Here is a 115,343-nt window from a genome sequence, read left to right as displayed (position 1 = left end):
TGCTTCACCCCGGACATCCACGCCTTCCCAAAAAGATTGACTGCCAATGAGCACCGCATTTTTCAACTCACGGAAACGTTCTAGCATGTAGGAACGCGAACCCTGTCCCTGCAGCAATATCGGAAAGTCAAAATCAGCGCACGCTTGCAACAATTCACTGATGCGCTGCATCGCACGCAAACTTGTGCAAAGAAAAAAAGCACGCCCCCGGCTTGCCCGCAGTACCGGCAGTGCCGCTTGCACCACCTGCTCGGTATAGGATTTGTGATGCGGCTCCGGCAACCCAAGCGGCACGTACAGTAATGCTTGTTCAGCAAAATTAAATGGGCTCTCCCAATGAGCGGTTTGTACGTCGTTCAATCCCATTTCGCGATTAAAATGCGCAAAATCCTTTTTGACCGACAGTGTCGCCGAAGTAAAAATCCAGGTACGTAATGAACTCATCATTTGTTTCTGGAAAATTTCCGCGATTGAAAGCGGCGTTGCGTGCAATTGCATTGCCTGATGGTAAACCTCGATCCAACGCACATACCCTTGCATGTCAGTTTCATCATGCCAGCGCTGAATCAGATATAAATGGCTGGCCGCACGCTGCCGGCAATTTTCCAATCCCTCCGATCGCTCCGCTTGATCTTCAAGCAATCGGGTCAATAGCGTCAACTTCTCAAGCAAACGGCTCGATGCATCATCGAAATCAGGAGATTGCATAACCATTGCAAACGATAAGCGGACGTTATCCGCTGTGATCGTCAGCCGCAAATCACGAACAGCTTTTTCCATAGCAACGATTGCATCCGTCAGCGGCACAAAATCCGCTGCAGCTTGAATCGTTTCGGCTTTGGTATCACGCGCAAGATCCAATAATTGTCCGGTGCTGATAGATTCCCCAAAGAACAAACTGGCGGTTTCCGGCAACTGGTGTGCTTCGTCAAAAATAACCGTATTGCAAGCCGGCAACAATTCGGACAATCCTTCATCACGCAACATCACATCCGCAAAAAACAAGTGGTGGTTAACCACCACAATATCAGCAGCCAGCGCCTGTTTTCGCGCTTCCATCACAAAACACTTCTTATAATCGGGACATTCGGACCCAAGACAGCTATCGCGAGTCGATGTAACTTGCTGCCAGATTGCTGCATTGTCCGGCACTGCGTTAAGTCCGCTTCGGTCCCCATGTTTGCTGTTTTTCGCATAACGTTCGATCAATTGCAGATATTGAATTTCGTCGCGATTAATAAAACTGAGGTGTGTGTCCTGCAGACTTCTTTCCAGATGATACAGGCAAATATAATTCGCACGCCCCTTCAATAAGGCAACTGTCACGGGAATCTTAAGCGCCGCCCGAACAATTGGAATATCTCGATTAAACAGCTGATCCTGTAATGTTTTTGTACCGGTTGAAATAATCACTTTACCACCGGCAAGAAAAGCAGGAACCAAGTATGCCAAGGTCTTCCCGGTTCCGGTGCCAGCTTCCGCGACCAAAACTTGATGGTTATCGATAGCCTCTGTGATGATTTTAGCCATCTCCAGCTGCTGCGGGCGCATGCGGAATCCCGGGATTTGGCTGGCAAGAACACCGTCGGCTGAGAAAATTGAAACAATGTCTAACATGAAATTGAATTACCGGATGCTTATGGAAACAGCTCTCGGGTTGCGCAAACCGAAATTCACCGCAGGGGATCGAGATAATATTAAATGTGCCATGCCTTCAAGAATATCTGAACAATTGCTTTCTATGCATAATAACGATTACGCCTGCCTGACATAACCCGGCACCTGCCCTATCCGGACTACTTGGACGGATTGTATCTATCTGCCATTACCCCATCATCGCCATGCAGATGTAAACACCGTCGGCAGGATCAGCGAAAGTGATTTTCCCTCTTTCAAATATAAATAGGGAAAATAACAACCAACTAATTCCGCAACTATAGCTGGTACGACCAATCCCAGCGTTCTAAAAATTTCCATTACTTAATGACGCTATTGAAGATAGCCTTCGATTCAGTACTTACTGGCTAATTCGACGAATAACCACAAGCCCTGATGATAGCCACCTCATCGAGGGATTGCTTGTTAATCCATTGGGGATCGGTTATGTTACATCACTCTGACAACCCGGAGGACATTGATCGTGCGGAATGACATTCAATCCGATGATTCATGACTCAATTTAGCTCTGAAAGTTAGATATTTCATAAGATAAAGAAGGAAACCCTATGCAAACCAAACCAAAATTGTCACTCCACCGCCAGCAACTTACAATTTTGCTTGGAATAATCATAGCTTTCATATCCTTTAGCGCATTATATCGCACTAGCTCGCAAGGCGATTTTTCCGAAACTTACCCGAAAGGTTTCCGGGGCGGCGCCTGTACGATAGAAACAAACACATTAACCATTGGTTATTCAGGCTACTATCTGCCGCTCGACTACGAAATTCCCAAAGATTCAATTCGCTCCGCTTATGTTCCCATACAATGCGGAAGAGTGCCGGAACCGGCTAGTTTGAATATCTCCATTGATCTACTTTATCCGGAAACAGCCCGTGATTTTCAGCTGGGTCAGCGACTGGTCAAGGTGGAGCTCGTTGATGAGCAAGAAAAAGAATTGGATATCTTAACTATCCCGGCGACACGGCATCCATCAGGCGTCATTACACAAGCGATTAAACTCACAGAACCAGGAAAATATGCGCTCTATCTCGAAGGAAAGAACGATCATGGTGTTGCCATTCAGCTCGTCGTTCCGTTAAAGGTGGGCTTTGGCTGGAGAGATTATTTTAGAACACTCTTTTCTACGTTCTTGCGAAAAGATTAGCAACTTTAATACATGCGTACTCAACGCTAATTTCATTTTAAATCTGCTGCAAACACGAAAATCCAGTCTCAAATAATACTTCCAAATGCCGCTAATGATTGCAACCAGTACAAGGAGAACCAAAATGGATGTTAACGGCATAGCAAATTTAGCGACAGAAATGGCTAATTTCAGCAGTAATCAAGCCGCCGGTATCGCAGTTTTAAAAAAGGCGATTGACCTTAATGCAGCTGGCGCACTTGCGTTAATTGAAGCAATCCCGGACAATAAAACAACTTCAAATCTTCCTCCTCACCTCGGTCAACATATTAATACTACTGCATAACTTCATATTTCAGTGATTTTTACTGACGCTTCTAACACATAGCTTTATTTTTAGACTGAGCTAATCCTGTCGCATCGTAATCGATGCTTTAAGTTTTAAGTTTTAACTTCAACCCGCAATATTCCCTTTCTTCATGGAATCACTATCAAATCTGATTCAAATATAAGCACCTAGACTCAGCTTTCGTTGATTCGCTCGTTCAGTTGATATGCAATCCTAGAAAAACAGTCATTACAAAGCTTTCAATAACATAATATTTTTATTACGATTTTTCTTTAATAGTAAAAATATGTTATAAAACATCAATAATTCTTTTTTACACAGGATGACCACTATCAGTATCCTATACGAACACTATAAATATCTTATTCATGGGATAAATCAATGAATTCCAGACTTGACTATAAACTACAGTTTCCGACTTTTGATTTGTTGATTTCTCAACAGCAAAGATTATCGCTGCTGAGTAGAACCGAGGAAATCGGCGAATGGTCGTATTCCATTTCTACGGACATGGTTTTCTGGTCTGACTATTTGTATGATTTCTACGAATTAGAAAGAGATTTTGAGTGTTCAACGTTACTGGAAACAACTCAGTATTACCAGGGCGCGGAAAAAGAAAAAATGCGCCGATTGATTGCGCAGACCATTACCACAAAAAAAGAACAAAGTGAAAGCTTCATGATCCAGATGAAGGATGGCAGAATCAAATGGCATACGACAACTGTTTTTCCGATTCTGGACAGGCATCACGAGTTAATCGGCCTATACGGTATCTTGAAAAAGATTACACCTAAAAAAACAGCGAACGCTGTAGCCGACCAGAAACAACTGCCGTATCGGCATATACTCGACGAGCTGCCTACCGAGCTGACAATTTTCAACCATCAAGGCCATTATCTATATGCCAATCGCGCCGCTTTGAAATGCCATGGATTGACAAAGAATTCTCCGGCTAAACCGTGCGACACACTGGAAAGTTGGATTTCTGCTGATGAATCAAAACGCAGCAGCGTATTGGATGCTTGCATGCGACAGAAACAGCCAGTGACCTATGAAGAAAAATTCGACGATAGCGAGGGCATAGAACGAACTTGCCTGCGCACCTTGTATCCCTTGTTGGATAAATCCGGCAATACGGAATTTGTCATCGGATATGGCATGGACATCACATCCAGAAAGAGGAATGAGCTGGAACTGCAACGTATGGCGTATGTTGCCGAGAAAACCAACGGTATCGTGATGATTACCGATCCACAGAAAAAAATCATCTGGATTAATCAGAGTTTTGAGAAAATCCTTGGTTATACAGCGGAAGAAGTCATTGGAATCGACCCCGCCGCTTTCCTTCAAGGGCCTGAGACCTCCAAGGAAACCATACAAGCCATTGCGCATTCGCTTAAAAGTACCGGCACTTTCTCCGGCGAGATTTTAAACTACACCAAGAGCGGCGAAAAAATCTGGCTCTATCTCAATATTGCGGCGGTATACAACGATGTCGGCCAGTTGATCAATTATGTCGCCGTAGAAAATGACATCACCTTAATTAAACAAGCGGAGGAACGATTACAAAAAACAATGGAAAAAGAGCGCGAATTGAATCGTTTCAAAACACAATTTGTTAGCTTAGCGTCACACCAATTCCGTACTCCGCTTGCTACTATCCGCTCCAGTATCGATTTGCTGGATCTTAAAATGGAATCTGCAGGGCTTGATCCTGAATTCATTAAATTATTCCATCGGCAAAAAACCATCATGGCGGAAGAAACACTCCGAATGACCGAGCTCATGGAAAATATTCTGGATATTGGCAGAATCGACGAAGGAAAAATCGAATTAACGAAACAGGATGTTCCATTCAAGCAATTTATGGACACGTTCGTTGCTTCCAATAATGAACTCAGTGGAAACCAACGAACATTGAATTATCGTTTTAACGCACCGAATCATGTCATCAGCTTGGATGAAATAGTATTGCGAAATGTTTTGCGCAACATTGTGTCGAATGCATTCAAGTATTCGCTGAACAAACCCGAGCCTGATCTGATTGTCAATTTTCAAAACAATGCTTTCGTTATTGCAGTCAAGGATTATGGCATCGGTATCCCTGAAGGAGATCAGGCCTTCTTATTCCAATCGTTTTTCCGCGCCTCAAACGCTAAAACTATTCCAGGAAGTGGGCTTGGATTAATGATTGCTCAGAAATTGATCAGGCTTCATGGCGGCGATATGGTTATCAAAAGCAAAATCGGCCACGGCTGTACAGTCACAATTCAATTGCCCGTATCGTAAAGTGATTAATCCTCTCCTGCTTGTTATCGAAGATGAAAAAGCACTGCGTGAAAATTTAATCGGCATCATTGCACATTATGGCTTTCGTGTAATTGGCGCACCTTCTGGCGAAGAAGGTATTCAACTTGCACTGCAACATACTCCCGATATCATTATCTGCGATATTATGCTACCCGGCGTGGATGGTTTTGATGTGTATCGTAACATTAAAGCATCATTGCAATTTCCAGAGATTGCATTCATCTTTTTAACTGCAAAATCGACACGATCTGATATCCGTACCGGAATGGACATGGGTGCCGACGACTATCTCACCAAACCGTTTACGAAAGAGGAACTGCTCAACAGCATTAACGCACGGATTGCGAAACTGTCCCGGATTCGCGAACAGCAGCCTGCGAAAGATGAGTTAATCGAGGCGGCGGTAAAAAAATTAAATACTCTTACAAAATCCGAGCATCGAATACTTGATAAAATTGCTGAAGGACTCACTACCCCCCAAATAGCCAGGAAATTGTTTATTAGCAAAAAAACAGTAGAAAATCATAGAGTTAACATATCCAGAAAACTCGATTTGAGTGGCCCTAATAGCTTAATCAACTTTGCGCTACGCTTGAAAGCCCAAAAACCAAACCTCCTTGCCTCTGATAATCTGCCTCCGGCCTCTGCGAGTTAATCAGCATTTCTTATCGGTTAATCAATAAATTTCCTCGGCTGAAATATAAAATGAGGGGATCCACTCATTGCAAAAGTATGGTAATCGGCTAATCTAAATTGCGTATAAAAGCAATTATTGAAACGTACGCAAATCAATGATGCGCATTTTTCCTTATTCCGTGCGTATCATTTTTTAACTAATCAATGGAGGATAAAATGGCAACAACATATGGCACAACGAGTAGCGCGTCGAGCGCGAGCTATGACATGTCGCTGTGGTACGACTCGAAGTACTACAAACTGGGCATGGGCACCATGCTGCTGGTAGCGATATTCTGGATCTGGTACCAAAGGACATTTGCGTATTCACACGGAATGGACTCGATGGAACCGGAATTTGACAAAGTATGGATGGGACTGTGGCGGGTACACATGACCCTGATGCCTTTGTTTGCATTGGTAACCTGGGGCTGGATACTGAAGACCCGTGACACCAAAGAGCAATTGGACAACCTGGACACCAAATTGGAAATCAAACGTTATTTCTACTGGATGATGTGGCTGGGTGTTTACTTGTTTGGTGTTTACTGGGGCGGCAGCTTCTTCACCGAACAAGATGCAAGCTGGCACCAAGTGATCATCCGTGACACCAGCTTCACGCCAAGTCACGTGGTCGTGTTCTACGGCTCATTCCCGATGTACATCGTATGTGGCGTAGCCTCATACCTGTACGCGATGACCCGTCTGCCACTGTACAGCCGCGGCACATCATTCCCGCTGGTAATGGCGATTGCAGGCCCATTGATGATTCTGCCGAACGTTGGTTTGAACGAATGGGGTCATGCATTCTGGTTCATGGAAGAACTGTTTAGCGCGCCATTGCACTGGGGCTTTGTAATTCTGGGCTGGGCAGGCTTGTTCTCGGGCGGTATTGCAGCACAAATCGTCACCCGTTACTCAAACCTGACTGACGTAACCTGGAACGGTGCAAGCCGCGAAATTCTGAACAACAGAATTGTTCCTTAATCTAATTAGTTCATCACCGGTAGTAACTGTTCCCATGATTCTGCTCCCCGCAGGTCATGGGGACCAAAAATAACAGCCATGAGTAAGAACCAAACAAGTACAGGAGTTTCTAGAATGAAACATTTCATAAAAATATGGACTTCGGTTGCTATTTTCTTTGCAACTTTGTATTCAGGATTCGCCATCGCACATGGCAAAGTCAATTTGGAAGCCGATGCTTGTGTGCGGAATATGTCGGGCAGCATGATACATCTTAGCACTTATCAGCCACAGTACGACCCGGAAGCCGAGTATTGCACGGAGATCCCGAAAGAAGGTGAAACCTATTGGGTTCTCGATCTTGTCGACCAAGCCCTTCGTGATATGCCGATTGGCATCAAAATTGTCAGGGGTAGCGGCAAGGCTTTAAGTGAAACAGTGGCAACTATCTATTCTACCAATCATTCCGATGGCGTCATAAAAGGTCATTTTAATCTGGATGAAGGACAATATACATTATTCGTAACGGGTGAAGGGGTTCCTCCACTGCATTACGAGTATCCTTTGCGGATACAGATGACTAATTACACAGAATTATTACTGAAAGCAATTCCTTACATTATCACTTTCTTGTTGATTGCATTTATAACCGATAAGCTGCTCAAACGCAGACAATTGCATCATTAATAAAATAACAGTAGCAAAGGCAATTTTATCAAGTTGTAAAGGGAGGCGTCGGTGGCTGATCGTTTGTGACAAGATCATGCCACCGATTTGCTGTTGTTCATTCTGGTGGCGATGGTGGACTACCTGCAGGGGGTGACGGAGGGATAAAATTTTCTGAAACCAGATTCTGCTGCTTATTAGCAAAGCTTCTTAGAGATGGGTTATCAATGACCCTCCCATTCACCGGAATTCTGTGTCCTTTCGCATACATGCACTGAATATATCTGTTATCGTACCGTTCCTGGCTTGCATAGCCTGATGCCGCCGCTGTATTGGACCCAAGCAAGCTACCAAATAATAAACCGATTCCAGCACCTATCGCTGCTCCGTGACCGCCTCCAATTGCGGCACCTGCTGCCGCCCCTAAGCCGCTACCAAGCGCTGCACTCTGTAATCCACTATAACGTGAGGCATGTTGTGGTGCATACCCGTCAGCCTGCTCATGTGCATACTGTTTGCATGCCATTTCGTCCAAGCGAAATTGATCAAAATTTTTACCACTACCCGGTAGCACCATCACACTAGGTCCTGAAGGCAAGTGAACGCACCCAGTCATCAAGCCAGTCAACAGTAAAAAAATTAAACCTCTTTGAATCGTCATAATCCCCTTCCCGGCTTATCAACCTGTACACAGCCCCCTTTCTCTAGGCAGCACTTGCATCCATTTGTCAAGCGTAAAATCGAAGCTTTGCGAGTAATGGTAGTGATTAAAAACTGAACAATACCTGAACATTAAACACCTGGATTTATTAATGAATCGCCCCGGTTATACCGGAGATAAAATGGTTTGAGAGGAGGAGAAGATGAAGAATCAAATCAGTTATTCACTGGAAGTACGGAAACGAGCGGTTAGATTGGTATTAGAGCAGCAGAAATAGCATGAATCACAATAGTCGGCAATCAAATCGATCGCGTCGAAGATTGGCTGCATGGCGGAAACGTTGCGGACATGGGTAAGAAGAGCGGAGACGGATCAGGGAATTCGAGGCGGACTGTCGACATCGGATCGTGAGCGGCTCAAGGAATTGGAACGGGAAAATCGTGAGCTCAAACGGGCCAATGAGATATTGCGTAAGGCATTGGCTTATTTCGCACAGGCGAACTCGACCGCCGGTCGGAATGACGATGGTATTTGTCGATAGAAACAAAGCGGCATACGGAGTCGAGCCAATCTGTAGATAAATACGGATTGCTCCGTCGAATTATTATGAATACAAAAGGCGCAAGCGGGATCCGGATCGATTGCCCGAACGCATTAAGCGTGACATGAAATTGGAACTCGACATACAACGGGTTTGGAAAGACAATTTCTGCGTTTATGGTACTCGCAAAATATGGCGACAATTGTTGCGAGAAGGCATTGGCATTGCCCTTGCCCGTTGCACCGTTGAGCGGTTGATGAAGAAGCCGGGATGCAAGGTATCCGGCGCGGCAAGAGGTGCCGGACAACCATCGCAGATGACTTACTTGCCTGTCCAGCCGACAAAGTCAATCGGCAATTTGTAGCCACTCGTCCGAATCAGTTGTGGGTCGCGGATATTAAGATTTTACTATGAACTTGCAACACGCATTTTTAATTGCACAAAACGGGACCAAATCCGGAATCGGAAATCCTTGCTTTTCCAGACAATCTCTCAATACAGTATCAAAAATGTGATTTCTAACCGACGCGTGCCTGACTAAATGCGGATTATTTTCTGGATTGCGGCACGCGGCTTTGGATGACTCAAAGCATCAATTTCTCGGGTTAAGCCTTGAAGTTGCCACATGAAATACTAGAAGAAAAACAACTACCATCGGTCTTATCGATGGTAGTTGGGTACTAACTCCGGCTCGGAAAAATACCCTGTAAAGCGATGCAATAATTCACCACCAAGTAGGGTTGCATATTGGGATGCGGCTGGCTTTCGCCGGCGTTGCCGATCGCGGTAGCGGCCATGGTTGCGCCGCCTGCATTACTGAACACGACATTGCCGTCGGAATCCTGCGCCCAGAATTTTCCCGCCGGGCTGGTTTGGGTTCCAACCACATTGCTGCAGTTTGCCGTATGGCTGTGCAGGGGAATCTGGGCGGCTGTTAGCGGCACACCTTCTTGCCCACCCCGTTCTCCCTGAATATGCGCCGGGCTCAAGTGCATTCCCGCGCGACCGCGCAAATCCGGCAAAGCGAACGTGGTGCGGCCGTCGCCGCCATACATCGTACCCAATAGTGAAAACAGCGCCGCGTTTTGAGCAATTGGCAACAGTTGGCCGTCACAGCTCGCCCAGCCTTTCGGCGCAAAACCGAAAGAAAAGGGGCGGATTTCTCCTAAAAATGGTTCGTCCATACGATCCTCTCAATATTTTATCGATGTTTGCTGCGAAACGTCCGGCTTCAACTTCTGGGTGGAAAAACGCCTTGCAGCGCAATGCAGAAGTTCAACACCAGATACGGCTGCAAATTGTTGTGCGCTTGTCCGCCGCCGGCAGGCGTAACGGTTCCAGCCGCCATTTGCGCCGGTCCGCTGTCGCCGTACTCCTTGCTGCCGCCCAGATCCTGCGCCCAGAAATTTCCGGCGGGGTTCGGCTTGTTGCCGTTTCCGGCTTGCGCGTTGGCCGGATGCGTATGCGCCGGAATCTGTTCAAGCGTCAATGTCTCCGTCACCGTGCCGCCGGATTGTCCCAGAACGCGCTTAGAAAGCCCGCTCCCTTGCCCGACTCCCATCACAACGTTGCCTTGGAGGTTAGGCAGCGCAAAAGTTGTTTTGCCGTCGCCGCCATAGGTTGTGCCGAGAATCGAAAATAATGCCGTGTTACTGGCAATGGACAGCAACTGCCCATTGCACTGCGCCCAACCCACCGGCGCAAAATTAAATCCAAACGAGCGGATTTCTCCAATATATGGATCACTCATGCAAAGATCTCCTTTTTTCAACAGCTATCCGGATTGCAATCACTTTAGTTTCTGGAAGGATAAATGCCTTCCAGCGCGATGATGTAATTGATGGCCAAATAGGGTTGCACATTGTTATGCGGTTGCCCGCCGCCGGTGTTACCGATTGCCGTTGCCGCCATGGTGCTGCCGGCGGTCGTGCTGTACGCTCCGGTATTGCCGCCGGGATCGGTCGACCAATAGCTGTTGACGGGACTCGCGCTATTGGCCGCAGCATTGGAACAGACCGCGGTATGATTGTGAGCCGCCAATTGCCCGGCAGTCAAAGTAACCGTCTCGCTGCCGCTCTGCTCGCCGATCACCCTGGGACTCAGACCGGGTCCGCTACCTTGATGCAGCGGAATACGGCTGGCGAGATTTGGCAAAGCGAATGTCGACGCGCCGTCGCCGCCGTAGGTGGTTCCAATGAGCGAAAACAATGCTTCATTTTCTGCTATTGAAAGCAATTGTCCTTGGCATAAAGTCCAGCCGGCGGGCGCAAAATTGCCGGCAAAAGTCCTGATTTCACCGATAAATGGATCGGGCATAATTTTCTCCTTGCCTCTGAAAAAGTTTCAGTTACAACAATGCAACCGCATCAAGCCATCTTGCGCCGCGCTGCGGCCAATACCGCTGGAACTCCGAGTAGAAGCAAGGTGCTGGTCATCGGTTCCGGAACGGCGGTAGCGATATCCAGCGTGGAAAAATCCAGCGCGGCGCCGTTAAATGGCGTCTCGTCGAATAAGCCCAGTCCGGGGCCTGCCAGCGACAAGGAAACATTCACCGTGCCCGAGGCCAATCCGGCAAAAGTCGATGCCGGCAACGTCAACGTATACACGTTATTCTCCCGGCTGGCGCCGCCGTGCGCTTCGAACAACGTATTGAGCGCGCCGGTGAGATCAACCCCGTTGACGGTAAAAGACGCCACTTGATTTCCGGAAGCGTCGGATTCGTGGTCATAAATCCCAAGTATCAAGCTGCCGCCGGTAATAGTGTCCGCGATTGCGCCGTACGAAAACGTCCAACTGGCGGAGAAATTCGGACCAGTGACATCCGAACCGCTGAATAAACCATCGAACGGCGCGGGTTCACCGGCTCCGGCAGTCAGAAAAGCCCCGGTAGTCGGCGTTGCGCCATCAAGAAAATCCTGATCGCCGAGGGTCACGACCGTGTTTGCGAACACACATTGAGATCCAGCCAACAACGCAAACGCCGCAAGCGTTTTTGAAGGTAAATATTTTTTCATTGAAAAAGCTCCTAAAAATTTGTGTATTTTTTAATTGTTGACAAGGCCGCTGCAATTACTACCGGTTTTCTATATCAATCACTTGTGTGTGATTTCCGCCGTTTAGTCTGGTATCCTTATACGCCTGTTTCATGTTTTAAGTCAAGAAGTTCTATGCCCCCGCCCATCCGGAAACAACCGCGGTTGGTTATGATGCAATCCGCATGCAAGCGTTCGATGAACACGGCGGAGTGGCCTGTCGACATGCTATCATTCGCATGTACCAAGCGATCATTTTCTTTGGTTTGATCGCTACCGGATCAGTGAATCCCGGTTCGCCGGTAAACTCCGCGATATACACGATGACTAAACCCAAATTCAAAATCGCCACCACCTCGCTGGCCGGTTGTTTCGGCTGCCATATGTCGTTTCTCGACATGGATGAGCGCTTGGCCGGTTTGCTGGAGCAGGTCGAATTCGATCGTTCGCCGCTTACCGATATCAAGCACTGCGGCCCTTGCGACATCGGCTTAATCGAAGGCGGCGTGTGCAATGCTGAAAATGTGCACGTGTTGCGTGAGTTCCGCGCCAGTTGCAAAATTCTGGTGGCGGTCGGCGCGTGCGCGATCAACGGCGGCGTGCCGGCCATGCGCAATTACTTTGATTTGCAGGATTGTTTGGAAGAAGTCTATTTACGCGGCGCCAATGTGACGCATCCGCGCATCCCGGACGATCCCGAATTACCATTGCTGCTTGATAAGGTGTATCCGGTCAGCGAAATTGTGGCGATTGACTATTTTTTGCCGGGCTGCCCGCCTTCCGCGGATGCATTCTTGCAATTACTGCAACCACTGCTGGCGGGACAGCAGCCGGACATTGCCAGCACCCGTTTGCATTACGATTGATTTCTATGGAACCGGACAACCCCGCGCCATCAACCACCCGCCGCATCGCCATCGATCCGGTCACGCGCGTCGAAGGACACGGCAAAATCACGTTGCTGATCGATGACGATCAGCACATCGTTGAAGCGCGCTTTCATATCGTCGAGTTCCGTGGCTTCGAGAAATTCATCCAGGGCCGCCCGTACTGGGAAGTACCGTTTTTCGTGCAACGGCTGTGCGGCATTTGTCCGGTCAGCCATCAACTGGCAGCCGCGAAAGCGGTTGATCAGATTGCAGGCATCGGACAGCTCACGCCAACTGCAACGAAACTGCGCCGTTTGTTACATTTCGGCCAGATATTGCAATCGCATGCGTTGCATTTTTTTCATCTGTCGTCGCCGGATTTTCTGTTCGGCTTTGGTAGCGATCCACGGCAGCGCAATATTGCCGGGGTACTAGAACAATACCCGGAAATCGCGCTAAAGGGCGTAAAGTTACGTAAGTTCGGCCAGCAAATTATCGAAGCGATTACCGGCAAGCGTGTGCACGGTACCGGTACCGTACCCGGCGGCATGAACAAAGCATTGACCGCCGCCGAACGCGATGCCTTGCTTGCCGGTATCGGCGATATCCTGCAATGGAGCCAGGATGCCGTGGCGCTGAACGAACACATCCATACCGCGCATCCCGAACACCGCGATTTCGGCACCTTTCCGAGCCATTACTTGAGTCTGACCGGCAGCGGCGGCGAGCTGGAGTTCTATCATGGCGGATTGCGCGCCCGCGCCGCCGACGGCAGCACGTTGCACGATCAATTCGATTATTGTGATTACCAGCGGCTGCTCAGCGAGGAAGTCCGCTCGTGGAGTTATTTGAAATTTCCTTACTTTTCCAGCTTGGGCACAGAACGCGGCTGGTATCGCGTCGGTCCGCTGGCGCGCATCAACAACTGCGATGCAATTCCCACCCCACTCGCCGAAGCAGCACGGCAACGCTTCAAAGCCACCGGTAACGGCGGCCCGGTGCACGATACACTGGCTTATCACTGGGCGCGTATGATCGAGTTATTGCACTGCACCGAATCAATCCATAATCTGCTGACTGACACTGACATCACCGGCACAGATCTCCTGACCAGCAAAGGTGAGCATCAGCCGCAAGGCATCGGTGTCATCGAAGCGCCGCGCGGCACGTTGTTTCATCACTACCATGTCAATGACGACGGTCTGGTTACCCAAGCCAATCTGATCGTATCCACCACCAGCAACAACCAGGCGATGAACGAATCGGTGCGCGCTGTTGCCAATCGCTACCTCGACGGCCAGGAAATCACCGAAGCATTGTTGAACCATCTTGAAGTTGCCGTCCGCGCCTACGATCCTTGCCTGTCGTGCGCCACGCATGCATTGGGGAAAATGCCGTTGCAAGTGACGCTGCAGCATACCGGCGGAAGCGTGATACATCAATTGACGAAGAAAACCGATGGTGTTATTCAGTGACAAACAACTGGACTTAACAGGCCGTTAACCTGCCAAATCTAGCTCCACCGGTATTTCCAGTGATATCCGATAAAGAAACCCATCTACATCAATGATGCCTTCCATGCCCTCTGCCGTGACCACCGGAGTGTTTGTGCCCGCCCCAATGCCGGTGCCCGCCGATGCCGTGTTTATGGCCGCCGTGGAGATGAATACGTCCGCCGATAGAGTAATTCGGCATGCCGTAGCGCGGAATACTTCTGTAGCCATAAGCTGCATAAGGCTGATAACCATAACCTTGAGCAGTGGTACGATAGTAGCCCGAGCCGCCGTAGTATGGCGTGGCCACGCATCCGCTTAACAGCAACAGGCCGATGACTGCGGCAATGATCAGTATTTTTCTGGTGTTCATGGTGTTTCTCCTCATAAAATCTTTTTTTGTTCAATTCATTGGCTGTTCCCTTCAGACGATGCCCACTCGTTCTGATGTTGTGAATGATTTTGCTCCCCCTGAACTGAATCGCGACTGAATGTAGGAATATTGGACTCTTTCGTTTCCAGACTACCGATTGACGGCCCCGCTGTAACGCGGTAAAAGACAGCGACAAGCCGGAGAAACGCGGTTGACCGATGCCCTGAAAACCTCCGGACCTGCTCTCGCAGCATTGCCTGGCATTTTTTCTGAAAGGACTCACCCATGAAAGACGAAACCATCGCGATCCACAGCGGTTATCAAACCGATCCGACGACTAAAGCCGTTGCGGTGCCCATCTATCAAACCGTGGCGTACGAATTCGACAATGCGCAGCATGGCGCGGATTTGTTCAATCTGGCGGTACCCGGCAACATTTACACCCGCATCATGAATCCGACCAACGACGTGCTGGAGCAACGGGTTGCCGCGCTCGAAGGCGGCGTGGCGGCGCTGGCGCTGAGTTCCGGGCAAGCGGCGATTCATTATTCGATTATCAATATCGCCGAAGCCGGCAATAACATCGTCAGCGTGCCGATGCTGTACGGCGGCACCTATACATTGTTTGCGCACATGCTGCCGAAACTCGGCATCGACGTGCGCTTCGCCAAAGATGACCGGGCCGCTAGCATGGAGCCGTTGATCGACGATAAAACTGTTGCGGTTTACTGCGAAACGCTCGGCAATCCGGCGGGCAATATCCCGGATCTCGAAGCCATCGCGCGGATGGCGCACGGCCACGGCATTCCGGTTATCGTTGACAACACCGTGCCGACACCGGTGCTGATGAAGCCGATCGAATACGGCGCGGATATCGTGGTGCATTCGCTGACCAAATACATGGGCGGGCACGGCACTTCGATCGGCGGCATCATCGTCGATTCCGGCAAGTTTCCATGGGTCGAACATGCCCAGCGTTTTCCGATGCTGAATAATCCGGAACCGGCATATCACGGTGTCATTTATACCGAAGCATTGGGTCCGGCGGCTTATATCGGACGGGTACGGACCGTTGCGTTGCGCAATACCGGCTCGGCGATGTCGCCGATGAACGCATTCTTTTTCCTGCAAGGCATCGAAACTTTGTCGCTGCGCATGGAACGGCATACCGAGAACGCGCTCAACGTTGCGCATTATCTGGATAAACATCCGCGCGTGGCGTGGGTCAAGTATGCCGGACTGCCGTCGTCGGAATATTATCCATTGGCGCAGAAATACATGAAAGGACGGCCATCGGCATTGCTGGCGTTCGGCATCAAAGGCGGTTTCGATGCCGGGGTGAAATTCTACGATGCGCTGAAATTATTCAAGCGCCTGGTCAATATCGGCGATGCCAAATCGCTGGCGGCGCACCCGGCGTCGACCACGCACCGCCAGCTCACTGGCCCCGAACTCGCCGCTGCGGGCGTGACAGCCGACATGATCCGGCTGTGCATCGGCATCGAACACATCGACGATATTTTGGAAGATTTGCAGCAAGCGTTGGCAGCAGCTTCGTAAGCCAGCGCCCGGCCGGTTGCTGAAAGAAAAAGCTGCAATGCGGCGGCGCTCTGTGTTACATTCCGCCTTTCCTAGCGCTGCGCTTGCCATCCATTCCAAACGGTGTGATGGTAACCAGCCGTCAACATCATTTTCTGCATCACAACATTTAAGGAGAGCACCTATGGCACGAGCCAGCGCCCGTCATATTCTGGTAAAAACCGAAGAGCAATGTAACAGCCTGAAAGCGGAAATCGAAAATGGCGCTGATTTTGGCGCATTGGCGCAACAGCATTCGCTATGCCCATCGGGCAAACAAGGCGGCGAATTGGGCGAATTCGGCCGCGGGCAAATGGTCAAGGAGTTCGATACCGTGGTCTTCAGCGCACCGGTCGGCGAAGTGCAAGGACCGGTCAAAACACAGTTTGGCTATCACTTGGTGGAAGTCACCCAACGCGACGACTAGCCAGCAACATACTGCCTGACCAGCCGCTTACGATTGCGAGCCTGCCGTCTCACCGGGAATGCAGGCGGCTACCGGGCAGGCTGAAAGCATTGATACACGGCAAAACTGCGGCGGCCATCGATGACTTTCGAAACCGGAACGATCGTATCGCCACCCATTAACGCGGCTTCGTTGCGCGCCAGATCGGCGAGCTCACCGGCAACTTTCTCGGCGTCTCGGTCAAAAATGAACTGGCTGATCACCTTGGAATTCGCATTGCCCAGCTTCTTGCAAGATTCGAGCGATTGAGCGGATTGCAGCACACGCACGCCCTCGCCTTTTCCCGTTACTTTTACCCAGGCGCAAGCAGTCAGCGAGAATGCCAGTAACACTGTAACCATCAAAAACAATTTATTTTTCATCATGCGCACCTCATCGATAGTGCGCTTATTCTATCAAATCCAGGCGCTTTTCTTCCAACCGCTTTTCCATCGTTTTTTTCCGGCTTATGCCTCCAGCACGGAGGGTGAATGCCAAATCGATTCAGGAACATGAATGAGCAGCAAATTGGTAGTCTGCGCTGCGCGGTATTCGTACAGAATATCCCGTTTACCCTCGCAATCTCCGGCAAGCTCAAGCCACAAATGGCGTAATTCGATTTCTTGCTCGTCAGGCAATGCGCTGAACAGGTCAAACGATACATAGCCATTGGTATCGGTTTCGACAGTCCCTAGGTGCTTGTTGATGGTTTCACCGGTCTTCCGGTAGATATATCCCGCGCTGACAGCCACAGTTGCCGTGGCATAGCGGTTGTTTTTCCGTATTGTTTCACCGATGAGTAAGAGTCTGAGTTTTCTCATGATTGATCGGTAATTCATGATTTATTAGGCCGACCTGCCAGTTCCGGATAATGAACGAGGCTTAAAGTTTATCGTCATGCCGACCGGCTTAATGTGACTTTTGTCACACTGCCGATCAGATTTACCGCATAGACTTACCGGTCTTGATCCGGTGTCCGCGCAATGAAAAACGGCTGATGCACGGTAATCAGTTGCGTGAATTGCGGATACTGGAATACGCTGCTGCTGGAGCGCGGATCCAGCAATAGCGGCAGCAGCCGTGCGGTATCCGGCAGTAATGGGACATACAGATGACCGGGCATGACCACGGCACGATCGCGGGATGTATCCAGTACCCGGAGGATGCGTTCCGAGGAATCGCCGTACGCGAAAACATCGCTTTCCAGGACCGCCTCGAACGGTTCCGTAACCGTATCGAACGGGATGCGATGCCGTTCGAACAACTCCGCGAAAACGTCAGTGTGCGCTTGCACGATATATGCCTTGGGCAACTGCAAAAAATCGTGCGCCGCAATGGCGCGATGATCGGCAAACTCGATGGATTCGATCTCGCGCGTATCGCGCCGGCGCAGATTGATCCGTGTTACCGGCGATTCGTTTCTGGGCACGTAAAAACCGTTGAGCGCTATATTCCCCTGCGGCGGAAGCTGCGTTGCGCGCGCGACGGCTGACAGAATCGCCGGTTGTTGCGACTGCAATACCTGTAACAACGCTTGCAAGCAACACCATTGCTTCTCCATTCGAACCGCAATATTGCGAAATGTCGGATGATGATCGGCTTTCGGCTCCATCGGTGTTTCCAGCAAAATAGCCAACGCGCCTCGCAATCCGGCTTTGTTACGGAAGATGCGCATCGTCAGATCGCCATGCGTGACCGGTTGCTTCGTTGAAGTGATCTCGCGGATGTAACGCTGGGCGCGCAGGCCGCGTGTCTCAACCGCTGCGATCAATGCCGGCAGCAGTTGTGATTCGGCATAGTTTTGCAAATTTTCTGAAATTGCCGGATGACTTGCGATGTCGAATTGCGCCTCGAAATCGGTCAGATAACCTTCGACTCCGAGGGTTTTGCGCTTCAACACGGCGGATTCATGCATATCCAGCACCACCGCAGGCTGATAGCGCAACACCGCAGTATCCAACGCGCAGCTCTCGGGTTGCGACAACAAAACAAAATCGCGATTGATGTTGACGTCGTTGCCGTTCTTGCTGGAATCCCGCTCGCGGCCATCCGGGTTGGCGTTCGGAATAATGATGAATTCAAATTTCTCCAGCAGATGCTGCAATTCGCCCGTGAGTATGGCTCGCGCCAAATGCAACAGGGCTTCGCAACCAGCCGCTTCCGAAGCGCCGTGTTGCGAACCGACCAGCATGACCCGTAATTTCTGCAAAGCCATGCCCGGATTTTCGGAATGAGCGCTGCAACACACAGCGAGAATCTCCCGGCCATGCGCTGAATAACCGATGCGATCGAGCCGGGCAAAACGCCCGGCAGTTGCGGCTAGCGTATGCAAAAAACCGGCAATCTCATCCGAACTCGAATAGCGTTGGAAACCGTTTTGCTCCAACGGTGTTTTAATCCACTTCATGGCTGACTTACCAGAACTTCCTCGAAGGTGCGGTAAATAAAAAATTCTTCTTCCGGTTCCACCAATCCTGCGTATTCGGGATAACGAAAAATACTGCTGATTGAACGTGGATCCAGCAGCAATGCGGCGGTACGTCCGTTTGGCTGAAGCAAGTCGATGAGCAGGCTGCCGCGATCAATCGTCAAAGTCTTTTGCATCTCCGCCAGCAACCCGGCACGCACCAGGCTATTGGCAGGTACATTGACACGCATTGCAGTCACTTGCTGCTCCGACGGATGCAGCAAGCGGCGGTAATCGATGCGATGACGCTCAAGCACTGAACGGATGACATCTTGATGACGGGTAATCACCAGCATTCGCGGAAAAGCGGCCGCATCGGCATTGATCTGCAGGCGATGATCGGGAAACACTCGCGGCTCGAGTTCTCCGGTATCCAGCCGCCGCATTACAATCGATTTTTGCGGTTGCGCTGGATTCAGCGCATAACCGGCGTATAACGTTAACGGCTCCTGATGCAGCATAGCGCGCGCCAGTGCCGTCTGCGCCAGAATTTCGGCGCGCCGCTCATGCGCCAGCGTCAGCAGCGAATGCAAACATAACAGCTGCCGCGCCACCCGCTGCGCGATATTGCGGTACGTCGGATGCACTGCTTCGCGCGAATCCAGCTTGGTTTCGACCAGCAGCGACAACACGCCGGTCATGGCGGCGGCATTGCGGAAATTGCGCAATGTCAATCCGCCATTGGTGACCGGCTGTTGGATACTGGTGATCTCCCCGATGTAGCGGCGCGCCGGTAGTCCGCCATCCGATACCCGGGCGGTTAACGCCGACAAGAAAATATTCAAGGCATAATCCCGCAGCGCCGCGGGTACCGCCGGATTGTTACTGATTTCGAATTGCGCGTCGAAATCGGTCAAATAGCCGTCCTTGGCGAGCGATTCGCGCTTTAATACCGCCGATTCATGCGAATCGAGCAATACGTGCGGCGCATACCGTTCCACCGCTTCCTTCAGCGCGCGGGTTTCAGGTTGCGTAAGCAATACGAAATCGGTGTTGATATTGACGCGGTTGGCATTCGACCGCCGCCCCAAATCACGCCCGTCGGGATTGGCATTGGGCAGCAAAATCACATCCATTTCCTCCAGCAACGGCCGCAGATATCCGTCCGCCAGCTCCCTTGCGATCATCAGCATCGCTTCACCCCCCGCAGGTTCTGCGGCGCCGTGTTGCGAACCGGCGATCATGACCGTTAGCCGCTTTACGGTATGGTCACGGCGCGGCGCGGAAAACCGGATCACTTCGATCGGACGGTTTTGAACGCTGTTGCCGGCCAATTCCACGCGCGTCAGCATCGGATACCGTCCGGCCAGCGCATGAAGATAACCGCTTATTTCACTCGACGTGCTGATTCTGGCATAGCGCGCCGCTTCCAGCGGCGTTTGCAGCGGGACAACCTGCCCGGCGCACAAGACACTGTAAGTGGCTGTAATAACGATAAATATTTTTTGCAGCAGCAAACGCATCATGACAATCAGAGAATTGTGTCAGCTTGATTTCCAGGACATTCGCACTGGCGCGTGTCCTGCTATTTTACTTAAACGATAGTAACTAAGTACTAGTAAAAAAAGGAATAATTTCCCATTCCACCAAGTCCGCTTTCAGCATATCGTACACACAACTGTTTAAGCATCCATTTTTTAGACAGCATTCATAACAATAAGCAGCAAAGCAACACGATTTATTAAAGCTGTAAAAGGCAATTTCACCGCCCTTTGTGTAACTGGTCAATGCAACGCCTTGGAAGACATTATGGCAGAAACCAGTCACCCGCCGGGCCGGTGAAATAAAAATATCTATATGTCTTATTGGAGATTTCATTATGCGTATCGTATCGATACTTGCTTTACTCGCTTTAACCAGCGGTCCCGCTACTGCGGCGGCTATTTATCAAATCGGTGATAACGACGGTTACGGTGCGGCTGTTTGCGATAACTGCTCGCACACCTTTGACGGCTTCAGCGCCGATCATGATGGCCGCAGCGCCACGGAAAAACTTGCGACGGACGGCGCGCAATATACCGATACCTACAGCACCACGCACCCAGGTTTTAGCCCGCATGGATTGGAAACCGTCGCCACATTCCATTTCAGCGGATTAGGCACGCACTGGGCATCCGGTAAACTGGAAATCGATTTGGCGGATTTTCAGGCTTCCGAATTTGGCGCCGTTGCCGCGGCGTTTAACGGTATTTCTCAGGACTTCGCATTCGACGATGGTTACACAAAAACTGCGGTTCACTCTTTCGTGCTGAACGATGCGGTGCTTAATTCGATCAATGCTACCGGTGAGCTGATTATCACCATCGACCGCAACAATTCCAGTGATTTTTATGGCATCGATTACCTGAAACTGACCGACTTGACCGAGCCGGTAATGTTTATGCCGCCGAGGATAGAAACGGTTGCTTTGCCGGTCCCGGAACCTGAAACGTATTTGATGCTGCTCGCCGGATTGGCATTATTGAGCTTCACCTACCGCCGCAATACCAAACCGATCGGTTTAACGGTTTAAGCTGATCAACTCGAAGTAGCCAAATAAAGACCCGCTTCGGCGGGTTTTTGTTTTGGCGCTTTACCGCAACGTTGCGATCAATAGGGCGCAAATCGTCGCTGTGCTACAATTTCTTCCGTAACAGGCGGTTGAAAAACGTTTTCGAGGCAGCCGATACAAGGCAAAAACAGGCGGAAAGGCGCAGTTTATGCGGTATAAATGAGCATTTTGAGCTTGTTTTTAACACCGTAGCGGCAACGCAGATAGCTCTTCAACGGCCTGATAAACAGCGTCAATCCGATCATTTGCATTACCTCAACGATCCCATCAATAAAGGAAAGCTATGAAAATCGCCTGCGTTGCTTTGTCCGCCCTTATCTTATCCGCCTGTATTTCCCATCCCCTGGAAGCACCGCCGCCGCCCGCGTATGTAAAAGCCGTTCCGGACGATTGGGTGCAAGCATTCCGCGACAAAACTCAGGAAAAATCGGCTTATCTGCAATCGCACCAGGTTGCGTACGACTGGTTCGGCAATTTTGCGTTCAGCGAAACCGATGGCATCCCTTATATCGCGTTGAAACTCATACCGAAGCTAGCGCCGGAGCTCTGGGGCAGCGCTGAAAACTTTCTCGACGCGGTAGGCTTGTTCATCGACGAGCGGCAACCCGCGTATCCGGTTGCGCGCGGTATCGGCTTTAGCGGCTTATCGCGTGTCGATGCCAACAGCAATATCGACTACGCGTCGTTTACCTGCGGCGCTTGTCATATCGGCCGGGTGCGGCTGGAAAACGGTCAGATCGATTATCTCGACGGCGGCGTGAATACCACTTTCAACATCGTGTCATTCCGCGTCAAGCTCTACCAAACCTTGCAACAAGCTTACGGCGGCAAAACCGGCGACGACAAATATCAAGCACTGACGCAAAAACTGCTGGCGGCTTTGGATGAAGTGCATCAACAGAATCCGCATTATTTTTACAACAACTTCCAATCCGCCACCCGGCATTTTGATGCGAATTATGAAGCTGCCCAGATCGCCTTGTTCAAGAAAAATGCCGAGCAAACGATCAAGCAATTCGCGCAGCGCGTCGAAGCCGAATACGACGGTTTCGGAGCCTTGATCGCTAAAAACTATGCCGGCTTCGAGCAATCGATGCTGGCCGGCTTTCCCGGCATGGCCGACGCCACCGGGTTGAGCGCGGTCAACGGTTATATCGGTGCACGCAAGAGCCCGATTCTAAAATGGTTTGCCGGACTTTCACTGCCGCCGGAACCCGGCATTACCGATTTCATGTCGGTATGGGAGCAGGACAAGCGCCGCGCCAGTTGGGATGAAAACCATAAGCGGCTGATCAACGGCGGCGGGCAATGGAACGGCAACGTACCGATTCCGGTGTACCGCAATCTGATTGCCATGCTAACGCTCGGGCTGGAGCAAACCGATGTGCGCGTCGCGGCTTTCGCCTCAGAGCTGCTTAACGGTTTACCGGCAAGCCCGTATCCGTTCGCGGTTGACGTTGCACTTGCTAAGAAGGGACAAGCCTTATTCGCCGAACACTGCGCCGATTGCCACCAGCCGAAAAACGGGAAAGTTTATGACAACCTCGGCACCAGCATGAAACGCGCTTATGTAGTCGGCGCGCTGCTGAACTATGCGGCGCGCAAGGAGTTGTATGACAGTTGTTCGCCCGACACCACGGTGCAGTTAGAAGGCAAGGATGTCAAACCCTGCGCCGAATTCGACGGCGTTTCGATGGCCGGCAAAAAAGATTTGCTGATGTCGCCGAACAACGAACACCACGGCTACAACGCCCGGCCGTTGAGCGGCGTATGGGCGCAAGCGCCGTATTTGCACAACGGCACGGTACCGACGGTCTACCATCTGCTGGTGCCGGACGAACGCCCGGCCAGCTTTGTCAAAAGCCGTCTCGATTACGATGCAAAACTGCTCGGCTTTGCCTGGGAACCGCAACAAACCGCCATGCAGCCAGAAGGCTATCCGTTCCAGGCTAATGCCATCCCGGCGCTGAGCAATAAAGGACATGATAAAGACATCGTGGAAGGCAAAAAAACCTACCGCCTTAATTGGTCGAACGATAAGGAAGGCGCATTTGCCATCATTGAATACTTGAAAACCTTATAATCTTCAATCACTCACCCAAGGAGCCACCATGACCCATCCCGTGATTCAGCCTTATCTGATGTTCGGCGGGCGCTGCGAGGAAGCGCTGGAATTCTACCGCACCGCACTGGGCGCGCAGATCGACATGCTGATGCGCTTCCAGGAAAGCCCCGATCCGCCGCCGCCCGGCATGCTGCCGCCCGGTTTTGAAAACAAGGTCATGCACGCCAGCTTCCGCATCGCCGGCAATGTGCTGATGGCGTCGGACGGTTGCGAAGTCGGCTCGCAATTCAAAGGTTTCTCACTGTCGATTTCGGTCGCCACCGAAGCGGAAGCCGAGCGTTACTTTGCCGCGCTGTCCGACGGCGGTCAGGTGCAAATGCCGTTGGCGAAAACCTTCTGGTCGCCCAAGTTCGGCATGCTGACCGACCGCTTCGGCATCAGTTGGATGGTCAACGTCGTCACTACCGAATGCAACGGATGACAGTCCGCATCCCGATCATCGGCATCGCTGCGGCGATAGGATTGACGGTTAGCGGCTGCACCGCGCAGCAGCTCTACTCCACCGGCCAATCGTGGCAACGCAACGAATGCACCCGGATGCTGGATCAACTGGAGCGCGAGCGCTGCCTGTCGAACGCCAACACGCCGTATGAAGCGTATAAAAAGCAATCCGGTGCCGCCGATACCCGGAAGTGATCCGCTCATGAACCCCGAACTACCCGACAAACTCACCTTTGAAACCACCGCGCAGCACGCCAGCCAGCAAGTGCCAGTTTTCCCGCCATCGTGCCGCGCCGATGAAGTGCGGCAACAACTGGCGGGGCAGCAATACGAAAGCGCCAGCCTGGTGATCGTTTGCGAACAGCGAAAATTTCTCGGCGTGGTGCGCATCGAAGCTTTGCTGGCCGCTCCAGCCGGTGTCACGCTGAACGATCTGATGGATCGCGAAGCACCCGTTGTCGCGCCCGGAATCGATCAGGAAGTCGCTGCCTGGCATGCCGTGCGCCACGAAGAATCCGCCTTAACCGTGGTGGACCGGGATGGCAATTTCGCCGGTGTGATTCCGCCGCACCGGCTGCTCGCAGTATTGCTGTCAGAACACGAGGAAGACTTGTCGCGCCTGGGAGGTTTTACCAAAAGCACGCATGTCGCCCGCGCCACCAGCGAGGAACCGGTCGAACGCCGATTCCGTCATCGTATTCCCTGGCTCATCGTCGGACTCGGCGGCGCCCTGCTCGCGGCGGATTTCGTCGGTTGGTTCGAATCGCAGCTCGAACACACGGTGATGCTGGCGTTCTTCATCCCGGGTATCGTCTACCTGGCGGATGCGGTCGGCACGCAAACCGAAACCGTCGTCGTGCGTGGACTGTCGGTCGGCGTCGGCATGCAGCGGATGGTCAAGCGTGAATTATTGACCGGCCTCGCCATCGGCTTTGCACTCGCAGTAGTCGCCGGGCCGTTGGTATGGTGGCGCTGGGAGCAAGCGGATGTGGCGCTGTGCGTCGGATTATCGGTATTCGCCGCATGTTCCACCGCCACCGTCGCGGCGATGACGCTGCCCTCCTTGCTCGACCGATTCGGACTCGACCCCGCCTTCGGCAGCGGCCCGCTCGCCACGGTGATACAAGACCTGTTATCGATCCTGATTTATTTCGGCATCGCCAGCGCGGTGGTGCAGTGACAGACTATTGACTCAACCAACTCGCGCGCCGTGAACTTCGAACAATTAAGCGAACAACAAATCCTGGCGATTGCCGAGCCGATCATGAGCAATCTGATGGACGCCTCCACCCAGCGCGACTACGCCCGGCATGTCCGCGATTTCACCGGACGGTTGAAAGCCATCGTCACGCCGGATTATTTTGAATGCGTCTGCCGGCAATACCAAACGGAAAAAGGCTTTTTCGCCACCCGCACCCCCGTCGCCGTCTTCCGCCGCCCGGATTCGGCAGCGATCATCTGGAAACAATCGTTCACGAAAGCACCCGGCGAATTCGTCGCGGAAATGGTGCTGGTGCACCGGGATGGCCGGTATTGGGTGGATCATGTGATGGTGTTTTGATATCTATTTGAAGTCGAAATGTGAGAAATCACACAATAGAAATTTAATAAAGTTTGTTATGATGAAAGCTAAATTGAACGATCCCTATGAAACAAAAAGACATCCTATGATGCGTATAGTAATCGATCTCATTTTTGACGTAATGGATTGCGTCATTTCGGATGTCTAATTGTAGTTAGCTAGGGAAACACTGATCTATTCGATCAAATAGATAGACCTGCAAAGGTTAGATAAAATACCTTGCTATTGATAAACATGGAATAGAGCGATGCAATCAAGCTTTTCTGAGCTGGAATATGCGGCAAAGAAGAAACAAACCCGGCGTGATCGTTTTCTGGTTGAGATTGAAGCTGCAACACCGTGGACATCCCTGCTGAATGTTATAGCTCCGTATTATCCGGTTAGCGGTAGGCGAGGTCATCCACCGATTGGTTTGGAACGGATGCTGAGGATGTATATTGTGCAACAGTGCTTTGGTTTTTCGGATGAAGGCGCGGAAGATGCTGTATACGACAGTCAAGCAATCCGCTGCTTTGTTGGTATTGATCTGAATCGGGAAGCAGTACCGGATGCGACGACTCTGCTGAGATTTCGCCATTTGCTGGAAGCGCATCATCTGACGGAATCCATTTTTGATGCAATCAATGCACATTTGGCTGAACGCGGACTATTTCTTCGCGAAGGTACGATTGTTGATGCTACGCTGATCTCAGCGCCTCCTTCGACCAAGAATAGAGAAGGAAAACGCGATAGCGAAATGCATCAAACCAGGAAAGGCAAGCAGTGGCACTTCGGCATGAAGGTACACATCGGTGTCGATGCGCAATCAGGGCTTGTTCATACCCTGATCGGAACGGCAGCCAATGTCCACGATGTTACTCAGGCACAGGCGCTGCTGCATGGTGATGAAACCGATGTATTTGGTGATGCGGGCTATCTGGGCGTTGAGAAACGAGAAGAGAATCTTGAATTGCCCGTAACCTGGCATATCGCGATGCGCCCTTCCAAGCGCAAGGCATTGCCCAAAACAACAGCAGGCGAACTGATGGAGAAGCTTGAACATGCAAAAGCCAGCATTCGTGCCAAAGTTGAGCATCCCTTTCATGTCGTAAAGAATCTGTTCATGCATCGCAAAACTCGCTACAAAGGAATGGCCAAAAATAATGCTCAGATGTTTTCACTGTTTGGGCTTGCCAACTTGCTGCTGGCTCGCCGGTGGTTATGTAGCTCTGACAGCCAGATTGCGTCTTAAAGACAAGAAATGAGCGGAATAAGGCAAGAAATAACGCAATTCAACCCAGAATATGGCAAATTTTAACCCAATATCCCAGAACTGCTCGCTTTGCCCTTGGGGTGTGGCGAATTAATCAGCGTTTCCCTAGATAAACCACACAGGAAAGTAGCATGAGAAAAAGAAAAGAACAGAATTCACTTTTTCCCAATGAATGGGACGCATTTATTGCTGCACTTAAGCAATTGCGAAACAGTACTTCTACGAGGAACTACGATTATTTTACTGAAATTCACACTCATCACAAGCACAGAGGACAAGCCCATGAGAAATATACGTTCTTGCCTTGGCACCGAGAGTATTTACTCATGTTTGAAGATGCTCTTGTCTTAATTGATCCTAATGTAACGTTGCCCTATTGGAATTGGGTAACAAACCCGGAAATACCTTCTAGGCTAGCTGATGCCGCAGAGTGGGGCGTGATCAGAGATATGAACGCAGGTGACAGAATATCACCAAAAAGAAAAGACGACGTTGAACTTGCGATGAAAAAAACCACTTACGCAGCATTTCACGACCGAATTGATGGGCCTCATGGGGCAGTTCATGTACAAATAGGAGGTTATGATCGAATAGCTCGGCGTCCTATTGGTGAAATGGCAGATATTGAAAAATCACCAAGAGATATTCTGTTTTGGCTTCATCATGCCTACTTAGACAAATTGTGGCACGATTGGGGCGAAGCGAATCCAAATGAAATTCCAGTAGATGGTCCACTACCACACAATAGAGTTACCGCACGCTTCTTGCCAACAAATTCCTTTACCAGAACTACGCGGCAAGTTCTGTCCATTTCAGATTTAGGATACGAATATGAATAGCTAACTTATCATTCGAGCGGATCGCACAAAAGCGGCGCGCCCGCTCAATTTAAAAGTTAGCCACCTACCCAATAAGAGCATGCTTTTTCTCATCATATCTTTTCGAGCAATTGGAGCTGACAACGTTTGGCTCGATCCCAATCGAAGTAGTCGGCCCTGCAAAATTCAGTCAGTTGTTAATATTGTTCTGACATGAATGGCATTCACGGCAGCAGTTGGTTGCTTGCTTTTTATAGAACTGACCAATTGAAGTAGTAAAATGTGCAAAAGAACTGCCTTCAGTCCTAAGCGAATCATCGCTCGCATCAGCCAACGCAGGTTGTAGCCTGTTGCACATAGCACAGCGTGCAGCGCATCGCCCAGTTGACCCGGTAGCCAGCAACAACGATCCATGCGATGATCCGATTTCAAATGCCGGATGGCAGGCTCCACGGCTTGCCGGCGCTTGAGCCAGCGGCGCTGCGGTTTCGTCAGCGACTGGTACTTGCCGCGATGGATGATTTCTGGCGCCGACTATCAAGCCGCGTTTGTGCGTAACGACAATGCTGGCTTTGACACCGGACTCGTAAGGTTTGCGGGCTTTGCCCTTGCCGATGCATTCGGCTTCCGGGGCGTGCAATGCATAGAGCTTGTTGCTGTCCTTCGGCTGTTGCTTATGAATTCGTTTTGCTCGTTCCAATAGCGTGGTCAATTGCTGTAGCGATGCGGTACAGGTCATCGTTGCGGTTGCCAGTTTGCGCTGAATCTCCCGCAGCACAATGCCAAGGATCGTACGCTGGCGTTTGACGGTTTTGTGCAAGCGCCGGAATTGCCTGGCATGGGCATAACCACCGGCCTTGCGGCGCAGCGCCTTGCCTTCTTTGGCATAGGTTTGTTTCAGAGTGACGCCGCTTCGTCTGGCCGCTTGCACGAGCTTGCCGCGTGCAATTTCCAGTAACCGGCTATCCACCGGATGCGCGATCGCCTTTTCCTGAACGGTCGTGTCAACAATGACGCGTTTGAATTCAGTTGGCTTGATCGCCTTCGTCTGCACCGCAGTCTCAATCGTTGTCTTCAGCAGCGCTTCAACACCAGCTTCCCCAATGGCGGCGCGGAAACGACCGATCTGGCTGGCATCGCACGGCAGCTCCGGCGTGTAGTATTCAAGACCGCTGAAATACTGTCACACCACATTCTCCGACCAGCGAGTCACCAGTTCTTCGTCACTGAGATTGAATGCATGCTTCAGATACAGCAATGACGCCATCAACCGGATCGGTAAGCGAGGCCGCCCGGCAGCACTCACGCTCCCGCCGGAAATCGCCAACATCACGCCACGGCAGCCGGTTCGCCAGCACTGCCAAGGGATGACGCAGGTCAATCTGTTGATCCAAACGTGCACGGAAAAAATCATCAGCCGGCATTCCAATTTCCCTTCATTCCCTCAAGTTTTGAGGGCTATATTATAAATTCTCAGGGATTATAGCGCTCATAAATTTCCCTGATCCTTTCACTGCATGCGGGTTCTCAGCGTTTTGCAGGGGCGATGAAGTAAATGATTCGATACTGCATTTCGAAACACCACATTGCAGCTTAAAACCCATTTCACCCTAAAAACTGACGGATAAGCTCTAACGATGCCCGGGCAGACCGCGGCGGCCTCCATGACCATGATCTTTACTGAGTATGACCACCGCCGCGATGATTCCAGTGGTCACAATGACGACTGCCGCTGTGGCTGCGATGGTTCCCCAGTCGATGACTTTTTTGTAGAGCGGATAGTCGTCCCGCCAGCGGATGCGTTGCCAGATTTCTTCCGGTGTGAGCAAATAGGGCCGGCCGAGTGTATCCCGCGTGACCACGACTTCGCGGTCTTCGCGGATATCGATGGGTTGCGCGGTGTTTCCAAGCGGCGTCACGCCAACGGTGCCGCCGATCACTGTGACTTTTGTTTGATGCTGCGTGACTTGCAGATGCAGGATGGCGTTGCTGGCATCTATGCGGGCATGCGGCGTTTCTATCTGTTGCCGGCATTCGGCTGTATCCGCGTAGGCATTGCCGGCATTGAATTCGTTTATTTCGATGGCACAGACCGGGCCAGCCGCTTCGAACTCGACGCGCGCACTGCTTTGCGGCCCGGTGTTTATCCGGGAATGATTCGCCAGCTTCGCGGAAACATCAACCGGCGTACCGTCACGTAAAGCGCTTTCCCCCGCTGCAAATACCAAACCGATCGTGGCTTTGTCTACCTGATTGGGGTTGTGAAAACGCGCGCCGGTATTTTCATCCTGTTCCCAGAATCCACCGTTTCCCGTTGCATTCCGATCATCGATGGGTACGGTTTTACAAGCGCCAAGCAATAGCACGGTTAACAGCAGTATCAACAATATTCCGCAGTCCGGTAATTTCAGCGCAGAAGGTTTTAATACTTGATCGAGATTGAATTCGACATTGCTTTGTTTGCCGGGAAATGATCTCATTGCGATGGTGCTCATTTTGCTTCTCCTTGTGGTTGATTGTTCAAGTCGATGCGGATGAGCCATGATATTGCAGGCACAATGAACCGGCACTGAATCATGCCGGGGATAATGGTTTGATTTTGCTGCGCAATGGCGGCGGCGTTGCCGCTTGCGATGCTTTAGCAGGTCGTTGAAAAACGTTTTCGAGGCAGCCGATACAAGGCAAAAACAAGCGAAAAAGCGCAGTTTATGCGGAATAAATGAGCATTTTGAGCTTGTTTTTAACACCGTAGCGGCAACGCAGATAGTTTTTCAACGGCCTGCTAGGGTTTTAAATCGCGGAAACTACACGCACAACGCTTCCGTCAACGACTTTACTTCAGCGGCTGAGTCTTTCAGGATCTCGCTGAGTGTGTCTTCGTCGGTTAATACATCGAGGTCTGCGATTGCATTCGTTCCCGATAAGTTGGAAGGCAGTACAAAGGGCGACTTGACGGGCGCGAGTTGATTGGCGATCAGCAGCGTGTCGCCCAGTGTGTCCGGCGGGAATGATAAATAACCGCGCCATAGGTAAACGATGTCGTCGATCACCGGTTGCGGCACCGACAATGCTTTGAGAATCGCGGTGCCGATGGTGATTTCGCAATCGAGTTCGCTTTCGTCTTCCAGGTCTTCGTCGGCAGTCCACGAACTCGCCATGCTGTCGTCGATTAATCCAGGGAAATATTTTTCACGCGCCAGTAAATAAAACCAGCTAATCTCGTGAATCATGCCGGCAAACAGCGCGGTTTCGGGGTCCTTGCGGGTGACGCGGCGGGCGATGACTTGCGCCAACGCGGCGACATACGCGGAATGCCGCCATAGTTGCTCGGCTTGTTCGCTTCTTCCCTGCGGTCCGGTCAATTGCTGCACGGCTATGACCGTGGCCAAGTTGCGCACCGTGCGCATGCCGATCAATGTGACGGCCGAACGCACATCGGTGACTTTTTTCCCTGAGCGGTTAAATACTGCGGAATTGGCAATCGCCACCACCTTGGTCGACAGCAGCGGTTCAGCCTGTATCAGCCGGATCACGGTATCGAGACTGCAATCAGGATCTTCCAGTTTTTCCTTGATTTTGATCGCGGCATGGGTCGAGGTCGGGAAAATCAAGCGTCCTTGCTCCACTTCCGTTGCCAACGCACTTAATATTGCGCTTTTTTCCATGCAAACTTTCCTTTCCTCATCACCGCCAGCATCTGGCCAATTTTTGATGGAGTAAAGCTTATGCCAGAATTGGCAAGAGTCATTTCCGGATAAAAGCAAGGATTAGCAGCTATTTCTTCGATTGTTTCCTTAATCCGATGTTGATAGCGGTGACGGTTTCCGAGTCCGGTACATTTGGAAACCTTCTGGAGTACGGCCCATTAAAGTTTGACCGGTTTGAGTCGTAAGAACAGCAGCAGCGATGTCACCGTAGCGATCAAGCGCTTAAAAAATTAAAACTCACTGGAAAACGTTATGAAAATTCTTGTTCACTTCAAGTCTGGATTCAAGCAAATATTTATTGTTCCCAAAGGTATGCTGGCACTCGAGTTCCGCAACATGGCCAAAGAAATCGGCGGTGCGATTGAAAGCATCGAATTTTCATTACCTTCCCGCAATCAAGCAAGCTTTGCGAATAACGAATACCGCAACGGCGTTTTGCGCTTGCCCGACAAACACTAATGACCGCCAGCGCCCCCGGATGCCACGCAATCAGAATGGAATATCGTCTTCCATATCTTCAAATCCGCCGGGGCCTTTCGCCGAAGATGGCCGGCTAGGCACGGCGTTGTCTTCTTCATGATCCGGCGCGGATTCAAAGCTACCGCTGCCGGGCCGGTTACCCAGCATCTTCATATCCGTCGCAATGATATCCGTGGTATAACGCTCCACCCCATTCTTATCCGTCCATTTCCGGGTTTCCAGCCGGCCTTCGACATAAACCGAACGCCCTTTTTTTAAATATTCCCCGGCAATCTCGGCCAGCTTGCGATAAAAAGTCACGCGGTGCCATTCGGTTTTTTCCTGTTTCTCGCCGTTTTTGTCTTTCCAGGTATCGGTCGTCGCCAATGTAATATTGGTAACCGCGTCACCGTTCGACATATAGCGGGTTTCCGGGTCTTTGCCCAAGTTACCGATGAGTATCACTTTATTGACAGAAGCCATTTATGTTTCCTCCCCAAGCAATTGAATCACTTTTTCTTCGTCGAAGCCTTTCATATCCACTTTCAAATAAGCCACCCGCTCATTCACCAGCACCAATGCCTCAAAAACTCCGGGTATCGCTGCCAGGCGGCGCGATAACTCTTTGGATCGATCGGAATCCATTTCCTGCACCGGATACATTCTGGAACGCACCGCAGCAGGCGCTTTCATGGTCATCGCCAATGCCAGCCACACCACCAGTAACAACCCGCAAAATGCATACAAAGCGCCGCTGCCGTATTCGCCGTATAAATGACCGCCGGCTGCCGCACCGGCAAAAGCGCCGAGGAATTGCGTGCTGCTGTAAATGCCGATCGCAGTCCCCTTGGCGCCGACCGGCGCTATTTTTGAAATCAGCGACGGTAAGCTGGCTTCCAATAAATTGAAAGCCGCAAAGAAAACCAGTAACGCCAGCGCCGTCCCCCAAATCGATTCACTATTCATAGCGAGTAGCAGTTGTCCCAGCAGCAAAATCGCGATTGCGGCGACAAAGACTTGTTTTAATTTCGCTTTCTTCTCGGAATAAATAATCGCCGGAACGATCAAAACAATCGACAGCAGCAACACCGGGAGATAAATCTGCCAATGATCGTCCGCCGCCATGCCCGCTTGCCGCAGTGTCAGCGGCACCACCAGCCAGAGCGCCATCAGTACCGCATGCAATGCAAAAATGCCGTAGTTCAGCCGCAACAGCTGCGTATCGCGCAAGACGCTGCGGAAATTCGCGGGCGATGCTTCAGTATCGGAATGAAACCGGCTGCTCACCGGATCGGGAATGATTTTCTTGACGACAACCATGGCCAATAGCGCCAAAACCCCGGTCATCGCAAAAATGCCCGGTACTCCGATCCATTGATTTAGCACCGGCGCCGCGATGAGTGAAATGGCAAACACCACGCCAATAGTCATGCCGATCGTCGCCATCGCCTTGGTGCGATGCTCTTCCCGGGTAAGATCCGCGGCCAGCGCCATCACCGCCGCCGAAATCGCCCCGGCTCCCTGAATGACGCGCCCGATGATAACCCAATAAATATCAGTTGCCATCGCAGCGATAAAGCTGCCGATAATGAATAAAATCAGACCCAGATAAATCACCGGCTTGCGCCCGATCCGGTCCGACAGCCAACCGAACGGGATTTGCAAAATCGCTTGCGTCAAACCATAAGCGCCCAGCGCAATACCGACCAGCGTATAGTTATCCCCGCCGGGCAGGTCTTCGGCGTAAAAAGCAAACACCGGTAAAATAATAAACAACCCCAGCATGCGCAATCCATACACACCGGCCAAGCCGATCGTCGCGCGTATTTCCGTGGGGGACATTCTCTCAGATGATGAAGCAGACATGAATCAGGTTGTGATATTGCTAAAAAGTTGGGTATATTAACAGGTTGACTCTTACATAGATAGTTCATGGAATCCATAAAAATACGCGGTGCGCGCACGCATAATCTGAAAAATATCAGCCTCGATCTGCCTCGCAACAAGCTCGTGGTCATCACCGGTTTATCCGGCTCCGGCAAATCTTCACTGGCTTTCGATACGCTCTACGCCGAAGGGCAACGCCGGTACGTTGAATCGCTGTCGGCGTATGCCCGGCAATTCCTGCAGTTAATGGAAAAACCGGATGTCGACCTGATCGAAGGATTGTCTCCGGCCATTGCCATCGAACAAAAGGCAACGTCGCATAACCCGCGTTCGACAGTCGGCACCGTCACCGAAATTCATGACTATTTGCGCTTGCTGTTCGCCCGCGTCGGCGATCCTTTTTGTCCCGATCACAACATCGTGTTGACCGCGCAAAGCGTTTCGCAAATGGTCGATCACGTTTTGCAGCTACCGGCGGACACCCGCTTGATGATTTTGTCGCCGCTGATCGTGGAACGCAAAGGGGAACAAACCGAGCTGTTTGACGAGTTGCGCGCGCAAGGCTTTGTACGGCTGCGCATCGACGGTGAAGTGTATGAAATCGATGCGTTACCGAAATTGCAAAAAAACCAGAAACACACCGTCGAAGTTGTGGTGGACCGCTTGAAAGTCTCTGCCGATGCCAAACAACGGCTGGCCGAGTCGTTCGAGGTGGCGCTGCGCCATTCGGAGGGACGCGCTTTGGCGGTGGAAATGGACAGCGGCCAAGAGCATTTATTCTCGGCGAAATTCAGCTGCCCGGTATGCAGCTACTCATTAGCCGAATTGGAACCCAGATTATTTTCTTTCAACAATCCGCTGGGTGCATGCAATAAATGCGATGGTTTAGGACAGATCACTTTTTTCGATCCGGCGCGGGTCGTGGCTTTTCCGCATTTATCGCTGGCTGCTGGTGCGGTACGGAATTGGGACCGGCGCAATCAATTCTATTTTCAGTTACTGACGAGCCTTGCCGCGCATTATCAGTTCGATCTGGAAACACCTTTTGAGAAACTCGATGAATCGATCCGCAACATTATTTTGCACGGCTCCGGTAAAGAAAAAATACAATTTTCCTATTTAACGGAAAGCGGACGAAAACAGCAGGACGTTCATCCGTTCGAAGGCATTATTCCCAACCTGACCCGGCGCTACAAGGAAACCGAATCGCAGACCGTGCGCGAGGAGCTGGCAAAATACCTGAATGCCCAAACTTGCCCGGAATGCCAGGGTACGCGCTTATGCCGCGCGGCGCGGCATGTGCATGTCGCCGGAAAGGCAATTTACGAAATCAGCGCACTGCCGCTAAGAAAAGCCAGGGAATTATTCGACCATTTGGAATTATCCGGCCATAAGCAATCCATTGCGGAACGCATCATCAAGGAAATTTCCAGCCGCCTGCAATTTCTCAACAATGTCGGTCTGGATTATTTATCGCTGGATCGTTCCGCCGATACGCTATCGGGCGGCGAATCACAGCGTATCCGCTTGGCCAGTCAAATCGGCTCCGGCTTGACCGGCGTCATGTACGTGCTGGATGAACCTTCCATCGGTTTGCATCAGCGCGACAATGGCCGCTTGCTCGATACCCTTAAGAATCTGCGGGATCTGGGCAATAGCGTCATCGTGGTCGAGCATGACCAGGACGCGATCCAAATTGCCGATTATGTCGTCGATATGGGTCCCGGCGCCGGCGAACACGGCGGTCTCGTGATCGCGCAAGGCACGCCGCTTGAAATCCAGCGGAATGAAAGTTCGTTAACCGGAAAATATCTTTCCGGCGCCTTGGCGATCCATATACCGCAACAACGGCACCCGCCCGGCGCAGAGCGGATTTTGCAGATTACCGGCGCCACCGGGAATAATTTAAAAAATGTTACGCTTAACTTGCCGGTTGGATTGTTTGTTTGCGTGACCGGTGTTTCAGGATCCGGCAAATCGACACTCATCAACGAAACCCTGCATCGCGCGGTTGCCCGCCATCTCTACGGCAGCAATGATGAACCCGCGCCGCATCAGCAAATTGACGGACTGGCTTTCTTCGACAAAGTCATCAATATGGATCAAAGCCCGATTGGACGAACGCCGCGCTCCAATCCGGCCACGTATACCGGCTTGTTTACGCCGATCCGCGACTTATTTTCCGGCGTGCCGCAAGCTCGTGAACGCGGTTATGCACCCGGCCGGTTTTCTTTCAACGTTAAAGGCGGACGCTGCGAATCTTGCCAGGGAGATGGCGTGATCAAAGTTGAAATGCATTTCTTGCCGGATATCTATGTCACTTGCGATGTCTGCCACGGCCACCGCTATAACCGTGAAACGCTCGAAATTCAATATAAGGGAAAAAATATCAGCGAAATTTTACAAATGACGGTAGAAAACGCATTGGAATTTTTCACACCGGTACCGGTGGTGGCGCGCAAACTGCAAACATTGATGGATGTGGGTCTTGGCTATATCACTTTGGGGCAGTCCGCCACCACTCTTTCCGGAGGCGAAGCGCAACGCGTCAAGCTGTCGCTGGAACTGTCAAAACGCGATACCGGACGCACCTTGTACATCCTCGATGAACCAACCACCGGTTTGCATTTTCAGGATATCGATCTGTTGCTCAAAGTGTTACACCGGTTGCGCGATCACGGCAATACCGTGGTCGTGATCGAACATAATCTGGATGTCATCAAAACCGCCGATTGGATTATCGATTTGGGACCGGAAGGCGGCGACGGCGGCGGTTGCATAGTGGCGGAAGGCACCCCGGAGTCCATCGCAACGAATCCGAACAGCTTTACCGGTCATTACTTGCGCGCCATGCTATCCCAATGAATCCGCGCGGATATCTGCTGGAAAGCTTTTCGGTCGCTGTCAAAGCGGCTGATCCGGCTCATATCGTGCCGCAATATCTGCCGCAACCACCTCGCGGACGTACGTTTGTCGTTGGCGCCGGAAAAGCATCCGCGGCAATGGCGGCGGCGGTTGAAGATGCATGGCCTGACGCAGCGCCGCTGGATGGCATCGTGGTGACGCGCTATGGGCATGCATTACCTGCCCGTACTGTTCGAATCGTTGAGGCCGGGCATCCCATTCCTGACGAAAACGGCGAACAAGCTGCACGAAAAATTCTTGCTGCGGTGAAAACATTAACTTCCGAGGATTTGCTGCTTTGCCTGTTCAGCGGCGGCGGCTCCAGTTTACTGCCGCTTCCAGTCGACGGTATATCATTGCAAGATCTGCAAACCATGACAAAGCTGTTATTGCAATGCGGCGCGACAATCCAGGAAATCAATATTGTCCGCAAGCATTTGTCCGCAATCCAGGGCGGCAAGCTTGCAACCGCTTGTCAGGCTCCGGTTCTTTCATTGATTATTTCCGATGTCACCGGCGACGATGCGATTCATATCGCTTCCGGCCCATGTGCTGCCGATCCTTCGACCTTTTCCGACGCTCTCGCAGTACTGGAACGCTACCACCTGGATGCGCCGCTTGCGGTCACCAGGCTATTGCGCGCCGGCCAAGCGGGTACCATTGCGGACACTCCCAAACCCGGATCTCACTTCTTTTCGCGCACCGAAAATATCATCATCGCAAATGGGCATCAATCTTTGGCCGCAGCGGAAAATTATTTTCAGGCTTTGAGGTTCAATACGCTGATACTCGGCGATACGGTCACTGGAGAGGCCCGTGAAATTGCGAAAAGTTATGCCGCATTGGCGCGGGAAATTCACACCTATCCGCGCTCACTTAAAACACCCGCCGCTTTGCTTTCGGGCGGAGAGACGACGGTTACTATCCGGGGTAATGGCCGCGGCGGCCGTAACGCTGAATTCTTGCTCTCGCTGTTCGTTGAACTAGCCGGAATGGAGAAGGTTTATGCCTTGGCATGCGATACCGATGGATTAGACGGTACGGAAAATAATGCCGGTGCCATCTTCTCACCGGATTCTTTCACTCGCGCGAAACAACTGGGACTAAATCCGGCCGCATTTCTATCGAATAATGACTCGTATCTTTTCTTTCAACGCTTAAACGATTTAGTCATGACCGGCCCGACGCGCACCAATGTTAACGATTACCGGGCTATCCTCATTCTCTGACCGGACATGCGGATTCCTGGCCGCGAACAAACGGAGTTTCCCAGCTCCGATCGATTTGTATCGATGACAGTAACAAGCCTTGTTCAAACCACCGGCTTATTACATATTCGTAGAACTGCTGATTTTTCTTCACTGGAATGGACGAGGCTAATTGCTTGCCGCGTTCGGTGAGCAACACATGCCCCAAATCCAGGTAATTATTTTCGTCGGCCTGAAAACCGATTTTGGTGGGTCTGCCGCAATAAAACAGGCGCGTATGCTTGCCGAATCCTTTCTTAACGAACCCTGCTTTTTCAAAACGGATTAATCCGGCATCCGCCAATCTTTGCAATGATGCCGCAGTGATTCCTTGATTGGTATAAATCGAGTGACTCAGGTCAAACACCAGTGGCAAAGGTTCTCCCTGCACCCAGAGAAATTGACACAACGCTTCGAATGCACGCCGGTCTTCCAAAGCTAAAAATTCTACTTGGCTGGATTGATCAAGCGTTTTATCCTCTGTCTGCAAATTCACCGGTTGAAACAACCGTTTGATCGCCGGCAATAAACTGCGGATTTTCATTTTCCGGTTATTTGTCGGATTTTTCTTCTGATTTCTTTGAATCGTTTGCTGATTCAGATGCAACGGCCGTTTGATCGTTCTGACCTTCAATCTCACTCGTCTGTTCAGATCCTTCCGCTTGTTCTGTCACTTTATCTTTCGTTTTGGAAGTGTTCTTCACTTTTAACTTGCGCGATTTGACTTCATGATTGATTTCTTCAAGAAAAGCGAGATTGTCTTTACGTTGCTTATCGCTTTTATACCAAGAAATACATGTGATGGTCCCCATGATGATTAAAATGATACTCATCACATCAATGCCATCCAGAATCATGAATGTAACGCCGGTTGAAATAGCAAAAGCTCCCAGTAGTCCGGTAAACAACCACATTTTCGTGCCAGATCCCGATTTTTTACTAACTTCTCCCAGAGATTCAAGACGATCTCGCGTGGAGATCAGCTCCTCATCTGTCCAATCCTTCATACTCATAACGATACCCCTCTCATAAACACGCCGGTGCGCAATTAATTTTAAATTTGAATTCCGTAGAAGTGCACAAGCGCTCATTATAGTTTCTTTTTAAAATAAAAAAGGCACCTTACGGTGCCTTTTTTACTAACGAAAGTTACTATTAGAAGTTGTGACGCATACCTAAAGAATAGGTATTGCTGTCTTGGAATACCGCATTCTTATCGTCAACCATTGCCCGTTGGTAACCGCCAAACAGGCTGGAACGTTTGCTCAGGTTATGAATTGCGCCTACTGTGAAACTGCTTACTTCACGGCTTTGAGCAAGACCGACCACGCCGTTAGCGTTGGTCATACCACCTTGAGCAACAAAGCTGGTATTACCCCAATCATACTTACCGCTGGCAAACCAGATATTACCGTCACCACCCGCGTTCATAGCGGAATTACATTGGCCGCGTGTATCAGGCAGTCCCGTTGCTGGATTACCTAGCTGAGCTGCATTGGTACAGGTTGCCGCACCGACTGCATTGTTGATATGCTCGTATTGGCCGCTTAACGTAAATTGCTGGAAATTCCATGAACCACCGCCACGCCATACGTGCTCGTTATTCAACAGATCTTGTGCCGTTTTTTGGCGGGTACTGACGTTATCGCGCGAATAACCACCGAATACCGCAAAATTGTGACCTTGCCATTGCGCGTCATATTTACCTGCGAGTTGGAAGTCCCATTCACCGTCTTCACCGCCTGCATTCGATTGACTTCCTTGGAAAGTATCGGTTGGTGCAATAAAGTTTGCAGGGTCAAGTCTGTTGGAATCACCCGGCATCAACAAGCCAGAAAAGCTAAAACCTTCAACTCTAGGTGAGTCATAACGGACTGCGCTATTGACAAAACCTTGCGCACCGGAACCGTAACCATTAGCCGATGACATCATGGTGCCGCCGCTACCGCCCGCTTGCAGAGTCGTGTAAGCAAACGGATCAATCGTCATACCGCCTGCAAAATCTTTAAATGGGGATTGAACACGTCCAAATTTCACTTCACCCCAATTATCATTCGCCAAAGCAACCCAGCGTTCACGTGCAACACCTAACGCACCGGCGCCTGTATTAAAACCATACTCAACATGTGCTTTTGCTTTAAAACCACCACCCAAGCTTTCAGTTACATGCATACCCATTCTTGAGCGACCTGTATCGTCACCTATCAGAGCCTGGCTGCTTTGGTTTTCACGGTTAACAGTGGCGTATTCCGCTTGAACACTACCGAAAAGGGTTACATGAGTACCTTGTGCCGATGCTGCCATTGGAACTGCAAGTGCACCAGCTACTGCCAACGAAATTAGTTTCTTCTTCATACTGAAGTTCTCCTTTAATGTTTAAAACGACTGGGGCCGTCCTATTTTTCATTCACCACACTCCGCTGGAATGCACCCCGCTTGTTCGGACCTTCCGTCTCGGAAAGGTTTGGCTTGATTGTGCACAACACAGAAACGTACTGCAAGAAAAATAAGAATTTTTTGTGAAATTCGCAACAGCGATGTTGCAGACATGCAACAGATCTGTTGTTTTTCTGACCATGACACCAATTTCAAATTATTCTAATTCTCATTGAAACTCAAAACTCATGCCCAATAATCATGTTATTTATCATTTTTTAGAAACAAGATTGGGTTATTATTTTATTCTTATCGCTTATCCGCATCAATTCTGATCGCAAGGTTTGATTATGTTTAAAATTTTTCTTATTGTTTCACTCCTGATTAGTCCGCTCTTCATTCAATCTGCTGGCGCTGCAACATGGACACTCCCGCCCCCGGACATCGATATTTTCGGTCAAGTCAGAACCACCCAAGCAAGCCGATCTGAAACATTGCTCGATATTGCGCGCCAATATGACATTGGCCAGATCGAAATTTTGCTAGCCAACCCGAATGTCGATCGATGGCTGCCGGAAGACGGTTCGACGGTGATTTTGCCGAGCCGCTACATCATCCCCCAGGGTCAGCGCAAAGGATTGCTGCTTAACTTACCGGAAATGCGGATTTATTACTTCCCCGAACCTAAAAAAGGAGAAAAACCTTTAATTATTACTCACCCTGTTGGAATTGGCAGAATGGATTGGGTAACACCACTCGGTATTTCAAAAATAGTCGAAAAAAAGAAAGATCCGACCTGGATACCACCAAAATCTCTGCAGATGGATAGAATTGCGAATGGCGAAACGCCGTATCCCAGCATCGTTCCACCTGGACCGACCAACCCGCTCGGCCGTCATGCGATGCGCTTAAGCATCGGTAGCGGCAGCTACCTTATTCATGGCACTATCAAACCATTCGGTGTAGGCATGCGGGTTTCAGCAGGGTGTGTGCGGATGTACCCCGAAGATATTGAAGCACTCTTCGACAAGGTCCCTATCGGCACGCAAGTACAAATTGTCAATCAACCAATAAAGCTCGGATGGCAGCTCGACTCACTTTTCATTGAGCTGCACCCGCCTTTGGAAGAAGATGAGGAGAAATATTCGAATTATCACAGTATCGTAGCTGCCGCCATCAATGATTTTCTAGCGCAAAATAGCAGCAGAAGAAATATTCCCGGAGATTTTGAAATTAATCAAGAAGCTCTAACGCAAGCGATTTTAGAAAAGAGCGGAATGCCCGTTCTAATTTCCCGTTCTCGTTTACAAAATCAATTACATACGCAAAACGATAAATTTTAATTTCTAATTTGTTCTAATTTGCTTTTACCCCCATAAAAAAACCCCTCTACTGAGGGGTTTTTTTATCTGCTTTATCTGCTAGATGGAAAGCTTATTTATGCATTGCTTTCTTGAACATACGATCAATTTTTTCAGCTGTGTCCATTGAACGTCTGTTAGCATCTTCCGCAATGCGAACTGCTTCGTTTGCTCTCGCATTCGCCGCATCTGCAGCTTGTCTTGCAGCTGATGCTTCACTTTTTACTGCAGCGATATCAGCATTTACCTTATTTTGTAACTCTTCAAGCTGTGCTGTAGTTGCACACCCTGTTAACCCAATAAAAGCTCCCGCAACGACTGCCAGCGTTAGCTTACGAACTGGATGCTGGATTTTTCCTTTCATTCCGATCTCCTCAGTTGTTTATTTTATTCAATACGGACAAACATTCACAACTTTGTTGCCACCACTATCTATCATTAACCGGCAACGCAGTGGAATCTTATCTGATTTCTTCCGCAAAATAAATGGATTCTGTGACAAATTTACCAATTGCTTCGGCATAAACACAACACAACAAAGAACAAGTATCTAATAAATATGAATAATTTATATACATTTTAAGATTCAAGCAATTAACAACAAACTAAATTATTAAGCGAACTAATCTAACCGATAAGATTTGCCAGCAAGATAATGATTAACGAATATTCACCATAATGCCTGGCTTGATCCATTTCCCGAGTTGATCAATCTGCTCGTTTGTCAGCGCTATGCAACCATTGGTCCAGTTGTATTGATGATGCACTTCCCGATCACCTCGCCCGATTCCATGAATACCGATATAACCGCCCAGTGGCGTATTTTGCGGCGGCGTTTTACCTTTGATTTTTGCGCGCCAGATTGATAACCAGGTATCTTCATCAATCCTGTTCTCATCAAAAGCGCGCTTCGCAGTCTCAAGATTCGGATAGTTCAAGCCATAAAAACGGTAATAACGGCTTTTCTCATTCACCCAGCCAACCTTAAATTGACCCAACGGGGTTTTATCATCCAGCGTCATCTTTGACCGGGTGGTACCGTATCGCCCGATCGCCACATTCTCGAAGACTGCTTGAACGGTATTCCCTTGCATCACCGACAAAGTATGTTCCGCGGTATCCACATCAATCCATATACCATTATCTGCTTGAGCAAACTGACTGAATGCCATCAACCCAATCAAAAAGACCATCAGAAAATGAATAAGATAATTTTGCTTTTCCACTTTATTGACTACCGAGAATTAGGATAGCTAATTATGTCATAATTTCCCCATCCGGAAACTTTCATAAAACGCTTATGTGCCTTGCTATTCCAGCCTATATCGAACAATTAACCGGCGAAAATTGCGCGATTGTCAATATGAGTGGTATTCGCAAGGAAATTTCGCTGGAGCTGGTCGATAATGCCGCCCCGGGTGATTATGTCGTTGTGCATGCCGGATTTGCGTTGCAGAAGCTTGACCCGATTGAAGCACAGCGCACATTGGCGATGTTTGCTGAAATGTCGGACCTGAATAATAATGACACGGCGCAATGATTCATTATGAAATACATTGATGAATTCCGTGACGGCGCTCTTGCGAAAACGATCGCCGCCAAGATTCTGCAGGAAACCAATCCCCGGCGCCACTATCATTTGATGGAATTTTGCGGCGGACATACCCATGCCATTTCACGTTTCGGTATCGTGGATTTGCTTCCCAGTAATATTCACATGATTCACGGCCCAGGGTGCCCGGTATGTGTCTTGCCGGCCGGCCGTATAGAAAATGCCATTCAACTGGCGCAAATACCCGGACTGATCCTTTGCACCTATGGCGACATGCTGCGGGTGCCGACACCAAACGGCGCGAGCTTATTGAAAGCAAAAGCGCAAGGCGCGGATATCCGGATGATCTATTCCGTCGCCGATGCAATCACGATAGCCCAAGACAATCCGCAACATCAGGTCGTATTTCTTGCCATTGGTTTCGAAACCACCACACCGCCGACTGCGATTGCAATCAAACAAGCGGATGCGCTTGGTCTAAAAAATTTTAGCGTATTCTGCAATCATGTTCTTACACCTTCCGCCATCTCGCATATCCTGCAATCTCCCGAGGTCCGGGAACTCGGCGCGGTTTCGCTGGATGGTTTTATCGGACCGGCGCATGTCTCCGTTGTAATCGGCAGCCAGCCGTACCATTACTTTGCGGAAGAATTTCAGAAACCAGTGGTAATCGCGGGTTTTGAGCCGCTGGACGTCATGCAAGCGATTTTGATGCTGATCCGCCAAGTCAACACCGGCCGCGCTGAGGTGGAAAATGAATTCACCCGGGCAGTCTCACCTGCGGGAAACATCAAGGCACAAGTGCTGGTATCCGAGGTTTTTGAATTACGGCGGACGTTTGAATGGCGCGGCCTTGGTTTAGTACCTTACAGCGCATTAAAAATCAAATCGCGCTATGCCGGTTTTGATGCCGAGCAACGTTTCCCAATCCCGGCGTTATCAATCCCCGATAACAAAGCCTGCGAATGCGGCGCCATTTTGCGCGGTGTCAAACACCCGCGCGATTGCAAAATTTTCGGCACGGTTTGCACACCCGACAATCCGGTCGGATCCTGCATGGTATCATCCGAAGGCGCATGCGCCGCGCACTACAGCTATGGCCGTTTCCGCGAAAAGGACTGCGGGGTGTCACAGGAAAAAAATCATGTCCAGCCACAGTAACGTCAAATCCGGTTACACGCGAAAACTCGACTTCAAACAAGGCCGGATTGAAATGGCGCACGGCAGCGGCGGCCGGGCAATGATGCAACTGATTCAACAACTGTTTCTCCAGGCGTTTGATAATGAATATTTACACCCCATGAACGATCATGCCTGTTTTCCGGGTTTTAACGGCCGCATGGTGATGTCCACGGACTCTCACGTCGTGACGCCGCTTTTTTTCCCTGGCGGTGACATCGGCAGCCTGTCTGTCAATGGAACCATCAACGATGTCGCAATGGCCGGCGCCAAACCTTGCTACTTGGCGGCCAGCTTTATACTGGAAGAAGGACTGCCTTTAGCCGATCTGCAGCGAATCGTCCATTCCATGGCGACAACCGCGCGTTCAGCAGGTGTGCCGGTCGTCACCGGAGATACCAAAGTCGTGGAGAAAGGCAGCGGTGACGGGGTTTTCATCACCACCACCGGGATCGGAATCGTACCGGCAGGCATCGACATTTCGGGAGAGAACGCGCGTGCTGGCGATAAAATCATTATATCCGGCACGTTGGGCGACCATGGAATCGCCGTCATGGCATCCCGGGAAAATTTATCGTTCGATACCACGATTGTATCGGACACCGCCGCGCTGCATGGCCTGGTTGCCGCCATGATCGCCGCTGTTCCGGCCATCCGCGTGCTCCGCGACCCGACGCGAGGCGGCTTGGCTTCGACGCTGAATGAAATTGCCCGGCAATCCTCGGTGGGAATGATGCTGTATGAAAATACGCTGCCTATCCGTGAACAAGTTAAGGCCGCCTGCGAGTTTCTGGGATTCGACCCGCTGTATATCGCCAACGAAGGCAAGCTGGTCGCAATCTGTCCCGCAAAAGATGCCGGAAGCTTGTTGCACGCGATGAAAAATCATCCGCTTGGCCGCGACGCAGCGATCATCGGCGAAGTAATTGATGACACGCATTGCTTTGTGCAAATGCAGACTCAGTTAGGCGGCAACCGGGTAGTTGATTGGTTGAGTGGCGAGCAATTGCCCCGTATTTGCTAATCAGCAGCTTTGAAAATTTTAATCCTGACGCACAGTTTTAACTGCCTGACACAGCGGCTTTTTGTGGAATTGCAGCGTTGCGGATACGAACTGTCGGTCGAATTCGATATCAACGATGCCGTTACTTTCGAAGCTGTCGAACTATTCAACCCCGATTTGATCCTTGCCCCCTTCCTTAAACGCCGCATTCCGGAAAACATCTGGCGCACCCGCGCTTGCTTTATCGTACATCCTGGAATCACCGGCGACCGGGGCCCCTCCGCGCTCGACTGGGCAATCATGAAGGGTGTGCCGGAATGGGGCGTCACCGTCCTGCAGGCAAACGCGGAAATGGACGCCGGCGATATCTGGGCCAGTGAAGTCTTTCCCATGCGGTTAGCCCCGAAAAGCAGCATATACCGGCATGAAATCGTTGAAGCCGCAACGCGTGCCGTCTTAACCGCAATCACACGCTTCGAATCCCGGACTTACCGGCCCATGCCGCTGGATTACACACGATCGGATGTGCATGGCAATTTGCATGCCCCAATGCGGCAAATCGACCGCTGTATCGACTGGCAACAGGACAACACCCTCGTCATATTAAGAAAAATTCATGCTGCCGATGGCTCTCCCGGTGTCCTGGATTCGTTGTTCGGAAAACCCTATTATCTTTATGATGCGCATCATGAGAAGAAACTTAGCGGAAAACCTGGGGCCATCATTGCCAAACGGGATTCCGCCATTTGCCGCACAACGATCGATGGTGCGGTTTGGATCGGTCATGTAAAACAGCGGCAAAACAACGAATCGACGCTTAAACTGGCCGCCTCCAGCGCATTGCAACATCACTTAACCGAGGTTCCGGAAATCCCCTTAGACCCCATTGCCGGTACAGCCGCTGATACCTATCAGGAGATCTGGTTTGAAAAAAAGCATCAGGTGGGTTATCTGCATTTCGCTTTCTACAACGGCGCGATGGATTCCGGACAGTGCGAACGACTACGAGAGGCTTATCTAAAGGTCGCTTCCAGCGACATTCGTGTCATCGTACTGATGGGCGGCGCGGACTTCTGGAGCAATGGCATACACTTGAATCACATCGAGCATGCCGATAGTCCCGCCGATGAATCCTGGCGCAACATCAACGCCATGAACGATCTGGTGCATGCCATCATCACCACGGAGCGGCAATTCACAATCGCCGCTCTACAGGGCAATGCCGGTGCAGGCGGTGTGTTTTTATCGCTTGCCGCTGACTATATTTATGCCAACGCCCGTGTCATTTTGAATCCGCATTATAAGAGTATGGGGAACTTGTACGGCTCGGAATATTGGACTTATCTTTTACCGCGAAGAGTGGGTAGCGCTCGCGCGTACGCGCTGACACAAAACCGGTTACCAATCGGCGCTGCGGAAGCGCGAGACATGGGATTGATCGATGATTGTTTTGCTTTGAGTCCGGAAGATTTCAGAACAAAAATTGTCACTATTGCTGAAATGCTTGCCGCCGCCCCGGATTTTCCATCCCGCTTGCAGCAAAAGATTCAGCGGCGCCAGCAAGAAGAACATCAAAAACCGTTGCATAGCTACCGCAATGAAGAGCTTCAGCGGATGCAGCTTAATTTCTATGGTTTTGATCCGAGTTACCATGTAGCGCGTTACCATTTTGTGCACAAAATTCCTTACGGTTGGACACCCCGCTATCTTGCCCGGCATCGCCGCCATTAACCACTAACCACTTACAGCCCTGCCTGCCTTTCCGGCAACACAATCAAACCCGGCGCGTCCGTCACACTTTACCGCTGTTCTGCAACGGTTGCTGGTCTGCCCGTTTCAACCATATCGGGATCGAATTCCGGCGGTTTTTCTGCGGGAGGAATCACACCCGGACATTGCTTCATGATCGCCCATTGTTGAATCGCATCGTATTCACTTTTTAGCTGCAGATACTCCGCTTCTTGCTCTTTGGTACCGCCCAGCGCAAACAACGCCGCCCACGACAGCGACAAGTCCGCTCCCAGAATCCATTTGTTATTGGCAGGCGTGGTATCACTCGGTTTTCCAATTAATTCACTGACTCTGTTCTGAATACGCTCGGTTTCCCTCAGCAACTCGTCGCAGTTGTAGGTTTGGAATTGAGATGGCGAAACAAAAGATGCAGAATTACTCTCCGGTGAAGTAACACAACCCGGCAGCAACAATAGAATTGCAATCACAAATACTAACGAAGTAACGGGCCTATACATAACTTCCACTTCCTTTTTAGTTTTATTCAAATCACCATCGGATTCCATTAAAACCCTACAGTACAACCGATACCCTGATGACATCCGCCCAAGAAACAAACAAGCAATAATAACATTGTACTCTTAGAAACAATCCAAAAGAAGTTGGCTATCAACAAGCCATAAAAAAACCACTGAGCGTTATTCTCAGTGGTTTTAGGGTAGATACGAACTGGATTAAACTACGCGACGCCGCAAAGAAAAGCCGATTAAACCAAAACCGGCCAATAACATCGCATACATCTCAGGTTCCGGAACGGGCGTCACTGAAGAAGACAGCAAATAACTGCCGCCCAGCAAACCATCGATACTGCCCGTCACTTGATAATAATAATCCCCGGGGCCAGCGGTAAAAGTCTGATTGACTGATGTTGAGTCAAAAGCCAGCGATGTAACCAGGCTATCACCGGGATCCGATCCGCCATAATCAGCGTCGCCATCGCTTGACCACAACTGCACCAAACCGCCCGTGATATCAAAAACTGGCGGCGCATCGTTGGAAACACTCGACCAGAGGCCGTTAACCGCTGTTGCCACGCTGAATGTATAGATATGGTCGATCGGGGTGGCACCTGAAGTAATCAGCGCAAAAAATCCCATTTCCGCAGGATCATGATCGCCCCAATTCGCCATTACAACCGGCGCTGCATTGGCAACACTACCTGCCATTAAGGCTAAAGCAATAGCCGTTGTTTTTAATTTAAAACCGCATTTCAACATTTTAAAACCTCCAAAGATATATAAAATGCTGCTTATAGCGTTTATTGGTATTCTTGAATAAGCAAACAAGTTACGAACAACGTAGAATGAAAACTACACATTAACAATCTGACGGGCCCGCTCGAAATAATATATATAATTACGTATCTTGTAAAATGTTTTTTTGCTGGAGGAAACATCTTTTCTTACGATATTTCCCTTTTATGCCAAAGCTTGGCAATTTCGAGTCTTTTAATTTTTAACCAGAAAAACAATGACAACAACCAATACAGCAACCGTAATTGACTCGCCAGCAAATCCGGCTGAGCCGATCAAAACGATTCAACTCCACGATTGCAAAATCACCTTGCTGGGCACCGCGCATGTTTCAAAAGCCAGCGCCGATAAAGTTCAGGAATTAATTGCTACCGGGCAGTATGATGCGGTCGCGGTTGAACTATGCCCAAGCCGGCACAAAGCCATCGTCAATCCTGATGCCATGGCCAAAATGGATTTATTCCAAGTCATCAAAAAAGGCCAGGCCAGCATGGTAGCCGCCAGTCTCGCACTGGGTGCGTTCCAGCAACGCATGGCGGAACAGTTCGGTATCGAACCGGGCGCCGAAATGCGCGTGGCGATCAAAGATGCGCAAACGGCCCATTTGCCGGTGCTGCTGATCGATCGTGAAATTGGCACGACCATGAAACGGATTTACCGTAATGTGCCTTGGTGGCGGCGCATGAATTTGTTTGCAGGTTTAATCGCCAGTGTCATCAGCAAGGAAAAATTCAGCGAAGCGGAAATTGAAAAACTGAAAGAAGGCGATGTATTGGAAAGCTCTTTCTCGCAATTTGCCGAAAACGAACAAGACCTGTTTCAGCCGCTTATCAGCGAGCGGGATGAATACATGTCCGCCCGTCTCATCAAAGAATCCCGGGAAAATAACTACCGGCATATCCTGGCGATTGTCGGTGCCGGACATCTAAACGGCATGGCGCGGCAGCTTGAAACGCTTGCAATCGCCAATCCGCACGAGCGAATCGCCCAGCTTGACACAATCCCGCCGGCATCCCGGTGGTTCAAGCTGATTCCGTGGCTCATCGTTGCATTAATCCTGACGGGATTTGTGCTTGGCTTCATGCGCAGTCCGGAACTGGGAACCGCCATGGTGCTCGATTGGATTTTGATCAATGGCGGGCTGTCGGCGCTTGGCGCAGCCATGGCATTTGCGCATCCGCTGTCTATTCTGACAGCCTTCCTGGCGGCACCGTTGACATCGCTGAATCCAACCATCGGGGCCGGCATGGTCGTAGCCGCCGCCGAAACCTACCTGCGCAAACCGCAAGTCGGCGACTTTAACCGGCTCCGGTCGGACACCACCACACTAAAAGGCTGGTGGCACAACCGGGTGACGCGCATTCTGTTAATTTTCATTCTTTCCACACTCGGTTCCGCGATTGGCACCTACGTCGCCGGATTTAGAATATTTGAGCAACTCAGCACAGGTTAGCCAATAATGTTCGGCTTTTTCGAACGCTTGATCGATCCTTATCCGCCGGAACATCCGGCGGAACCGCCGCGAGGACTCTACCAGTTCTGCCGTCACTACCTCCGCGGCATCGAACCGCACCTGGCGGTATTGGCGCTTTTGACCACTTTATTGGCGATCAGCGAAGCCATGCTCTATAGCGTCGTCGGTCAAATGGTCGATTGGCTGGCGGAAAAGAAAATCGATGCTTTCTTCGAAACTGAATGGCCCACTATACTGACCATGTCGGTTTTCATTCTAATCTGGATTCCGTTGCTGGTATTGCTGCACGCCTTAACCATCAACCAGATGCTGATGGGGAATTTCCCGATGCGGATCCGCTGGTTGTCGCATCGCTACCTGCTCAGCCAAAGCTACGCCTTCTTTCAACATGAATTCAGCGGCCGGATTGCTACTAAAGTCATGCAAACCGCATTGGCGGTGCGCGAAACGGTATTGAAACTGCTCGACGTGATGCTGTTCGTCACCATCTATCTGACCACCACGATGTTCCTGATCATCAACGCCGATCCGTTGCTGTGCTTGCCTTTACTGGTTTGGTTGATACTCTACATCGTCATTTTGTCGTATTTCGTACCCCGCCTGAAACGCATCTCGACACTCCAGGCCGATGCGCGCGCATTAATGACCGGCCGCATCGTCGACAGCTATACCAATATCCTGACATTGAAACTGTTTTCCCGCAGCCAGCGGGAATCGGCTTACGTGCAAGCCGGCATGGAAGAGTTCATGTCGACCGTATATCCGCAAATGCGGCTGGCAACCGGGTTGAATTTCTCGGTGTGGACCATCAACATGCTGATGGTATTCGCTACCGGCGCGCTGGGTCTGTTCATCTGGATGCAAGGCGAGATCAGTCCGGGCGCGATTGCGATTGTCATGAGTCTGGCAATTCGATTGACCGGCATGTCGCATTGGATCATGTGGGAAGTCAACATGTTGTTTGAAAATATGGGAACCGTGCAAGACGGCATCAATACCATTTCCAACCCCCAGCTTGTCACCGATGCCGCCGATGCTCAGGAAATAACCGTACCGCAAGGCGCCATCGAATTTCACCAGGTATCGTTTTCCTATCATTCGGAACATCGCGACCCGCTTCACATTTTCGAAAACCTCAACTTGCATATCGCCGCTGGCGAGAAAGTCGGCATTGTCGGCCGCTCCGGCGCCGGCAAATCGACCCTGGTCGGTTTGCTGCTGCGCTTTTACGACGTGCAGCAAGGAAAAATCACTATCGACGGACAAGATATCCGCACCGTAACGCAAGATAGCTTGCGAGCCAATATTGCGGTAGTGACGCAAGATACTTCGCTGCTGCACCGTTCCATTCGCGACAACATTTTGTTCGGCAGACCGGACGCCAGCGAAGCGCAAATGATTGCCGCCGCCAAACAGGCGCATGCGCATGAATTCATTTTAAAATTACGCGATATCAAAGGCCGTGCCGGCTATGATGCGTATGCCGGCGAGCGCGGCGTTACCCTCTCCGGCGGACAGCGGCAACGCATTGCAATCGCACGGGTGCTGCTGAAAAACGCCCCGATCCTGGTGCTGGATGAGGCCACTTCGGCGCTTGATTCCGAAGTCGAGTCCAGCATTCAACAAAACTTGTATCAACTGATGGAAGGTAAAACCGTCATCGCCATCGCCCACCGGCTTTCAACCATCGCCGCGATGGACCGGCTGATCGTATTCGACAAAGGCCGTATTGTCGAACAAGGCAGCCACGCCAAACTCATCGCCAACAATCAGCTTTACGCACAACTGTGGAACCATCAGTCCGGCGGTTTCCTGGGATTGCTCGAAAACGAGCAATCTTGATTTCACACTATCCGGCTTCAGCCAATCGCGCGTGAATGATCCGCTGCGAAGGTATTTAACGATCAGCATCGCAACCGCTATCCTGATCGACAAACCCGAGAAAACATCAACAACCGGAAAATAATCGGTTGCAAATTCCTACACAGTCACAAAAAAATGCCACAGCATTCTTGTCGAGTTAAACATTAAAATCATTCTGTAAATTAGAGTAATTAATACGCTATTTTTTTCATCTTTGCGTAACAGCCCGGTATGATTAAATGCAGCATTAAAAAATTTAATCTGCTAATCGTGTTCAGTGCATCGAAATACCAGCTGTTCAATTATTTTTCTTTTGTAGGAAAATACCTAACTATTTGCCTAGTTGCGTTACAAGCGCCAGCGGTTTCATTCGCAACAAATCTGGAACAAATGAGCTTGGAACAATTGATGAATGTCAGTATCGTCGGTGCATCAAAATACGAGCAGAAACAACAGCAGGTGGCTGCCGCCGTGAGTGTCATCACCCGCAAGGATATCCGTACCTACGGCTGGCGTACATTGGGCGAGGCGCTGGCCAGCCTGCCCGGCATTCACACCACGTATGATTATCAGTACGAATACCTGGGCACGCGCGGTTTAGGCCTGCCGGGCGATTTCAATTCCCGCATTTTAATTACCATCAACGGCAATCGCATCAACGACGCCACTTACGACCAAGGGCCAACCGGCCGTGACTTCCCGCTCGACATCGACTTGATCGAGCGCATCGAATTCATTCCCGGCCCGGGCAGCGCGGTTTACGGCCAAAATGCCATGCTCGGCGTGGTCAATATCATTACCCGTAAAGGCTCCGATATAAACGGCGCCGAAGTATCGGCTTCTTACCAAACGGCGGAGGTGATGCCGCAAGAACGTGTCACGCTCGGGAAAAAATTCGATAACGGTATCGACGCGTTGATTTCGTTTTCCGGAGTGCAAGCGCGTGGAGCAAACCGCTTTTTTGAATTCGGTGACTCGGGGATTGCCGGTGTAGCGCGTCACATGGATGGAGAAAACGTCAAGCAAATGTTCGCTCAAGCGTCGTATGGACCGTTATCGTTCGATTTTGTCTATGGCAACCGGCGCAAGGAAGACCCGACCGGCATGTTCTTTTCCGATCCGCTGACAGCCGGTCAATTCCAGCGCGACCGGCGGTTAAATACGCAAATTCAATACAACGATAATTTCGCCAATAACACGCTGAATGTTTTGAGCCGGCTGTTCTTAGGCCAATACCGCTACGATAACCCGATGTTTTACAGCGGTGAAAGAACTTTATCGACCGGCCCGAGCGACTGGCATGGCGCTGAATTGCGGTTCTTATCGACAGCCATTGCAAATCATAAGCTGATGCTGGGCATGGAATACCAAAATAACACCGGCATTAAACAAACTTATCAAAATTTCGACAACCCGGACGAGAATGTTTTCGTGCGCAGCCCTGTCGTGCGGATGGGGGTTTATATCCAGGATGAATGGCGCATCACCGATACGTTGTCCGCAACCGCCGGATTACGCTATGACTACAACAAATGGATCGACAGCCGGTTGAGTCCGCGCGGCGCGTTGATCTGGCAAGCAACACCCAAAACCACATTGAAAGCACTGTACGGCCGCGCTTTCCGCTCACCGAACGCGTATGAGCGCGATTATTCCGATGGTGTATCGCAAGTCACCAATCCGGGATTGCACGGAGAAATGATCGATACCGCCGAAGCGGTAGCCGATTATTTGGTGCAACCTTCCATGAATGTGCGCGCCGCTTTCTACGCTTGGGATATTTCTAATTTAATTACCCTGGGAATCGACCCGCTTAGCGGCCTTTCGCAATACCAGCAGAGTCCAAAAGATGTATTGGCCAGAGGCGGCGAACTGTCGCTCGACAAAACTTGGGATTGGGGCGGCAGGTTGCGCGCCAGTTACGGCGTTCAAAGCACCGAACAGCAAAACTCGCATTTGGTTAACTCGCCGTATCATTTGGGCAAGATCAATGTCTCCATCCCGATACCGCTGATTACCGGCTTGCGGGCCGGTTACGAATTGCAATATTACAGCAAGCGCAAAACGCTGGACGGCTCGAGTACCGACAGCTATGTGCTTTCCAATCTGAATCTGGTCACCGATGTGCCTCAAATAAAAGGATTGGAAGCATCGTTGAGTGTCTATAACTTGTTCAATGAAAACTATTTGCATCCCGCTGCGGATACCAATTGGCAAAATGCCTTCTGGCAACCGGGACGCACCGTGCGCTTCCGGCTGGATTACCGTTTCTAAAGAATATGGGCCGGTCCAATTACGGTAATCACTCCAGAACAATCAGTACACTATTTCGCTTGAAAAGTATCGTGGCCGGCTTGCTCATCATTCAAACGTTACCGGCTGCAGCCGCTTCGAATCTGGAACAGTTGAGTCTGGAACAATTAATGAATATCAGCATCACCGGTGCTTCAAAATACGAGCAGAAACAACAGCAGGTGGCTGCTGCCGTGAGTGTCATCACCCGCAAGGATATCCGTACTTACGGCTGGCGCACATTGGGCGAGGCGCTGGCCAGCCTGCCCGGCATTCACACCACGTATGATTATCAGTACGAATACTTAGGCACACGCGGCTTAGGCCTGCCAGGCGATTTCAACTCACGCGTCCTGATCACCATTAACGGCAATCGCATCAACGACGCCACTTACGACCAGGGTCCGACCGGACGTGACTTTCCGCTCGATATCGACTTGATCGAGCGCATCGAATTCATCCCCGGCCCCGGCAGTGCGGCTTACGGCCAAAATGCCATGCTCGGCGTGGTTAACATCGTCACTCGCAAAGGTTCCAGTGTCAACGGCGCGGAAGTCTCGGCATCGTACCAAACTTCTGAGATCATGCCGCAAGAGCGCATTACGCTCGGTAAACAATTTTCCAACGGTACCGATGCTTTGGTCTCATTCTCAGCGTTACAAGCTCGAGGTAACAATCAGTTTTTCGAGTTTGGCGATTCCGGCATATCCGGTATCGCCCGCGGCATGAACGGTGAAGACGTCAAGCAATTTTTTGCCCACGTCGTACATGGCCCGTTTGCATTTGATTTCGCTTACGGCAACCGGCATAAGGAAAGCCCGGTCGCCGGATTTCTGACCGATCCGCTGGCGGGCGGCGCAGCAGTCAACGACCGGCGTATCAATACACAAATCCAATATAACGAGCACTTTGCCAACCAAACTTTGAATGTGCTGGGACGGCTGTTCCTCGGTAATTATGACTATCACCAGCCGGGCTATTATGCCGGCGAGAAAACCGTATCGACCGGCCCGAGCGATTGGCATGGCGCCGAATTGCGTCTGCTCTCGTCCGCTGCTACCGATCACAAACTGATGCTGGGATTTGAATACCAGAACAACACCAGTATCCGGCAAACGTTCAAGAATTTCGCCAATCCCACTGAGAACTTATCAATTCACAGCGATGTGGTGCGTTTTGGCGTCTACGCGCAGGATGAATGGCGCATCAGCGATACGCTGTCAGCAACTGCGGGATTGCGTTATGACCACAACACTTGGATCGGCAGCCGGTTGAGTCCGCGCGGCGCGTTGATCTGGCAAGCAAACCCTCAAATCACTCTGAAGGCGCTTTACGGCCGCGCCCATCGCTCGCCCAATTCGTACGAACGCGATTTTGCCGATGGCGTGACCCAAGTCACCAACCCGGGACTTCATAGCGAATCGATCGACACGCTGGAACTGGTTACCGATTATCAACCCCGCTCGGATCTTAATGTACGCGCCGTTGGCTATGCTTGGGATATGAACAATCTGATCACGCTCGGGATCGATCCGCTGAGCGGGTTATCGCAATACCAGCAAACGCGCCAAAAAGTACTGGCCAGAGGCATGGAATTATCGTTCGACAAAACCTGGCTTTGGGGCGCGCGGATGCGCGGCAGTTACGGTTTCCAAGATCTCTCGCAACAGCACTCGCACCTAATCAACTCACCGTATCATCTCGGTAAATTGAATTTCTCAGTACCGATACCACTGATCGCCGGTCTGAGAGCAGGATTCGAGTTGCAATACTACAGCAAGCGTAAAACGCTCGAAGGCGTCAATACCGACAGCTATGTGCTATCCAATCTGAACTTAGTCACCGATGTGCCGCGCATCAAGGGATTGGAAGCCTCATTGAGTGTTTACAATCTGTTCGACGAACGCTATCTGCATCCGGCTGCTGACACTAATTGGCAGAACGCTTTCTGGCAACCGGAACGCACCGTTCGTTTCCGCTTGGATTACCGTTTCTAGGTGCAGCCGATATGACGATTTTACGAAATCATCGCTTTATCAACCGGCTGATTGCGCTATCCCAAGGAACCCGCAATGTACTGGCTAATAAACAATGGAAAGGCGTTATTTTCACAAACAGCCGGCACCTGACAAGACGGTTGCTGGCTAGCTGTTTAACGATAATAGCGGTTTTCTGCTTGCTGACAAGCTATCAGCCTTATGCGCACGCCGAAGAGCAACCATCGGAGTACCGTTTAAAAGTAGCTTTTCTCTACAATTTTGCCGCATATACGACGTGGCCGAACCCGCCGGATCGGGATTTAGCGCTTTGTATTCATGGCGAAGATCCGTTTGGCGCAAACTTGCAGCACCTGCAGGGTAAAAAAATCAACGAACATGATATATTGATAAAACACACGAGAAATATCATGGATCTCTCTGATTGCCATATCGTTTTTATCACCCATTCCGTCATAAATGCGGTTGACGGCATCATCAAACATTTAGAAGGAATGCCGATACTAACCATTGCAGACAGTCCTGGGGTTGCCCGCCAGGGCGTAGTGCTCAATATGGCCATCAAAGAAGGCAAGGTTACCTTTGAAGCCAATATCGCCATGGCAAAAAGAAATGGCCTGAATCTCAGTTCACAATTATTACGTTTCGCCAGTGAGGTATATCGATAATGAAGCATCCAACAATTGCTGCTATGACTTTGCGCGCCAAATTGCAGCAAATCAGCTATGCCACGCAAGGCACTGCGATGCTGCTGGTCGCGGCTTTAGTTATTATCAGCAGCTTTTTTATCAGTTATTTGTCATTGCTCGAGACCAGCCGTTCCACTGCGAAATTGCTGGCTGAGAATGCGGTCGCGACGCTGATGTTCCAGGACACCAATACCGCCAAAACGTTATTGCATTCGCTCAACAACACCCCCGAAGTTCAGGCCGCTGCCATTTACAATGCTGAAAAAAAACAATTCGTGCAATATTCGATTGAGAATAAACCGCTTCCTGAAACCTTGATGTCGTTGACCGAGAGCATTGCAACCAGCATCAGTCACTTAACGATCAATCAGCCTATCTATTTCAGCGATCAGTTGCTGGGCAGTCTCTATTTGGAAATAGCACTGTCCCCGCTATATTGGCAAATTCTTTGGTACATCATTGTTACCAGCGCGGCTGCGGCTCTGGCGTTATTCATCGCTAACTTAAGGCTGCAGCGGTTGAATCGTTCGGTGTTGGATCCGCTCAACGAACTCTCCAGCGTGATGGGGCATGTCACCACCAAAGCGGACTATTCCACGCGGTTGCAGCCCGGTGCCATCGTGGAGTTGAACACCTTATCGAACGGCTTTAACAATATGCTGGAAGTGATTCAGGAACGAGACGCGCAACTTGAGATGCATCTCGATCACCTGGAAGATGAAGTCGCCAAAAGAACCGAAGAGCTGGTGTTCGCCAAAGAATCGGCAGAAGCCGCGAGTAAAGCGAAAAGCGAGTTCCTGGCAACCATGAGCCACGAAATCCGCACGCCGATGAACGGTATTCTGGGAATGACTGAATTGTTACTAGGCACGGCCCTGGACAAGGATCAGCGCCGCTTTGCGGAAACCGTTCAAGGTTCCGGTCAACACTTGTTAAGCATCATTAACGACATTCTCGATTTTTCCAAGATCGAATCTGATCATATGGAGCTGGAAATCATCGATTTCGATCTGGTCCAAATGATCGAAGATACCCTCGTGATGTTCGCACAACCGGCTGATAAAAAAGGATTGGAATTAGCCGCGCAATTCACCCCGCCAAATACCGCTTTCATGGTACGGGGAGATTCTTTCCGGTTGCGTCAGGTCATTGCAAATCTGATCAATAACGCTATCAAATTTACTTCCGAAGGAGAAGTGGTCATTCGCACGACACTGACCGGCGAATCCGAATCCCTGGCCAATGTCAGCATTTGCGTGGAAGACACAGGAATTGGCATTCCTCCCGAATATCACGAAAAGATCTTCCAGCACTTTTCCCAAGCGGACGGCTCCACTACCCGCCAATACGGTGGAACCGGACTTGGTTTGACGATCTGCAAACGCTTGCTGGAATTGATGGGAGGAAACATACGGGTCGAGAGCACACCGGGCCGGGGTTCCAAGTTCTGGATTCACCTGCGGTTGGAAAAATCGAAGCTGGCGCATAGCGCTGCACCGAATATGGCCGATTTCCTCGGCCTCAAGGTGTTGGTAGTTGATGACAATCAAACAAACCGGGAAATTCTCAAAATCCAGCTGCAAAACTGGCATATCAATACCGCGTGCGCCGATGGCGCCGATCAAGCATTGCGATTGATGACCGGAGCAATGGAAAAAAACGAGCCTTTCCAGTTAGTGATTCTCGACATGCACATGCCGAAAATGGATGGATTGGAGCTGGCGAAAGAAATTCATTCGCACCCCGGGCTGCGCCAAACCCGCATGATGATGCTGACTTCCACTCACAGCGACGCGACCCAGCTTGAAAGAGAAAGTATCGGGATACTGCGCTGCGTCAACAAGCCAATCCGTCAGAAAGAGTTATTCGATATTATCCGCGATGTCATGAGCCGTAATCTGGACAACACCACCGGGCAATCCGTTCCGGTACGGACGGCTCCGGTTTCTGACACGCCCCGCATCAACGGAACCGCATTGGTCGCGGAAGATAATCCGGTTAACCAGGAGGTTGCCAAAGCGATGTTAGCGAAGCTTGGCATGACCGCGACCATTGCTAACGACGGCAAAGAAGCTTTTGATCTTGTTGAGAGAAATCAGTACGATATCATTTTCATGGACTGTCAAATGCCGGTCATGGATGGTTTGGAAGCCACCTCGATCATTCGCAAGCAATTTGCCAACATTCCCATTATCGCGCTAACCGCCAATGCGACAGAAGATGATCGCATCAGTTGCTTAAATGCCGGCATGAACGATTTCCTCTCAAAACCTTATTCCATTGAGCAGTTACAACAAAAAATCACTCAATGGTTAACAAAAGATGAAAGTGTCGCCTTTAATGCTGTAAAATCTGAAAATGTTGAAATAGAACAGGAAACTAACGCCATGCCTGCACTCAACCCAACACGCCTTAATCAGATTCGCGAGCTCGATCCATCGGGCGGCGATAGCTTATTGCATAAAATTCTGCAAGCTTACCTGGAATCGGCGGAAAGTAATGTCCGCCAGCTTGCGCAAGCGATTGTCAACGACGATGCGGAAAGCCTGCGGCAATCCGCGCATGCATTAAAATCCAGTTCGGGCAATGTCGGCGCGGATGATTTATCCGCAATCTTCAAGCAAATGGAAGCGAATGCCAAAGCCGGAGAACTCGCTCATGCCAAAGCGCTTCTGCAAAACATGCAGTTGGAATACCAAAGCGTTACTAACGAAATCAAGCTAATACTCAATCAATCGTGACAATAGAATCTTTTAGAATCTTACTGGCCGATGACGATGCCACGGTCAGATTACTGATGCACGCCGCCTTGTTAAAAGCTGGATTTCAAGTAACACTGGCTTGCGATGGCGAGGAAGCGGTACGGCTGTTTGAAGCAGCACCGGCGGACATGGTCATGCTGGATGTCGAAATGCCCGGCATGGATGGTTATCAGGTCTGCTCGTACTTGCGGACAAAAATCGGCAATGAACTGCCGATCATGATGGTAACGGGCATGGATGATATGCAATCGATCGATCGCGCATTCGAGGCCGGCGCGACGGATTTCATCGCCAAACCCATCAACTGGAATTTGATCGCTTATCGAATTTTATATTTGCGGCGCGGTTATTTGAACATGCTTGCGCTCAAAGCTGCAAACGCGCGCAACAAGGCGATTTTTAGCGCAATTCCCGACACCATGTTCATCTTGAACGGGAAAGCTGAAGTAATCGATATTTGCAGCTATTCCGACAGCACCCCATGGCTAAAGGCAAACGCAGAAAACGCATTAACTCAGTCGTTGCCGGGAGATATCGCGAAACTCTATCTGGAAGCGGCTGACCGGGCGCGCCATCAAGGTACTGTCGAGTCTTTCGAATATCCGCTGACGCTGGCCAACAAAAAAACCCGGTATTATGAAAATCGCGTTGCCGTCATCGATGCTCAGGAAACGCTTTGTCTGGTCCGCGATATTACCGAGCGTAAGGACTCCGAAAGCAAAATTTTTCATCTGGCCTATTTTGACAACCTGACGGGATTGCCCAATCGTCAATCCTTTATGGAACGGCTTGAAAGTGAAATCAAACGCGCCAAGTATACCGGCAATAAATTAGCAGTCCTTTTCCTGGATCTGGATGGATTCAAAAGTATCAACGACACCATGGGGCATACCACCGGCGATACGGTCCTGCAATCGACGGCTGAACGGCTGCAAAGCAGCACACGCCCATCCGATTTCGTATCACGAAATAACTTGGAACGTTCGGAAGTAAAACTGGCGCGGCTTGGCGGCGATGAGTTCACCGTTGTCATTCCAAACCTTCATCGCGCGGAAGATGCGCTGATACTGGCGCATCGAATCCGTGAAGCGATGCGCCGGCCCTTTCATCTCGAAAGCCGCGATGTGGTTCTAACTGCAAGTATCGGCATCGCGCTGTTCCCGGATGACGGCGACAACGCCGAAACTTTGCTGAAACATGCCGATACCGCGATGTATCATGCCAAAAGCGAAGGCCGCGATAATTGCCAGTTTTACAATATCGCGTTAACGCTGCAAGCGGAGAAACGCATGCATCTCGAAAACGATCTGCGTGATGCGTTAGAAAAACAAGAATTTTTCCTGGTCTATCAACCGCAGTTCGACATCGCGGCAGAAAGTTTCCAGTCGGTCGAAGCGCTGATCCGCTGGAACCATCCGAAGCAAGGATCGATTTCGCCGCTGGATTTTATTCCGCTAGCCGAAGAAAACGGCTTAATCATTCCGATCGGCGAATGGGTGCTGCGTACAGCGTGTCAAGATGCTGCGCGCTGGCATCAGCAAGGTCATTGCCTGGAAGTGGCGGTCAATCTGTCGCCGCTGCAAATCAAGAATCCCGGTTTGGTCAGATCGGTACTGGATATTCTGGCGGAAACAAACTTCCCGCCGGAAAAATTAGTCCTCGAAATTACCGAGGGTGCGCTCATGGAACATAATGAAAACACCTTAAGTACCCTGCAAGCATTGCGTAACCACAATATCCAAATTGCGCTGGACGATTTCGGCACGGGATACTCCTCGATGAATTATTTAAAACGCTTGCCCATCAACAACTTGAAAGTTGATCAAAGCTTTATCCACGGCCTCCTGGACGATGACGACAACCTTGCCATCGTCCGCGCCATCATTTCATTATCCAAGAATCTTGGCTTTACGGTCACTGCCGAAGGCATTGAAACACTGGAACAGGCGCAAGTCTTGAAGCATTTCGGCTGCGAGACCCTGCAGGGTTTCTATTTCAGCAAGCCGATCGGAAAAAATGAAATCCTTGCCGCCAGCAACAAACGCTGGTCGATCCAACCGATGAAGCCCAGTGGAATAACCCATGAAGATCGCTGACATCAATCAATTAAAAATCAGCAATTTATTGCCAAGCCCCAAAGGAGTGGCGCTGGCGCTGACCGAAGCGTGCCGGCGGGAAGATGTCGCGATAACCGAAATTACCAAGCTCATCCAAACCGATCCGGTATTGTCCGGCCGCCTGATCCAAAAAGCGAATGCCACCAACCAGCGCACCCGCGCCATTTCCTCTGTCGCGGAAGCGGTTCCGCATGTGGGTTTAAACGTCGTCAAACAACTGGCAATGGGATTTTCCCTGATCGATCAATTTCAAGGCGGCCCCTGCAAAGGTTTCAATTATCAGGAATTCTGGTCGCATTCGCTGTTGATGGCGATCGCCATGCAGGAATTAGGCAAAGTGATCCGCGTTTCCGCGCCGGATGAATTGTTTGCCTGCGGTCTGATGGCACGCATCGGTTGTCTGGCATTAGCCACGATCTATCCCGAGCAATACACCGAGCTCCTGAAACAGCAAACACCGGAGCTCCCGGTCGTGCAATTGGAACAACAGCAATTGCAAACCGACCACAACCAGATTACCGCAGCAATGTTGATCAACTTCGGTTTTCCGAAGATTTTTGTGGAATCCGTCTATTATCATGAGAATCCGGTTGAATCGGAATTTTCCGAAGGCTCGCGTCCCTATCAGATTGTGCATTTGCTGAACCTGGCCAAACGGATTGCCGATTTCGGACTGGTCGAAGAAGCGGAACGCAGCAAACGCATACCGGAACTCATGCTGTTTGGTGGAAAGATCGGTTTGGATACTGAACCGTTCGGCACCTTTATCGATCTGATCATGAAGGAATGGCATGCTTGGCGAGTAATCCTGAAGCTGCCCGCGGGAGAATTACCGCCGCCTTTCTGCAAAATGATGAACGCCGCAGCGCCGCGACCGGAAAATGCCAGCAATGCTTCTTCCTTGCGTGTGCTCTTGGTGGAAGATGATCCTTCCAGTCAAATCCTGATCAAAGAATTGCTGACTAACATACTTGGCCATACGGTATTCTCAGCATCTAATGGTCAACAGGCATTATCGTTGTCAATGGAAACCCTTCCGCATATTGTCATCACCGATTGGCTAATGCCGGTCATGAATGGCCTTGAATTGACCAAAGCCTTGCGCGCCACCGAATGGGGCCAGAACTTATACATCATCATGCTGACCAGCGTCGAGGACGAAGAAGAAGTCATCAAGGCTTTTGATGCCGGCGTCGACGATTACATCACCAAGCCGATCAATATCCGCGCGTTCCGCGCCAGATTGCGGGCAGCCTGGCACTACCGGCAATTGCAGGAATCCTGGGAACGCGATCGCGAGCAGCTTAAGCGCTTTGCCGCGGAACTGGCGGTGACCAACCGCAAGCTGGAACACTACGCGTTGACCGACATGCTGACAGAACTGCCGAACCGCCGCTCCGGCATGGAAACGCTGGCGGAAACCTGGAGCATTGCCAACCGCACCGGACAATTGATGGCGATCATGCTGATCGATATCGATCATTTTAAAGGCATCAATGACAACTACGGCCACGCCATCGGCGACAAAGTGCTGATCGCCGTATCGGCCATCATCCGCAAAACCGCCCGTAAAGGCGATACTTTCTGCCGCTTGGGCGGCGAAGAGTTTTTAGTCGTGTGCCAGCCGGGAAATACCGATGCGAAATCCGCCGTTTTATTTGCTGAAAGGCTGCGCCAGCATATCCATAGCCAGCAGATCACGGTTGAAAATTTTAATATCCAAATTTCCGTCAGTATCGGCGTTGCTTTAAAAGAGCCGGGAATGCACAGTGAAGATCACCTGGTCAACGCTGCCGACAAAGCGTTATATGCCGCCAAGAACGCCGGGAGAGACAGAGTCTTCCTGTCGTTGAACAACAAGCTCATCGCGGCTCCCGCAGCTCACAACAAACCACCGGCAACGCCGTGACCGCAATCAAATCCGTTGATAAGCGCGGCTGAATCCGCTGTTATTGCTGTTTTCAGGAACTTACTGACACAGTATGATGGCGAGTTCTTACAGCAATCATCATGGGTCTTAAACAGCCGGTTCACCAAAGGTCATACTGAAAAGTCAGCATCTGTTCTTGCAATGCTCTATTTAATAAAACTTTTTAACAAGAGATTGTTGATAAGCGCGACCTTGGCATGCGCCTTGAACAATTTTGCAGCAGCCGAAGGATTGGCACTCAGCGGGAAAAAGTCCGCTGATAATCAGTTACTGGATCTCAGCATCGAAGAACTGATGAATATCCAAGTCACTTCCGCTTCGCGCCGGTCGCAAAAACTTTCGGAAGTTCCTTCCGCCATTTTCGTCATTACTCAGGACGATATCCGCCGCTCCGGCGCAACCAGTATTCCCGAAGCATTGCGCATGGCACCCGGTGTCGAAGTGGCGCGCATCGGTACCGATAAATGGGCGATCAGCATCCGCGGTTTCAATGGACGCTTCGCCAACAAACTGCAGGTTATGATGGATGGCCGCAGTGTCTACAACCCGCTGTTCGCCGGCGTGCAGTGGGAACAGCAGGACACGATGATGGAGGATATCGAACGCATCGAGGTGATCCGCGGGCCGAATGCGGCGGTATGGGGCGCCAATGCGGTTAATGGTGTGATCAATATCATCACCAAGAAAGCCGCCGACACACAAGGCGTTTTACTTTCAGCGGGCGGCGGCAGTTTCGAACACGGCTTTGCCGGTGCGCGTTACGGCGGAAAAATCAATGAAGAAACGCCTTTCCGCATTTACGCCAAAGGATTTACACGGGATCATACCCATTCCTTGACAGGAGAAAATATTAACGATCAGTGGCATTCTGCCCGCGGCGGATTCCGCATCGATCATCACCGCGGTATCGACCAGTTTACCTTGCAGGGCGATATTTTTTACAATTCGTACGGCGACCGGCTCGATAAATCCGCCCTCAGCGCACCGATTATCCGGATTGAATCGGCGAGAGGACACGATGAAGGCGGGAACCTGCGCTTGCGCTGGGATCGAACCTATTCCGAAAAATCGGCCATCATGCTGCAAACTTACTATGACCGGGTCGATTACCGGGCATTAACCGGCTCAATATACAGAGCTGAAAGCTTTGACATTGACTTTCAACATCGTTTTCCCTTGCATGAAAAACATGACCTGACATGGGGCGCGAATTATCGTCTCTACCGCAATAAAGAATTCGATACGGAATTGGTCTTATTCAGTCCGCGCGCGCAAATCAATCACATGGCCAGCGTATTCATCCGCGATGAAATCACGTTACTGCCGGAACGTTTGCGGCTTAACCTGGGTTCACGCTTTGATCACAACGATTTTACCGGCATGGAAATTCAGCCTAACGCACGCCTGATGTGGACGCCGGATGATCAAAACTCGATCTGGATGGCGGTTTCACGTGCGGTACGCATCCCTTCCCGGGCGGAAAATGACATTCAACTCAACACCCGGACGTTAAATGCCATTCCCGGCTCCCCGGCGCTGCTCCCATTTCCGGTCTTGGCCCAATTAATGGGTTCATCAAACTTCAAGTCCGAGAAATTAATCGCTTACGAAATGGGATACCGGCATCAATTCTCGCCGCAAGCCTCTATCGATATTTCAGGATTCTATAACGATTACAGTCAATTACGTGATCTATCCATAGGATCTCCGTTATTTCACACGAGCTTTCCGCCCCATCTGATATTACCGATCGGGCTGACCAACAAAGCTTCGGGTCAGACTTACGGGGTGGAAACGTCGATCGAATGGAGACCTAACGAGAAATGGCGCCTGCAAGGCAACTACAGCTATCTGAATATGAACATTCATTCCGACTCGGCGCTGAAGCAAATCGATCCGACCACCGGCAGCGCGGACAAAGTCAGCCCGCACCATCAAGTTTCGCTTCGCTCCAACTATGACTTCTCGGAAAAACTGCAACTCAATCTGTGGCTGCGTTATGTCAGCCGGGTGGATTTTTACCGGATTCCCGGCTATGTCACGATGGACGCCAAAATCGCGCATAAGCCGCTCAAAAATGTCGAGCTATTTATTGTTGGTCAGAATCTGGCCAGCCAGAATCACAGGGAATTCGCCGCCGACTTTCTCCCTTCATTACCGACAACCTTGCCACGCGGTGTTTATGCCGGCGTGGAATTGCGTTTTTAACGATGAATAGCGCGCTGACAAAACATCAACTGACTGAAATGTCATCCGGATTTACACGCCGGAAGCGCCAACTTGTGCGCAAGTGGCTGCTGCAATTGGCTATGCTCGGTTTCCTGGGATGTTTCGCCAAAACGGTAACAGCCAATAACAAACAAGGCGGCGACCCGTTCTTGAATTTAAGCATCGAAGAACTGATGAACGTCAAAGTCACGACGGTATCGCGGCGCTCGCAGAAACTTTCGGAAGTCCCTGCCGCCGTCTTCGTCATCACCCAGGAGGATATCCGCCGTTCGGGCGCGACCAGTATCCCCGAAGCATTGCGCATGGCGCCCGGCGTCGAAGTCGCGCGCATCGGCACCGATAAATGGGCGATCAGCATCCGCGGTTTCAACGGCCGTTTTGCCGACAAGCTGCAAGTGCTGATGGATGGCCGCAGTGTCTATAATCCGTTGTTCGCCGGCGTGCAATGGGAACAGCAGGACACAATGATGGAGGATATCGAACGTATCGAAGTGATACGCGGGCCAAATGCTTCCGTCTGGGGCGCCAACGCCGTCAACGGCGTGATCAATATCATCACCAAGAAAGCCGCCGACACGCAAGGCGTGCTATTTTCGTCGGGCGGCGGCAGTTTCGAACACGGCTTCGCCGGAGCGCGTTACGGCGGAAAAATCAATGAGGATACGCATTACCGGTTTTATGCCAAAGGGTTTACCCGTGACAATATGCAAACTACCACGGGAGAAAGCGCCAACGATCAATGGCATTCGGCCAGAGGCGGATTCCGCATCGATCATTCGCGCGGTATCGATCAATTCACGCTTCAAGGCGATATTTTCCATAACGCCTTCGGCGACCGCTTGAATAAAACGCAGTTGAGCGCCCCGGTGATTCAGGCGGATTCCGCCAGAGGCCACAACGAAGGCGGGAATATCCGTTTCCGCTGGGATCGCACCCTGTCCGAGCGATCGTCGATCATGCTGCAAAGCTATTACGACCGTGTCGATTACCGGCTGCTGACCAGTTCTCTGTTTAGAGCAGAAAGCTTCGATATCGATTTCCAGCATCGCTTTCCGTTGTTCGAACGGCACGATCTGACTTGGGGTGCCAATTACCGCCTGTATCACAACAAAGTGTTCGATAACGAACTGATCTCTTTCAGCCCGCGCCAGCAAACCAATCACATGGTGAGCACTTTCATCCGCGACGACATCACGCTGATCCCGGATCATTTAAAACTGACGCTGGGCTCCCGTTTCGATCACAACGATTTCACCGGGTGGGAGATTCAACCGAATGCGCGCGCGATGTTTACGCCGGATGAAAAAAATTCATTGTGGCTGGCCGTTTCCCGTGCGGTTCGCATTCCTTCACGCGCGGAAAACGACATCCTCTTTAATGCCAGAACGCTAGGCGCCAGGGATATACCCGGCTTGTCGGGTTTGCTGCCATTCCCGGTATTGACGCAGTTAACCGGCGGCACCGGTTTCAATGCTGAAAAATTGCTCGCTTATGAAATCGGCTACCGGCATCAATTTTCGCCGCACGCATCGGTTGATATCGCTGCTTTCTATAACGATTACAGTCAGTTGCGGGACTTATCGCCGAACCTTCAACGACTATCGTTTCAATCAAGCTTTCCGCAGCATTTGATTCTGCCAATTCTACTGACCAACAAAGGCTCCGGACACACGCACGGGGTCGAAGCATCGGCCGACTGGCGGGTTAACGAAAAATGGCGGCTGCAGAGTAATTACAGTTTTATCAAGATGCATATCCATTCCGATTCAATATTGCGGCAATTCGATCCAACCACCGGCAGCGCCGATTCTGTCAGCCCGCAGCATCAAATTTCGGCGCGTTCGAATTACGATTTCTCCGACCGGCTGCAACTGAATCTGTGGTTACGCTATGTCAGCAGCGTGGATTTCTATCACCTGCCCGGCTATACCACCATGGATGCAAAAGCGGTGTATCGGCCCAGAAAAAACATCGAACTTTTCGTAGCCGGGCAAAACCTGTTCAGCCAAAATCACCGGGAATTTGTTTCCGACTTTATTCCTTCGTTTCCCGCTTATATCCCGCGCGGGATTTACGGAGGGGCGCAGTTGCGTTTTTAATGACCATGAACATGCGCAAATTGGCCCAACAAATCACGCTTCTGATTACTTCGAGCAACCGGAGTATGCGCCGCTGGCTGCTGGCTGCTTTGCTCATCATGGCTCAACCGTTTACAGCGTCAATAGCCCATGCCGGAGAAACGCTTGAGTATCAGGTCAAGGCGGCTTTCATTTATAACTTTATCGCGTTCACGCAATGGCCCGGAAGCGCTGAACCCGCAATCAACCTTTGCCTGTATGGTGAGGACTATTTCGGTGATGAAATCGATAAGCTGCAAAACAAGACAGTCGGCACGCGCCAAATCAAGGTCGTTCGCACCAATAATATCGATCGATTACAACAGTGCCACGCCATCTTTTTCTCCAAATCGGCCAATAACGACTTGGCGAACCTGGTCAACAGCCTGGAAAGTTATCCGATTCTGACGCTTGCCGATACCCCCAATGCGATTTCGCGGGGCATCATTATCAATATGAATCTAGTCAACGAAAAAATCGTGTTTGAAATCAATTTGGCAGCCGCCCGGAAATCGGGATTGGATATCAGTTCCAAGTTACTGCAACTAGCAACCAAAGTCCATCAATAAAACAGCTATTCAGCTCCCTGCCCCGATGGTTCGCTCCGTTCGGTACAATTTATTGCAATTGAAATTGAATAAAAGGATTTTTTTGCTCTAACTCAAGGCATTGCATTTCTGAATCGTGAATTACCATAACAAGACTAATCGATATCGCTCACTTTTACCTATGATACCAGTGGACAATCTGGCCATCCTGATAAGCCCCGGATTATGGATTCTCGTATTGCTATGGAGCTTTTCCAATTCAATTCATGCCGACAATAAACCGCGCGGCAAAAAGGATACCGACCAGCTATTGGCGCTCAGCATCGAAGAATTGATGCAAGTCGAAGTAACATCGGTATCCAGGCGCGCGCAAAAACTATCGGAAACGCCTTCGGCTATTTTTGTCATCACTCAGGATGACATCCGCCGTTCCGGCGCAACCAGCATCCCCGAAGCGTTACGAATGGCCCCGGGCGTCGATGTCGCACGCGTCGGCACCGACAAATGGTCGATCAGCATCCGCGGTTTCAACGGCCGCTTCGCCAACAAGCTGCAAGTCTTGATCGATGGACGCAGTGTCTATACACCGTTATTCTCGGGCGTCATCTGGAGTCAGCAAGACACAATGCTGGAAGACGTAGAGCGGATCGAAGTAATCCGCGGTCCAGGCGCTACTGTCTGGGGTGCCAATGCCGTCAACGGCGTGATTAACATCATCACCAAAAAAGCCGCGGATACTCAGGGTTTGTTATTTTCAGCCGGCGGCGGTAGTTTCGAGCAAGGTTTTGCCGGTGCCCGCTACGGCGGCATGCTCGGCGAGAGCACGCCGTTCCGCGTTTATGCCAAAGCGTTCAACCGCGATCACAGTACCACGCTTGCAAGAACCAGCGCCCATGATGACTGGCAATCGGTCAGAGCCGGTTTTCGTGTCGATCACACCCAAGGCATCGATCAACTGACTTTGCAAGGCGATATATTTGCAAACCGCATCGGCGATAGCTTGATGCAACCGTCGCTGGCGGCGCCTTTTACCCGTCTGGATATCATCGACACCACCGAGAAAGGCGGCAATATCCGCTTACGCTGGGATCGCACTTTTTCCGAGAAATCGTCGATCATGCTGCAAACTTACTACGATCGCGTGCATAACCAGCTGGCGCCGTGGACCCGATACGCTGAAAGTTTCGATGTCGATTTTCAGCATCGTTTACCGCTGTTCCAGCACCACGATGTCACCTGGGGGCTCAATTACCGGCTCTATAACAACAAAGTCACGGAAACGGAACTGACCGCTTTCACTCCGGCACAGCGCACCAATCACAATTTCAGCGCTTTCATCCGTGACGACATCACATTGCGGCCGGAAAAATTAACGTTATCGCTCGGCACCCGGCTCGATCACAACGACTTCACCGGTCTGGAAGTGCAGCCCAACGCGCGTTTGATGTTTACGCCGGATCCGCAGAACTCGATGTGGTTGTCGGTATCGCGCGCGGTACGGATTCCATCACGCGGCGAGAACGATGTCACTATTGCCGGGCGCGTGGTGCCGGGATTGCCCGGCATGCCAGCATTTCCAGTGCCGGTGCTGATGGCGGTGCAAGGCAGTCATCAATACCACGCCGAGAAATTGATCGCTTACGAATTGGGCTACCGGCGCCAGCTAACGGACAAAGCATCCATCGATTTAGCGGGTTTCTTCAATGATTACAGTCAACTGCGGGATTTCCGCTTCGGCCAGATGATCCCCGGCAGCGGCCCGGTACCGTACTTCATCCTGCCGGTATTATTCAGCAACACCACCACCGCGCATTCGTACGGTTTTGAATCCTCGGTTGACTGGCGGCCGCGCGATAACTGGCGCTTGCAAGGCAGCTATTCATTCCTGCACATTCATACCGCTTCGAACCCGGAATTCCGCCAACTGGATTCGTCGACCGCCGGCGCGCATAAGGCCAATCCGAATCATCAGTTGTCGTTGCGATCGCATTACGACTTTTCAGAGAAACTCCAGTTGAATCTGTGGATGCGCTATGTCAGCGGTTTGGCTTTTTTCAATATCCCGGGCTACGTCACGATGGATGCGAAACTGGCTTGGAAACCGGTCAAAAATACCGAATTTTTTGTGGTTGGACAAAACTTGTTCAGCCAGCATCACCGTGAATCACAGTCCGACTTCATCCCTTCCCTGGCCACCTTTGTGCAAAGAGGTGTTTATGCCGGGGTTGAATGGCGCTACTGATAGACAGCGAAATGAAGTTAGCTGAATATTTTTCTCAACCATCATCGGCACTGCCACGAATGCAGCAGTTGCCGCTGGCGGCAGCTCTCATACTGACGTGTTTGCTGGTTGCTCATGCCGGTTTTGCCTTTGCGCAAAACAAACCGGCTGATAATCAATTCCTCAATCTCAGCATCGAAGAGTTGATGAATGTCAAAGTAACGACGGTATCCAGAACCCCGCAGAAGCTTACACAAGTCGCTTCAGCTATTTTCGTCATTACGCAAGACGATATCCGCCGTTCCGGCGCCACCAGCATCCCCGATGCTTTGCGTATGGCGCCCGGCGTACAGGTTGAACGTGTCGGTACCGACAAATGGGCGGTCAGCATCCGCGGTTTCAACGGGGTCTACGCCAATAAGCTGCAGGTGTTGATGGACGGCCGCAGCGTGTATTCACCGATATTCTCCGGCGTGCTGTGGGAACAGCAGGATACCTTGATGGAGGATATCGAACGCATCGAAGTGATCCGCGGCCCGGCGGCGACTTCTTGGGGATCGAACGCGGTCAATGGCGTGATCAACATCATCACCAAAAAGGCCGCCGATACCCAGGGCACGCTCTTTACCGCTGGCGGCGGAAGCTTTGAACACGGCTTCGCCGGTGCGCGCTACGGCGGAAAAATCAATGATGAAACGCCTTTCCGGGTTTACGCCAAAGGATTTACCCGCGGGCAAACGCAAGCATTGACCGGAGAACATATGAATGACCAATGGCATTCGGCCCGAGGCGGTTTCCGTGTCGATCATCAGCGCGGCATCGACCAATTCACGTTGCAAGGCGATGTTTTTTCCAACTTTGACGGCAGCACGCTCGACCAGAATGCGCGCTACCTGTCGGCCAGTCCGGATAGTCAAATGCGCGGGCACAACGAAGGCGGAAATATCCGCTTCCGCTGGGACCGGACTTTTTCCGAACAGTCATCGTTCATGCTGCAAGCTTATTACGACCGCCATCGCTCGCAGCTATTACCGATTGGAAAATTCGACGCGGAAAGTTTCGATGTCGATATGCAATACCGCTTCCCGTTGTCCGATCGCCACCAATTGACCTGGGGCGCCAATTACCGGCTCTATCACAATAAAGTGTTCGATAGTCCGTTGCTGACATTTTTTCCGCGTGCGCAAACCAACCATCTGATCGGCACGTTCATACGTGACGACATCGCGCTGATACCGGAACGCCTCATGTTCACCATCGGCAGCCGCTTCGAGCATAACGATTTTACCGGCATGGAAATACAGCCGAATGCGCGGTTGATGTGGACACCGAACCCGGAAAATTCGGTATGGATGGCGGTGTCCCGCGCTGTCCGCACGCCATCGCGCGCTGAAAACGATAGCCGGATCGATATTACACCTTTTATACCTACCGTACCCGGATCGGTTTTATCCAGCCTGCCTTTTCCGATCTCTTCAACGTTGCTCGGCAGCAGTCACTATAATTCCGAAAAGCTGATCGCGTATGAAATGGGCTACCGCCATCAATTCTCGCCGCAAGCATCGATCGATATCGCCGGTTTTGCCAACGACTACAGCCAATTACGCGATGTTTCCTTCGGCGCGTTCTCATTGAGCAGCGGATTACCGTTGCGATTGTTGCAACCGGTATTTATCAATAACCAGGGATCAGCCTTGACGTATGGCGTGGAAACCTCGATCGATTTGAAGCCTTTGGAGAACTGGCGCTTCCAGGCGAGTTATAGCTTCCTCAATATCGATTTTTCATCCAACAACTTACTCAAAGACACCAATCCGACCACCGGAGGGTCCGAAAAAACCAATCCTCAACATCAATTATCAGCTCGTTCCAACTACGACTTTTCTGAGAAATTACAACTGAATCTGTGGTTACGCTATACCAGCGAGATCGCTTTTTATCAGATTCCGAGTTACGTCACGATGGACACCAAGCTGGTCTATAGGCCAATAAAAAATACTGAGTTTTTTATCGTCGGACAAAATTTGTTCAGCCAGCATCACCGGGAGTTGACCTCCGACTTTATTCCACTAGCGTCGGCAGTTATTCCGCGAGGAGTCTTTGCCGGTGTGCAGTGGCGTTTTTAATAGAGATTAAGATAAAAGCGATGCCGTTATTGAGCCGATTAACTAAATGCGTTGAAGCACTGGCGAGCCGCCGGATCGGCCGTTTGCTGCTGACCGTGTGGTTAAGCTATGGCTTGCCGGCCGCTCACGAAACCGCCAGGGCTGATGACGCTGCGCTTGAATATCAGGTCAAGGCTGCTTTTATCTATAACTTCATCGCATTCACCCAATGGCCAAGCCATAGCGATCCGGTAATGAACCTATGCTTATATGGCGAGGATTATTTTGGCCATGAAATCGATAAATTGCAAAACAAAGCAGTCGGTACGCGATTGATCAGAGTGTCACGGATCAATAATCCTGAGCAATTGGATCAATGCCAGGCGATTTTCTTTACCAAATCGGTCAACGACAACCTAACGGAATTGATGCGCCATTTGACCGGCAAACCGATTCTGACACTCGCGGACAGTCCCAGTGCCGTGTCGAAAGGCATCGCCATCAATATGAGCCTGGTGAACGAAAAAGTCGTTTTTGAAATCAACCTGGGAATCGCGAGAAAAACGGGGTTGGATATCAGTTCAAAATTACTGCAGCTCGCCGTCAAGGTTCATCAATAATCGCTCTCGGATGCGCTGACGTTGATGCCGGCAGAGCAACCGGTAATAACAACCGGGAATCGCAGCAAAACACACGCCGATGTGCGTTGCGCGAATAGAAAAAAAACCTTTTTCATGGTTAATTCTTGTTTTTGCCCGTAAAAGGATTTCTTTACAATTAAGCTTGGCCGTCTTTCATCTCGAATTAGATAATCTATTGACCTGAAAGGATTATTATTACTCAACCCACAGGAGACTCTTTCTATGAAACCATTCAAATTATTCTTATGCGCGCTCGCCTTATTCGGCAATACTCATTGGGCTCAAGCCACGATTGCAAGCGACTCTGAAAAACTTTTCAATTGGGCGGAAAATACCTTCCCGTCGGTTTTCCCCAGCCGGCGCGCAACCCAAAGCATCGAACCCTGGTTATTCCGGCATTATCCGGAATCCAATATCTATGTCGGCGTCAACAAGAGCGACAATATCGTTTATGCGATGGGGGACCCTTGGGGAAGCAATCCGACCGTGATCGACTCGCTATCGAATCTGATTAACTACATCAATAATTCCGGCGGATCGAGTGCAATTGCCGCTTGCGATACAGCAAACACATTGGCTGGAGTCAATTACAGCCAGAGCGACAACGTCGTTACCGTTACAACCAGCGGTACATGCGCCGTGGTAGCGGATCTCTCTAACACCAATTTATGCAAAATCCCAGAACAGACGACCGCCAGCGGTATCTCCATACTCGGCAGCAATAACGTAACCTCATCGAGTATCGAGGGCTTATCGACCACCATCCCAGGATTGCCGAATCCGTTTCAAGCCATTGTCGACGCATCCGCTAATGTAAAACATTGCACCATCAACGCACCCGCCGCAACAGCGAATTTGGTTGTGAATTCCGATCTCTGCCTGGATATCACCACACCACTGACTGCTACATTGGGCAGTCTCCCAGTCACGGGCATTGTGGTGACGCCGCCAGTAAAATATTACACACGGGGAACTTACACCAACCAAGTTGTTGCCGATTGCTTTGCCACCGATGCTACAACGATTACCGATGCTTTTACCGGCGAGGCTTGGGTGAATCAGGACGGTAATTTTGTAAAAGTCGGCAGTTAATGGTCATAGAAAAAATCTGCACGACGGTGTGAGAAAAGTCACAGCCATATTTGAGATATAGGGGTATATTTCCTCTCTGTTTTCATCTTCAAAATATTCAGTAGGTATTAAACTTAGAATCAATTAATCGCAATCGATCCAAACATCGAAGCGGAATGTAAAAAACGTGGCGATACCTTTACTGATGAAGATGTTTTACATTCAACCGCTGATTGTGATGAACGATTTTATGACGAGGCCCTTTAATCCCTATTGCTTGCAATAGGGATTTTTTTTGCCGCGGTTAATCGGCTACTACGATCGGCGTAACCGCCAGATGCCGGCTGATCGAATTGGCCGCTAATTTGGCGACTGCTTGATCGGGATAAGGTCCCGCATGAATTTTGTACAGTCCATTATTTTTAGAAATGTTGACGGAATCCTTCAAAGAAGGAATTCTTTTCCGCACTTGCGCCAGAAAATTCCGGGCATTATCGGGCGAACCAAAAGCTCCCAGTTGCAAATAAACCAGAGCCATTTCTGCATTACTATCCGCCACCGGTAATGATTTTGATGGTTTGGAAAGAGCCAATGCCATTGAATCACCCTCGGGTATAATACTTTCGATTTCAACACGGCCGCTGCCGGCCGCCAATATGCCGAGCTTGTAAGCCGCCGTGTAGGACAAATCAATTACACGATCCGCAAGAAACGGACCACGGTCGTTGAGCCGCACGATCACCGTTTTACCGTTGTCCAGATTGGTTACCCGGGCATAGCTGGGTAATGGCAGTGTCGGGTGCGCTGCGGTCATCGCGTACATATCGTAGACTTCACCCGACGCGGTATTATTTCCATGATACCGGCGCCCATACCAAGAAGCGATTCCTCGCTTTTTATAAGGTGTCAATTCAGTCATCGGCTTAAAAGTTTTACCCAAAGCAACATACGGTTGCATATTTGCCGATCGGAGCGGCTCGGTTTTGGGAACAGCGTCTGGAACCAGATGCAAATTTGGTGGAGGGTTGTCTTCGGGACCATCATCAAGGTAATAACCGCCGCCACGTTTGCTACCGGCCGCTAAGCGATATTTCGAATCCGGTAAGACCGCATTGACTGCATCCGGTTTTTTTTGAATGGAAGATTGCTGGTTGTATTGCGGTGTGCTGCTGCAAGCGGACAATATCACTATTAGCAACGCCAGCAACAATCTATTTATATTTGCGAACGGTTTGAATATAAACAATTACAACTACCTCCTGCAAAACTGAATTCGTGTTTGTTATGTTTTGACAAGCTTGGGGTGTGTCTGAATACTCATCAAAATACCAAAACCCAGTAACATCGTCACCATCGAAGTGCCACCGTAACTGATCAGCGGCAGCGGTACTCCCACAATCGGCAGAATGCCGCTCACCATGCCCATGTTTACAAAAATATACGTAAAGAATGTGAGTGTAATGGAACCGGCAATCAATCTCGTAAATTGTGTTGAAGCGTTTGCGGTGATAATCAAACAACGTCCGATTACCAGAAAATAAAGCAATAATAACATGGTATTACCGATAAGACCAAATTCTTCGGAAAAGACCGCGAAAATAAAATCCGTGCTTTGCTCGGGTAAGAAATCCAGTTGCGTTTGCGTACCGTTTAACCAGCCTTTGCCGCTAATACCGCCGGAACCGATCGCAATTGACGATTGGATCGTATGATAACCGGCCCCTAGCGGATCTTGCGTCGGATCCAGCAATGTCATGATGCGGCGGCGCTGATAGTCATGCATGAATGTCCAAAGAACCGGCAGACTGGCCGATACCGTCAACAATAACCCCGCTATGATACGCCAAGACAAGCCCGCCAAAAACAGCACGAAGAAGCCGCTGGCAGCGATCAATAAAGCCGTTCCCAAATCTGGCTGCCGCAAAATCAAAAGCACCGGCAGCAACAGCAAAATCGTGGCACCGAGATAGTCACGCAAGCGTAAGGTAATTTCATGCTTATCAAAATACCACGCCATCATCAGCGGAATGGCGATTTTCATCAATTCCGACGGCTGAATCCGGGTAATTCCAATATTCAGCCAGCGCCGGGCGCCATTATTGATCTCTCCAAACAGCGCCACGCCGACAAGTAATGCAAGTCCCAACAGATAAAGCGGTAATGCCAAGCGCATGATTTGCTGCAAAGGAATATTCGCAACCAGCCACATGATCACCAACGCTATCAGCATATTGACAAATTGATTGCTGACCCGCGCCATATTGGCACCGGTAGCGCTATAGAGCACGAACAGTCCGACGGACATCAGCGCCACCAATCCGATCAGCAAAAAACTATCGACATAGCGCGTCAGGTAATGCCAAATGGTCTTAACTTCTATCATGCAATAATGAATTGATTGTCGATATTGGACGATCGTTTAAGACTCAACGACCGTTTTCTCACAAGTGATCATGACCACGATCACCAGCCGGACCGGCCGCTTGCGCTAGCGCTGTTTCCGGCATTTTTCCTAACAGATAATAATCGAATACTTGCCTGGCAATCGGCGCCGCCGTCGAACCGCCGGTTCCGGTATTTTCTACCAACACCGCTAGAGCGATTTGGGGATTTTCTGCGGGAGCGTACGCGATAAACATCGCGTGATCGCGGTGCCGCTCATTGATGCGTTTCTCATCGTAACGCTCTCCCTGTTTGATGCCAATGACTTGCGACGTTCCGGTCTTTCCCGCGAAGGTATAAGCCGCATTGGCGCCGGCTCTCGCTGCTGTTCCACCCGGCTTGGTAACATCCACCAATGCTTGTTTGACAACTTCCAGATGCCTTGGCTTTAAATTCAGGGTATACATTAATTGCGCCGGAATTTCCTCGATTTCGCCGGTTTGACTGTCCTGAATCTGTTTAACAAAATGCGGCCGGTAAGCCTTGCCTTCATTGGCAATCAGCATCGTTGCAAAAGCCAGTTGCAAAGGGGTCGTCAAATTGTACCCTTGACCGATTGAAACCGAGATAGTATCCCCGGCATACCACTTTTGTTTGTATTGACTCATTTTCCAGGCTGCCGACGGCAATAGCCCGGATACTTCGCCTTCAACATCAATACCCGTTTTGCGGCCCAGTCCGAATTGGCTGATAAAACTATAAATATTATCGATGCCAAGATCGTTTGCGAGACTGTAATAATAGGTATCGCACGATACAACGATGGATTTATGCAAATCGACCCTGCCGTGGCCGCCCGGTTTCCAATCGCGATAACGCCGGTCGACTCCCGGCAACGAAAAAAAACCGGGATCATTCATACTGTATTCCGGTGTTCGCTTTCCCAATTCCAATGCAGCAAGCGCCATGAACGGCTTGAATGTCGATCCTGGCGGATAGACACCGCGCAATGCCCGGTTATTGAGCGGCCGGTCAATCGATCCATTCAGCAACTTCCAGTTCTCATGATCAATACCGCCGATAAAAAGATTATTGTCATATCCGGGCTTACTGACAAATGCCAGCACTTCACCGTTATTCGGATCCAGGGCGACCAGTGCGCCGCGGCGGTCGCCAAAAGCTTGTTCTGCAGCTTGCTGTAGCCCTAAATCCAAAGAAAGAATCAGATTGCTGCCAGGAATCGGCGGCGTCCGGGACAAAACGCGAATCGAGCGCCCCGCCGCGTCGGTTTCCACTTCCTCGAAACCCGTGATACCATGCAATTGTTTCTCATAGCTCTGCTCAATGCCGATTTTCCCGATATGCTGCGAACCGCGATAATTGCGGAGTTCTCCGCTACGCTCCAGATATTCGAGATCCTGGTCATTGATGCGGCTGATATAGCCGATCACATGCGACACAATTTCTTTCTCCGGGTACTGACGAAATACCCGTGCTTTGATTTCAATCCCCGGAAAACGATAACGGTTTGCGGCAAAGGTCGCAATCTCCACATCTGTCAAGCGGCTCCTGATGGGAAGACTTTTGAAGCGCTTGCTTTCTTTCAATAATTTCTTAAAGCGCTGCCGGTCCGTTGAAGTAATTTCGATCAATGCCGCCAATTCATCCAAAGTGGCGTCAAGATCACTGATTTTACTGGGTACCACTTCCAAGGTGTAAGCCGAGTAGTTTTGCGCCAGCGCCCGGCCATTCCGGTCAAGAATCAAGCCCCTGTTGGGCACTACCGGAAGAATGGAAATACGATTCGCTTCCGCCAGGGTATGATAGTGCTCTTGTTGCGTAACCTGCAGATAATAAAATCGTGCATAGAGGACTAGAAATAACATCAGCATAAAACCCGCGCTGATGGCAAGCCGGATCCGGAATTTGTTTAATTCGACAGGAAGGTTGCGTAACTCAACGTGTTGCTTCATAACGCATCGGGATCGGGTTTGGGCTGCAGCAACCATGTCAGCAGCCAAGACATCGGCACCCAGATAATACTACCGGACACCGCAGCGATAAAAAATTGCCAATCGGTGATTGGTGCGCCGGTGGATGTGGCAACCAGCATGATAACGATTTGCATAATGAACAACACCAGGCCCACTTGCGGCGCTTGCTGCAACAAACCAAACAACCTTAAACGACGTCCGAAGATTGTCGTGAGATAAACAACCATGCAATAGGCCAAGGCATGCTGCCCCAGTATACTGACATTGCCGACATCCATCATGAGACCCATGCCAAAAGCCACACCCATGCCCATTCTGTTCGGATGATTGATATTCCAGAAAGCGAGTAAGAGTGCCACGAAATCAGGCCGCAGAAACGAAATTTCTTCAGGTAACGGCAAGAAATTCAGAATCAGGGCTGCTACCAAACTCATAGCGACAAACCAGCTACTCGCAGGCAAATACATATCCTGCTCTAAAAAGTTTTCCTGAATAGCGTTGTTTTCTTTATTCCTCTCCCGGTTCAATTGCCGGTACCTCACCAGACTCGTTAAGCTCCGATTGTACTAAGGATAAAACCAATACCTGCCGGTTTCGTTCCACGCCTGCCACCGGCGTGCTGATAATCAGCGCAAAATCACCGACTGGATCGTGCCCGATCCTTTCAACAATGGCAACCGGAATACCCGGCGGATAAACGCCCCCGATTCCGGAAGTAACCAACAGATCGCCGCGCTGAATATCGGTATTCACCGACAAGTAACGCAATTCCAATTCATTATTCTTGCCGCTGCCCGAAATGATTGAACGTAACCCGTTACGGGTGACTTGCACTGGCACAGCATGATCTTTATCGGTCAGCAGCGTCACTTCGGCAGACCATGGATAAAGCTGCGTCACCTGCCCAATGATTCCTTTATCATCAATAACCGCTTGTCCTAGCTGAATCCCGTGAAAGCTGCCTTTATTGATCGTAATTTTATGGTTAAAGGGATCGCGCGGTGTAGACAGGATCTCCGCCAAAACAGTTCTGGTTTTGATATTGGCTTGAATTTGCTGAATGGCTCCCAATAGTTTGCGCAAATGCAGATTCTCGGCTTCCAGCGCTTCCAGTTTCAACAATTGTTCGCGCCGGTCCCAGTACAGTTGACGCAGTTTGGCATTTTCTTCCAGCAAGTAAAAACTGCCAACAAACTTTTCCAACTGGTCATAAACGGTCGCAGGAAAATAAGCAATTTTCTGCAAAGGATGAATAAGCATACCTATTGTCTGCCGCAACTGCGGGAAAAACTTAAAACGGACATCTTCGGCAATCAACACACATGAAAGTAATGCAAATACCAATAATCGTGCAAACGGACCGGGGCCATTTCTGAAAAACTGAGGCGTTTTTTCCATTACGTCTCGTACTCAATCATTGAATCTTTTCCAGACCGGCACGCAAGAAAAACCTGAAAATTAAAGCACTAATTAGTCGCGAGCAAAAATACCGATTGATCGGTCCATATTTTCCAGAGCGATGCCAGCGCCACGCACCACGCAAGTCAACGGATCATCGGCAACGATCACCGATAAACCGGTTTCTTCCATCAACAACCGGTCAATATCCCGTAATAACGCACCGCCACCGGTCATGACCATACCCTTCTCGGCAATATCCGCTCCCAGTTCGGGCGGCGTATGCTCCAGCGCCGATTTAACCGCGCTCACGATGCTATTGAGCGGTTCCGCCAGTGCTTCCAGTATCTCATTACTTGAAATGGTAAAGCTGCGCGGGATGCCTTCCGCCAGATTACGGCCTTTCACTTCGATTTCGCGGACTTCGGAGCCGGGGAAAGCCGAACCGATTTCCTTCTTAATGATCTCAGCGGTCACTTCACCAATCAGCATGCCATAATTGCGGCGGATATAATTGATAATCGCTTCGTCGAATTTATCCCCGCCGACGCGAACCGAATTGGAAAATACGATTCCGCCTAACGAAATCACGCCCACTTCCGTGGTACCGCCGCCGATATCCACCACCATGGAACCGGTCGGCGATTCCACCGGCAGATCGGCACCCAATGCGGCAGCCATCGGTTCTTCGATCAATTCGACTTTACGCGCGCCGGCGCCATACGCTGCTTCCCGGATTGCCCGCCGTTCCACTTGCGTGGAACCGTAAGGCACACAAATGACGATACGTGGATTGGCGGAAAATAAACGCGGCGGATTCACCTTACGGATGAACATCTTGAGCATTTGCTCGGTCACGGTAAAATCCGCAATCACACCATCCTTCATCGGCCGGATTGCCGTGATATTGCCTGGTGTGCGTCCGAGCATTTGCTTGGCAGCAAGGCCGACTTGCTGAATCATTTTTTTCCCATTGGCGCCGCTTTCTTCGCGAATAGCCACCACAGAAGGCTCATCCAGCACGATACCTTGGCCGTGAACATAAATCAGCGTATTGGCTGTGCCCAAATCAATCGCCATGTCTGTTGAGAAATAACTTCCAAGAATGCTGTTGCTCAAGAAATTAAACATAGTGGCAGAATCCGATATTAGTAATTATGATGAGAGCGAATGATAAATAAAACCTGCAAAAAATAATACGCCGGTTAAACTGCGGCATGATACCCTAATACTTCTTTGAATATAAGGCTACCGATATAAAATGACTTTGTCTGTAAACGATGTAAAACGGATCGCTGAACTGGCTTATATTGAGATTAATGATCAAGAGGCAGAAGAAACTTTGGAGCAGTTATCCGGTATTTTCAATTTGATTGAATCCATGCAAGCGGTTGATACGGAAACCGTGGAACCGATGTCTCATGCGCAAAATGTTTTTCAGCGGTTACGAGAAGACGAAATCACGGAAACTGATCAGCACCAATTATATCAATCAATCGCGCCGCAAGTCGAAGCGGATCTCTACCTGGTTCCACAAGTCATAGAATAAAAAGCATTAACCATAAGTGACATAGAGAAGCATACCAACTTAACGAAAAATTTTTATCACGATTCCGTATCGCCATGTTTAACGACAGCCTTAAACAGCTCGCAAACCAGCTCACTGCAAAAAAGATTTCCAGCACAGAACTGACCACCGAATTTCTGCAACGCATCAAGCAACTCAATTCCGAATACAACGCATTCATCACGATTAATGAAGAGATGAGTCTGGCGCAAGCGCGGATAGCAGACAAAATGATTGCTGCCGGGGAAGCAGGACCGTTGACCGGTATTCCAATCGCTCAGAAAGACATTTTCTGCGCCAGAGGCTGGCTAACCACCTGCGGCTCAAAAATGCTGGCAAATTTCGTATCACCTTACGATGCTGGTGTCATCGAACGCTTCAATCAAGCCGGTGCCGTCAATATCGGCAAAACCAACATGGACGAATTTGCCATGGGATCGAGTAATGAAACATCTTATTTCGGTCCGGTGAAAAATCCTTGGGATCCGGCCGCGGTACCCGGCGGCAGCTCTGGCGGCGCCGCCTGCGCGGTTGCAGCCAGATTGGCGCCTGCCGCGACCGGCACCGATACCGGCGGCTCGATCCGTCAGCCCGCCGCCCTGTGCGGTATTTCCGGCATCAAACCAACTTATGGATTAGTATCCCGTTACGGCATGATCGCATTTGCTTCCAGTCTCGATCAAGGCGGCCCGATGGCCAAATCAGCCGAAGATCTGGCATTGCTATTAAATGTCATGACCGGTTTTGATGCCCGCGATTCCACCAGCCTGCAGCGCGAAGCCGAAGACTATTCCCGCGATCTGCAAAAACCGCTATCCGGTTTGCGAATTGGCTTGCCGAAGGAATATTTTGCCGCTGGCATGAGCGGCGATGTCGCCAGCGCTGTCGACAACGCACTGAATGAATACCGCAAACTGGGCGCTCAAACCGTCGAAATCTCGTTACCGAATGCACCGCTAGCAATCCCGGTTTACTATGTGCTGGCGCCCGCCGAAGCTTCGAGCAATTTGTCGCGGTTCGACGGCGTGCGCTATGGGTATCGTGCCGAATCATACAGCGATCTCGCCGATATGTACCGCAAATCGCGCGCGCAAGGTTTCGGCGCGGAAGTCAAACGGCGCATTCTCATCGGCACTTACGTGTTGTCGCATGGTTATTACGATGCCTATTACATTAAAGCGCAAAAGCTGCGCCGCCTGATTGCGCAGGATTTCACCGAAGCCTACAAACAATGCGACATTATCATGGGCCCGACAACGCCGACCGTGGCATTCAATCTGGGTGAGAAAAGCGGCGATCCGATTCAGATGTATTTATCGGATATCTACACCAGCGCCGCCAATCTAACCGGTATGCCGGCGATGTCGATTCCGATCGGTTTCGGCGACAGGAACCGTCCAATCGGTTTGCATATCATCGGTAATTACTTTAAGGAAGCGCATCTGCTGAATGCCGCGCATCAATACCAGCTGGTCACGGATTGGCATTTAAAATCACCTTTTTAACAATCATCAATCGATCGTCATCAATCGTTAGTCGAGAAAGCTATCATGCAGTGGGAAATCGTCATCGGTCTGGAAGTTCATGCGCAGTTGTCAACACGTTCCAAAATTTTTTCAGGCGCTTCCACCGCCTATGGCGCGCCGCCGAACACGCAAGCATGTGTCATTGATCTGGCGCTGCCGGGGGTGCTGCCGGTATTGAACAAAGGCGCGGTTGAGCGAGCCGTTAAATTCGGCCTGGCAGTCGGCGCCAAAATCAACTCACCATCGATTTTCGCGCGCAAAAATTATTTCTACCCCGACTTGCCGAAAGGCTATCAGATCAGCCAATACGAACTGCCGGTGGTGCAAGGCGGAACCATCACGATTCAAATTGAAGGTGAGGAAAAGACGATCCGTCTGACACGCGCGCACCTGGAGGAAGATGCCGGCAAGTCCTTGCACGAGGATTTTCATGGTATGACCGGTATCGATTTGAACCGGGCCGGAACGCCGTTACTGGAAATCGTCTCCGAACCGGATCTACGCAGCAGCGTTGAGGCTGTGGCTTATGCCAAAACCCTGCACGCTTTGGTGCGCTGGATTGGAATCTGTGATGGCAACATGCAGGAAGGTTCGTTTCGCTGCGACGCCAATGTCTCGGTTCGTCCGCGCGGCACTGAAAAGTTGGGTACGCGCTGCGAAATCAAGAATCTGAATTCATTCCGTTTTTTGGAAAAAGCCATCGACTATGAGGCGCAACGGCAAATTGAAATTCTTGAAGACGGCGGCACAATCCTTCAGGAAACAAGACTATACGATCCTGGTAAAGATGAAACACGAACCATGCGCAGCAAGGAAGATGCCAACGATTACCGCTATTTCCCCGATCCGGATTTATTGCCATTGGAGATTTCGCCAAGCTGGATTGCTCAAATTCAATCAACCTTGCCGGAATTGCCGCAAGCACGCCGCAATCGCTATATCTCGGAATTCGGCTTGTCCGCCTACGATGCGGCCGTGTTGACCAGTTCGCGCGAGACTGCGGATTATTTTGAATCAACAGTCAAGTACTTACCGTCACAAGCCAAACTATGCGCCAATTGGATAATGGGCGATATCAATGGGCAATTGAACAAAGACGGTATTGAAATCAACGACTGCCCGGTCAACCCTGAGCGGCTTGCCGCGCTCTTAACACGCATCAATGACGGCACCATTTCCGGCAAAGGCGCAAAAGCCGTATTTGAAAGCATGTGGAACGGTGAATTTGATCAAGACCCGGATGCGATCATTGCCGCAAAAGGCTTAAAACAAATTTCGGATGACGGTGCTATCGAAAAATTGGTGAATGAAATATTAGCCGCCAACGCGCAACTCGTTGCCGATTATCGCAGCGGCAAGGAAAAAGCATTTAACGCACTAATCGGTCAGATCATGAAGGCAACGCAAGGAAAAGCCAACCCAACGCAAGTCAACACTATATTGAAAAGAAAACTGAACGAATGACTTGGTTTTACTGCGAAACGGTTATCCTAGACATGCGCTATTTTAGCCGATCTGCATAATGAATCACCGATATGGTGCTATACTCGAACCGGTATTTTAATCGCTCAATGCCTAAGATTCGAGTATTCTGGAACCGCATACACGATAAAATAAAAATAACGATGGCTTTCTCTGTTATTCCGAACATTACGATCTTTTTTTCTCACATATAATGCTGGCAGCCGTTGCAATTAATCCCGTCAACCATGTACTACGTTGCGAAGCTTGGGCAGGCAAGCGATTACAAAAGCACTCAGGCAAAACGATCTGTATCAAGATACCTCCCTTGATTACGCTTGGGATGTTGATTGATGCCGCAGGGGAAATGCAACCGGCGGAAAATGAAAGCAACGCCGACACCACATTGGTACTGGCGCACCCGGTATTGTTCAGATTACTTGCAGGTGATGCTAAAGTTTTCGATCAAATAACAACGATGGGTGATCAAGCGCTGGCGGAAGAATTGCTCGATATCGGCAGGCAAATTGATTTAAGCGTAATCTTCGAAAATGATTTGAGCAATGTAGTCGGCGACATCCCGGCACATCGCATCTCACAAACCGGCAAGAATTTTGTTCAGTGCCAAATTGACAATGTTGATCGTTTAACCCGGTCGCTGAAAGATTACCTGACTGAAGAGACTAATATCTTAACCAAATCCGTTGCTACCCGGCAGCTGGCTGAGGAAATAGCAAATTTGCAGATGGAAGCAAAAGCGCTGGAGCAGCGATTAAACCGGCTGACACAGCGAATTTTTCCATTGAGCGAATGATACAAACGGCAATGAACACCGAAAATTATGTAATTATGAATAATAGTTCGCGATGCACAAACTGACTCGCTGGATTCAAAGCTCGCCCCCGATTTCTAATCATTCATGCGCTTATTCCGCCTCCTAAAAATTTTATACGTTGCGTTTCAATCCGGATTGGACGAATTCGTTCTGAGTCATAGCCGGTTGCAATTTTTGCGTGTCATTGTCAGAACCGTGACTTTTTGGCGCAAACTGGATAAACCACGCGGAGAACGTTTACGTTTGGCTTTAACGGCGCTGGGTCCGATCTTTGTTAAATTCGGACAGATGCTATCCACCCGGCGCGATTTGCTGCCACAGGATATCGCCGATGAACTGGCCAAACTGCAAGACCAGGTACCTCCGTTTTCTTCCGATTTGGTAGTGACCACGCTAGAAGCGGAATATGGCCAAAAGGTTGATGAGGTTTTTTTCAAGTTTGATCTGACACCGCTCGCCAGCGCGTCCGTAGCGCAAGTTCATTTGGCGATATTACACAATGGCACCGAAGTGGCAGTCAAGATTTTGCGCCCCAATCTGTCAACCATTATTGCACATGATGTTGCCTTGATGGATACCGGCGCTTGGTTGGCCGAGATGCTGTGGTCGGATGGTAAACGCCTGAAATTGCGCCAAGTTGTCTCGGAATTTGCCAGGCATTTGGACGATGAGCTTGATTTAATGCGCGAAGCCGCTAATTGCAGCCAGTTACGCCGCAATTTCCTGGATTCTCCGCTCCTGCTGGTTCCGGAGGTCTATTGGGATTTCTGCCGCAACAATGTGATGGTCATGGAGCGTGTCAAGGGGATTCCGATCAGCCATGTCGATGAGCTGAAAGCACAAGGTATCGATATCCCTCAGTTGGCACGAGTTGGCGTGGAAATATTTTTTACGCAGGTATTTCGTGACGGCTATTTCCATGCGGATATGCATCCCGGCAATATCTTTGTCGGCAATGACGGCCGCTACATTGCGGTTGATTTCGGTATCATGGGTACATTGAGCGATCAGGATAAAAATTATCTCGCGCAAAACTTCCTGGCTTTTTTCCGGCGCGACTACGCACGAGTAGCGCAAGCGCATGTCGAAGCCGGCTGGGCTCCCAAAGATACTCGGGTGGATGATTTTGAAGCCGCCATTCGAGCCGTCTGCGAACCTATTTTCGACAAACCGCTGAAAGAAATTTCATTTGGGCGCGTTTTGCTGCAGTTATTTCAAGCTTCCCGGCAATTCAATGTCGAGATCCAACCGCAACTGGTTTTATTGCAAAAAACATTACTTAATATCGAAGGCTTGGGACGTGATCTGGATCCCGATTTGGATTTGTGGAAAACAGCCAAACCCTTTCTGGAAAACTGGATGTCCGAACAAATCGGCTGGCGCGGATTCACTAGCCGTGCTCAAAAAGAAGCGCCTAACTGGGCCGTTATCATGCCGGAGTTCCCCCGCCTCATTCATCAGGCATTGGCGGAAAATCGCAACCATGAATTGGAAAAAAGAATGGCCGATTTAATTATTGAAGAAAAACGCCAAAACCGGTTGCTTGCTCTTATTGCGATCCTGCTCGCCGGACTGCTTGCCTGGCAAATATTTCAGTAACCTCGCGGATTCATTTTTTTGTAAGATTCATGTGTAAAAATAATACGCAGTTTTCACCCGATGCATCACGTGGTTCAGCCGGATATCTGCAATCCCAATGACAGTAAAATGTTACTTTTGACAAAATCTTTCAAACAACTGTTTTATTATGGGATGATTGGCATCATCACCAATTTAAGCTGGTATGCGGTCTATCTGTTAATTACGTCTTTTGGCGCAGAACCCAAGCTGGTGATGTCTATACTATATTTTTGTGGCGCAACTACCAGTTATTTAGCCAATCGCAAATGGACGTTTCAACATACCGGACATTGGGTGAATTCGACGATCCGTTACGTTATTGCGCATATAATGGGTTACACGCTTAATTTTCTGTTACTTCTGATATTTGTTGATTATTATCATTATCCGCACCAATGGGTACAGGGTATTGCTATTTTTATAGTCGCTGGTTTTTTATTCATTACGTTCAAATTTTTTGTTTTCAGTGAGAATTCAGATAGTCAAAAAGTCAGTCAATAACAAAACAAGCCACTTTTCTTCAGAGGAGATGGTATGGACGCTTCCCTCCCTACGGGGAGTCGGGGTAAGCAATACGAATTAAGTTAGAGCCCCTCGCGGACCTGACGGCATCTACGTGCCAAGGTGGGGATAATAGAATCTTTCCACAAACGGACGGAGGGGCTGAAATGAATTTTACGACATATGGGTTGGATATCGCAAAGCGAGCTTTTCAACTGTACTGGGTAACACACGAGAATGGCGAGATACACAACCGCAAGTTTGGCAAGCAAGAACTGCTGGAGTTTCTGGCGCAACGTGAAGCTGGATTGATTGCAATTGAAGCGTGCGGTAGTGCCCACTGGTGGCGGCGCAAATTGATGGCACTGGGGCATGAAGTCAGATTAATTCACGCCAAGTTTGTCCGGCCTTTTGTGCAAGGCAACAAGACCGATGCGGCAGATGCTAAGGCAATCTGGACAGCGGTACGGCAACCGGGGATGCGGACGGTAGCCGGTAAAACAGAAGATCAACAAGCGATGTTGGCACTACACCGGATGAGATTATCGCTGATCAAGTTCCGCACCATGCAGGTGAATCAACTGCGCGGATTACTCTACGAGTTTGGTGTTACGTTGAAAGGTGGCCGACAAGCAGGCGTGGCAGAAATACAACAACGCATGATTGAACTAGAAGAAATCGTGCCTACCATGCTATTCAAAGCTACTAAGGAGCAGTTAAGGCGTATTGATGAAATTGAGGCTGATGTTCAACACATTGAGCGCAGAATCAAAGATTGGCAAAAACAACAAGCCGCTTGTAGGAAGGTTGCTGAGATTCCAGGTGTGGGAATGCTGACGGCAACCGCCTTGGTCGCGACGATGGGTGAAGCAAATTGCTTCAAATCTGGACGGGAGTTTGCTGCTTTTGTAGGGCTTGTTCCAAGGCAAAGTGGCACGGGCGGTAAGGTCAAGCTGTTAGGTATCAGTAAAAGAGGCGACACGTATTTACGAACTTTGCTGATCCATGGCGCCAGAGCAGTCATGTTCATCGCCAAAGATAAAGGCGCGTGGAGCGAAGCACTGCTGCATAGGCGTCCGACGAATGTGGCCATTGTTGCGATGGCTAACAAGATGGCACGAACGGCGTGGGCGATTTTGGCGCACGATCGAGAGTACCAAAAGGGTTATGTGAGCCAAGAGCCCACATAACAAAGAACAACCACTAAAAAGGAGTGGAATGCTGATAGGTTGCGCAGGTAGATAAACCCGTGTGATGGCGAAACAGGTCGGACCGCAAGAACGTGAACCTGCATGGCGTTAAGTGCTTTGAGCACGACAAGGAGATGAGGGCGTTCTTGGCGAATTCCATCAGGGCCCGCAGATAGAAATCCAATCTGCAATAAGGCCGGATATAAGACTGCAGCCGATTCTTCGTATCGCTAAAACACGAAATATCTCTTGCCAGACCGGGAGGCGTCCATATAAAATGCCATGATCCCCTTTAACAAACCTCACATGTCCGGCAAAGAGCTCTACTACATTGCGGATGCGCATTTTCACAATATCCTTGCGGGCGATGGTCCTTACACGAAGCGATGTCATCAATGGCTCGAGTCTCATACCGGCAGCGCAAAAGTACTGTTAACCCATTCTTGCACAGCCGCTTTGGAAATGTCTTCGTTGTTATTGAACATACAGCCGGGCGATGAAATTATCATGCCTTCCTACACTTTTGTTTCGACAGCCAATGCATTTGTACTTCGAGGCGGTGTTCCGGTTTTTGTCGATATTAGACCGGATACCTTAAATATTGATGAAAACCTGATAGCCGATGCCATCACAGAACGCACCAAAGCCATTGTTCCCGTCCACTATGCCGGAGTATCGTGCGAGATGGACACCATTTTACCCATTGCCAAGCAACACAATATCAAAATAGTCGAAGATGCCGCGCAAGGCGTGATGTCCACGTATAAAGGGCGCGCGCTTGGAAGCATCGGCGATCTTGGCGCTTACAGCTTTCATGAAACCAAAAATGTTATTTCCGGAGAAAGCGGATGCATCCTCATTAATGATCCATCTTTATCATTGCAAGCCGAAATTATTCGAGAAAAAGGCACCAATCGCACGCAATTTTTTCGGGGCCATGTAGATAAATACACCTGGCAGGATGTTGGCTCCTCCTTCTTGCCGGGAGAATTGATATCGGCGTTTTTATGGGCGCAACTCGAAGTCGCCGAACAAATTACCCAGCAGCGCATTGACATATGGAATGAATACCACCGGTTACTTGAATCACTGGAAAACCGCGGTTTGTTACGCAGACCGATTATCCCTGACCATTGCCAACATAATGCGCATATGTATTATGTACTATTATCGGAAAATCTACCGCGCGACGAAATTTTGCAAAAAATGAAATCCCGAGGAATCGGTGCGATTTTTCACTATATTCCGCTGCATTCATCGCCAGCCGGTAAAAAATTCGGACGGACATCCGGCGAGCTGATTAACACCGACTCCTGCGCTGAACGGGTCATTCGACTACCACTTTGGATAGATCTCAACTTCAATCAGCAACAAGAAATTGTGATTGCATTAGAAGATGCGATTCTAAACTCTTAATAACGTCGCGGTTATTTCCATTCATACCAATAACCGCCCACATTCTCTTAGCATGACACTTCCGGCTATATCTTGATCGTTGATGCTCATGCGTTTGAATCATCACTTATCCCGCGACATTACTGTCGAAGTTCTGCAGTACGTTTTGCCGAGCACGACGCGGGATCGTCTTTATCTCCAAGTTCGATTTCATATAACCACCAAGAACCGCTATGCGTTACATATTTGACTGTGCATTCCGCCGTTTCAATGATTTTTGAATCGATGCCATCCTCAGATCGAACAAGAAAATAATCATAAAGCCAGCCTTTATTAGTTTTCCAGTCAAAAGCCCCAGGCTGCCATGCAAATTGTGAGGACACTGCTACCGCAGCATCGGGTTTATGTCTAACCAGCAAGCCAAACTGAGAAAAACTGAAGTCCACTGCTCCGGAATGTTCCGCCTGATACCAGGATGCAAAATGCAAATACATGGGCAATCTGAAAATAGCGCTCTGGTTATCGTAAATGAGCCCCAATACGCGTTTTTGCGGTTGCATCCTTGCTTCAATATCCCGGTAACCTTGTGATTCCTTATCGAAGTTCGCAAACTGAAAGCAGAGCAATACGATGAGCGTTACAGGAACGACAGCCAGCAAGGCACGAAGTAAAGATCCATATTTTACAGAACGTGTCGTGGACGCCGGTTTTGTCATAATTACAAGCAACATCGGGACAGCGTACAATGAAAAACGATTATACGTAAAAAAATTTCCTAAAATAAAATTAGGCCCAACCATCATCCATAGCAGGTAAGCTAAAAATACCATTTGCCTTGGTCTATCGTTGGTAATGCGGGCACCGAGCAGAAACGGCAGAGCGAGAAGCAGTAAAGCAATAACCGCATTTATTCTGCCGGAAGTCAACCCAACCGCAGTCGCCAGTAATTCAATCGGTCTATAAATACTGAGCCCCCAAGGCCCCTCGCCGCTGGCTTGCCCACCTTCACTTACCCACGCGATTAAATAAATAATAACAACCGGTAATGGACTGATAAAAGGCAATGCTGCCAGTAATTTCTGTTTCCACTGTAAACGGCCGGCAATGACATATAAAAATGCCAATCCGCAACCAAAAGCAGCTACAAGCAAATGAATTGGCAGCAAGGCAAATGAAAACAAAGCTAACCACAGCCCTGATTTTAGTCTCGGTGCTTCCGCGTATTTAAACGCGGACAACAAAAATAGCAAAACAAATGGTGCACCGATAATGAAATTAAAAAAACCCCATTGAAATGCAAAACCGTAACCGATTGGGAGCAACAACCAATCCCATCTGGGATCGCCACCGAAGTGGGCGCGGATTAGCGATGCAACGAACGGTGTAGCAATCACAGCTAAAGCTATCAATAGCTTGATTGCCACCAGGATGGGCAGGAATTGACTTGCTCCCCAAAGGATTAAATAACCGCCTAAATAAGGACGGACCCAATCGACATAATAAAGATCATGATAAGGAAAATCCGGCAGCGAGAGATTATTGAGCGTAGCAATTGCCGCGGCATGCTGCGGCACATCAACCATTGGCGGATAATGTGAAAATAATAAAGGCGACGCTGCCAGGACACAAAATGCATAAAATAGAATTCGTTCGGTTGATAATTTCATTTAATTCCAGTAAAGAATTGTCTTTGAAGAACTGTGTTAGGCATCGTCAGATAATGAATAAACTATAATCTCTAACATTGTACTGTTAGCTGACAACATTTGCAGTCGGTTTGACAAATTTCATGAGTGATCCTGCTGAACTTCCGGTATTAAATATAAGATCGAGGATGGATACACCATGTTCGAAAGGGCTACCCATCTGCGGATATTCCGGGTAACCCGAGTAATCCATCCATTCAACTTTGATGTTTTCCTTTTCAAACAACGATTCATCCAGGTACGATCTGGCTGCCGGCCCGCTCAAGTAACAATCAGCACCGGCTGCCTTACATAGCGCTAACAGCTTTTCCGATTTATCACCACCATAGCTATAATCGGACGATCGGGTGATTCTGGTGCCAATTCCAAGAAAATTACTAATTGCGCGGATAAACTCAGCATTGATTTCACTCAAATAAGCTGATCGTGCCGATTGGTACATTTCTCCGACAAACTCGGCTGTATCGCGGAATGCCGATGCACGGCCGTAACTCATTTGCAGTGTCTTCCAATGTTTAATATTCCAATCACCAAAGGATATCTTCACATCGCAAATTCTGTCAGAACGGCTGTGATTTACTGGAATAGTTAACCACTGTAATTGACCATTTACTTTGATCTTATTTCTGTTTCGCCAATCACGCGTGGTAAATTGCACGTCGTCATATAGGATAAATTCATCAACCGCAGCTATGATGTCGAAGTAACCCTTCCATGGAATATAATTCGACTGTAATATCGCAACCTTTCTCAATTGATCTCCTCTCTAAACAAACAAATAAATACATTAATAAATACATCGTGCAGCGCTACAACAAGATTGCGACAAACTTAACTACTAACTTTAACTTCTTCGGCATCCCAGCATATCCCACTTAAGATTCGAATCAATTCAGCGAACGAAGATGAATAATCTTCGCAACCGGATGCGCAAAGCTCGCGGCCTGGATTTTAAACCAAAGCCCACAAACATTTTTGAATTCTCCAGTTTAGAAAACAATCCATCCGTTATCGGTTTGATCAACGGTTGATATCGACAATCGTTGTGATAGGAAATAAACAGAGTTGATTAGATAAATCCTGTATTGCTACCCCGATAACCGGCATGATGGGGTTGATTCGGATTTTTTGGATACTTAAATGCTTTTAAGTCTGATGGTTCGAAAAGATTTTTGTTCTTTTAAAACCGGATGGCGATTGATCGCTCGGATTAAGCATGGCTTTCGAGGCGAACGACAATGAAATTGTTTTATTTCTCAGATGATTATCACAACCACAATCGTGTTGCAAACCCTATGCCGGTTACACTACTGCTGACAATGAGCGCATTGCAGTACCTCTGGTTTTCTCTTCTTTGAGGAGAACAAACTCAGAAAGATAATATTCGGATTCAATTCGACGTGAAGCTTGATAACTTCTTTTGTTGAATGAAAATTTGCCAATGGAAATACGGATAGGAACCGGATGCAGTAGAAACAACGGCTTGAATGATGCTGCGCAGACACCCCAGATTCCTGTCTCAGCACAGGTCCGATAAAGCGGGATCGCTTGAATATCGAAATTATTTGAAACGGTTTCTCAGGATCAGCTCTAACTGCCAGACTGTTGGTCTTCGGATATATTGATCGTTTGACGCACCAGAAACAGAGGTCTGTTCTTTACTTCGGTGTAAATATTGGATATGTATCGTGCAATCAATCCCAATGAAATGAGATTAATGCTTCCAAAAAACAGGACTGATAAGATAATGGTGGTAAAACCAGGCAGGATATTCTCAAACAGGTACAAATAAAGATAATGCAGTGACAAAATACCGGTCAGGCCCAGGATAATCAGTCCGCTGTAAAATAAAATATTCAGCGGATTATTTGAAAGATCCAGCAGCACATCAATAGCAAGATTGACCCGTTTTATCGTATTGTAGTTACTTTTACCCCATGCGCGCTTGTTATTCGGCACTTCGATCACCTTATGTTTCATGCCGATATCGTTGATGATAGCAACGATAGTCCGGACCTTCTCGGGATAGCGCTTAAAATATTCCGCTACCCTCCGGGTAAATATCCTCATCATCAACTGGCTTCTGATGATATCCACCTTCATTACCATGCGCATGAATTTCCAGAACAACCATGATGTCGCTTCATCAACCCAATTGTTCCGGCTAACCGATGTCGTATAAATAATGTCGTACCCCTGCTGCACGGTTTGGTACAGCAAGGGAATTGCCTCTGGTGGATTTTGCAAATCGCCATCCATAATCAATACATAGTCGCCGCGCGCATAATGAATGCCGGCGCTCATGGCAACCTGTTGCCCGAAATTCCGGCTCAGTGCAATGGATTTAACGTGAGGATCTTCTTCAGAAAGCGTTTGCATGACATACAGCGAATCATCTTTGCTGCAATCATCCACCAGAACTATTTCATACGTAACGCCCATTCCTTCCAGCACTGTTCTCAGCCTGTTGACCAGTTCCCGCACCATCGGTGCAGCATTATAGATTGTTGCGACCACCGATAATTGCGGTGAACCGGCTTGTTGCGCTGTCATGATGCTGTTCCGCGCGCAATCTCTGAAAGAGTATAAGTTTTTATTTGGTTATCGAAGTTTGCATGAATTTTTTTCTGAATGACATCACCGAACGTTAAGCTCATGATCAACATATGCGTAACCGGTTTTTTCTGCAGATCGGCAAAATTCTCAATTGTCACCGGTACACCGTCGAACTCCCGATAATGCCAGTGATTAGTATCATCGAAAAAACGAAAACCAGAAAAACGGCCAGTCATGGCAATATACGGCAACGTGCGCAATGGCACATAAAATCCAAGACTTGCAGATTTGTCCGCCAGAATATCCGTTACTAACTGATCAAAGGTTGAAAGCGCACGCTTCGCCAGCTCCGGGAAACGGTCATGTGATGAAAAATCAACAGCAGCTTCCGGCTGCTCAGTTGCCGCAGCTTTTGAACGTCGCGCTGCGGCGTACAGCGATCCGCCATAGCCGGCCTTGATAACGCTCAGCACATCAAAGCCGGCGCTGCGTAACATCGCCGATAGCGAATCTTCCGTAAAATAATTAAGATGTTGATGCATCGCCATCGAAATATCTCCGATTTCGATGCTTTCGGTTGCATCCGGCACATTGACGATGACGATTCCATCCGGATTCAAGTTTTCCCGGATTTGCTGGAGAAATTCCAGCGGCTTGTGAATATGCTCAAGCACGTCTACATGAAATGCCAGGTCGAACTTTTCTGTGACCAGCGGCGTCGGGAAGAAAGCCGTTACCACTTTCACCCCTTTCTTTGCACCTTCTTTTGCGGCAAACGGGCTTGAATCAACGCCAACCACATCGTAACCCCGCTTCATCAGTCCTTCGAGAATGACACAGCCGCCGCAACCGATTTCCAGCACCTTGTGAATTCCGGGATTATCGGCGAGCACTTTGTCAAGGAAACGCACAAAATCCACCCCGTATTGCCTGGCAATTTCATAGGTATCCTGCAGATAGCCAATGTTATATTCCTGCTGATAGATTTTTTCCAGGGCTTCCAACACAGCTTCGTTTCGTTTCTGAATCACCAGCCCGAATTCCGGCCGCTGGGAAAATTCAAACGGGTAGAAATCCTCGACAATGTTGCTGCGAGGTTCTCCGGACGGGCTTAATCGCCAGTAAAAGGGCAATTTTTCAATGGTAACGCTATTCATCATTTGTTTTCACCTGTAAAAGTTTTTTCAATAACTGAGAAGGCATGATTCAAAATGTCCGGGATAAAAAACAAATCATCACTTGCCATGATCCCTGTCACTGCTATATTTTTCATTTTTTTGCTGAGCACCCGTTTTTTAATTTCTCCGATAGCGGTTACATTAGCTATCGACGGTAATGGAAATTCGCCCCCCTTGTTCTCAATCGCCGAGAATTTAAGCGCATGTTTTTCGGTAATCACACCAAAGCGACGCAACTCATCCAATGCCAAGGCAAGGCATTGTTCATCTGACAAATTTTTAGCATCTAACCCCAAACGGGAAGGCCAAAGCTCGACGCAAACCGGAAAGCCATCGACTGCCGCAGCCGGACAATAATTCACATAATTCGTAACGCGGAATGCCGCAAAACCCGGGTCGTAACAATAAAAATAATAAAGCCGATCCATCAGCGGCATCTGATCGAACACGAAATTAGCGAAAACGACTCTCGTTCCAGCGGGCTTACCAATACCGGACATATCAGTACCTAGCGCATGCCCCAAACTCGGCCAGCCTATCGACCAGAACAATGTTTGAACCGGAATCTTCCGGGAATCGCCTTTCTTATCGTTAATTGTAATCGAATCCACTTGATCATCAGAACAATGCAATGACATTCCGGCGATATTCGTCAAAATCTCCACCCCGCGCTGTTGCAAGGTATCCACCAATCGATCGACATAGTGCTTCATACCAAACCGCTTGGGATATAACGCTTTCTGATGATTGGTACGGTATGGCGGCAGATTCAGTTGATCCGGAAATGCTAAGCGCGACCGTATCCGATCGGACTTCATCAAGTCAAGCATCGTATCGGGATCGAACAGGATAACCCGTTCCAAGGCTGATGCTTTAACCGCAAATCGATCGATAGCTTCGATATCAACCCTATACAAAGATTGAATAAGCGGTCGATGCACTGACTCAACGATTTCGTTACCAAATTGATTCAACAAGAACTGCCATCCAGAACGCCCGCAATCTTTAACGCTCCCTCCGAGATTAAACATAAAGTCGCCAAGCAATCGCTTCTTCTCAACATCGTCAAAGGATCTAAGGTCAACGTAATGTGAATAATTCTGCAATCGCCCCCGGAAATACAAACCGGCAATATCCTTCTCGTTATTTTCATGAATGTGCCAGTCCCGTTCATCCATCACTTCACGGTAAAGATTATCGACATCAGGATTGCAAGACTCATAGATAAGGTGCATTCCGTAATCAAATAGCCTGCCGTCAGGATATTCGATACTTTGGTACATGCCACCCGGCCGGTCGGCTCTGTCGAAGATAACCACCCCGATATCCGGATCAAGCTGTTTAATCCGAAGCGCCATCATCAGACCGGTCATCCCCGCGCCTGCAATAACAACTTTACCTTTCGTCACGCTTTCGATCATAAAACAACTCCCCCATTAACTGTGTGCTATCGGTTTGACAAACTTCATAAATGACCCGGCTGAACTTCCGGTATTAAAAATCAGATCGAGGATGGATACGCCATGCTCAAACGGCCCCTCCATCTGCGGATATTCCGGATAACCCGAGTAATCCATCCATTCAACAGTGATTTTTTCCTTCTCAAATAATGATACATCCAGGTAAGACTTCGCTGCTGGCCCACTCAAGTAACAGTCAGCGCCAGCCGCCTTGCATAGCGCAACCAGCCGCTCCGACCTTTCCCCGCTGCAGTGATAATCGGACGATTGCGTCATCATCGTATCAATACCAAGAAAGCGATTGATCGAGCGGATAAAATCCACGTTGATTTCGCTTAAATAAAGCGACCGTGGCGACCGGTACAGTTCTTCAACAAATTCCGCTGTTTCCCGGAATGCCGCTGCACGGCCATAATTGATTTGCAGCGTCTTCCAATGCTTGACGTGCCAGTTGTCAAAAGATACCTTCACATCGCAAATTTTGTCTGAGACGCTGTGGCGCACCGGGATCGTTAACCACTGCACTTGACCATTCACCTTGATCTTGTTTCTGTTGCGCCAGTCGTTTTTCGTATATTGCACGTCATCATAGACGATAAACTCATCGACTGCGGCAATGATGTCAAAGTAGCCTTTCCAAGGAATATAGTTCGACTGCAATATCGCAACCTTCTTCATGTTATATATCCTGGTTAGCCGGTTTCACTCTTACATGCAAATCCACGGCGCCGCAAAATGCGCTCGCAGCATTAGGAATGCTATCGTCATACGGAATTCTGGAAAATACTGCTTTTCAACTGATTATGTTCAACCGGTTCGCTGACAAACGTTATCGCTAACATTTGCGCGTTTTGAAAAAAGGACACACGCTATAAATTCCCTGCGAAAGTACTGGAATTCAACGGGTTTGTCAAATCAGCAAATCAGCTCTCCGGAGTAGACAATATCGTTTCCAATCAACGACAAATCCCGCATCCATGATAGAACACCTGCCTGTTCAGGAATCAGTCAAATTGCGTTAAACTAACCGTATTCGTTTCCATCACTGACATACCCATGAGCTATTACCAATATCATGTCTTTTTCTGCACCAATCAGCGTGAAGGCGGCGCAGCATGTTGTAATAATTTTTGCGCTCAAGAGCTGCGCGATTATGCCAAGCAACGTATTAAATCGTTAAAGCTGGATGGCAAAAAGAAAATTCGCGTCAATACTGCCGGTTGTCTGGATCGCTGTGACGAGGGGCCGGTCATTGTCATTTACCCGGAAGAAACTTGGTATACCTATATTGATAAAGATGACATTGATGAGATCATCGATGAGCATCTAATCAAAGGTAACATCGTCGAACGGCTCAAGATTTGATAACCAGCCGTCTCTACTGCTAACCGGGTAAATAACTTGTCAATTGCCCATCGAAAGTTTTTTATTAGCGGACCTGCCGGAAAACTCGAAGCCGTTCTGGGCGAACCTTCCTCGAATCCAAGAGGCATCGGCATCATTGCGCACCCTCACCCGCTTCATGGCGGAACGATGGACAACAAAGTTGTGCAGACTTTATTCACAACTCTGCTGGAACTGGATTTTATAACCGTCAAATTTAATTTCCGCGGTGTTGGTCAAAGCGAAGGTACTTTCGCACATGGAGCCGGCGAAACAGAAGACGCCGTGGCAGTCACGCAAGCAATCCGCGAACAATTCGGCAATCATTTTGCCGATCTGCCGCTACTCTTGGCGGGATTTTCGTTTGGGGGCGCCGTACAATTATTTGCCGCAAAAGAACTGGCGCCGGAATTTCTCATCTTGATTGCGCCTTCGGTCGCGAAACTGAATGCGCCGATGATCCCCGGCACCACGCAATGTGCTTTAATTATTCAGGGCGATAAAGATGACATCGTTTTGCCTCGGGAAGTACTGGCATGGGCCGAACCTGCATCACAACCCGTTGTCGTTATTCCGGGTGCCGGACATTTCTTTCATGGGAAATTAATGATGCTCAGAAGGCTGATTTGGAAGTACTTCTCAGAAAGAACACAATAACCACCTCACCACTGCTCAATCTATTATTCCACCAGCTTGTGTTGGATCGCATAGCGGACCAGCTGCGCATTATTCTTCATATTCATTTTTTCCAGTATGCGGGAACGGTACGTACTGACCGTTTTCACACTTAACGACAGCTTGCTGGCAATTGATGTTAAAGATTCACCGGCAACAATCAATTTGAATACATGAAATTCGCGGTCAGAGAAGGTCGTATGGAGTAACTCCGCGGAATCCATGGATGGATTAAACAATAGTTTTTCCGCCAACTCCGGATTCACATATTTTCCGCCCTTCGAGAGCCTTCTAATGACATGAATCAGTTGATCGGTCGGACTGTCTTTTGTTAAATATCCGGATGCACCCGAACGAATAGCCCGTATGGCGTATTCTTCTTCCGGATACATGCTCAGAACCAAAACACAGGATGACGCATTCGTGGAAATTATCCGCTTCAGGATGTCCAACCCGTTCATATCGGGCAGGTTGATATCCAGCAACGCCACGTCCCACTTGAACTCCCGTGCTTTCTTGATGATATCCTTACCATCCACCGCCTCGGCAATCACTTCGATATCATCCGTTTCGCTGAAAATTCTTTTTAAGCCGTCTCGAAATAAAGCATGGTCATCAGCAATCAAAACATTAATCATTTTTGCATTCCCCGTCACTGGTCGCCACCACCGCAAGCGGCAATCTCAATGTTACAACACTTCCTTCCGACGGACTTCCCATAATGTTTATTTTTCCACCCAGTTGCTGCGCTCTCTCATTCATGCCTATGATTCCAAAGGATTCAGGATTCAATATTTGAAATTCCGTAATTCCGACGCCATTATCCCTGATCGTTATCACCGCTTCACCGCTTTCTTCCGCCAGTTCAATGTCGACCCTGCTGGCTTGCGCATGCCGCGTAATGTTAATAAATATTTCTTGAATAATCCGGAAAATACTGGTTTCGTAACTTTTATTAAAACATGACAAATTAGCAACCATGGATTCCAAGTTACATTGGATATTGGTTCGCTGTTCAAATTCCCTGATCAACCATTCAATGGCGCCATATAACCCCAAGTTATCGAGTACATTGGGACGCAAATTGACCGATACCCGCCGCGCGGTTTCAATTGCTTCCCCGGTTAATTGATAAAGTGACTCGATCCGCTCATGCATGGGGTCTGCCGTAATTTTCTTGGAAAGCCAGTCCAAATCCATTTTCAGAACGGTTAACGTTCCTCCCAATACATCGTGAATTTCACGGCCAATCCGGGTTCTTTCCTCTTCCCTGACATCCTGCAAATGCGCTGTCAAATGCCGCAAATTCTCAATCATGCGCTTACGTTCCGTAATATCCTCTATCATACATAAGTAAGATATTTCATTGTTGGCTATGATTTCAAAAGGAACAATCGACATTTCGATCCAGATGACGGCCTTATCCGGGCGCAAGATTCGTTTCTCAATCTTGCAATCCTGTGACCGCTGCTTGATGAAAAGTTCAATATCCTTATGATAAGACGGCACATCTTCCGGGTATAAAATATCCGATTGATTACCCTTAAGCAAGTCATCCACGCTTCTGCCAGTGATCGCTGCATACCTGGGATTGACATCGTAATAATTGCCGGTTTGCAAGTTAATCAATGCAATGCCAAGCGGTGCTTTTTCAAAGATGGTCTGAAAACGCTGCTGGGCTTTCCGGACACCTTCTTCGATACGCTTTCGTTCAATCGAATAACGGATTACGCGAGCAAGAACGCCTTCTGTCAGACTGCCTTTAACGAGATAATCCTGCGCACCCGCTTTAATCGACTTGATCGCAAGTTTTTCATCATCGCGAAAAGACAATACGGCAATTGGAATACTGGTTGCCTGTTTGCGCAAGCGGTTAATGGTTTCAATCCCATCACTGTCAGGTAAAGTAAGGTCGGATAAAATCAAATCAAACGATTGTTCCTGAATGAACTGCAGTGCGGAACTTAACCGTTCGGCGTGAACAACGGAAACCTGATCGCCCATTGCTTGCTGCAAATCGCTCTGCACAAGAATGGCATCCGTTTCATTGTCCTCAATCAGCAGAATATGAATTTGGGAATTGGTCATACCCGGTCAAGATCTGCAAAGAATCGACGTGGAAAACCAGAACTCTTTGATGGATTTCGCAACTTCAATACATTCGTCGAAATTAACCGATTTTTTGATATAGCCATTCGCATAATTTTGAAAGGCAGCTTTAATATCCTGATCCGTAACGGAGGAAGTATAAACAATAACCGGGATGATTCTTAAATCAATATCGGCTTTCATTTCCGCCAAAAACTCGATGCCGTTTTTTCTAGGCATATTGAGATCCAGCAAAATAATATCGGGACGGGGCGCTTGAAGATATGGGTCTTGCTTTCTTAAAAACTCCAGCGCACAGACACCATCTTCAGCAACAAAAACCTCCGTATTTCCATCAGTGCATGCGAAAGCTTCTCGAACCAACATAGCATCTGTGGGATTATCGTCAACAATCAGGATCACGTTGGAGCAGTTTATTTTTTGATCGTTCATAACTATCTATTTTATTGTTATTTTGGAATTGAGAAATAAAATGACGATCCAACATTGGGTTCAGACTCCACCCATATCCTGCCGCCGTGGTGCTCGACCACTTTCTTACAAATCGCCAAGCCGATACCGGTACCTGAATAATCCTTGCGGCTGTGCAGCCGCTGGAACACCCGGAAAATTCGATCTAAATACTGCTCCTCTATGCCGATGCCGTTGTCGGTTATCGCAAAAACCCATTCATCCAGGTTTTCTTTGACCCCGACATGAACTTTAGGCGGATACACCCTTTTAAACTTGAGCGCGTTATTGATCAAGTTAGTAAATAACTGAATCAATTGAAAAGGAATTCCCTTAACCACGGGAAGCTTATCATGGGTCACGGTAGCTTCACACTCATCGATAACAATTGACAGATCAATCAGAACGTTACTTAACAGTTGGCCGCAATTGACTTCGACCATCGCTTGACTGGAATTTACCTGTGCATAGGTTAACAAATCGTCTATCAGCATCTGCATGCGATTTGCTCCGGCGACTGCATGAGCTATCAAATCGTTGGCTCGCTCATCCAGCCGATCGTTACAATATTTTTTCAACAACTGCACAAAACTGGTGATGGCACGCAACGGTTCCTGCAGATCGTGGGTAACGACATAGGCGAATTGCTCAAGCTCGTCATTGGAACGTGCCAGTTCCGCAACTTGATCTTCCATTTTGGCTTCCAACTTTTTATGCGCGGTCACTTCGGTACGGATTGCAACATATCGATAAGAGGAACCATTCTCATCAAGAAAGGGAATGATGGTGGTATCAACCCAGTAAAAACTGCCGTCTTTTGCGCGATTCTTGATTTCCCCCTTCCAGATTTTTCCTTTGGATATCGTCGACCACAAGTTACGAAAAAAATCCCTGGCGTGATAACCGGAATTGATGATCCGGTGATCTTGTCCGATCAATTCATCGGCTGAATACTTCGATACTGCGCAAAACTTCTGATTGACATATTGAATTTTTCCGCACGAGTCTGTAATCGCAACAATTGCATGCTCATTGATGGCTCGCTCGGTCATCCGGACATCATTCAGGCAAGCGAATTCCATGTCACGAAGCCTCTTTCTCTGCAACCAAGCACCGATATCCTGAGCAACGCTAGTAAGAAAATCCGGCACATTAAACCCCGCTTTGTTTGGATACTCAATGTGCTGATAAAAAATTCCCAATTGTCCGACAGTCTCGCCATCCACTTTAACCGGAACGGATAACTTATTTCCTAAGCTTCCCTTCGCCTCATCCTGAATAAAGAATCGATCACTAATTTCCAAGTAAGGAAAAACTTCATCGCTTGGTTGCCACACCATGGATACATGCATAATCAGCTTGCGAAATAGATCATCCGTGGAACAAGCAGCTTGCATCTCGCAAGAAATATTGTACAAGCAACCCAGAATTTGTAATCTTAAGTGGAACTCCGTGTCGATGCAGTTTAATGCGCCATTCTTTGTCTGCATAAGTCCGGAAACGAACTGAATTCTGGAAAAATTACTTCCACAATCCGGTTCGCCAGTTTCAGCTTCTGGCAGGGGTAAATCTGCAGAATCTAACCCGCTAAAAGGAATGAAATCATTAATCCTGCCGGATTCGTTTCGTAAATTCATTATGATCGACTTTGCTTAAAAATGAAGCTTAGGTTTATCTCTAAAAATATACAGTTATTGTCAACAGGCCGGATTGCAAGTTTTGAGAATCATTCGTAATAGTATCTACCTGATAATCTAAAAAATATAGGAATTTTCTGATTGATTGCATTTACTCTTTGATTCCGCCAGTTATATAAACCTACAACCAATAAGAATTTTTCCAACGAATTCTGAATAACTGGTTCCGCACACAACTTGCCGGGGCAAGTCGCGTTGAGCGGCATTTGTAAACCCGTCATCGCTATGATATATCCCACTTCCGGGTTCCATCCGCCTCGCATTTCATCTTGTTCGCCGAATTATTCAGCGTTCCCCTACACATCCAAGCCGATTTGGATTCAAATCAGACAAGTTTTCACTGATTACAATCAAGAAAAGAATATTTCAAGTTAATAGTAATTCAAATAATTTTCTGACCATCACCCGAAAACAAGGCAAGTTTCCAGGTTATTCTTAGAAATAACAGAACTCCTTCCAAAGTCTGGGTTCGATATCAGCGAATAACCTATTGATGATATAAATTCGATCGACAAGCATTTACTCATAGCGATATCGCCAATTACAAACACTGAGGCACCAGAATAAGATTATTCCTACTATAACTTCTTGATGTCTGTAATAAAAATAGAAACAACTGACAAAATATTTCTGATTCTCAAACCGTAAAACACAGCGTTAGTTAAATTCAGAATATTATTACAAGAGGTTAAACATGAGACTCAATCTTCCAGTTACAAACATTGAATACCCTATTACCGATGACACGCTGATTGTTTCCACCACCGATACCAAAGGCAGAATCACGTATATCAATCCGACTTTTATCGAAGTCAGCGGATTTTCTGAAGAAGAATTAATTGGCAAAGCACACAATATCGTTCGTCACCCCGATGTACCGCCAGAAGCTTTCGAAGACTTATGGAACACACTCAAGCAAGGTCAGCCATGGACAGGTCTCGTCAAGAACCGGCGTAAAAATGGAGATTTTTATTGGATTACTGCAAATGCAACACCCATCACAAAAAATGGCGTGGTGACGGGTTATCTTTCAGTGCGCACCAAGGCATCCCAGGAAGCGATCAATCAAGCCATACCGGTTTACCGCCAAATTCTGGAAGGTAAAGCCAAGCATCTAAAAATCGAAAAGGGCCAAGTCATTCGCACCGACTGGATCGGTAAATTATCAAGTCTTTTTAAAATGACCATCAGCAAACGAATCTGCCTTTTTATGGCAATCTCCGCGCTATTTTTGATGACGGTTGGCGGATTGGGCTGGTGGGGTCTTACGCAGTCTTCGATCTCAACCTTCAGCAATTCGATTGCTGGTGTCACTTTGGCTGGCTTATGCCTGATGTTCTATTTCGCTATCGATTTGACAAAGAACACCGTATCGCCGCTAAAACAAGCAATCAATGTCGCCAATACGATGGCCGCCGGTGATCTGACCCATAAGTTCACGATAAATCGCACGGATGAATTTGGTGAACTATCAAGAGCGCTATTGCAGATGAGTGTCAATTTACGCGCAACCGTCCTGGATGTGAAACAAAGCGCCGAATCCGTCCGTCAGGCAACCCAGGAAATTGCCGCTGGCAACTTCGATTTATCGCAGCGCACTGAAGAACAAGCTTCTTCCTTGGAAGAAACAGCGGCCAGCATGGAGGAATTAACCACCACAGTCCGCCAGAATACCGATAATTCCATTAGCGCCAATCAGCTTGCAAAAACCGCCAGCGATATTACCGCCAAAGGCGGCAGCATGATGAAAGAAGTTGTCACCACGATGTCGATGATCAGCGAAAGCTCCAGCAAAATTGCCGACATTATCTCAGTCATCGACGGCATTGCTTTCCAAACCAATATTTTGGCGCTGAACGCCGCTGTTGAAGCGGCACGGGCTGGTGAACAAGGACGCGGCTTCGCGGTGGTGGCTACCGAAGTTCGCAACCTGGCGCAACGTAGCGCCACCGCAGCGAAAGAAATCAAAGCGTTGATCGACGATTCCGTGAATAAAGTTACCGAAGGCACCGGATTGGTCGATCGGACCGGCAAGACCATGGATGAAATCGTCAGCGCGATCCAGCAAGTTACCGGAATAATGACCGAGATCACTTCAGCATCCAAAGAACAAAGCACCGGTATCGACCAAATGCATCAAGCGATCTCGCAGATGGATGAAGTCACCCAACAGAATGCCGCACTCGTTGAACAAGCAGCCGCCGCTGCCGCTTCTTTGGAAAGACAAGCCGGTGAACTGGTCGGAGCCACTTCCATCTTCAATGTTGCAAATAATAATCCGCAACAATCGGCCTCGGTTGTTCATCTGGCAAAAAAGAAAGCCACAAACCGCAGCAACATTGCCGGCAATCGATTCGAAAGAGATTTTAACCCGGCCTCTAACGAAAGAAATTTGATTGCGATGGGAGATTAAAAGATAACCTAAGGAAATGCTGATTGATTCAACGAATGAGATGAAGCACGAGGCGCACGGAACGCAGCAACCGGGACATATCAACAAGATAGGCGAGGATGCGAGTACCGCGTAACGAAGTGATTCGCCCATGCAGTCAGTTAATCAGCATTTCCCTAACAAACGATTTCTAAAAACCAGTCTCTATCTCGTGACCAGTCAAAGCTGGTCACGATCATTTTTGAATCTGCAGCAATTTTAGGTATAGTTGCGAAATTTTGTATCAATCCAACTTGCGCGAAGTATCTATGCCTGAAATTGCTATCCCTCTATACACCGAACCGTATGCCGCGCCGTCTTGGTTGCCAGGCGGAAATCCGCAAACACTCTATCCCTACTTCAATAAACCTTCGCCGCTTTACCGGTACCGGCGCGAACGTTGGGAACTCGATGATGGTGATTTTATTGATGTCGATTGGGTCGATGGTTCTCGCACTGCACCCCTCGTTATTTTTTTTCACGGCCTCGAAGGTGATTCGTCGAGCCATTACATTTTGAGTATGATCAATGCGCTGCAACCCTACGGCTGGCGCAGTGCCGTGATTCACTTCCGCGGCTGTTCCGGCACTCCCAACCGGTTGGCGCGTGCTTACCATTCCGGAGATTCACTCGAGATCGATTGGATGCTGCGCCGCATGCATCGCGAACATGCTGCCTCGCAACCCATTTATGTCATCGGGGTATCGCTTGGCGGCAACGTGCTATTGAAATGGGCTGGAGAAAACGGTGAACACGCCAATCAGATGATCGCCGGCATCGCCACGATTTCCGTTCCGCTGGATTTGGCTGCCGCCGGCGCAGCGCTGGATATCGGATTTAACCAGGTCTATGCACGGCATTTTCTGACTTCGCTGAAAGCCAAGGGACTGCAAAAGGCCGCGCAATTTCCGGGCTTGCTGAACGCAACTGCGCTAAAAAAATGCAACACGATTTATGACTTCGACAATCTCGTCACCGCACCGCTGCATGGATTCCGCGACACCGACGAATATTGGCGGATTTCGAGCAGCAAACAATGGTTGCCGCATATCCGCGTGCCGGCTTTGGTCATCAATGCCCGCAACGATCCTTTCGTGCCCGCAGCGTCATTGCCCTCAGCGCACGAGGTTTCGTCGACGGTACTACTCGAATTCCCGCAACAAGGCGGTCATGCCGGATTCATGCGCGGCCCGTTTCCGGGCAGATTGGATTGGCTGCCGCAAAAAATACTCAGTTTCTTTCAGTACCAATGTCAAGGAAACGCTGATTAATTCGCCGAGCAAGATGAGATGCAAGGCGGATGGAGCGCAGGAAATGAGACATATCATGAAGATAGGCAAGTTTCTGAGCACCACCCAACGCAGCAGATCGCTTGTGTAGGCAATTAATCAGTGTTGCCTTAAAAAAACCGGGCAACAAACGCATTCTCCATATTTCCGGCAAGCGGTATCTTGACGCGGTGACCACTGCCAGGCGCAACCTGTACCGGCCGCCCTGCGGTATCGAGCATTTGCGCTAACTCAACCACTTGATTGCCGGACGGATGAATGATCTCCAAGCGGTCACCGACTTGAAAACGGTTCTTCACCAGAATTTCCGCCATGCCGCTCGCCGCATCGAAACCGGTGACATCGCCGACATACTGGCTGCGGTTGGATTCGGAATGGCCGCGCAGATAGTTTTGCGTTTCGTGAGTGCTGTGACGCTGGTAAAAACCGCTGGTATAACCGCGGTTAGCCAACCCTTCCAGTTCACCGAGCAACGCCGGATCGAACGGTTTATTGGCGACGGCATCGTCGATCGCTTTACGGTAAACTTGGGCGGTGCGCGCGACATAATACAAAGACTTTGTGCGCCCTTCGATCTTCAGTGAGTCCACACCGATCCTGACCAGCCGTTCGACATGCTCGACGGCGCGTAAATCCTTGGAATTCATGATGTACGTGCCATGCTCGTCTTCCATGATCGGCATCAATTGGCCGGGACGTTCCTTTTCTTCGATCAGATACACCTGATCGGCCGCCGGGTGGCGCTCGACCGGTCCGCACCCGGCGGATAGCGCGGATTGCTCCGACTGTTGCATCACCTGGCCGAAATCGAAATCAATTTTTCCGATCTCTTGAATATCACCGCTTGGATTTTCTTCCGCTGCTTTCACCTTGTAATCCCAGCGGCAGGAATTGGTGCACGTGCCTTGATTCGGATCGCGGTGATTGAAATAACCCGACAGCAAGCAACGGCCGGAATAAGCGATACACAGCGCGCCGTGCACGAACACCTCGATTTCCATGTCCGGGCAAAGATCGCGGATCTGCGCCACTTCGTCCAGCGACAGCTCGCGCGACAGAATTACCCGCGTCAAACCGATTTTCTGCCAGAACTTAACACCCATATAATTCACCGTGTTGGCTTGCACCGACAAATGAACCGGCACTTCCGGCCATTTTTCCCGCACCATCATGATCAACCCCGGATCCGCCATGATCAGCGCATCGGGCTTCATGGCAATGACCGGCGCCATGTCATCCATATACGTTTTGACTTTGGCGTTATGCGGCATGATATTGCTGGCGACAAAAAACTTCTTTCCGGCCGCATGCGCTTCGGTAATGCCGGTCTTGATCTGTTCCAAGGCGAATTCATTGTTACGCGCACGCATTGAATAACGCGGCTGCCCGGCATACACCGCATCGGCGCCAAAGGCATAGGCGATGCGCATTTTTTCCAAAGTACCGGCCGGAAGTAATAGTTCTGGTGATTTCAACATAAGGTAAAATATCGTTCGATTAATCTATGACAGTGTCAGTTGATCCGGATTGTAACACCATGCCAACCACCCCTGCTTTTATTCATTTGCGGCTGCACAGCGAATTCTCCATTCTGGATAGCACAATCCGCATTCCCGATGCGGTGGCGAAAACAGTGGCGGATAAAATGCCGGCTCTGGCATTGACTGATCTTGCCAATCTGTTCGGATTGGTCAAATTTTACCAAGGCGCCATCAAGCATGGTGTTAAACCGGTGCTTGGTTGCGATGTCTGGATCACCAACGAAACCGATCGCAACAAACCGCTCCGCTTGCTCCTGCTGTGTCAATCACATGCCGGTTATTTACTATTGTCGCGGCTGCTATCGCGTGCTTACCGCGAGAACCAATATCATGGCCGGGCTGAAATCAAGGAAGCATGGCTGTATCCGGATGAATATGGCACGGCGGGACTCATTGCATTATCGGGCGGACGCTTCGGCGACATCGGCCTCGCCATTCTGCAAAACAATCCGCAGCAAGCCGAGATACAAACCCGCAAGTGGGCGGATTTGTTTTCCGGCCGCTTTTATCTCGAACTCCAGCGCGATGGTCATGCGCAAGAAGCCATGCTAGTGCAGCAAACGCTGATGCTGGCGCAAACACTCGATCTTCCTGTGGTCGCCACACATCCCGTGCAATTTCTGAATGCCGACGATTACCGCGCGCACGAAGCGCGCGTCTGCATTGCCGGAGGTTATACCCTGGATGATAAACGCCGTCCGAAGCATTACACCGGACAGCAATATTTCAAAACCCAGGATGAGATGGCGCAACTGTTCGCCGACATACCCAGCGCGCTGGCCAATACCGTTGAAATCGCCAAGCGTTGTAATCTGGTGTTGGAATTGGGGATCAATCGCTTGCCGTTGTTTCCGACTCCCAACAATGAAAGCCTCGATCAGTACCTGCGGGACCAAGCGGCGGCTGGGCTGCACAAACGCATGGCACACCTGTTTCCGGACGATCGGATACGCGCCGGCAAACTGCCGCAGTACCTGGCACGCCTGGAATTTGAGGTCAACACCATCATCCAGATGGGATTTGCCGGGTATTTTCTGATCGTCGCCGACTTTATTAACTGGGCCAAGCAAAACAACGTACCCGTCGGCCCCGGACGCGGTTCCGGCGCCGGCTCGCTGGTTGCCTATTCGCTCGGCATCACCGATCTCGATCCGTTGCGTTACGATTTGCTGTTCGAGCGTTTTTTGAATCCGGAGCGGGTTTCGATGCCGGATTTCGATATCGATTTCTGCCAGGACCGGCGCGAGCTGGTGATCGACTATGTCAAGCAGCGCTACGGCACCGGCAAGGTATCGCAAATCGCCACCTTCGGTTCGATGGCGGCAAAAGCGGTGATCCGCGACATCGGCCGGGTGATGGATTTGCCGTATAACTTTGTCGATCAGCTCGCCAAGCTGGTACCGTTCGAAATCGGCATGACTTTGAAGAAAGCCCGTCAGCTCGAACCGCAGCTCAACCTGCGCGCCGAGGCCGAGGAAGACGTGCGCAACCTGCTGGAACTGGCGGAAAGTCTCGAAGGCTTGACACGCAACGTCGGCATGCATGCCGGCGGTGTCTTGATCGCATCGAGCGAAATCACCGACTTCTGTCCGATTTACTGCACCGAATCGGCGGATTCGGTCGTCAGTCAGCTCGACAAAGACGATGTTGAAAAAATCGGCTTGGTGAAATTCGACTTTCTCGGCTTACGCACGCTGACGATTCTCGACCGCGCCGTGGGCTATATCCGGCAATTGCACCCCAGCGATGATCCTTCGGCAAAACCCTTTTCGTTGGAAACATTGCCGCTGGACGACGAAGCAACTTATGCATTGATGCGCAAAGGCAATGCGGTCGGGATCTTCCAGTTTGAATCGCGCGGCATGATCGACCTGCTGCAAAAAGCCAAACCTGACCGCTTCGAAGACATCATCGCGCTGGTCGCATTGTACCGGCCCGGCCCGATGGATCTGATCCCGGAATTCATCGACCGCAAGCATGGCCGGAAAAACATTGAGTATCTCGACCCACGCCTTGAGCCGATTCTCGGCCCGACCTACGGCATCATGATTTATCAAGAACAAGTCATGCAAATCGCGCAGGTGATCGGTGGCTACAGCCTCGGCAGCGCGGACTTACTGCGCCGCGCGATGGGTAAGAAAAAAGTCGAGGAAATGGCGCAGCAGCGCGACATTTTTGTGACTGGCGCAGTCGCCAACGGCTTGAGTGAGGACAAAGCCGCCGAATTGTTCGGCTTAATGGAAAAATTCGCCGGCTACGGCTTCAACAAATCGCACGCTGCGGCGTATGCGTTGATCGCCTTCCAGACCGCTTACCTGAAAGCACATTATCCGGCAGCATTCATGGCAGCGTGCTTGTCCGCCGATATGGACGACACCGACAAAGTGCAAATCTTCATTGAAGACGGCATCGCCAACGGTCTGAAAATTCTGCCGCCGGATATCAACCAGTCCGCTTACCGCTTTATCCCAGTCGACAACCAAGCCATCCGCTTCGGCCTTGGCGCCGTCAAGGGCACCGGCGAATCGGCGATCAACTCGATTGTCGCAGTGCGCGAGCAAGACGGTTCTTTCGCGGATCTATTTGATTTTTGTAACCGCGCCGACCGGCGTATCGCTAACCGCCGGGTCATGGAGTCGCTGATTCGCGTCGGTGCATTTGATACCCTCAATCCCAACCGCGCCAGCCTGATCGCATCCGTCGGCGTGGCGATCGAGGCCGCCGAACAGCAGAGCCAGGCCAGCAACCAAGCCAATTTATTCGGAGATTTCGACAGTCAATCGCATCTGCAGACGCAACTGATACAGACCGAACCTTGGAGCGAACGCGAACAGCTGCGCCAGGAAAAAATCGGATTGGGATATTACTTCAGCGGTCATCCGTTTGACACCTACGCGCCGGAACTCAAGCGCTTCATCCGCACCCGCCTTGATCGCTTAAATCCTAATCGCGAGCCGCAATTGCTGGCCGGCATCATCCACTCGCTACGCGTGCAAATGACGCGCCGCGGCCGCATGGGTGTCATCAATCTCGATGACGGCAAAGCGCGCGTCGAAGTGGTGGTTTTCAGCGAGCTGTTCGATGCCAATCGCGCCTGGCTCAAGGAAGATCAATTGCTGATCGTTGAAGCGAAGGTCAGCAACCGCGCTTACAATGGTGAAGAAGACAGCGAACTGCGCATCACCGCCGAGCAACTGCACGACCTCGCCGGAATCCGCACACGCTTTGCCAGCCGGCTTGTAATCCGCTGCGACGCCGCCGCGCCCGATCTAATCGCCAGCCTCAAAACGCTGCTGACCCCCTTCTCCCCGCAAGCGCAAAAACCGTACCCCCATTATTGCCCCGTCACACTGATTTACCGCAATGTTTCCGCCATAACCGAATTGGAATTGGGAAACGACTGGCGGGTGTATTTGCACGACGATTTGCTGGAATCCCTGGATGGGCATTTCAAGAACGGAAATGTTGAAGTTGGTTATTAAAAAATCGGCTTTAGACTAGGGAAACTGATTAATTGACTGCATGAGCGAATCGCATCAATGCGCGGTACTCGCATCCTCGCCTATCTTGTTGATATGTCCCGGTTGCTGTGTTCCGTGCGCCTCGTGCTTCATCTCACTCGTTGAATTAATCAGCATTTCCCTAACAAAAGCAATCTGCCGCAACGAGACGGAATATTTTGGATCGTTCCCCGGTAATCGTCCTTTTGTCTACACATCAATATCTTAGAGTTTTATCACCAGAAGACAATAACCCAAAGAGATAGCAACGATTTGGTGCCGGCGGTTGCAACCACCCCGGCCAATCGCAATGGCAGCAAGCCGCTGCCGGATCTGCTCGACAAAGCTAATTTGCGACGCAGCAGCCAAGCGTGTTAGCTCAATGCAAAAGGAATGCCTGGTACCTGCTAAAGACGGTGATACCGTTTTGATTCAGCATCACCGGTGATTTAAATTCTAATCGTTGTTGTAGTTTTATATTGGATGCAGGCGGTTGCGACTTTCACACCCATCACAACCGCCCATTTGATCCATTCCTTAGCAAGGAATGTTTACCGCTATTTTTATTTTTATGTTCTTGCAACTGGTTAATGCTGTGCATTCTTTGCTGATCGTTTCATACTCTTGCTTGTGACGAACAATTCACCAAACTTTCACCAGTTAACAAAACCGCATATTGCCAGATTATTTACAAAGCCTTAGCCAGTGGTTAATTACCGGCTGATTACTACCGATTCATTTGCATCGGCATAGTTGTCATTTTTAGTTTTTTGCGATGCCGTTCTTGGAACAATGTATCCGCCTGGTTTACCCGTTGCCGGATCGATCCAGTAGACATTGCTTTTACCTACTTTAATGTTGCTCTGTCCTTGAGGTGCTTCAGGCAGTGATGAACAAGCAGACAAAAAAGCCGTAGCAGCTAACAGTGTAATAAGTTTCAATTTCATTTTTCACTCCTCTATCTAATAATTAAACCATCAGACAGCAATTCGATAATTCTATGATGCTACTGCTGTGATTTTTTCTTTTATGAAGTTCCGTTCAACTCCAAACTATGCCGCCGCTGGAAATGACTTGGTACCGTATTACAAAATGATGATTACCGAAAAACCGCTTTCTTTCTGTGGCAATTCGAATCATTTGTGCGAACTATAGCGGGATTAAACCATAAGAACAAATCAATTATTCTGATATTTATGATAGATTTTTACTTATAGATCATCAATGCATTGAACAAAGAAGTGCCGGTTGCGATTGCTTTCCGCGTGTTATTGCTTTGCATCGGCCTTTCCGGGAGCATTTCTGACTTTAAGGAAATGCTGAAAATTCGGTAAGCAAGATGAGATGCGAGGCGCGGATGGAACGCGAAAAACGAGACATACCAGAGCGGCAGATGAATTTCCGAGCACTACCCAATCGGCTTACGCCGCGAATTACTCTGTACGCTGCATTTCCTTAAGTCAATTTGCCGTTCAGAAACTCCACCACACCACCTTCAGCAGCATGGCGAATGCGGGTTACGCCGCCGTTGCTGATTTTGACGCGGTAAAGTCCGCTCGGCGCGGCGTGGAGGGTCTTGGCGATGATCGCGCGCATCACGCCGGCATGCACGACAATCAAGATACGGCCGTAAGGGTGTTGTTTGATGATTTCATCGTAAGCGGCGCTGACGCGTTCGATAAAATCATCGAGCGGCTCGGCACCCGGTGGACGGCAGTTGACCGGATCCCGCAGAAACGCTTGATAGTCGTCCACGCGGCCGATCTTGATTTCGTCGTGGCTGAGGCCTTCCCATACGCCGAAACCGACTTCCTTAAAGCGCGATTCGATCGTGACCGGAATACCGTGGCGTTCGCCCAGTGCCGTTGCGAATGCTTCGCATCGCAATAGCGGTGAAGTCACGATATGGCTCCATTGGCAGTAATCGCCAACCGCATTCCACATTTGCGACCACCCTTTCTCGGTTAGGGGATCGTCGACACCATGACCGCGATAGCGGCGCCCGCCCGCCGGCTCACCGTGGCGGATTAAATCAATGACCGTTTCTGCCATAACACTCAACCAATAAAAAAATCGGAATATTGGCAGTTTATCCGATTTGAGCGATATGAAGCGTGAGATAAGTCAAAAAAGACTGCTTGCGGCGGGGTCGGCGGTTGATGGCTATTCTGGTAAAGCTCTAGGGGAAATACTGATTAATTGCCTGCGCAAGCGATTGGCTGCGTTGAGTGGTACTCAGAAGCTCGCTATCATTTCGACATGTCTCGCTCCATCCGCCTTGCCTATCATCTTGCTCGGCGAATTGATCACCGTTTCTCTAGTAATTCCCCAAGCGGATATTGGATCCGCCGGTTTTCTTGACGACTCCGAGCGCGATATCGACATATTCCGCGAATTCCAGCGCATCTTCTTCGGCAATCGGTGTCGCTAGCACGAAATCCGCATGCCTGCGTGCTTCATCTTTTCTGCCGGTGTCGTACAGCAATTCGGCGTAAAAGGCACGGGTAATGACGTCTTCGGGGAAAAGCTCGTGAGCGCGTTTGAGGTGTGCCAATGCTTTCTGGTTACTGCCAAAACTGATTGGGAAGCCCGGCAGTTTGTGGTACATACGGCCCAGCGCCCGGTGCGCGCCGGCATTTTCGTATTTTTCATCCAACTCGACCACTTTCAGCAGCAATTCTTCCATCGGCCGCAGCATTCTCAGCGCGTTCAGCATACCGCTGTCT

99 protein-coding genes, 1 pseudogene and 1 other annotated feature (2 of these 101 running past the window's edge) are annotated in these 115,343 nt (G+C 49.6%); of the genes and pseudogenes, 56 read left to right on the top strand and 44 right to left on the bottom strand.

Features of this window, described 5'->3' with window-relative positions:
- A protein-coding gene (gene yoaA, locus RBH92_RS05155; RefSeq protein ID WP_307933561.1) for a DNA repair helicase YoaA crosses the window boundary here: on the bottom strand, positions 1-1,617 show its 5' portion. Its footprint begins 309 nt before the window's first position; the window shows 1,617 of its 1,926 coding nt (coding positions 1-1,617); its start codon is at positions 1,615-1,617; its stop codon lies beyond the left edge, outside the window.
- 608 nt (positions 1,618-2,225) lie between these two features.
- On the opposite strand from yoaA, the gene RBH92_RS05150 reads away from it, so the two are divergent.
- The 6 genes from RBH92_RS05150 (at position 2,226) to RBH92_RS05125 (ending at position 7,791) form a co-directional block, all read left to right on the top strand.
- Positions 2,226-2,825, top strand: coding sequence for a hypothetical protein (locus tag RBH92_RS05150; protein ID WP_307933560.1), 600 nt, complete (start codon positions 2,226-2,228; stop codon positions 2,823-2,825).
- 124 nt (positions 2,826-2,949) lie between these two features.
- Entirely contained in the window at positions 2,950-3,150 is a 201-nt protein-coding gene (locus RBH92_RS05145) for a YjfB family protein (protein ID WP_307933559.1), read from the top strand.
- Between the two features lie 384 nt (positions 3,151-3,534).
- Entirely contained in the window at positions 3,535-5,442 is a 1,908-nt protein-coding gene (locus tag RBH92_RS05140) for a sensor histidine kinase (RefSeq protein ID WP_307933558.1), read from the top strand.
- On the top strand, positions 5,369-6,118 hold the full coding sequence (locus tag RBH92_RS05135) for a response regulator transcription factor (protein WP_307933557.1): 750 nt from the start codon (positions 5,369-5,371) through the stop codon (positions 6,116-6,118). Before RBH92_RS05140 ends, RBH92_RS05135 begins: the two co-directional genes overlap by 74 nt.
- Before the next feature lie 197 nt (positions 6,119-6,315).
- On the top strand, positions 6,316-7,125 hold the full coding sequence (locus tag RBH92_RS05130) for a methane monooxygenase/ammonia monooxygenase subunit C (RefSeq protein WP_307932433.1): 810 nt from the start codon (positions 6,316-6,318) through the stop codon (positions 7,123-7,125).
- Between the two features lie 114 nt (positions 7,126-7,239).
- The gene (locus RBH92_RS05125) at positions 7,240-7,791 is read left to right on the top strand and encodes a hypothetical protein (protein ID WP_307933556.1); all 552 of its coding nucleotides are present in this window, start codon (positions 7,240-7,242) and stop codon (positions 7,789-7,791) included.
- Positions 7,792-7,888: 97 nt separating this feature from the next.
- Here RBH92_RS05125 and RBH92_RS05120 read toward each other — a convergent pair whose 3' ends face one another.
- Positions 7,889-8,431, bottom strand: coding sequence for a glycine zipper family protein (locus RBH92_RS05120; protein WP_307933555.1), 543 nt, complete (start codon positions 8,429-8,431; stop codon positions 7,889-7,891).
- 328 nt (positions 8,432-8,759) lie between these two features.
- On the opposite strand from RBH92_RS05120, the gene RBH92_RS05115 reads away from it, so the two are divergent.
- The gene (locus RBH92_RS05115; protein ID WP_307933554.1) at positions 8,760-8,972 is read left to right on the top strand and encodes a transposase; all 213 of its coding nucleotides are present in this window, start codon (positions 8,760-8,762) and stop codon (positions 8,970-8,972) included.
- Positions 8,912-9,027, top strand: a sequence feature (AL1L pseudoknot). (Overlaps the previous gene by 61 nt.)
- 45 nt (positions 9,028-9,072) lie before the next feature.
- Positions 9,073-9,336, top strand: coding sequence for an IS3 family transposase (locus RBH92_RS05110; RefSeq protein WP_307933553.1), 264 nt, complete (start codon positions 9,073-9,075; stop codon positions 9,334-9,336).
- 316 nt (positions 9,337-9,652) lie between these two features.
- Here the strand turns inward: RBH92_RS05110 and RBH92_RS05105 are convergent, their stop codons facing one another.
- The 4 genes from RBH92_RS05105 to RBH92_RS05090 are packed head-to-tail and all read right to left on the bottom strand — an operon-like array spanning position 9,653 to position 11,986.
- The gene (locus RBH92_RS05105; RefSeq protein ID WP_307933552.1) at positions 9,653-10,156 is read right to left on the bottom strand and encodes a phage tail protein; all 504 of its coding nucleotides are present in this window, start codon (positions 10,154-10,156) and stop codon (positions 9,653-9,655) included.
- Positions 10,157-10,203: 47 nt separating this feature from the next.
- Positions 10,204-10,722 (bottom strand): phage tail protein, encoded by a 519-nt coding sequence (locus tag RBH92_RS05100; protein ID WP_292923437.1) that lies wholly within the window; start codon positions 10,720-10,722, stop codon positions 10,204-10,206.
- A 44-nt stretch (positions 10,723-10,766) separates the two neighbouring features.
- Positions 10,767-11,288, bottom strand: a complete 522-nt coding sequence (locus RBH92_RS05095; protein ID WP_307933551.1) for a phage tail protein — start codon at positions 11,286-11,288, stop codon at positions 10,767-10,769.
- Between the two features lie 50 nt (positions 11,289-11,338).
- Complete coding sequence (locus RBH92_RS05090; protein WP_307933550.1) at positions 11,339-11,986, bottom strand: hypothetical protein; 648 nt, start codon at positions 11,984-11,986, stop codon at positions 11,339-11,341.
- A 203-nt stretch (positions 11,987-12,189) separates the two neighbouring features.
- On the opposite strand from RBH92_RS05090, the gene RBH92_RS05085 reads away from it, so the two are divergent.
- Together RBH92_RS05085 and RBH92_RS05080 are read left to right on the top strand one after the other, a co-directional pair.
- A complete protein-coding gene (locus tag RBH92_RS05085; protein ID WP_489685166.1) occupies positions 12,190-12,870 on the top strand; it encodes an NADH-quinone oxidoreductase subunit B family protein in 681 nt (226 codons plus the stop codon).
- A 5-nt stretch (positions 12,871-12,875) separates the two neighbouring features.
- The gene (locus RBH92_RS05080; RefSeq protein ID WP_307933549.1) at positions 12,876-14,348 is read left to right on the top strand and encodes a Ni/Fe hydrogenase subunit alpha; all 1,473 of its coding nucleotides are present in this window, start codon (positions 12,876-12,878) and stop codon (positions 14,346-14,348) included.
- Positions 14,349-14,436: 88 nt separating this feature from the next.
- On the opposite strand, the gene RBH92_RS05075 is transcribed toward RBH92_RS05080, so the two are convergent.
- The gene (locus RBH92_RS05075; RefSeq protein WP_307933548.1) at positions 14,437-14,739 is read right to left on the bottom strand and encodes a hypothetical protein; all 303 of its coding nucleotides are present in this window, start codon (positions 14,737-14,739) and stop codon (positions 14,437-14,439) included.
- A gap of 285 nt (positions 14,740-15,024) precedes the next feature.
- Between RBH92_RS05075 and RBH92_RS05070 the strand changes: the two genes are divergently transcribed.
- Complete coding sequence (locus RBH92_RS05070; protein WP_307933547.1) at positions 15,025-16,299, top strand: O-acetylhomoserine aminocarboxypropyltransferase/cysteine synthase family protein; 1,275 nt, start codon at positions 15,025-15,027, stop codon at positions 16,297-16,299.
- Between the two features lie 163 nt (positions 16,300-16,462).
- Positions 16,463-16,744 (top strand): peptidylprolyl isomerase, encoded by a 282-nt coding sequence (locus RBH92_RS05065; protein WP_307933546.1) that lies wholly within the window; start codon positions 16,463-16,465, stop codon positions 16,742-16,744.
- Positions 16,745-16,812: 68 nt separating this feature from the next.
- Here the strand turns inward: RBH92_RS05065 and RBH92_RS05060 are convergent, their stop codons facing one another.
- The 4 genes from RBH92_RS05060 to RBH92_RS05045 all read right to left on the bottom strand — a co-directional run bounded on the left by RBH92_RS05060 (position 16,813) and on the right by RBH92_RS05045 (position 20,695).
- Positions 16,813-17,148: a DUF4156 domain-containing protein gene (locus RBH92_RS05060; protein ID WP_307933545.1), complete on the bottom strand. Its 336-nt coding sequence runs from the start codon at positions 17,146-17,148 to the stop codon at positions 16,813-16,815.
- 81 nt (positions 17,149-17,229) lie between these two features.
- Positions 17,230-17,601 carry a hypothetical protein gene (locus RBH92_RS05055; RefSeq protein ID WP_307933544.1) on the bottom strand — a complete coding sequence of 124 codons (372 nt, stop codon included), beginning with the start codon at positions 17,599-17,601 and terminating at the stop codon, positions 17,230-17,232.
- A 116-nt stretch (positions 17,602-17,717) separates the two neighbouring features.
- Positions 17,718-19,169 carry a M14 family zinc carboxypeptidase gene (locus tag RBH92_RS05050; RefSeq protein ID WP_307933543.1) on the bottom strand — a complete coding sequence of 484 codons (1,452 nt, stop codon included), beginning with the start codon at positions 19,167-19,169 and terminating at the stop codon, positions 17,718-17,720.
- A complete protein-coding gene (locus RBH92_RS05045) occupies positions 19,166-20,695 on the bottom strand; it encodes a M14 family metallopeptidase (RefSeq protein ID WP_307933542.1) in 1,530 nt (509 codons plus the stop codon). Before RBH92_RS05045 ends, RBH92_RS05050 begins: the two co-directional genes overlap by 4 nt.
- A gap of 353 nt (positions 20,696-21,048) precedes the next feature.
- On the opposite strand from RBH92_RS05045, the gene RBH92_RS05040 reads away from it, so the two are divergent.
- From RBH92_RS05040 to RBH92_RS05005, 8 genes are all read left to right on the top strand, one after another.
- A complete protein-coding gene (locus tag RBH92_RS05040) occupies positions 21,049-21,741 on the top strand; it encodes a PEP-CTERM sorting domain-containing protein (RefSeq protein ID WP_307933541.1) in 693 nt (230 codons plus the stop codon).
- Positions 21,742-22,063: 322 nt separating this feature from the next.
- Entirely contained in the window at positions 22,064-23,863 is a 1,800-nt protein-coding gene (locus RBH92_RS05035; protein WP_307933540.1) for a c-type cytochrome, read from the top strand.
- Between the two features lie 28 nt (positions 23,864-23,891).
- Positions 23,892-24,326: a VOC family protein gene (locus tag RBH92_RS05030; protein WP_307933539.1), complete on the top strand. Its 435-nt coding sequence runs from the start codon at positions 23,892-23,894 to the stop codon at positions 24,324-24,326.
- Positions 24,314-24,541, top strand: coding sequence for a hypothetical protein (locus RBH92_RS05025; protein WP_307933538.1), 228 nt, complete (start codon positions 24,314-24,316; stop codon positions 24,539-24,541). Before RBH92_RS05030 ends, RBH92_RS05025 begins: the two co-directional genes overlap by 13 nt.
- Positions 24,495-25,526, top strand: coding sequence for a magnesium transporter (locus RBH92_RS05020; RefSeq protein WP_307933537.1), 1,032 nt, complete (start codon positions 24,495-24,497; stop codon positions 25,524-25,526). The genes RBH92_RS05025 and RBH92_RS05020 overlap by 47 nt, the downstream gene beginning before the upstream one ends.
- A 30-nt stretch (positions 25,527-25,556) precedes the next feature.
- Positions 25,557-25,907, top strand: a complete 351-nt coding sequence (locus RBH92_RS05015; RefSeq protein WP_307933536.1) for a hypothetical protein — start codon at positions 25,557-25,559, stop codon at positions 25,905-25,907.
- 268 nt (positions 25,908-26,175) lie between these two features.
- Positions 26,176-27,159, top strand: coding sequence for an IS5 family transposase (locus RBH92_RS05010; RefSeq protein WP_307931813.1), 984 nt, complete (start codon positions 26,176-26,178; stop codon positions 27,157-27,159).
- A 152-nt stretch (positions 27,160-27,311) separates the two neighbouring features.
- Positions 27,312-28,019 (top strand): tyrosinase family protein, encoded by a 708-nt coding sequence (locus RBH92_RS05005; RefSeq protein ID WP_307933535.1) that lies wholly within the window; start codon positions 27,312-27,314, stop codon positions 28,017-28,019.
- A 165-nt stretch (positions 28,020-28,184) separates the two neighbouring features.
- Here RBH92_RS05005 and RBH92_RS05000 read toward each other — a convergent pair.
- From RBH92_RS05000 to RBH92_RS04990, 3 genes and pseudogenes are all read right to left on the bottom strand, one after another.
- Positions 28,185-29,422: pseudogene (locus tag RBH92_RS05000) on the bottom strand (IS5 family transposase).
- A 207-nt stretch (positions 29,423-29,629) separates the two neighbouring features.
- Positions 29,630-30,493 carry a hypothetical protein gene (locus RBH92_RS04995; RefSeq protein ID WP_307933534.1) on the bottom strand — a complete coding sequence of 288 codons (864 nt, stop codon included), beginning with the start codon at positions 30,491-30,493 and terminating at the stop codon, positions 29,630-29,632.
- Between the two features lie 309 nt (positions 30,494-30,802).
- Entirely contained in the window at positions 30,803-31,663 is an 861-nt protein-coding gene (locus tag RBH92_RS04990) for an HDOD domain-containing protein (RefSeq protein ID WP_307933533.1), read from the bottom strand.
- 294 nt (positions 31,664-31,957) lie between these two features.
- Here RBH92_RS04990 and RBH92_RS04985 point away from each other — a divergent pair, with 294 nt between their 5' ends.
- Entirely contained in the window at positions 31,958-32,164 is a 207-nt protein-coding gene (locus RBH92_RS04985; protein ID WP_307933532.1) for a hypothetical protein, read from the top strand.
- Between the two features lie 30 nt (positions 32,165-32,194).
- Here RBH92_RS04985 and ssb read toward each other — a convergent pair whose 3' ends face one another.
- The gene (gene ssb, locus RBH92_RS04980; RefSeq protein ID WP_307933531.1) at positions 32,195-32,647 is read right to left on the bottom strand and encodes a single-stranded DNA-binding protein; all 453 of its coding nucleotides are present in this window, start codon (positions 32,645-32,647) and stop codon (positions 32,195-32,197) included.
- Positions 32,648-34,006: an MFS transporter gene (locus tag RBH92_RS04975; RefSeq protein ID WP_307933530.1), complete on the bottom strand. Its 1,359-nt coding sequence runs from the start codon at positions 34,004-34,006 to the stop codon at positions 32,648-32,650.
- Between the two features lie 90 nt (positions 34,007-34,096).
- Here RBH92_RS04975 and uvrA point away from each other — a divergent pair, with 90 nt between their 5' ends.
- Positions 34,097-36,916, top strand: coding sequence for an excinuclease ABC subunit UvrA (uvrA, locus tag RBH92_RS04970; RefSeq protein ID WP_307933529.1), 2,820 nt, complete (start codon positions 34,097-34,099; stop codon positions 36,914-36,916).
- Positions 36,913-38,184: a glycerate kinase type-2 family protein gene (locus tag RBH92_RS04965; protein WP_307933528.1), complete on the top strand. Its 1,272-nt coding sequence runs from the start codon at positions 36,913-36,915 to the stop codon at positions 38,182-38,184. Before uvrA ends, RBH92_RS04965 begins: the two co-directional genes overlap by 4 nt.
- Here the strand turns inward: RBH92_RS04965 and RBH92_RS04960 are convergent.
- The 3 genes from RBH92_RS04960 to RBH92_RS04950 all read right to left on the bottom strand — a co-directional run bounded on the left by RBH92_RS04960 (position 38,174) and on the right by RBH92_RS04950 (position 40,557).
- Positions 38,174-38,746: a hypothetical protein gene (locus RBH92_RS04960; protein WP_307933527.1), complete on the bottom strand. Its 573-nt coding sequence runs from the start codon at positions 38,744-38,746 to the stop codon at positions 38,174-38,176. The genes RBH92_RS04965 and RBH92_RS04960 overlap by 11 nt on opposite strands.
- A 7-nt stretch (positions 38,747-38,753) precedes the next feature.
- The gene (locus RBH92_RS04955) at positions 38,754-39,215 is read right to left on the bottom strand and encodes a hypothetical protein (RefSeq protein ID WP_307933526.1); all 462 of its coding nucleotides are present in this window, start codon (positions 39,213-39,215) and stop codon (positions 38,754-38,756) included.
- A gap of 142 nt (positions 39,216-39,357) precedes the next feature.
- Positions 39,358-40,557, bottom strand: a complete 1,200-nt coding sequence (locus tag RBH92_RS04950) for a porin (protein ID WP_307933525.1) — start codon at positions 40,555-40,557, stop codon at positions 39,358-39,360.
- Positions 40,558-41,072: 515 nt separating this feature from the next.
- Here RBH92_RS04950 and RBH92_RS04945 point away from each other — a divergent pair.
- Entirely contained in the window at positions 41,073-41,921 is an 849-nt protein-coding gene (locus RBH92_RS04945) for a L,D-transpeptidase family protein (protein WP_307933524.1), read from the top strand.
- A gap of 91 nt (positions 41,922-42,012) precedes the next feature.
- On the opposite strand, the gene RBH92_RS04940 is transcribed toward RBH92_RS04945, so the two are convergent.
- A complete protein-coding gene (locus tag RBH92_RS04940) occupies positions 42,013-42,303 on the bottom strand; it encodes an Lpp/OprI family alanine-zipper lipoprotein (RefSeq protein WP_292923481.1) in 291 nt (96 codons plus the stop codon).
- 295 nt (positions 42,304-42,598) lie between these two features.
- Complete coding sequence (locus RBH92_RS04935) at positions 42,599-43,132, bottom strand: L,D-transpeptidase (protein WP_307933523.1); 534 nt, start codon at positions 43,130-43,132, stop codon at positions 42,599-42,601.
- Positions 43,133-43,239: 107 nt separating this feature from the next.
- Between RBH92_RS04935 and RBH92_RS04930 the strand changes: the two genes are divergently transcribed.
- Genes RBH92_RS04930 through RBH92_RS04915 form a run of 4 tightly spaced genes read left to right on the top strand, consistent with a single transcriptional unit; the run spans position 43,240 to position 47,404 of the window.
- Entirely contained in the window at positions 43,240-43,479 is a 240-nt protein-coding gene (locus RBH92_RS04930) for a HypC/HybG/HupF family hydrogenase formation chaperone (RefSeq protein ID WP_307933522.1), read from the top strand.
- 6 nt (positions 43,480-43,485) lie between these two features.
- Positions 43,486-44,652 (top strand): hydrogenase formation protein HypD, encoded by a 1,167-nt coding sequence (hypD, locus tag RBH92_RS04925; RefSeq protein WP_307933521.1) that lies wholly within the window; start codon positions 43,486-43,488, stop codon positions 44,650-44,652.
- Positions 44,636-45,694: a hydrogenase expression/formation protein HypE gene (gene hypE / locus RBH92_RS04920; protein ID WP_307933520.1), complete on the top strand. Its 1,059-nt coding sequence runs from the start codon at positions 44,636-44,638 to the stop codon at positions 45,692-45,694. Before hypD ends, hypE begins: the two co-directional genes overlap by 17 nt.
- 9 nt (positions 45,695-45,703) lie before the next feature.
- The gene (locus RBH92_RS04915) at positions 45,704-47,404 is read left to right on the top strand and encodes a hydrogenase maturation protein (protein ID WP_307933519.1); all 1,701 of its coding nucleotides are present in this window, start codon (positions 45,704-45,706) and stop codon (positions 47,402-47,404) included.
- A gap of 68 nt (positions 47,405-47,472) precedes the next feature.
- On the opposite strand, the gene RBH92_RS04910 is transcribed toward RBH92_RS04915, so the two are convergent.
- Entirely contained in the window at positions 47,473-47,922 is a 450-nt protein-coding gene (locus tag RBH92_RS04910) for a hypothetical protein (protein ID WP_307933518.1), read from the bottom strand.
- A gap of 216 nt (positions 47,923-48,138) precedes the next feature.
- Positions 48,139-48,681 (bottom strand): FxDxF family PEP-CTERM protein, encoded by a 543-nt coding sequence (locus RBH92_RS04905; protein WP_307933517.1) that lies wholly within the window; start codon positions 48,679-48,681, stop codon positions 48,139-48,141.
- A gap of 253 nt (positions 48,682-48,934) precedes the next feature.
- On the opposite strand from RBH92_RS04905, the gene RBH92_RS04900 reads away from it, so the two are divergent.
- From RBH92_RS04900 to RBH92_RS04835, 14 genes are all read left to right on the top strand, one after another.
- Positions 48,935-50,170 (top strand): TraB/GumN family protein, encoded by a 1,236-nt coding sequence (locus RBH92_RS04900; protein WP_307933516.1) that lies wholly within the window; start codon positions 48,935-48,937, stop codon positions 50,168-50,170.
- A gap of 6 nt (positions 50,171-50,176) precedes the next feature.
- Positions 50,177-52,033, top strand: a complete 1,857-nt coding sequence (locus tag RBH92_RS04895) for an ABC transporter ATP-binding protein (protein WP_307933515.1) — start codon at positions 50,177-50,179, stop codon at positions 52,031-52,033.
- Positions 52,034-52,444: 411 nt separating this feature from the next.
- Positions 52,445-54,328 carry a TonB-dependent receptor plug domain-containing protein gene (locus tag RBH92_RS04890; RefSeq protein ID WP_307933514.1) on the top strand — a complete coding sequence of 628 codons (1,884 nt, stop codon included), beginning with the start codon at positions 52,445-52,447 and terminating at the stop codon, positions 54,326-54,328.
- A complete protein-coding gene (locus tag RBH92_RS04885; RefSeq protein ID WP_307933513.1) occupies positions 54,265-56,343 on the top strand; it encodes a TonB-dependent receptor plug domain-containing protein in 2,079 nt (692 codons plus the stop codon). Before RBH92_RS04890 ends, RBH92_RS04885 begins: the two co-directional genes overlap by 64 nt.
- An 11-nt stretch (positions 56,344-56,354) precedes the next feature.
- The gene (locus tag RBH92_RS04880; RefSeq protein WP_307933512.1) at positions 56,355-57,011 is read left to right on the top strand and encodes a YfiR family protein; all 657 of its coding nucleotides are present in this window, start codon (positions 56,355-56,357) and stop codon (positions 57,009-57,011) included.
- Positions 57,011-59,773: a response regulator gene (locus RBH92_RS04875; protein ID WP_307933511.1), complete on the top strand. Its 2,763-nt coding sequence runs from the start codon at positions 57,011-57,013 to the stop codon at positions 59,771-59,773. The genes RBH92_RS04880 and RBH92_RS04875 overlap by 1 nt, the downstream gene beginning before the upstream one ends.
- Entirely contained in the window at positions 59,770-61,890 is a 2,121-nt protein-coding gene (locus RBH92_RS04870; RefSeq protein ID WP_307933510.1) for a putative bifunctional diguanylate cyclase/phosphodiesterase, read from the top strand. Before RBH92_RS04875 ends, RBH92_RS04870 begins: the two co-directional genes overlap by 4 nt.
- A complete protein-coding gene (locus RBH92_RS04865; protein ID WP_307933509.1) occupies positions 61,877-63,820 on the top strand; it encodes a diguanylate cyclase in 1,944 nt (647 codons plus the stop codon). The genes RBH92_RS04870 and RBH92_RS04865 overlap by 14 nt, the downstream gene beginning before the upstream one ends.
- Positions 63,821-64,045: 225 nt before the next feature.
- Complete coding sequence (locus tag RBH92_RS04860) at positions 64,046-66,049, top strand: TOL_0244 family TonB-dependent receptor (RefSeq protein WP_307933508.1); 2,004 nt, start codon at positions 64,046-64,048, stop codon at positions 66,047-66,049.
- A 2-nt stretch (positions 66,050-66,051) separates the two neighbouring features.
- Positions 66,052-68,169 carry a TOL_0244 family TonB-dependent receptor gene (locus tag RBH92_RS04855; protein ID WP_307933507.1) on the top strand — a complete coding sequence of 706 codons (2,118 nt, stop codon included), beginning with the start codon at positions 66,052-66,054 and terminating at the stop codon, positions 68,167-68,169.
- Positions 68,169-68,756, top strand: coding sequence for a YfiR family protein (locus RBH92_RS04850; protein ID WP_307933506.1), 588 nt, complete (start codon positions 68,169-68,171; stop codon positions 68,754-68,756). The genes RBH92_RS04855 and RBH92_RS04850 overlap by 1 nt, the downstream gene beginning before the upstream one ends.
- A 160-nt stretch (positions 68,757-68,916) precedes the next feature.
- Positions 68,917-70,977 (top strand): TOL_0244 family TonB-dependent receptor, encoded by a 2,061-nt coding sequence (locus RBH92_RS04845; RefSeq protein WP_307933505.1) that lies wholly within the window; start codon positions 68,917-68,919, stop codon positions 70,975-70,977.
- Between the two features lie 11 nt (positions 70,978-70,988).
- On the top strand, positions 70,989-73,082 hold the full coding sequence (locus RBH92_RS04840) for a TonB-dependent receptor plug domain-containing protein (RefSeq protein WP_307933504.1): 2,094 nt from the start codon (positions 70,989-70,991) through the stop codon (positions 73,080-73,082).
- A 20-nt stretch (positions 73,083-73,102) separates the two neighbouring features.
- Entirely contained in the window at positions 73,103-73,681 is a 579-nt protein-coding gene (locus RBH92_RS04835) for a YfiR family protein (protein ID WP_307933503.1), read from the top strand.
- Here RBH92_RS04835 and RBH92_RS04830 read toward each other — a convergent pair.
- The gene (locus tag RBH92_RS04830) at positions 73,675-73,797 is read right to left on the bottom strand and encodes a hypothetical protein (protein WP_307933502.1); all 123 of its coding nucleotides are present in this window, start codon (positions 73,795-73,797) and stop codon (positions 73,675-73,677) included. The two genes, RBH92_RS04835 and RBH92_RS04830, sit on opposite strands and share 7 nt — an antisense overlap.
- A 127-nt stretch (positions 73,798-73,924) precedes the next feature.
- Between RBH92_RS04830 and RBH92_RS04825 the strand changes: the two genes are divergently transcribed.
- Complete coding sequence (locus tag RBH92_RS04825; RefSeq protein WP_307933501.1) at positions 73,925-74,794, top strand: hypothetical protein; 870 nt, start codon at positions 73,925-73,927, stop codon at positions 74,792-74,794.
- Between the two features lie 283 nt (positions 74,795-75,077).
- Here RBH92_RS04825 and RBH92_RS04820 read toward each other — a convergent pair whose 3' ends face one another.
- The 6 genes from RBH92_RS04820 to RBH92_RS04795 all read right to left on the bottom strand — a co-directional run bounded on the left by RBH92_RS04820 (position 75,078) and on the right by RBH92_RS04795 (position 81,678).
- Positions 75,078-76,019, bottom strand: coding sequence for a septal ring lytic transglycosylase RlpA family protein (locus RBH92_RS04820; protein ID WP_307933500.1), 942 nt, complete (start codon positions 76,017-76,019; stop codon positions 75,078-75,080).
- Positions 76,020-76,055: 36 nt separating this feature from the next.
- Positions 76,056-77,156: a rod shape-determining protein RodA gene (gene rodA / locus RBH92_RS04815; protein WP_307933499.1), complete on the bottom strand. Its 1,101-nt coding sequence runs from the start codon at positions 77,154-77,156 to the stop codon at positions 76,056-76,058.
- 58 nt (positions 77,157-77,214) lie between these two features.
- Complete coding sequence (gene mrdA / locus RBH92_RS04810) at positions 77,215-79,128, bottom strand: penicillin-binding protein 2 (RefSeq protein ID WP_307933498.1); 1,914 nt, start codon at positions 79,126-79,128, stop codon at positions 77,215-77,217.
- Positions 79,125-79,616 carry a rod shape-determining protein MreD gene (mreD, locus tag RBH92_RS04805; RefSeq protein WP_307933928.1) on the bottom strand — a complete coding sequence of 164 codons (492 nt, stop codon included), beginning with the start codon at positions 79,614-79,616 and terminating at the stop codon, positions 79,125-79,127. Before mreD ends, mrdA begins: the two co-directional genes overlap by 4 nt.
- A 40-nt stretch (positions 79,617-79,656) precedes the next feature.
- Positions 79,657-80,547, bottom strand: coding sequence for a rod shape-determining protein MreC (mreC, locus tag RBH92_RS04800; protein WP_307933497.1), 891 nt, complete (start codon positions 80,545-80,547; stop codon positions 79,657-79,659).
- Between the two features lie 72 nt (positions 80,548-80,619).
- On the bottom strand, positions 80,620-81,678 hold the full coding sequence (locus RBH92_RS04795; protein ID WP_292925543.1) for a rod shape-determining protein: 1,059 nt from the start codon (positions 81,676-81,678) through the stop codon (positions 80,620-80,622).
- Positions 81,679-81,808: 130 nt separating this feature from the next.
- Here RBH92_RS04795 and gatC point away from each other — a divergent pair, with 130 nt between their 5' ends.
- The 8 genes from gatC (at position 81,809) to rffA (ending at position 90,663) form a co-directional block, all read left to right on the top strand.
- A complete protein-coding gene (gatC, locus tag RBH92_RS04790; RefSeq protein ID WP_292925542.1) occupies positions 81,809-82,096 on the top strand; it encodes an Asp-tRNA(Asn)/Glu-tRNA(Gln) amidotransferase subunit GatC in 288 nt (95 codons plus the stop codon).
- Between the two features lie 74 nt (positions 82,097-82,170).
- Positions 82,171-83,619, top strand: coding sequence for an Asp-tRNA(Asn)/Glu-tRNA(Gln) amidotransferase subunit GatA (gene gatA / locus RBH92_RS04785; protein WP_307933496.1), 1,449 nt, complete (start codon positions 82,171-82,173; stop codon positions 83,617-83,619).
- A 45-nt stretch (positions 83,620-83,664) separates the two neighbouring features.
- A complete protein-coding gene (gatB, locus tag RBH92_RS04780) occupies positions 83,665-85,104 on the top strand; it encodes an Asp-tRNA(Asn)/Glu-tRNA(Gln) amidotransferase subunit GatB (protein ID WP_307933495.1) in 1,440 nt (479 codons plus the stop codon).
- A gap of 211 nt (positions 85,105-85,315) precedes the next feature.
- Positions 85,316-85,915, top strand: a complete 600-nt coding sequence (locus RBH92_RS04775) for a ubiquinone biosynthesis accessory factor UbiJ (RefSeq protein ID WP_307933494.1) — start codon at positions 85,316-85,318, stop codon at positions 85,913-85,915.
- A 105-nt stretch (positions 85,916-86,020) separates the two neighbouring features.
- The gene (ubiB, locus tag RBH92_RS04770; RefSeq protein ID WP_307933493.1) at positions 86,021-87,535 is read left to right on the top strand and encodes a ubiquinone biosynthesis regulatory protein kinase UbiB; all 1,515 of its coding nucleotides are present in this window, start codon (positions 86,021-86,023) and stop codon (positions 87,533-87,535) included.
- A 60-nt stretch (positions 87,536-87,595) separates the two neighbouring features.
- Complete coding sequence (locus RBH92_RS04765; protein WP_307933492.1) at positions 87,596-88,057, top strand: GtrA family protein; 462 nt, start codon at positions 87,596-87,598, stop codon at positions 88,055-88,057.
- A 167-nt stretch (positions 88,058-88,224) separates the two neighbouring features.
- Complete coding sequence (locus tag RBH92_RS04760) at positions 88,225-89,247, top strand: IS110 family RNA-guided transposase (RefSeq protein WP_074722071.1); 1,023 nt, start codon at positions 88,225-88,227, stop codon at positions 89,245-89,247.
- Between the two features lie 306 nt (positions 89,248-89,553).
- On the top strand, positions 89,554-90,663 hold the full coding sequence (gene rffA, locus RBH92_RS04755) for a dTDP-4-amino-4,6-dideoxygalactose transaminase (protein ID WP_307933491.1): 1,110 nt from the start codon (positions 89,554-89,556) through the stop codon (positions 90,661-90,663).
- Positions 90,664-90,782: 119 nt separating this feature from the next.
- Here the strand turns inward: rffA and RBH92_RS04750 are convergent, their stop codons facing one another.
- From RBH92_RS04750 to RBH92_RS04725, 6 genes are all read right to left on the bottom strand, one after another.
- The gene (locus RBH92_RS04750) at positions 90,783-92,309 is read right to left on the bottom strand and encodes a hypothetical protein (RefSeq protein WP_307933490.1); all 1,527 of its coding nucleotides are present in this window, start codon (positions 92,307-92,309) and stop codon (positions 90,783-90,785) included.
- 85 nt (positions 92,310-92,394) lie between these two features.
- Complete coding sequence (locus RBH92_RS04745) at positions 92,395-93,102, bottom strand: WbqC family protein (protein WP_307933489.1); 708 nt, start codon at positions 93,100-93,102, stop codon at positions 92,395-92,397.
- Positions 93,103-93,938: 836 nt separating this feature from the next.
- Positions 93,939-94,901, bottom strand: a complete 963-nt coding sequence (locus RBH92_RS04740) for a glycosyltransferase family 2 protein (protein WP_307933488.1) — start codon at positions 94,899-94,901, stop codon at positions 93,939-93,941.
- The gene (locus tag RBH92_RS04735) at positions 94,898-96,064 is read right to left on the bottom strand and encodes a class I SAM-dependent methyltransferase (RefSeq protein ID WP_307933487.1); all 1,167 of its coding nucleotides are present in this window, start codon (positions 96,062-96,064) and stop codon (positions 94,898-94,900) included. The genes RBH92_RS04740 and RBH92_RS04735 overlap by 4 nt, the downstream gene beginning before the upstream one ends.
- The gene (locus tag RBH92_RS04730; protein WP_307933486.1) at positions 96,061-97,503 is read right to left on the bottom strand and encodes an NAD(P)-binding protein; all 1,443 of its coding nucleotides are present in this window, start codon (positions 97,501-97,503) and stop codon (positions 96,061-96,063) included. The genes RBH92_RS04735 and RBH92_RS04730 overlap by 4 nt, the downstream gene beginning before the upstream one ends.
- A 15-nt stretch (positions 97,504-97,518) precedes the next feature.
- On the bottom strand, positions 97,519-98,220 hold the full coding sequence (locus RBH92_RS04725) for a WbqC family protein (protein WP_292925529.1): 702 nt from the start codon (positions 98,218-98,220) through the stop codon (positions 97,519-97,521).
- 378 nt (positions 98,221-98,598) lie between these two features.
- Here RBH92_RS04725 and RBH92_RS04720 point away from each other — a divergent pair, with 378 nt between their 5' ends.
- Both RBH92_RS04720 and RBH92_RS04715 read left to right on the top strand, forming a co-directional pair.
- Positions 98,599-98,907 carry a (2Fe-2S) ferredoxin domain-containing protein gene (locus RBH92_RS04720; protein ID WP_307933485.1) on the top strand — a complete coding sequence of 103 codons (309 nt, stop codon included), beginning with the start codon at positions 98,599-98,601 and terminating at the stop codon, positions 98,905-98,907.
- Positions 98,908-98,943: 36 nt separating this feature from the next.
- On the top strand, positions 98,944-99,582 hold the full coding sequence (locus RBH92_RS04715) for an alpha/beta hydrolase (RefSeq protein ID WP_307933484.1): 639 nt from the start codon (positions 98,944-98,946) through the stop codon (positions 99,580-99,582).
- Positions 99,583-99,605: 23 nt separating this feature from the next.
- On the opposite strand, the gene RBH92_RS04710 is transcribed toward RBH92_RS04715, so the two are convergent.
- From RBH92_RS04710 to RBH92_RS04695, 4 genes are read right to left on the bottom strand one after another with little or no spacing between them, the layout of a single operon-like run.
- On the bottom strand, positions 99,606-100,238 hold the full coding sequence (locus RBH92_RS04710; protein WP_292925526.1) for a response regulator: 633 nt from the start codon (positions 100,236-100,238) through the stop codon (positions 99,606-99,608).
- Complete coding sequence (locus tag RBH92_RS04705; protein WP_307933483.1) at positions 100,231-101,688, bottom strand: hybrid sensor histidine kinase/response regulator; 1,458 nt, start codon at positions 101,686-101,688, stop codon at positions 100,231-100,233. The genes RBH92_RS04710 and RBH92_RS04705 overlap by 8 nt, the downstream gene beginning before the upstream one ends.
- A gap of 6 nt (positions 101,689-101,694) precedes the next feature.
- Positions 101,695-102,141, bottom strand: a complete 447-nt coding sequence (locus RBH92_RS04700; RefSeq protein WP_307933482.1) for a response regulator — start codon at positions 102,139-102,141, stop codon at positions 101,695-101,697.
- Between the two features lie 17 nt (positions 102,142-102,158).
- Complete coding sequence (locus RBH92_RS04695; protein ID WP_307933481.1) at positions 102,159-103,796, bottom strand: sensor histidine kinase; 1,638 nt, start codon at positions 103,794-103,796, stop codon at positions 102,159-102,161.
- A 754-nt stretch (positions 103,797-104,550) separates the two neighbouring features.
- Between RBH92_RS04695 and RBH92_RS04690 the strand changes: the two genes are divergently transcribed.
- Together RBH92_RS04690 and RBH92_RS04685 are read left to right on the top strand one after the other, a co-directional pair.
- Complete coding sequence (locus RBH92_RS04690; RefSeq protein ID WP_307933480.1) at positions 104,551-106,269, top strand: methyl-accepting chemotaxis protein; 1,719 nt, start codon at positions 104,551-104,553, stop codon at positions 106,267-106,269.
- Between the two features lie 287 nt (positions 106,270-106,556).
- Positions 106,557-107,558, top strand: coding sequence for a YheT family hydrolase (locus tag RBH92_RS04685; RefSeq protein ID WP_307933479.1), 1,002 nt, complete (start codon positions 106,557-106,559; stop codon positions 107,556-107,558).
- Between the two features lie 128 nt (positions 107,559-107,686).
- On the opposite strand, the gene trhP is transcribed toward RBH92_RS04685, so the two are convergent.
- Positions 107,687-109,054, bottom strand: coding sequence for a prephenate-dependent tRNA uridine(34) hydroxylase TrhP (gene trhP / locus RBH92_RS04680; RefSeq protein WP_374049951.1), 1,368 nt, complete (start codon positions 109,052-109,054; stop codon positions 107,687-107,689).
- A 59-nt stretch (positions 109,055-109,113) separates the two neighbouring features.
- On the opposite strand from trhP, the gene dnaE reads away from it, so the two are divergent.
- Positions 109,114-112,599: a DNA polymerase III subunit alpha gene (gene dnaE / locus RBH92_RS04675; protein ID WP_307933926.1), complete on the top strand. Its 3,486-nt coding sequence runs from the start codon at positions 109,114-109,116 to the stop codon at positions 112,597-112,599.
- Positions 112,600-113,330: 731 nt separating this feature from the next.
- Here the strand turns inward: dnaE and RBH92_RS04670 are convergent.
- The 3 genes from RBH92_RS04670 to RBH92_RS04660 form a co-directional block, all read right to left on the bottom strand.
- Positions 113,331-113,564, bottom strand: a complete 234-nt coding sequence (locus tag RBH92_RS04670) for a hypothetical protein (protein ID WP_307933478.1) — start codon at positions 113,562-113,564, stop codon at positions 113,331-113,333.
- A gap of 508 nt (positions 113,565-114,072) precedes the next feature.
- Positions 114,073-114,669 carry a histidine phosphatase family protein gene (locus tag RBH92_RS04665; RefSeq protein WP_292925518.1) on the bottom strand — a complete coding sequence of 199 codons (597 nt, stop codon included), beginning with the start codon at positions 114,667-114,669 and terminating at the stop codon, positions 114,073-114,075.
- A gap of 265 nt (positions 114,670-114,934) precedes the next feature.
- Positions 114,935-115,343, bottom strand: the 3' portion of a protein-coding gene (locus RBH92_RS04660) for a TRAP transporter TatT component family protein (RefSeq protein WP_307933477.1). It continues 416 nt past the right edge of the window; the window shows 409 of its 825 coding nt (coding positions 417-825); the start codon falls outside the window, past its right edge; its stop codon occupies positions 114,935-114,937.

It is taken from the genome of Nitrosomonas sp. sh817, from assembly GCF_030908545.1.
In the GTDB taxonomy this organism is placed as follows: Bacteria; Pseudomonadota; Gammaproteobacteria; order Burkholderiales; family Nitrosomonadaceae; genus Nitrosomonas.
Note: the sequence above shows the minus strand (reverse complement) of the source record. Positions and strands in the feature narration are given on the sequence as shown.

What these genes read in the sequence shown, in the direction of transcription:
- RBH92_RS05150 (WP_307933560.1), top strand. Translation starts at nt 2,226, where the DNA reads ATGCAAACCAAACCAAAATTGTCACTCCACCGCCAGCAACTTACAATT.
- RBH92_RS05145 (WP_307933559.1), top strand. Translation starts at nt 2,950, where the DNA reads ATGGATGTTAACGGCATAGCAAATTTAGCGACAGAAATGGCTAATTTC.
- RBH92_RS05140 (WP_307933558.1), top strand. Translation starts at nt 3,535, where the DNA reads ATGAATTCCAGACTTGACTATAAACTACAGTTTCCGACTTTTGATTTG.
- RBH92_RS05135 (WP_307933557.1), top strand. Translation starts at nt 5,369, where the DNA reads ATGGCGGCGATATGGTTATCAAAAGCAAAATCGGCCACGGCTGTACAG.
- RBH92_RS05130 (WP_307932433.1), top strand. Translation starts at nt 6,316, where the DNA reads ATGGCAACAACATATGGCACAACGAGTAGCGCGTCGAGCGCGAGCTAT.
- RBH92_RS05125 (WP_307933556.1), top strand. Translation starts at nt 7,240, where the DNA reads ATGAAACATTTCATAAAAATATGGACTTCGGTTGCTATTTTCTTTGCA.
- RBH92_RS05120 (WP_307933555.1), bottom strand. Translation starts at nt 8,431, where the DNA reads ATGACGATTCAAAGAGGTTTAATTTTTTTACTGTTGACTGGCTTGATG.
- RBH92_RS05115 (WP_307933554.1), top strand. Translation starts at nt 8,760, where the DNA reads ATGGCGGAAACGTTGCGGACATGGGTAAGAAGAGCGGAGACGGATCAG.
- RBH92_RS05105 (WP_307933552.1), bottom strand. Translation starts at nt 10,156, where the DNA reads ATGGACGAACCATTTTTAGGAGAAATCCGCCCCTTTTCTTTCGGTTTT.
- RBH92_RS05100 (WP_292923437.1), bottom strand. Translation starts at nt 10,722, where the DNA reads ATGAGTGATCCATATATTGGAGAAATCCGCTCGTTTGGATTTAATTTT.
- RBH92_RS05095 (WP_307933551.1), bottom strand. Translation starts at nt 11,288, where the DNA reads ATGCCCGATCCATTTATCGGTGAAATCAGGACTTTTGCCGGCAATTTT.
- RBH92_RS05090 (WP_307933550.1), bottom strand. Translation starts at nt 11,986, where the DNA reads ATGAAAAAATATTTACCTTCAAAAACGCTTGCGGCGTTTGCGTTGTTG.
- RBH92_RS05085 (WP_489685166.1), top strand. Translation starts at nt 12,190, where the DNA reads ATGCAAGCGTTCGATGAACACGGCGGAGTGGCCTGTCGACATGCTATC.
- RBH92_RS05080 (WP_307933549.1), top strand. Translation starts at nt 12,876, where the DNA reads ATGGAACCGGACAACCCCGCGCCATCAACCACCCGCCGCATCGCCATC.
- RBH92_RS05075 (WP_307933548.1), bottom strand. Translation starts at nt 14,739, where the DNA reads ATGAACACCAGAAAAATACTGATCATTGCCGCAGTCATCGGCCTGTTG.
- RBH92_RS05070 (WP_307933547.1), top strand. Translation starts at nt 15,025, where the DNA reads ATGAAAGACGAAACCATCGCGATCCACAGCGGTTATCAAACCGATCCG.
- RBH92_RS05065 (WP_307933546.1), top strand. Translation starts at nt 16,463, where the DNA reads ATGGCACGAGCCAGCGCCCGTCATATTCTGGTAAAAACCGAAGAGCAA.
- RBH92_RS05060 (WP_307933545.1), bottom strand. Translation starts at nt 17,148, where the DNA reads ATGATGAAAAATAAATTGTTTTTGATGGTTACAGTGTTACTGGCATTC.
- RBH92_RS05055 (WP_307933544.1), bottom strand. Translation starts at nt 17,601, where the DNA reads ATGAATTACCGATCAATCATGAGAAAACTCAGACTCTTACTCATCGGT.
- RBH92_RS05050 (WP_307933543.1), bottom strand. Translation starts at nt 19,169, where the DNA reads ATGAAGTGGATTAAAACACCGTTGGAGCAAAACGGTTTCCAACGCTAT.
- RBH92_RS05045 (WP_307933542.1), bottom strand. Translation starts at nt 20,695, where the DNA reads ATGATGCGTTTGCTGCTGCAAAAAATATTTATCGTTATTACAGCCACT.
- RBH92_RS05040 (WP_307933541.1), top strand. Translation starts at nt 21,049, where the DNA reads ATGCGTATCGTATCGATACTTGCTTTACTCGCTTTAACCAGCGGTCCC.
- RBH92_RS05035 (WP_307933540.1), top strand. Translation starts at nt 22,064, where the DNA reads ATGAAAATCGCCTGCGTTGCTTTGTCCGCCCTTATCTTATCCGCCTGT.
- RBH92_RS05030 (WP_307933539.1), top strand. Translation starts at nt 23,892, where the DNA reads ATGACCCATCCCGTGATTCAGCCTTATCTGATGTTCGGCGGGCGCTGC.
- RBH92_RS05025 (WP_307933538.1), top strand. Translation starts at nt 24,314, where the DNA reads ATGCAACGGATGACAGTCCGCATCCCGATCATCGGCATCGCTGCGGCG.
- RBH92_RS05020 (WP_307933537.1), top strand. Translation starts at nt 24,495, where the DNA reads ATGAAGCGTATAAAAAGCAATCCGGTGCCGCCGATACCCGGAAGTGAT.
- RBH92_RS05010 (WP_307931813.1), top strand. Translation starts at nt 26,176, where the DNA reads ATGCAATCAAGCTTTTCTGAGCTGGAATATGCGGCAAAGAAGAAACAA.
- RBH92_RS05005 (WP_307933535.1), top strand. Translation starts at nt 27,312, where the DNA reads ATGAGAAAAAGAAAAGAACAGAATTCACTTTTTCCCAATGAATGGGAC.
- RBH92_RS04995 (WP_307933534.1), bottom strand. Translation starts at nt 30,493, where the DNA reads ATGAGCACCATCGCAATGAGATCATTTCCCGGCAAACAAAGCAATGTC.
- RBH92_RS04990 (WP_307933533.1), bottom strand. Translation starts at nt 31,663, where the DNA reads ATGGAAAAAAGCGCAATATTAAGTGCGTTGGCAACGGAAGTGGAGCAA.
- RBH92_RS04985 (WP_307933532.1), top strand. Translation starts at nt 31,958, where the DNA reads ATGAAAATTCTTGTTCACTTCAAGTCTGGATTCAAGCAAATATTTATT.
- ssb (WP_307933531.1), bottom strand. Translation starts at nt 32,647, where the DNA reads ATGGCTTCTGTCAATAAAGTGATACTCATCGGTAACTTGGGCAAAGAC.
- RBH92_RS04975 (WP_307933530.1), bottom strand. Translation starts at nt 34,006, where the DNA reads ATGTCCCCCACGGAAATACGCGCGACGATCGGCTTGGCCGGTGTGTAT.
- uvrA (WP_307933529.1), top strand. Translation starts at nt 34,097, where the DNA reads ATGGAATCCATAAAAATACGCGGTGCGCGCACGCATAATCTGAAAAAT.
- RBH92_RS04965 (WP_307933528.1), top strand. Translation starts at nt 36,913, where the DNA reads ATGAATCCGCGCGGATATCTGCTGGAAAGCTTTTCGGTCGCTGTCAAA.
- RBH92_RS04960 (WP_307933527.1), bottom strand. Translation starts at nt 38,746, where the DNA reads ATGAAAATCCGCAGTTTATTGCCGGCGATCAAACGGTTGTTTCAACCG.
- RBH92_RS04955 (WP_307933526.1), bottom strand. Translation starts at nt 39,215, where the DNA reads ATGAGTATGAAGGATTGGACAGATGAGGAGCTGATCTCCACGCGAGAT.
- RBH92_RS04950 (WP_307933525.1), bottom strand. Translation starts at nt 40,557, where the DNA reads ATGAAGAAGAAACTAATTTCGTTGGCAGTAGCTGGTGCACTTGCAGTT.
- RBH92_RS04940 (WP_292923481.1), bottom strand. Translation starts at nt 42,303, where the DNA reads ATGAAAGGAAAAATCCAGCATCCAGTTCGTAAGCTAACGCTGGCAGTC.
- RBH92_RS04935 (WP_307933523.1), bottom strand. Translation starts at nt 43,132, where the DNA reads ATGGTCTTTTTGATTGGGTTGATGGCATTCAGTCAGTTTGCTCAAGCA.
- RBH92_RS04930 (WP_307933522.1), top strand. Translation starts at nt 43,240, where the DNA reads ATGTGCCTTGCTATTCCAGCCTATATCGAACAATTAACCGGCGAAAAT.
- hypD (WP_307933521.1), top strand. Translation starts at nt 43,486, where the DNA reads ATGAAATACATTGATGAATTCCGTGACGGCGCTCTTGCGAAAACGATC.
- hypE (WP_307933520.1), top strand. Translation starts at nt 44,636, where the DNA reads ATGTCCAGCCACAGTAACGTCAAATCCGGTTACACGCGAAAACTCGAC.
- RBH92_RS04910 (WP_307933518.1), bottom strand. Translation starts at nt 47,922, where the DNA reads ATGTATAGGCCCGTTACTTCGTTAGTATTTGTGATTGCAATTCTATTG.
- RBH92_RS04905 (WP_307933517.1), bottom strand. Translation starts at nt 48,681, where the DNA reads ATGTTGAAATGCGGTTTTAAATTAAAAACAACGGCTATTGCTTTAGCC.
- RBH92_RS04900 (WP_307933516.1), top strand. Translation starts at nt 48,935, where the DNA reads ATGACAACAACCAATACAGCAACCGTAATTGACTCGCCAGCAAATCCG.
- RBH92_RS04895 (WP_307933515.1), top strand. Translation starts at nt 50,177, where the DNA reads ATGTTCGGCTTTTTCGAACGCTTGATCGATCCTTATCCGCCGGAACAT.
- RBH92_RS04890 (WP_307933514.1), top strand. Translation starts at nt 52,445, where the DNA reads ATGAGCTTGGAACAATTGATGAATGTCAGTATCGTCGGTGCATCAAAA.
- RBH92_RS04880 (WP_307933512.1), top strand. Translation starts at nt 56,355, where the DNA reads ATGACGATTTTACGAAATCATCGCTTTATCAACCGGCTGATTGCGCTA.
- RBH92_RS04875 (WP_307933511.1), top strand. Translation starts at nt 57,011, where the DNA reads ATGAAGCATCCAACAATTGCTGCTATGACTTTGCGCGCCAAATTGCAG.
- RBH92_RS04865 (WP_307933509.1), top strand. Translation starts at nt 61,877, where the DNA reads ATGAAGATCGCTGACATCAATCAATTAAAAATCAGCAATTTATTGCCA.
- RBH92_RS04855 (WP_307933507.1), top strand. Translation starts at nt 66,052, where the DNA reads ATGAATAGCGCGCTGACAAAACATCAACTGACTGAAATGTCATCCGGA.
- RBH92_RS04850 (WP_307933506.1), top strand. Translation starts at nt 68,169, where the DNA reads ATGACCATGAACATGCGCAAATTGGCCCAACAAATCACGCTTCTGATT.
- RBH92_RS04845 (WP_307933505.1), top strand. Translation starts at nt 68,917, where the DNA reads ATGATACCAGTGGACAATCTGGCCATCCTGATAAGCCCCGGATTATGG.
- RBH92_RS04840 (WP_307933504.1), top strand. Translation starts at nt 70,989, where the DNA reads ATGAAGTTAGCTGAATATTTTTCTCAACCATCATCGGCACTGCCACGA.
- RBH92_RS04835 (WP_307933503.1), top strand. Translation starts at nt 73,103, where the DNA reads ATGCCGTTATTGAGCCGATTAACTAAATGCGTTGAAGCACTGGCGAGC.
- RBH92_RS04830 (WP_307933502.1), bottom strand. Translation starts at nt 73,797, where the DNA reads ATGAAAAAGGTTTTTTTTCTATTCGCGCAACGCACATCGGCGTGTGTT.
- RBH92_RS04825 (WP_307933501.1), top strand. Translation starts at nt 73,925, where the DNA reads ATGAAACCATTCAAATTATTCTTATGCGCGCTCGCCTTATTCGGCAAT.
- rodA (WP_307933499.1), bottom strand. Translation starts at nt 77,156, where the DNA reads ATGATAGAAGTTAAGACCATTTGGCATTACCTGACGCGCTATGTCGAT.
- mrdA (WP_307933498.1), bottom strand. Translation starts at nt 79,128, where the DNA reads ATGAAGCAACACGTTGAGTTACGCAACCTTCCTGTCGAATTAAACAAA.
- mreD (WP_307933928.1), bottom strand. Translation starts at nt 79,616, where the DNA reads ATGTATTTGCCTGCGAGTAGCTGGTTTGTCGCTATGAGTTTGGTAGCA.
- mreC (WP_307933497.1), bottom strand. Translation starts at nt 80,547, where the DNA reads ATGGAAAAAACGCCTCAGTTTTTCAGAAATGGCCCCGGTCCGTTTGCA.
- RBH92_RS04795 (WP_292925543.1), bottom strand. Translation starts at nt 81,678, where the DNA reads ATGTTTAATTTCTTGAGCAACAGCATTCTTGGAAGTTATTTCTCAACA.
- gatC (WP_292925542.1), top strand. Translation starts at nt 81,809, where the DNA reads ATGACTTTGTCTGTAAACGATGTAAAACGGATCGCTGAACTGGCTTAT.
- gatA (WP_307933496.1), top strand. Translation starts at nt 82,171, where the DNA reads ATGTTTAACGACAGCCTTAAACAGCTCGCAAACCAGCTCACTGCAAAA.
- gatB (WP_307933495.1), top strand. Translation starts at nt 83,665, where the DNA reads ATGCAGTGGGAAATCGTCATCGGTCTGGAAGTTCATGCGCAGTTGTCA.
- RBH92_RS04775 (WP_307933494.1), top strand. Translation starts at nt 85,316, where the DNA reads ATGCTGGCAGCCGTTGCAATTAATCCCGTCAACCATGTACTACGTTGC.
- ubiB (WP_307933493.1), top strand. Translation starts at nt 86,021, where the DNA reads ATGCGCTTATTCCGCCTCCTAAAAATTTTATACGTTGCGTTTCAATCC.
- RBH92_RS04765 (WP_307933492.1), top strand. Translation starts at nt 87,596, where the DNA reads ATGCATCACGTGGTTCAGCCGGATATCTGCAATCCCAATGACAGTAAA.
- RBH92_RS04760 (WP_074722071.1), top strand. Translation starts at nt 88,225, where the DNA reads ATGAATTTTACGACATATGGGTTGGATATCGCAAAGCGAGCTTTTCAA.
- rffA (WP_307933491.1), top strand. Translation starts at nt 89,554, where the DNA reads ATGTCCGGCAAAGAGCTCTACTACATTGCGGATGCGCATTTTCACAAT.
- RBH92_RS04750 (WP_307933490.1), bottom strand. Translation starts at nt 92,309, where the DNA reads ATGAAATTATCAACCGAACGAATTCTATTTTATGCATTTTGTGTCCTG.
- RBH92_RS04740 (WP_307933488.1), bottom strand. Translation starts at nt 94,901, where the DNA reads ATGACAGCGCAACAAGCCGGTTCACCGCAATTATCGGTGGTCGCAACA.
- RBH92_RS04735 (WP_307933487.1), bottom strand. Translation starts at nt 96,064, where the DNA reads ATGATGAATAGCGTTACCATTGAAAAATTGCCCTTTTACTGGCGATTA.
- RBH92_RS04730 (WP_307933486.1), bottom strand. Translation starts at nt 97,503, where the DNA reads ATGATCGAAAGCGTGACGAAAGGTAAAGTTGTTATTGCAGGCGCGGGG.
- RBH92_RS04725 (WP_292925529.1), bottom strand. Translation starts at nt 98,220, where the DNA reads ATGAAGAAGGTTGCGATATTGCAGTCGAACTATATTCCTTGGAAAGGC.
- RBH92_RS04720 (WP_307933485.1), top strand. Translation starts at nt 98,599, where the DNA reads ATGAGCTATTACCAATATCATGTCTTTTTCTGCACCAATCAGCGTGAA.
- RBH92_RS04710 (WP_292925526.1), bottom strand. Translation starts at nt 100,238, where the DNA reads ATGATTAATGTTTTGATTGCTGATGACCATGCTTTATTTCGAGACGGC.
- RBH92_RS04705 (WP_307933483.1), bottom strand. Translation starts at nt 101,688, where the DNA reads ATGACCAATTCCCAAATTCATATTCTGCTGATTGAGGACAATGAAACG.
- RBH92_RS04700 (WP_307933482.1), bottom strand. Translation starts at nt 102,141, where the DNA reads ATGAACGATCAAAAAATAAACTGCTCCAACGTGATCCTGATTGTTGAC.
- RBH92_RS04695 (WP_307933481.1), bottom strand. Translation starts at nt 103,796, where the DNA reads ATGAATTTACGAAACGAATCCGGCAGGATTAATGATTTCATTCCTTTT.
- RBH92_RS04690 (WP_307933480.1), top strand. Translation starts at nt 104,551, where the DNA reads ATGAGACTCAATCTTCCAGTTACAAACATTGAATACCCTATTACCGAT.
- RBH92_RS04685 (WP_307933479.1), top strand. Translation starts at nt 106,557, where the DNA reads ATGCCTGAAATTGCTATCCCTCTATACACCGAACCGTATGCCGCGCCG.
- trhP (WP_374049951.1), bottom strand. Translation starts at nt 109,054, where the DNA reads ATGTTGAAATCACCAGAACTATTACTTCCGGCCGGTACTTTGGAAAAA.
- dnaE (WP_307933926.1), top strand. Translation starts at nt 109,114, where the DNA reads ATGCCAACCACCCCTGCTTTTATTCATTTGCGGCTGCACAGCGAATTC.
- RBH92_RS04670 (WP_307933478.1), bottom strand. Translation starts at nt 113,564, where the DNA reads ATGAAATTGAAACTTATTACACTGTTAGCTGCTACGGCTTTTTTGTCT.
- RBH92_RS04665 (WP_292925518.1), bottom strand. Translation starts at nt 114,669, where the DNA reads ATGGCAGAAACGGTCATTGATTTAATCCGCCACGGTGAGCCGGCGGGC.